Source organism: Burkholderia sp. 9775_39, from assembly GCF_015712225.1.
GTDB lineage: Bacteria > Pseudomonadota > Gammaproteobacteria > Burkholderiales > Burkholderiaceae > Burkholderia > Burkholderia cenocepacia.
Map to the genome: position 1 here is coordinate 51,622 of NZ_JACCQC010000016.1, position 113,498 is coordinate 165,119.

At 65.3% G+C, this 113,498-nt stretch carries 106 protein-coding genes, 4 tRNA genes and 1 pseudogene (1 of these 111 running past the window's edge); 75 read left to right on the top strand and 36 right to left on the bottom strand.

Features of this window, described 5'->3' with window-relative positions:
• From H0X90_RS21755 to H0X90_RS21815, 13 genes are all read left to right on the top strand, one after another.
• Positions 1-1,235: the 3' portion of a phage portal protein gene (locus H0X90_RS21755; RefSeq protein ID WP_196438202.1), read on the top strand. 418 nt of this gene lie to the left of the window's left edge; the window shows 1,235 of its 1,653 coding nt (coding positions 419-1,653); its start codon lies off the left edge, out of view; its stop codon occupies positions 1,233-1,235.
• Positions 1,232-2,116 (top strand): S49 family peptidase, encoded by an 885-nt coding sequence (locus tag H0X90_RS21760; RefSeq protein WP_196438203.1) that lies wholly within the window; start codon positions 1,232-1,234, stop codon positions 2,114-2,116. Before H0X90_RS21755 ends, H0X90_RS21760 begins: the two co-directional genes overlap by 4 nt.
• A complete protein-coding gene (locus H0X90_RS21765) occupies positions 2,049-2,822 on the top strand; it encodes a hypothetical protein (RefSeq protein WP_196438204.1) in 774 nt (257 codons plus the stop codon). Before H0X90_RS21760 ends, H0X90_RS21765 begins: the two co-directional genes overlap by 68 nt.
• Before the next feature lie 36 nt (positions 2,823-2,858).
• A complete protein-coding gene (locus tag H0X90_RS21770) occupies positions 2,859-3,515 on the top strand; it encodes a head decoration protein (protein ID WP_196438205.1) in 657 nt (218 codons plus the stop codon).
• Between the two features lie 31 nt (positions 3,516-3,546).
• On the top strand, positions 3,547-4,632 hold the full coding sequence (locus H0X90_RS21775) for a major capsid protein (protein WP_230878115.1): 1,086 nt from the start codon (positions 3,547-3,549) through the stop codon (positions 4,630-4,632).
• Between the two features lie 2 nt (positions 4,633-4,634).
• Positions 4,635-4,967 (top strand): hypothetical protein, encoded by a 333-nt coding sequence (locus tag H0X90_RS21780; RefSeq protein WP_196438206.1) that lies wholly within the window; start codon positions 4,635-4,637, stop codon positions 4,965-4,967.
• A complete protein-coding gene (locus H0X90_RS21785; protein ID WP_196438207.1) occupies positions 4,964-5,527 on the top strand; it encodes an ABC transporter permease in 564 nt (187 codons plus the stop codon). Before H0X90_RS21780 ends, H0X90_RS21785 begins: the two co-directional genes overlap by 4 nt.
• A gap of 9 nt (positions 5,528-5,536) precedes the next feature.
• On the top strand, positions 5,537-5,737 hold the full coding sequence (locus H0X90_RS21790; RefSeq protein WP_196438208.1) for a DUF2635 domain-containing protein: 201 nt from the start codon (positions 5,537-5,539) through the stop codon (positions 5,735-5,737).
• Entirely contained in the window at positions 5,734-7,218 is a 1,485-nt protein-coding gene (locus H0X90_RS21795; RefSeq protein WP_196438209.1) for a phage tail sheath subtilisin-like domain-containing protein, read from the top strand. Before H0X90_RS21790 ends, H0X90_RS21795 begins: the two co-directional genes overlap by 4 nt.
• Positions 7,219-7,279: 61 nt before the next feature.
• Positions 7,280-7,651 (top strand): phage tail tube protein, encoded by a 372-nt coding sequence (locus H0X90_RS21800; RefSeq protein WP_196438210.1) that lies wholly within the window; start codon positions 7,280-7,282, stop codon positions 7,649-7,651.
• Positions 7,652-7,659: 8 nt separating this feature from the next.
• Positions 7,660-8,004 carry a phage tail assembly protein gene (locus H0X90_RS21805; protein ID WP_196438211.1) on the top strand — a complete coding sequence of 115 codons (345 nt, stop codon included), beginning with the start codon at positions 7,660-7,662 and terminating at the stop codon, positions 8,002-8,004.
• A gap of 135 nt (positions 8,005-8,139) precedes the next feature.
• A complete protein-coding gene (locus H0X90_RS21810) occupies positions 8,140-10,065 on the top strand; it encodes a transglycosylase SLT domain-containing protein (RefSeq protein WP_196438212.1) in 1,926 nt (641 codons plus the stop codon).
• 11 nt (positions 10,066-10,076) lie between these two features.
• Positions 10,077-11,507: a DNA circularization protein gene (locus H0X90_RS21815; protein WP_196438213.1), complete on the top strand. Its 1,431-nt coding sequence runs from the start codon at positions 10,077-10,079 to the stop codon at positions 11,505-11,507.
• 4 nt (positions 11,508-11,511) lie between these two features.
• Here H0X90_RS21815 and H0X90_RS21820 read toward each other — a convergent pair whose 3' ends face one another.
• Entirely contained in the window at positions 11,512-12,033 is a 522-nt protein-coding gene (locus tag H0X90_RS21820) for a hypothetical protein (RefSeq protein WP_196438214.1), read from the bottom strand.
• Between the two features lie 9 nt (positions 12,034-12,042).
• On the opposite strand from H0X90_RS21820, the gene H0X90_RS21825 reads away from it, so the two are divergent.
• The 16 genes from H0X90_RS21825 (at position 12,043) to H0X90_RS21895 (ending at position 26,128) form a co-directional block, all read left to right on the top strand.
• Positions 12,043-13,197 (top strand): phage baseplate assembly protein, encoded by a 1,155-nt coding sequence (locus tag H0X90_RS21825; protein ID WP_330165464.1) that lies wholly within the window; start codon positions 12,043-12,045, stop codon positions 13,195-13,197.
• 5 nt (positions 13,198-13,202) lie between these two features.
• A complete protein-coding gene (locus H0X90_RS21830; RefSeq protein ID WP_174976698.1) occupies positions 13,203-13,817 on the top strand; it encodes a phage baseplate assembly protein V in 615 nt (204 codons plus the stop codon).
• Positions 13,818-13,876: 59 nt separating this feature from the next.
• Entirely contained in the window at positions 13,877-14,317 is a 441-nt protein-coding gene (locus H0X90_RS21835; protein ID WP_196438216.1) for a phage GP46 family protein, read from the top strand.
• Positions 14,317-15,477 carry a baseplate J/gp47 family protein gene (locus H0X90_RS21840; RefSeq protein ID WP_196438217.1) on the top strand — a complete coding sequence of 387 codons (1,161 nt, stop codon included), beginning with the start codon at positions 14,317-14,319 and terminating at the stop codon, positions 15,475-15,477. Before H0X90_RS21835 ends, H0X90_RS21840 begins: the two co-directional genes overlap by 1 nt.
• On the top strand, positions 15,478-16,119 hold the full coding sequence (locus H0X90_RS21845; RefSeq protein ID WP_196438218.1) for a YmfQ family protein: 642 nt from the start codon (positions 15,478-15,480) through the stop codon (positions 16,117-16,119).
• 12 nt (positions 16,120-16,131) lie between these two features.
• The gene (locus tag H0X90_RS21850; RefSeq protein WP_196438219.1) at positions 16,132-17,310 is read left to right on the top strand and encodes a hypothetical protein; all 1,179 of its coding nucleotides are present in this window, start codon (positions 16,132-16,134) and stop codon (positions 17,308-17,310) included.
• A 9-nt stretch (positions 17,311-17,319) separates the two neighbouring features.
• On the top strand, positions 17,320-17,904 hold the full coding sequence (locus tag H0X90_RS21855) for a DUF4376 domain-containing protein (protein ID WP_196438220.1): 585 nt from the start codon (positions 17,320-17,322) through the stop codon (positions 17,902-17,904).
• Positions 17,905-17,939: 35 nt separating this feature from the next.
• Positions 17,940-20,294, top strand: coding sequence for a glycosyl hydrolase family 28-related protein (locus H0X90_RS21860; protein ID WP_196438221.1), 2,355 nt, complete (start codon positions 17,940-17,942; stop codon positions 20,292-20,294).
• Positions 20,295-20,357: 63 nt separating this feature from the next.
• A complete protein-coding gene (locus tag H0X90_RS35790) occupies positions 20,358-20,744 on the top strand; it encodes a hypothetical protein (RefSeq protein ID WP_230877562.1) in 387 nt (128 codons plus the stop codon).
• 2 nt (positions 20,745-20,746) lie between these two features.
• Entirely contained in the window at positions 20,747-21,316 is a 570-nt protein-coding gene (locus H0X90_RS21865; RefSeq protein ID WP_230877563.1) for a glycoside hydrolase family 19 protein, read from the top strand.
• 38 nt (positions 21,317-21,354) lie between these two features.
• Positions 21,355-21,660: a hypothetical protein gene (locus H0X90_RS21870; protein WP_196438223.1), complete on the top strand. Its 306-nt coding sequence runs from the start codon at positions 21,355-21,357 to the stop codon at positions 21,658-21,660.
• Positions 21,657-21,989 carry a hypothetical protein gene (locus tag H0X90_RS21875; RefSeq protein WP_196438224.1) on the top strand — a complete coding sequence of 111 codons (333 nt, stop codon included), beginning with the start codon at positions 21,657-21,659 and terminating at the stop codon, positions 21,987-21,989. The genes H0X90_RS21870 and H0X90_RS21875 overlap by 4 nt, the downstream gene beginning before the upstream one ends.
• A 10-nt stretch (positions 21,990-21,999) precedes the next feature.
• Positions 22,000-22,647 carry a hypothetical protein gene (locus H0X90_RS21880; RefSeq protein WP_196438225.1) on the top strand — a complete coding sequence of 216 codons (648 nt, stop codon included), beginning with the start codon at positions 22,000-22,002 and terminating at the stop codon, positions 22,645-22,647.
• Positions 22,647-23,471 carry a patatin-like phospholipase family protein gene (locus H0X90_RS21885; RefSeq protein ID WP_196438226.1) on the top strand — a complete coding sequence of 275 codons (825 nt, stop codon included), beginning with the start codon at positions 22,647-22,649 and terminating at the stop codon, positions 23,469-23,471. The genes H0X90_RS21880 and H0X90_RS21885 overlap by 1 nt, the downstream gene beginning before the upstream one ends.
• Positions 23,472-24,093: 622 nt before the next feature.
• Positions 24,094-25,302 carry an outer membrane protein assembly factor BamC gene (gene bamC / locus H0X90_RS21890; protein WP_012492557.1) on the top strand — a complete coding sequence of 403 codons (1,209 nt, stop codon included), beginning with the start codon at positions 24,094-24,096 and terminating at the stop codon, positions 25,300-25,302.
• 535 nt (positions 25,303-25,837) lie between these two features.
• The gene (locus H0X90_RS21895; RefSeq protein WP_077190106.1) at positions 25,838-26,128 is read left to right on the top strand and encodes a putative quinol monooxygenase; all 291 of its coding nucleotides are present in this window, start codon (positions 25,838-25,840) and stop codon (positions 26,126-26,128) included.
• 47 nt (positions 26,129-26,175) lie between these two features.
• On the opposite strand, the gene H0X90_RS21900 is transcribed toward H0X90_RS21895, so the two are convergent.
• From H0X90_RS21900 to H0X90_RS21910, 3 genes are all read right to left on the bottom strand, one after another.
• Positions 26,176-26,433 carry a hypothetical protein gene (locus tag H0X90_RS21900; protein WP_006486090.1) on the bottom strand — a complete coding sequence of 86 codons (258 nt, stop codon included), beginning with the start codon at positions 26,431-26,433 and terminating at the stop codon, positions 26,176-26,178.
• Positions 26,434-26,569: 136 nt separating this feature from the next.
• Positions 26,570-26,845, bottom strand: coding sequence for a hypothetical protein (locus H0X90_RS21905; RefSeq protein ID WP_006486101.1), 276 nt, complete (start codon positions 26,843-26,845; stop codon positions 26,570-26,572).
• Positions 26,846-27,054: 209 nt separating this feature from the next.
• Positions 27,055-27,771 (bottom strand): YdcF family protein, encoded by a 717-nt coding sequence (locus tag H0X90_RS21910; RefSeq protein WP_012492558.1) that lies wholly within the window; start codon positions 27,769-27,771, stop codon positions 27,055-27,057.
• 160 nt (positions 27,772-27,931) lie between these two features.
• On the opposite strand from H0X90_RS21910, the gene H0X90_RS21915 reads away from it, so the two are divergent.
• Entirely contained in the window at positions 27,932-28,249 is a 318-nt protein-coding gene (locus H0X90_RS21915) for a hypothetical protein (protein WP_006495354.1), read from the top strand.
• Between the two features lie 194 nt (positions 28,250-28,443).
• Here the strand turns inward: H0X90_RS21915 and H0X90_RS21920 are convergent, their stop codons facing one another.
• Together H0X90_RS21920 and H0X90_RS21925 are read right to left on the bottom strand one after the other, a co-directional pair.
• Entirely contained in the window at positions 28,444-28,695 is a 252-nt protein-coding gene (locus tag H0X90_RS21920; protein WP_006495353.1) for a hypothetical protein, read from the bottom strand.
• 210 nt (positions 28,696-28,905) lie between these two features.
• Positions 28,906-29,292 (bottom strand): annotated as a pseudogene (locus H0X90_RS21925) (transposase); the annotation flags it as partial.
• A gap of 431 nt (positions 29,293-29,723) precedes the next feature.
• On the opposite strand from H0X90_RS21925, the gene H0X90_RS21930 reads away from it, so the two are divergent.
• From H0X90_RS21930 to truB, 9 genes are all read left to right on the top strand, one after another.
• On the top strand, positions 29,724-30,626 hold the full coding sequence (locus H0X90_RS21930; protein WP_077190104.1) for a LysR family transcriptional regulator: 903 nt from the start codon (positions 29,724-29,726) through the stop codon (positions 30,624-30,626).
• A 74-nt stretch (positions 30,627-30,700) separates the two neighbouring features.
• On the top strand, positions 30,701-31,903 hold the full coding sequence (locus tag H0X90_RS21935; RefSeq protein WP_077190102.1) for a pyridoxal phosphate-dependent aminotransferase: 1,203 nt from the start codon (positions 30,701-30,703) through the stop codon (positions 31,901-31,903).
• Between the two features lie 272 nt (positions 31,904-32,175).
• Positions 32,176-33,213, top strand: coding sequence for an SMC-Scp complex subunit ScpB (scpB, locus tag H0X90_RS21940; protein ID WP_043204912.1), 1,038 nt, complete (start codon positions 32,176-32,178; stop codon positions 33,211-33,213).
• 60 nt (positions 33,214-33,273) lie between these two features.
• Positions 33,274-35,025 (top strand): 23S rRNA pseudouridine(2605) synthase RluB, encoded by a 1,752-nt coding sequence (rluB, locus tag H0X90_RS21945; protein ID WP_043204911.1) that lies wholly within the window; start codon positions 33,274-33,276, stop codon positions 35,023-35,025.
• A 430-nt stretch (positions 35,026-35,455) separates the two neighbouring features.
• Positions 35,456-35,914, top strand: a complete 459-nt coding sequence (gene rimP / locus H0X90_RS21950; protein ID WP_006490686.1) for a ribosome maturation factor RimP — start codon at positions 35,456-35,458, stop codon at positions 35,912-35,914.
• Positions 35,914-37,389 carry a transcription termination factor NusA gene (gene nusA, locus H0X90_RS21955; RefSeq protein WP_006495348.1) on the top strand — a complete coding sequence of 492 codons (1,476 nt, stop codon included), beginning with the start codon at positions 35,914-35,916 and terminating at the stop codon, positions 37,387-37,389. Before rimP ends, nusA begins: the two co-directional genes overlap by 1 nt.
• 91 nt (positions 37,390-37,480) lie before the next feature.
• A complete protein-coding gene (gene infB, locus H0X90_RS21960; RefSeq protein ID WP_006495347.1) occupies positions 37,481-40,396 on the top strand; it encodes a translation initiation factor IF-2 in 2,916 nt (971 codons plus the stop codon).
• Between the two features lie 115 nt (positions 40,397-40,511).
• Positions 40,512-40,910, top strand: a complete 399-nt coding sequence (gene rbfA, locus H0X90_RS21965; protein ID WP_006495346.1) for a 30S ribosome-binding factor RbfA — start codon at positions 40,512-40,514, stop codon at positions 40,908-40,910.
• A gap of 13 nt (positions 40,911-40,923) precedes the next feature.
• Positions 40,924-41,856, top strand: a complete 933-nt coding sequence (truB, locus tag H0X90_RS21970) for a tRNA pseudouridine(55) synthase TruB (RefSeq protein ID WP_006490683.1) — start codon at positions 40,924-40,926, stop codon at positions 41,854-41,856.
• A gap of 107 nt (positions 41,857-41,963) precedes the next feature.
• Here truB and H0X90_RS21975 read toward each other — a convergent pair whose 3' ends face one another.
• From H0X90_RS21975 to H0X90_RS21990, 4 genes are all read right to left on the bottom strand, one after another.
• A complete protein-coding gene (locus tag H0X90_RS21975) occupies positions 41,964-43,523 on the bottom strand; it encodes a DHA2 family efflux MFS transporter permease subunit (protein WP_012492561.1) in 1,560 nt (519 codons plus the stop codon).
• A 28-nt stretch (positions 43,524-43,551) separates the two neighbouring features.
• A complete protein-coding gene (locus H0X90_RS21980; protein ID WP_006490688.1) occupies positions 43,552-44,766 on the bottom strand; it encodes an HlyD family secretion protein in 1,215 nt (404 codons plus the stop codon).
• Positions 44,767-44,818: 52 nt separating this feature from the next.
• Positions 44,819-46,315 (bottom strand): efflux transporter outer membrane subunit, encoded by a 1,497-nt coding sequence (locus H0X90_RS21985; protein ID WP_034200654.1) that lies wholly within the window; start codon positions 46,313-46,315, stop codon positions 44,819-44,821.
• 87 nt (positions 46,316-46,402) lie between these two features.
• The gene (locus tag H0X90_RS21990) at positions 46,403-46,894 is read right to left on the bottom strand and encodes a MarR family winged helix-turn-helix transcriptional regulator (protein WP_034200653.1); all 492 of its coding nucleotides are present in this window, start codon (positions 46,892-46,894) and stop codon (positions 46,403-46,405) included.
• A 328-nt stretch (positions 46,895-47,222) separates the two neighbouring features.
• On the opposite strand from H0X90_RS21990, the gene typA reads away from it, so the two are divergent.
• From typA to H0X90_RS22020, 6 genes are all read left to right on the top strand, one after another.
• On the top strand, positions 47,223-49,049 hold the full coding sequence (gene typA / locus H0X90_RS21995; RefSeq protein WP_006490690.1) for a translational GTPase TypA: 1,827 nt from the start codon (positions 47,223-47,225) through the stop codon (positions 49,047-49,049).
• A 316-nt stretch (positions 49,050-49,365) separates the two neighbouring features.
• The gene (locus tag H0X90_RS22000) at positions 49,366-52,230 is read left to right on the top strand and encodes a 2-oxoglutarate dehydrogenase E1 component (RefSeq protein WP_006495342.1); all 2,865 of its coding nucleotides are present in this window, start codon (positions 49,366-49,368) and stop codon (positions 52,228-52,230) included.
• Between the two features lie 136 nt (positions 52,231-52,366).
• Entirely contained in the window at positions 52,367-53,644 is a 1,278-nt protein-coding gene (gene odhB, locus H0X90_RS22005; protein WP_006493538.1) for a 2-oxoglutarate dehydrogenase complex dihydrolipoyllysine-residue succinyltransferase, read from the top strand.
• A gap of 81 nt (positions 53,645-53,725) precedes the next feature.
• A complete protein-coding gene (gene lpdA, locus H0X90_RS22010; protein WP_006483484.1) occupies positions 53,726-55,156 on the top strand; it encodes a dihydrolipoyl dehydrogenase in 1,431 nt (476 codons plus the stop codon).
• Between the two features lie 98 nt (positions 55,157-55,254).
• Positions 55,255-56,352, top strand: coding sequence for a cell division protein ZapE (gene zapE / locus H0X90_RS22015; protein ID WP_012492563.1), 1,098 nt, complete (start codon positions 55,255-55,257; stop codon positions 56,350-56,352).
• A 148-nt stretch (positions 56,353-56,500) separates the two neighbouring features.
• Positions 56,501-56,911 carry a transposase gene (locus H0X90_RS22020; RefSeq protein WP_006483499.1) on the top strand — a complete coding sequence of 137 codons (411 nt, stop codon included), beginning with the start codon at positions 56,501-56,503 and terminating at the stop codon, positions 56,909-56,911.
• Positions 56,912-57,012: 101 nt separating this feature from the next.
• Here H0X90_RS22020 and H0X90_RS22025 read toward each other — a convergent pair whose 3' ends face one another.
• The 4 genes from H0X90_RS22025 to H0X90_RS22040 form a co-directional block, all read right to left on the bottom strand.
• Positions 57,013-57,474: a DUF2147 domain-containing protein gene (locus H0X90_RS22025; RefSeq protein ID WP_006483501.1), complete on the bottom strand. Its 462-nt coding sequence runs from the start codon at positions 57,472-57,474 to the stop codon at positions 57,013-57,015.
• A gap of 174 nt (positions 57,475-57,648) precedes the next feature.
• Entirely contained in the window at positions 57,649-59,334 is a 1,686-nt protein-coding gene (locus H0X90_RS22030) for a ShlB/FhaC/HecB family hemolysin secretion/activation protein (RefSeq protein ID WP_006495336.1), read from the bottom strand.
• Between the two features lie 144 nt (positions 59,335-59,478).
• Positions 59,479-60,903, bottom strand: coding sequence for a collagen-like triple helix repeat-containing protein (locus H0X90_RS22035; RefSeq protein ID WP_034200652.1), 1,425 nt, complete (start codon positions 60,901-60,903; stop codon positions 59,479-59,481).
• A gap of 40 nt (positions 60,904-60,943) precedes the next feature.
• A complete protein-coding gene (locus tag H0X90_RS22040; protein WP_077190100.1) occupies positions 60,944-62,626 on the bottom strand; it encodes a collagen-like triple helix repeat-containing protein in 1,683 nt (560 codons plus the stop codon).
• A gap of 677 nt (positions 62,627-63,303) precedes the next feature.
• On the opposite strand from H0X90_RS22040, the gene H0X90_RS22045 reads away from it, so the two are divergent.
• From H0X90_RS22045 to H0X90_RS22110, 14 genes are all read left to right on the top strand, one after another.
• Entirely contained in the window at positions 63,304-63,474 is a 171-nt protein-coding gene (locus H0X90_RS22045) for a Flp family type IVb pilin (RefSeq protein WP_006483497.1), read from the top strand.
• Positions 63,475-63,561: 87 nt separating this feature from the next.
• Entirely contained in the window at positions 63,562-64,056 is a 495-nt protein-coding gene (locus tag H0X90_RS22050) for a prepilin peptidase (protein ID WP_006483488.1), read from the top strand.
• Positions 64,053-64,547, top strand: a complete 495-nt coding sequence (locus H0X90_RS22055; protein ID WP_006483477.1) for a TadE/TadG family type IV pilus assembly protein — start codon at positions 64,053-64,055, stop codon at positions 64,545-64,547. Before H0X90_RS22050 ends, H0X90_RS22055 begins: the two co-directional genes overlap by 4 nt.
• Positions 64,548-64,641: 94 nt before the next feature.
• Complete coding sequence (cpaB, locus tag H0X90_RS22060) at positions 64,642-65,547, top strand: Flp pilus assembly protein CpaB (RefSeq protein WP_034200650.1); 906 nt, start codon at positions 64,642-64,644, stop codon at positions 65,545-65,547.
• Positions 65,548-65,569: 22 nt separating this feature from the next.
• A complete protein-coding gene (locus H0X90_RS22065; RefSeq protein WP_034200649.1) occupies positions 65,570-66,901 on the top strand; it encodes a type II and III secretion system protein family protein in 1,332 nt (443 codons plus the stop codon).
• Between the two features lie 75 nt (positions 66,902-66,976).
• Positions 66,977-68,215 carry a fimbrial protein gene (locus H0X90_RS22070; RefSeq protein ID WP_006483491.1) on the top strand — a complete coding sequence of 413 codons (1,239 nt, stop codon included), beginning with the start codon at positions 66,977-66,979 and terminating at the stop codon, positions 68,213-68,215.
• Between the two features lie 3 nt (positions 68,216-68,218).
• The gene (locus H0X90_RS22075; RefSeq protein ID WP_006495330.1) at positions 68,219-69,571 is read left to right on the top strand and encodes a CpaF family protein; all 1,353 of its coding nucleotides are present in this window, start codon (positions 68,219-68,221) and stop codon (positions 69,569-69,571) included.
• Positions 69,564-70,544, top strand: coding sequence for a type II secretion system F family protein (locus tag H0X90_RS22080; RefSeq protein ID WP_034200648.1), 981 nt, complete (start codon positions 69,564-69,566; stop codon positions 70,542-70,544). Before H0X90_RS22075 ends, H0X90_RS22080 begins: the two co-directional genes overlap by 8 nt.
• A 4-nt stretch (positions 70,545-70,548) precedes the next feature.
• A complete protein-coding gene (locus H0X90_RS22085; RefSeq protein WP_006483478.1) occupies positions 70,549-71,547 on the top strand; it encodes a type II secretion system F family protein in 999 nt (332 codons plus the stop codon).
• Positions 71,548-71,576: 29 nt separating this feature from the next.
• Positions 71,577-72,404, top strand: a complete 828-nt coding sequence (locus H0X90_RS22090; RefSeq protein ID WP_006483480.1) for a hypothetical protein — start codon at positions 71,577-71,579, stop codon at positions 72,402-72,404.
• A 23-nt stretch (positions 72,405-72,427) separates the two neighbouring features.
• Positions 72,428-72,757 carry a DUF3613 domain-containing protein gene (locus H0X90_RS22095; RefSeq protein ID WP_006483481.1) on the top strand — a complete coding sequence of 110 codons (330 nt, stop codon included), beginning with the start codon at positions 72,428-72,430 and terminating at the stop codon, positions 72,755-72,757.
• Between the two features lie 12 nt (positions 72,758-72,769).
• Entirely contained in the window at positions 72,770-74,581 is a 1,812-nt protein-coding gene (locus H0X90_RS22100) for a TadG family pilus assembly protein (RefSeq protein WP_006495326.1), read from the top strand.
• A gap of 13 nt (positions 74,582-74,594) precedes the next feature.
• Positions 74,595-75,986, top strand: a complete 1,392-nt coding sequence (locus tag H0X90_RS22105) for a sigma 54-interacting transcriptional regulator (RefSeq protein WP_006483492.1) — start codon at positions 74,595-74,597, stop codon at positions 75,984-75,986.
• A gap of 54 nt (positions 75,987-76,040) precedes the next feature.
• Positions 76,041-76,748, top strand: coding sequence for a DUF2968 domain-containing protein (locus H0X90_RS22110; RefSeq protein WP_034178628.1), 708 nt, complete (start codon positions 76,041-76,043; stop codon positions 76,746-76,748).
• Between the two features lie 83 nt (positions 76,749-76,831).
• Here the strand turns inward: H0X90_RS22110 and hfq are convergent, their stop codons facing one another.
• On the bottom strand, positions 76,832-77,398 hold the full coding sequence (hfq, locus tag H0X90_RS22115; protein WP_012492570.1) for an RNA chaperone Hfq: 567 nt from the start codon (positions 77,396-77,398) through the stop codon (positions 76,832-76,834).
• A 295-nt stretch (positions 77,399-77,693) separates the two neighbouring features.
• Here hfq and H0X90_RS22120 point away from each other — a divergent pair, with 295 nt between their 5' ends.
• Entirely contained in the window at positions 77,694-77,978 is a 285-nt protein-coding gene (locus tag H0X90_RS22120) for a hypothetical protein (RefSeq protein WP_012492571.1), read from the top strand.
• Between the two features lie 27 nt (positions 77,979-78,005).
• Here the strand turns inward: H0X90_RS22120 and H0X90_RS22125 are convergent, their stop codons facing one another.
• The 4 genes from H0X90_RS22125 to H0X90_RS22140 form a co-directional block, all read right to left on the bottom strand.
• A complete protein-coding gene (locus H0X90_RS22125; protein WP_062884564.1) occupies positions 78,006-78,923 on the bottom strand; it encodes a DUF1571 domain-containing protein in 918 nt (305 codons plus the stop codon).
• 29 nt (positions 78,924-78,952) lie between these two features.
• Positions 78,953-80,707: an AMP-binding protein gene (locus H0X90_RS22130; RefSeq protein ID WP_034200644.1), complete on the bottom strand. Its 1,755-nt coding sequence runs from the start codon at positions 80,705-80,707 to the stop codon at positions 78,953-78,955.
• Positions 80,708-80,864: 157 nt separating this feature from the next.
• Positions 80,865-81,686, bottom strand: a complete 822-nt coding sequence (locus H0X90_RS22135; RefSeq protein WP_006485289.1) for a TetR/AcrR family transcriptional regulator — start codon at positions 81,684-81,686, stop codon at positions 80,865-80,867.
• Positions 81,687-81,901: 215 nt separating this feature from the next.
• Positions 81,902-83,122, bottom strand: coding sequence for an MFS transporter (locus H0X90_RS22140; protein WP_006495319.1), 1,221 nt, complete (start codon positions 83,120-83,122; stop codon positions 81,902-81,904).
• A gap of 281 nt (positions 83,123-83,403) precedes the next feature.
• Between H0X90_RS22140 and H0X90_RS22145 the strand changes: the two genes are divergently transcribed.
• The 3 genes from H0X90_RS22145 (at position 83,404) to H0X90_RS22155 (ending at position 86,453) form a co-directional block, all read left to right on the top strand.
• Positions 83,404-83,946: a GNAT family N-acetyltransferase gene (locus H0X90_RS22145; protein ID WP_006495318.1), complete on the top strand. Its 543-nt coding sequence runs from the start codon at positions 83,404-83,406 to the stop codon at positions 83,944-83,946.
• A 125-nt stretch (positions 83,947-84,071) separates the two neighbouring features.
• Positions 84,072-84,698: a ParB-like protein gene (locus H0X90_RS22150; protein WP_006485279.1), complete on the top strand. Its 627-nt coding sequence runs from the start codon at positions 84,072-84,074 to the stop codon at positions 84,696-84,698.
• A gap of 24 nt (positions 84,699-84,722) precedes the next feature.
• Positions 84,723-86,453 carry a SulP family inorganic anion transporter gene (locus tag H0X90_RS22155; RefSeq protein WP_077190098.1) on the top strand — a complete coding sequence of 577 codons (1,731 nt, stop codon included), beginning with the start codon at positions 84,723-84,725 and terminating at the stop codon, positions 86,451-86,453.
• Positions 86,454-86,486: 33 nt separating this feature from the next.
• On the opposite strand, the gene H0X90_RS22160 is transcribed toward H0X90_RS22155, so the two are convergent.
• From H0X90_RS22160 to H0X90_RS22200, 9 genes are all read right to left on the bottom strand, one after another.
• Entirely contained in the window at positions 86,487-87,434 is a 948-nt protein-coding gene (locus H0X90_RS22160; protein ID WP_077190096.1) for a carbohydrate kinase, read from the bottom strand.
• Between the two features lie 135 nt (positions 87,435-87,569).
• A complete protein-coding gene (locus H0X90_RS22165) occupies positions 87,570-88,514 on the bottom strand; it encodes an ABC transporter substrate-binding protein (protein WP_060210821.1) in 945 nt (314 codons plus the stop codon).
• 100 nt (positions 88,515-88,614) lie between these two features.
• A complete protein-coding gene (locus tag H0X90_RS22170) occupies positions 88,615-89,652 on the bottom strand; it encodes a ribose ABC transporter permease (RefSeq protein WP_006485281.1) in 1,038 nt (345 codons plus the stop codon).
• Positions 89,653-89,694: 42 nt separating this feature from the next.
• The gene (locus H0X90_RS22175; protein ID WP_034200641.1) at positions 89,695-91,248 is read right to left on the bottom strand and encodes a sugar ABC transporter ATP-binding protein; all 1,554 of its coding nucleotides are present in this window, start codon (positions 91,246-91,248) and stop codon (positions 89,695-89,697) included.
• The gene (locus tag H0X90_RS22180; RefSeq protein WP_006491498.1) at positions 91,235-92,482 is read right to left on the bottom strand and encodes an ROK family protein; all 1,248 of its coding nucleotides are present in this window, start codon (positions 92,480-92,482) and stop codon (positions 91,235-91,237) included. Before H0X90_RS22180 ends, H0X90_RS22175 begins: the two co-directional genes overlap by 14 nt.
• Before the next feature lie 293 nt (positions 92,483-92,775).
• A tRNA-Leu gene (locus tag H0X90_RS22185) sits at positions 92,776-92,862 on the bottom strand.
• A gap of 246 nt (positions 92,863-93,108) precedes the next feature.
• A tRNA-Leu gene (locus H0X90_RS22190) sits at positions 93,109-93,195 on the bottom strand.
• 110 nt (positions 93,196-93,305) lie between these two features.
• Positions 93,306-94,295 (bottom strand): aliphatic sulfonate ABC transporter substrate-binding protein, encoded by a 990-nt coding sequence (locus H0X90_RS22195; protein WP_077190429.1) that lies wholly within the window; start codon positions 94,293-94,295, stop codon positions 93,306-93,308.
• 187 nt (positions 94,296-94,482) lie between these two features.
• Positions 94,483-94,569 (bottom strand) — tRNA-Leu (locus tag H0X90_RS22200).
• Between the two features lie 249 nt (positions 94,570-94,818).
• On the opposite strand from H0X90_RS22200, the gene rnr reads away from it, so the two are divergent.
• From rnr to H0X90_RS22230, 6 genes are all read left to right on the top strand, one after another.
• Complete coding sequence (gene rnr, locus H0X90_RS22205) at positions 94,819-97,293, top strand: ribonuclease R (protein ID WP_077190431.1); 2,475 nt, start codon at positions 94,819-94,821, stop codon at positions 97,291-97,293.
• 148 nt (positions 97,294-97,441) lie between these two features.
• The gene (gene rlmB, locus H0X90_RS22210) at positions 97,442-98,185 is read left to right on the top strand and encodes a 23S rRNA (guanosine(2251)-2'-O)-methyltransferase RlmB (protein WP_006484150.1); all 744 of its coding nucleotides are present in this window, start codon (positions 97,442-97,444) and stop codon (positions 98,183-98,185) included.
• A gap of 104 nt (positions 98,186-98,289) precedes the next feature.
• Positions 98,290-99,162: an N-acetylmuramoyl-L-alanine amidase gene (locus tag H0X90_RS22215; RefSeq protein ID WP_077190433.1), complete on the top strand. Its 873-nt coding sequence runs from the start codon at positions 98,290-98,292 to the stop codon at positions 99,160-99,162.
• Positions 99,163-99,254: 92 nt separating this feature from the next.
• Positions 99,255-99,950, top strand: coding sequence for a ribose-5-phosphate isomerase RpiA (rpiA, locus tag H0X90_RS22220; protein ID WP_034201832.1), 696 nt, complete (start codon positions 99,255-99,257; stop codon positions 99,948-99,950).
• 282 nt (positions 99,951-100,232) lie between these two features.
• The gene (locus H0X90_RS22225; protein WP_006484155.1) at positions 100,233-100,949 is read left to right on the top strand and encodes a FadR/GntR family transcriptional regulator; all 717 of its coding nucleotides are present in this window, start codon (positions 100,233-100,235) and stop codon (positions 100,947-100,949) included.
• Positions 100,950-101,053: 104 nt separating this feature from the next.
• Entirely contained in the window at positions 101,054-102,040 is a 987-nt protein-coding gene (locus H0X90_RS22230) for a Gfo/Idh/MocA family protein (protein ID WP_077190436.1), read from the top strand.
• A gap of 51 nt (positions 102,041-102,091) precedes the next feature.
• Here the strand turns inward: H0X90_RS22230 and H0X90_RS22235 are convergent, their stop codons facing one another.
• The 7 genes from H0X90_RS22235 to H0X90_RS22265 all read right to left on the bottom strand — a co-directional run bounded on the left by H0X90_RS22235 (position 102,092) and on the right by H0X90_RS22265 (position 107,382).
• Positions 102,092-102,784, bottom strand: coding sequence for an amino acid ABC transporter permease (locus tag H0X90_RS22235; RefSeq protein ID WP_006484207.1), 693 nt, complete (start codon positions 102,782-102,784; stop codon positions 102,092-102,094).
• Positions 102,785-102,906: 122 nt separating this feature from the next.
• On the bottom strand, positions 102,907-103,701 hold the full coding sequence (locus H0X90_RS22240; protein WP_006476115.1) for a cystine ABC transporter substrate-binding protein: 795 nt from the start codon (positions 103,699-103,701) through the stop codon (positions 102,907-102,909).
• A gap of 99 nt (positions 103,702-103,800) precedes the next feature.
• The gene (locus tag H0X90_RS22245; RefSeq protein WP_012492588.1) at positions 103,801-104,838 is read right to left on the bottom strand and encodes a quinone-dependent dihydroorotate dehydrogenase; all 1,038 of its coding nucleotides are present in this window, start codon (positions 104,836-104,838) and stop codon (positions 103,801-103,803) included.
• Positions 104,839-104,936: 98 nt separating this feature from the next.
• On the bottom strand, positions 104,937-105,767 hold the full coding sequence (locus tag H0X90_RS22250) for an arginyltransferase (protein ID WP_006484143.1): 831 nt from the start codon (positions 105,765-105,767) through the stop codon (positions 104,937-104,939).
• A 33-nt stretch (positions 105,768-105,800) separates the two neighbouring features.
• Positions 105,801-106,565, bottom strand: coding sequence for a leucyl/phenylalanyl-tRNA--protein transferase (gene aat, locus H0X90_RS22255; RefSeq protein WP_034201830.1), 765 nt, complete (start codon positions 106,563-106,565; stop codon positions 105,801-105,803).
• Positions 106,566-106,576: 11 nt separating this feature from the next.
• Positions 106,577-107,122, bottom strand: a complete 546-nt coding sequence (locus H0X90_RS22260; protein WP_006484214.1) for an NUDIX hydrolase — start codon at positions 107,120-107,122, stop codon at positions 106,577-106,579.
• A 183-nt stretch (positions 107,123-107,305) separates the two neighbouring features.
• Positions 107,306-107,382 (bottom strand) — tRNA-Met (locus H0X90_RS22265).
• A 197-nt stretch (positions 107,383-107,579) separates the two neighbouring features.
• On the opposite strand from H0X90_RS22265, the gene H0X90_RS22270 reads away from it, so the two are divergent.
• The 3 genes from H0X90_RS22270 to H0X90_RS22280 are packed head-to-tail and all read left to right on the top strand — an operon-like array spanning position 107,580 to position 109,605.
• Complete coding sequence (locus tag H0X90_RS22270; protein WP_077190438.1) at positions 107,580-108,077, top strand: heme-degrading domain-containing protein; 498 nt, start codon at positions 107,580-107,582, stop codon at positions 108,075-108,077.
• A 3-nt stretch (positions 108,078-108,080) separates the two neighbouring features.
• Positions 108,081-108,419 (top strand): multidrug efflux SMR transporter, encoded by a 339-nt coding sequence (locus H0X90_RS22275; RefSeq protein ID WP_006484181.1) that lies wholly within the window; start codon positions 108,081-108,083, stop codon positions 108,417-108,419.
• Positions 108,420-108,450: 31 nt separating this feature from the next.
• Positions 108,451-109,605: an enoyl-CoA hydratase/isomerase family protein gene (locus tag H0X90_RS22280; protein ID WP_059723715.1), complete on the top strand. Its 1,155-nt coding sequence runs from the start codon at positions 108,451-108,453 to the stop codon at positions 109,603-109,605.
• A gap of 132 nt (positions 109,606-109,737) precedes the next feature.
• Here the strand turns inward: H0X90_RS22280 and H0X90_RS22285 are convergent, their stop codons facing one another.
• Positions 109,738-110,166, bottom strand: coding sequence for a hypothetical protein (locus H0X90_RS22285; protein WP_006484223.1), 429 nt, complete (start codon positions 110,164-110,166; stop codon positions 109,738-109,740).
• A 340-nt stretch (positions 110,167-110,506) separates the two neighbouring features.
• Here H0X90_RS22285 and ssuD point away from each other — a divergent pair, with 340 nt between their 5' ends.
• From ssuD to H0X90_RS22300, 3 genes are read left to right on the top strand one after another with little or no spacing between them, the layout of a single operon-like run.
• The gene (gene ssuD, locus H0X90_RS22290; protein WP_006495307.1) at positions 110,507-111,664 is read left to right on the top strand and encodes an FMNH2-dependent alkanesulfonate monooxygenase; all 1,158 of its coding nucleotides are present in this window, start codon (positions 110,507-110,509) and stop codon (positions 111,662-111,664) included.
• A 16-nt stretch (positions 111,665-111,680) separates the two neighbouring features.
• A complete protein-coding gene (ssuC, locus tag H0X90_RS22295; RefSeq protein ID WP_077190440.1) occupies positions 111,681-112,493 on the top strand; it encodes an aliphatic sulfonate ABC transporter permease SsuC in 813 nt (270 codons plus the stop codon).
• On the top strand, positions 112,490-113,452 hold the full coding sequence (locus tag H0X90_RS22300) for an ATP-binding cassette domain-containing protein (RefSeq protein WP_006484157.1): 963 nt from the start codon (positions 112,490-112,492) through the stop codon (positions 113,450-113,452). The genes ssuC and H0X90_RS22300 overlap by 4 nt, the downstream gene beginning before the upstream one ends.
• Positions 113,453-113,498 lie beyond the last annotated feature (46 nt).

A 113,498-nucleotide genomic window follows, 5' to 3' on the forward strand; every position in this document is an offset into this window, starting at 1 on the left:
ACGATCTCGGTCGCTACAACGACGTCGCCCGGATGCTCACCGTTTCGCAGCAGATGCGCCTCGCTTTGCGCCACAAGCTGATCGACGGCGAAAGCCTGATCGTGAACTACTGGATGCCGGAACGCGTCGGCCGAGGGGCGGCGCGGTATGCAACGGCATATCTCGTGGTCGATCCGGATCGATTGTCGAATCCGATGCAAATGGTCGACACGAAGCACCTCCGCGGTGGTGTCGAAATTGACGACAACGGCGTGCCGCTCGCGTATCACATCCGACGTGCGCATCAGAACGACTGGTACAACGCCGTCGAAAGCATGGAGTGGGAGCGCGTCGAGCGCGAGGACGAGGATGGATGGCGCCGGGTCATCCACGATTTCGAGCACGACCGAGCTGGACAGAATCGCGGCGTGAGCGCATTTGCGCCGGTACTCGCGCACGCGAAGATGCTGGCGCGGTACTACGGGATCGAGCTGCAGGCGGCCGCGATTTCCGCGGCGATCGGTACGTATGTGACGAGTCCGTACGACCCGAGTGAAGTGCAGGAGGCGATCGGCGAAGATCGCGAGCTCGGTTTCTACCAAACGCTGCGCTCACGCTGGAACGACGAGCGGCCGGCGATGTTCAACGGATCGCGAATCCCGGCGCTGGCGCCTGGTGAAGACATCAAGACGGTCGCCGCTGCCCACCCGCACAGCGGATTCGTCGATTTCGCGCACGAGATGTTGGGGGCGATTTCGACGCAGCTCGGGATCTCCACCGAGCAGATGACCGGGGACTGGACGCGTACGACGTATTCGAGCGCCCGCGGCGCACTGCTCGAAAGTTGGAAAACGCTGGTGCGTCGCCGGTTGGAATTCTCGGCGAACACGGCTGCGCCGATGTATGCGGTGTGGCTGCGCGAAGAGATGGAAAGGGGCGAGCTGCCGCTTCCGAATGGTGCGCCCGATTTTCTCGACGCCGAGACGGCGTATGCGGCCTGCTCGTGGCTCGGCCCTGCGCGTGGCTGGGTAGATCCGGTCAAGGAACCGCAGGGCGCGATCTTGAAGATGGATGCTGCCCTCACAACCCTGGAGCAAGAAGCTGCTGAACAAGGCTTCGACTACGAAGAACTGATCGAGCAGCGCGAGCACGAAATCAAGGAATTTCAGCGACGCGGCATTCCCCTTCCTGACTGGGGTGGCGCCGAGGTTGCCACGCGTTCCGATGAACCTCCTCCGGAGCCCCAGGCAGTATGAACTTCCCCCATCTGGCTACGCGCCTCTTCAACGTCCCGATCGCGATCACGCCGCATAAGGCCGAGATCGTCATGGCTGCACTCGCCGATCGCCTGGGCATCACGCAGTTGTTTCGTCCGGACGGCCACGTGATCGCCTTGGCCGGCGGCGGCGCGCAAGCGTTTCTCTCCGACATGGACGCGGAAGACGAGCCCGTCGACATGCGTCCTTACGAGGTCTGGGAAGGCATCGCACGCATTCCGATCCAAGGCACGCTGGTTCACAAGCTCGGGACGCTGCATCCGTGGTCCGGCATGACGGGATACGACGGCATTCGAGCGCTGCTGAGCTTGGCGATGGAAGACACGGAAGTTCGGGCCATCGTGCTCGACATCGACTCGCCGGGCGGGGAGGTTGCCGGGTGCTTCGATCTCACTGATTCGATCTACGAGGCGCGTGGGCAGAAGCCGATCTGGTCGATCTTGACCGAGAGCGCCTATTCGGCTGCGTATGCGATCGCCAGCGCCACCGACAAGGTCATCGTGCCGCGCACCGGTGGAACCGGGAGCGTCGGCGTGATCTGCATGCACGTGGACTTCTCGAAAGCATTATCCCAGGCGGGCATCGACGTCACTTTAATCCACTACGGCGATCGCAAAGCAGACGGAAACGAGTATTCCCCGCTGTCGAAGGATGCCCGTGCGCGCGTTCAGGCCGACGTCGACACGATGGGTGAGCTGTTCGTCGAGACCGTCGCTCGAAATCGCAGTCTTACTGCCGCCCGCGTGCGCAGTACGCAGGCCGGCACGTTCCTCGGCGCCGCCGGCGTCGAGGTTGGCTTCGCTGACGCCGTCATGGCGCCGGATGAGGCACTTGCCAGCCTGCTCGTTGAGCTCGGCTGATTCAACCAACCATCAGGAAATTCTCATGAGCAATGTGCTTCGAAACATGATGGGGCGCGCCGGGATGTCGTTCGGCCACCTCGCCAAGATTACCCCGCGCGGTGCTCGCGCCGAAGGCGACGACGATCGTGATGACGACGAACGCGACGACAGCGGCAAGGGCAAGAAGGGCAAGCGCGCGGACGACGGCGACGACGATGACGACGACGGTCAGAACCGCGAGAACGGCGACAGCAAGAAGGGCAAGCGCGCCGAAGGCGACGATGACGACGACAGCGACGACGATCGTGATGACGACGAACGCGACGACAGCGGCAAGGGCAAGAAGGGCAAGCGCGCGGACGACGGCGACGACGATGACGACGACGGCGATCGTGCCGAAAACGATGACGACGACGAAGAGGAAATGCGCGGCAAGAGCGCATCCGCACGTGCGCGCCGTCGCGAACGCGCTCGTTGCGCCGCAATCTTCGGCTGCAAGGCGGCCGCGAAGAACCCTGTACTCGCCGCGAATCTCGCGTTCAATACTTCGATGACGCGCAAGCAGGCGATCCGGGTCCTGAACGACACGCCCGCACCGCAAGCGACGTATGGGTCCCGGCGCAATCCGAACCTCGGTGCTGGCGGCGAGCAGTCGCAGAGCCGGGAGCAGGCGGCGGCGTCGAGCTGGGATCGCGCTTTCGCGAAAGCGCGCGGCGAACGGTAAGTCTCGGCCTCAACTCTTCTTCAAGGAATCGGAATCATGGGACAAACTCCCCTCATCGAGAACCGCCACGCTGGCGGGTTTCTCGTCAGCGAAGCGCGCGGCCACCGGTCGCGTGACGCGGTCGTCCTGGGCGGCGGCACGAAGATCCTCGCGGGCCAAGTGCTCGGCTTCAAGCCGGGCGGTGTTGCCGTTGCGGCGGCCGCCGCAACGAATACCGGGAACGGTGCGATCACGATGGATGCGACGACGCCGGTACTCGGGGGCGCCCAGCTCGGCGTCTACAAGGCGGTTTGCACCGTCGCTGCTGCGAACGGCGGCACCTTTCAGGTGACGGATCCCGCTCACAACGTGCTCGGCAACGCGACGGTGGGATCGGCCTTCAGCAATCAGATCAAGTTCACGATCGCCGACGGCGCGGCCGACTTCGTGGTCGGTGACGAATTCGATATCACCGTCGAGGCCGTAACGGGCCTTTACGAGCCGATCAACTTCGGTGCGAGCGATGGCACGCAAAACGCGGCCGCGATCTCATTCGACGTCGTCGACGTGACGCTCGTCGACAAGGTCGGTACGGTCGTGATCCGCGATGCCGAGGTGAACTCCGGCGAGCTGATCTGGCCGGCCGGCGCCACCGCTGCGCAGATTGCTTCGGCCAGCGCACAACTCATCGGACTGCACGTCATCCCGCGCTGACTCGTCTGACCGACGATTCCCCTTTTCAGCATTGTCCTCTTGGCCGCGCAAGCGGCCATTATTTTTTCTGGAGCCGATAATGGCCAGCTTGGACGTTTTCCATCAGGACCCCTTCACCACGATCCAGCTCACGGCTGCGGTCGACAAGTACCCGTTTCAGCCGCAAGGGCTCGGCGAGCTCGATATCTTCGAGCCCGATCCGATCCGTAACACGGCACTCGCCGTCGAGCAGCGTCAGGGCCAACTGGTCGTGATCCCGACGTCACCGCGAGGCGCCGAAGGCGTGCAGCGCGTGACGGAACAGCGTCAGGCGCGGTATTTCGACGTTCCGCGCCTGATGCATTCGGACACGATCTATGCGAACGAGATCCAGAACATCCGCGCGTTCGGTACGGAATCCGAGCTGATGCAGGTGCAGGTCGAAGTGGCGCGTCGCATGAACGGTCCGACGGGTATCCTGCGGAACATCGAGTACACGTGGGAATACCATCGCCTGGCTGCTGTGCAGGGCATGCTGCTCGACAAGGACGGGTCGGTGATTTACAACTGGTTCGACGAGTTCGGGATCACCCCGCCGTCGGAAATTCCGTTCAACCTGCCCGCTCAGGCGCAGAACACGCTGCGCCCGATCATCAACGGCATCCGCCGGTCGATGGCGCGTAAGGCGCAGGGATCGTTCACGCCGACGACCCGTGTCTATGCGCTCTGCGGTGACCAGTTTTACGACGAGTTCGTGAATCACAAGGATGTGATCCAGACATTCGTGAACTGGTCAGCCGCAGCCGATCTGCGTGACGACCGCCAAGGCGCGGCATTCGACGCGTTCCCGTTCGCCGGCGTGACGTGGCTGAACTATCGCGGGTCGGACGACAACTCGACGATCAAGATCCCGGACGACAAGGTCAAGTTCTTCCCGGTAGGCGCGCCCGGCATCTTCCGTTGCGCGTATGCACCGGGTGAATCGTTCGAATGGGTCAACACGCCGGGCAAGCCGACGTACGTGATCCCGATCTTCGATCGCGACCGGAACAGCTGGTGGAAGATGGAAGCGTATTCGTATCCGCTCCACATCTGCACCCGTCCGGAAGTGCTCTTCACCGGCCGCGCTGGCGACTGAGCGTGATCGACTTCGACGGAACGCTCAACGCCGCGATCAGCGCTACGTTGGGCGACGAGAAGGCCGTCGCCTTTCTGCCGAACGGTGGCGGCAGCTTCAGCGGGCTGCTCGGCGTGTTCACTCTCATCACGGATCACATCTTCGACGAGAGCGGCGACGCCCAGGCCAACATCACGGTCGCGACACTCGGCATGCAGGCGTCGCAGTTTGCGCCACTCGGTGCGCGCTTGCCTGCGCAAAGCGACACGATGCAGGTCGGCGGCGTCGCATACGTTGTGAAAGACGTGGCTGTGGACGGTCTCGGCTGGCTCTATATGGATTTGGGGCTGAAATGACCACCTCGAGCACCCTGCGTGAACTGGCGGTCCAGGGATTGCAGGCCTCCGGTGCGACAGATGCCGGCACAAACGTCTTTTCACCACGGACGTGGGCTACGTGGGACAACACATATCCAGTTTTGCTCGTGCAGACGCCGAGCGAGAGCGGACAGGGCTGGGGGGCAAACGGCGCGCCAGCATTCACGGTGATTACGACTCTTCGTATCACCGCACGCACGCAGTCGGCGGCAAAAACCGACGATGCAGCGGCAGCTGATGTTGAAGATCAGCTGGAAGCGCTTCGGGAGCAGATCAAGAAAGCGTTGATCAACTATCCCCCGATTATGTCGCTGATCCAGCGGTATCCGTCATTCCGCTCGACCATCGACGTATCACGCGAAGGGCAATCGCCCATTGGCGAAATGGTCTTCGATCTTGAACTTGAGTTCGTTCAGGCGGCATGCCAGTTCTATCCATCTGCATCGACGCCGCTCGAGAGCATTGAAGTAACCGTAGCCATGCCGGACGGCACCGTCGAGCCGACTTTCTCGATTCCGTTTCCACCATCCATTTCGTAGGAGCGCCGCATGCGCGTGAAACCTGCCCAGGGTCTGAAAGTGCGTGACCCGCATACGAAAAAGCTATTGCCGGACGACGGCATCGACGTGCCGGACGACAGCCCTGTCTGGAACAGGATCCTCAACGACGGCGACGTCGTGCGCGTCAAGCAGCCGGCAACGGCCCAGCTGACCGGCGCCCGCGCTGAAACCGAAGGTGACAAAGCATGAGCACGATTCCGTTCCGTGTCATCCCGCAAAACTACCGTCTTCCCGGCGCGCTATTCGAGCTGGACAACTCGCAGGCAAATACCGGCGCGACGACGCAGCGCGCGCTGATCATCGGCCAGATTACGGCTGCCGGTACCGCGACGCCGAACGTGCCCATTATCTGCGGTGGCATCGGCGACGCGCAGGCCGCCGGCGGCGCGAATTCGATGCTGGCGAATATGGTCGCCAAGTATCGGCTCAACGATACGTTCGGCGAATTGTGGATCCTGCCGGTGGCTGACGCCGCCGGTGCGACGGCTGCCGCTGGTTCCGTGACTTTCACGGCGGCTCCGTCGGCAAACGGCACGCTGTCGCTGTACATCGCGGGGAATCTGGTTGCGGTACCGGTTACGGCCGGCCAGGCCGTCGCAGACGTGGCGACGGCGGTGGCCGCCGCAGTCAATGCCGTCCCCGGTCTCCAGGTGGCGGCGACAAGCGCCGCCGGCGTCGTTACCCTCACGGCGGTCAACAAGGGGTTGAGCGGCAACGAGATCGACATCCGCTTTAATTATCGCGGCACGACCAACGGCGAAGTGCTGCCGGCGGGGCTGGCGTACTCGATTACGGCGATGACTGGCGGCGCGACGAATCCGTCGCTCACCACCGCGCTCGCCAATCTCGGGACGACGTCGTTCGATTTCATCGTCAATCCGTACAACGACGCCGCGTCGCTCGATGCTGTCAAGGCGCTGCTCAACGACCAGAACGGCCGTTGGAGCTATCTCGAGCAGCTGTACGGCCATTCGTTCGGCGGCTTCGCGGGAACGTACTCGCAATCGACGACGCTCGGCAACTCACGGAACAATCAGCACGAAACCATCTTGCCGGCCGATAGCAGCCCCACGCCGTCGTGGCTCTGGGCCTCGGCGCTCGCCGGGCAGGCCGCGGTGAGCGTGCGCGCCGATCCGGGCGTGCCGCTGCAGTCGCTGCCGCTGAACGGCGTACTACCGCCGGCTGTCGAGAAGCGCTGGCAGCCGTCGATTCGCAACACGCTGCTGTTCGACGGCATGTCGACGTTCACCGTGGCGAGTGACGGTACCGTGATGACCGATAACATTATCACGACCTACCAGACGAATGCGCAGGGCGTCGAAGATGACAGCTATCTGGAAGTCGAAACGATGTACCAGCTCATGCTGGAAATCCGAACGCTCCAGGCAATGCTGACGTCGAAGTACGCGCGGTCCAAGCTGGCGGATGACGGTTCGCGGCCGGCGGCCGGGTCGAACCTGGTGACGCCGAGCACGATCAAATCCGACATCATCGCGCTCTATAACGAGCGTGTCGACGCGGGCTTCGTGCAGGGCAAAGCAGCATTCGCCGCCGCGCTCGTCGTGCAGAAGAACACAACCAACCCGAACCGCGTCGACATCCTCTGGCCCGGGACGCCGGTCAACCAGATGCGCACGTTCGCGACGCTGGTGCAGTTCCGGCTGCAATAACGCCGCTCGACGGTCAGAGATCGCCGCCTTCGGGCGGCTTTTTCATTCTTAGGAGAAACACATGTCGGGTAGCCAACTGCTCGCAGGGATCACCAACGCCAAGATCGATGGCGTTACCTACCAGCTCGAGGGCAAGGCGCGTTACAGCGTTGCCAAGGTGAAGCGCGATTCGCTCATGGGGCAGGACGGTTTCCACGGCTTCAAGGAAATGCCCCGCCCCGGCTCGATCAAGATGTCGCTGCGCGATTCGGGCGGCTTGTCGGTCGCCGACTTCAACGCGATGCGTAACGTCACCGTCGTGTTGGAGCTCGCGAACGGCAAGATCGTCACCGGCCGCAACATGGGCACCGTCGAGGCCGAAGAAGTCGACACCGAAGAAGCGACCTTCGAAGTGTCGTTCGAAGGCCCCGAAGTTACCGAACAAACCGCTTGAGGCGAGTGATGGAAGAAAACGAAAAGAAGCCACGGAAAATCCAGCCGTCGACGATCACGATCGAGCTTTCGGAGCCGATCACGCTGTCCGGCAAGGACGGCGACACGGTGCACACAGAACTGGAGCTGCGCGAGCCGAATCTTCGCCAGGTCAAGGCCTTCGTGAAGATGGCCCCGACGAAAGGTGTGATCGAAGCGTTTCAAGCGCTGATCAGCGAGCAAACCGGCATTCCCGTGCTGAGCATCGACAAGATCGCGGTGAGTGACTACTACAAGGCGCAGGAATACCTGTCGTTCTTCTTGACGCCGCCCGACGAGGACGACCCCGAGGGAAACGAGGGGGGCTCCCGGTAGATTGGGAGCATCAGGTCAAGGTGATTGAGCGCTGGTGGGGTTGGCAGCCGAGTGAAACGAAAGAGCTGACGTGGAGCGAAGTACGCGAATACGCGTTCCATGCGGCCTTGATGCTGAAGAAAAAGGAATCGGGCAATGGCTGAAGAGTTCGTCATCCGGATCCAGGCCGACGATGCTGCCACGGCCACGATCAAAAAGATTCAGGCCGCGCTCGGTAAGGTGACGGCACCGGTCGACAAGGCGCAAAAGCGCTTCGCGAACATCGGCGCGGTCGGCATGCGCAGTTTCGAGAAGTTGACGAAGGGTCTGGAGTCGGCGGCGAGAGCTGCGCATACGCTCGTCGACAAGGTCGTCGAGCTGGTGCCCGGGCTTGCCGCGCTCGGCGCGGCCGGGACGGTGGCCGGGATCGCCGGCCTGACGAATCGATTCGGCAATTTCGGTTTCGCGCTGAACAAGTCATCGAAGCTGCTCGGCATGAATGCCCAGGATCTCGCGGCTTGGCACGTGGCGGCGAAGCGCGCCGGCGTCTCTGCCGAAGAGTTTGATTCTGCGATCTCGTCATCGCAGATGGTGATCCGTGATGCAGCGAACGGTGCGAATCCGGCCGCGTTGGTGCTGATGCAGAAGATGGGCGTGCAGATTCAGCGCAACAAAGACGGCTCCGTCGACTACTACACCACGCAGATGCGTCTGATGCGGGCCATCGCCGGGCAGCGTAGCCCTGTGGCGCAGCGGGCTGCTGCCGACGCAGTTGGTTATGGTGGCTTGTTGCCTATGCTGCAGCAGGGAACCTACGGAGAAGACAAGGCGCGCGCCTTTCGCAAGGGCCTGATTTCTACCCCCGACGAGCTCGCCCGGGCCACGAAATTCAAGGAGGAAGTCAATGATCTGGAGGATTCCGTATCCGGCCTGGGGAACTCCATCGGCGCAAGTCTGATTCCGGTTCTTGAGCCGGTGGTTACGCAATTTTCGGCCTGGCTCGACGCACATCGCGCGGAGATCGCCGACAAGCTGGCCGAGGCAGTGCAGCGCTTCGTGAACTGGATTTCCAAGGTTGACTGGGATGGTGTGGCGAAGGATGCGAAGGATCTTTGGGACGCTCTAGGTGGGGCCAAGGGTGTCATGGTGGCAATCGCCGCGATCACCTTTGCTGGTCCGGTCGCGGGCATTGTCAGTCTCATCGAAAACCTCACGAAGCTAGCTACGACAGTTGCTCCCGCAGCGGTGAAGGCTCTGAGCCCACTTGGTGGCGTGCCCGCAGTTGCCGGTACCGCTGCAGCTGGCTTCGGCGGATGGGAAATCGGAAAGTGGCTCCGTCCGTACTACGACGAATACGTTCGCAAGGTGACGGGCGGTGATCGGTGGTCGCTGAATGACTATCTGACCGGGACGCATCGCCTTCAGCTCGGAGCAACCGGAGGCTACACGCAGGAAGAACTCGATAGTTTGAAGGACGGTGGCGGCGCAAAGCTCACGAAAAATGCCCCAAGGGCGGCGACTGCGGAATCAAATTCATTGTTCAGCAGTCTGGAGTCGCAATACGGATTGCCTCATGGCCTTCTCGATAGCGTCTGGGCCGTCGAATCGGGCCGTGGCGCGAACATGCTTTCGCCGGCGGGGGCGATGGGGCATTTCCAGTTCATGCCCGCAACCGCGAAACAGTATGGTCTGTCGGATCCTGGTGATCTTCAGCAATCTGCGACTGCGGCCGCACGGATGTATAGCGACTTGCTGAAAGCCAACGGTGGCGACCTTGATCGAGCTCTTGCAGCCTACAACTGGGGTCAGGGGAACCTGAATCGCGGTGGCCTTGGCGCCGCACCGAGCGAGACGCGAAAGTATATTGCAGCCGTCGAGGCGAGTATGGCCGGCGCAGGCCCGTTGACGGACGTCGCGGCACGGTCGGGTTCTTCCGGCGTCGCTGGGGCGACTACGGCTCAGCAATCGATGCACGTCACGCTCGACATGAAGAACGTTCCGCAAGGAATGCGTGCCGAGGCGAAGACGGCCGACGGGAACTATTTGCCCACGCGGGTCGAGTACCGGCTTGACGGCATCTAAGGGGAATTGATGTGGCATCGACAACCACCGATGTTCTGAACGTGGTCGGCAGCATCGGCGGCCTGGCGTCGGCTGCCGACAATCTTGGCTCGCTGCTGACGGGCGACTGGTTTTCGACACTTCAGAAGGCAAGTTACGGCGGGGTGCCTTTCGGCGTATTTGAAATTCGAAACTCGACTGGGCGGCAACAGGCGGTTCATACATACCCGTTTCGCGACGAAGTCTGGGTGGAAGACCTGGGCCAGAAATCCCGTGCATTCGAGGTAATCGGCTTCCTACTTGAGAACGATCTCAAAACGGGCCGCGGATCTGTGATCGATCAACGCGACGCATTGTTTTTTGTATGTGAGTCGCCCGGAAATGCCACGTTGGTTCACCCGACGTTCGGGACGGTCAATGACGTCGCATGTTTGAGCGTCGAGGCGATCGAGCGGCTCGACCTGGGTCCGGTGTTCGAGATCCGGCTTACCTTGATCGTATCGGGGCCGCGCAAGTTTCCGACGACTCAGGTATCAACAGCGGACGATAGTGCAAACAACGCGGCGAACTTGAAGGAAAAGGGGCTACTCGACTACGCAAAGGACATCGCGGCGGACATCCGGAACGGTGCGGCCGTCGTACAGAAGGTCGTCTCGACGGTGGTGGGATGGTATCAGCTCGGCATCACTGCCGTGAACGACGTCAAGCGCGTAATCGGTGCGGTGTCTACGCTGTCCGGAAACTTCGGCCGGCTGTTCGGCGGTGGCAATTCCGGTTATTCGGCGAGCAATGCGAAGGCGTCGCCCAGCACCACCGCGGGCGATCTGCTTGCGGCATCGGCCGCAGGGCGCGCCGCTGTCGTATCCGCCGGCGCGGCCATGCAGGCGGCTGCGGCGAACCCATCGGATAGCGCCACGTTCGGCTCAGCAGTCGACGCGTTCGTTGCTGCGGTCGCCTCCTCGGCGAATGACCCGGCAGACGCCGTGCGGCTGGTGAGCGGGCTTGTGCAGTATTCGCCAGAAGACGTCGTCGTGCCAGGCCAGATCGGCGCGTCGATGGGTGTTGTGCAGATAGCGACTGCAGCGCTGCTGCGCCGCTATGCCTTGGCGCAGCTGGCCGTGACGCTCTCTGGTTATCAGCCGTCGTCGCAGCAGGATGCCGCGACGGTTCTGTCGAATGCACTAGATCTGTACGACGCCGAGATCGATGTGGCTGGCGATGCGGGCGACGACGATACGTTCGTCGCACTTCGATCGCTGCGGAGGGCCGTTTATGCCGATCTAACGGCGCGCGGGGCCGACCTCGCGACCAATGCGACGTTTTCGTTTAATGCGGCGTTACCGTCGCTGGTGCTCGCGCAGCGCATCTACAACGACGTGACGCGCGAGCCGCAGCTGTTGCAGCAGATCAACCCGATTCACCCGGCATTTTGTCCTGTGGATTTTCAAGCGCTGGCGAAGTGAGCCGTTAATTCAAGCGCTTAGTGGTTGAAACGAGTTTTCCGTTCACGCATTTGCTAGTGACGAAATAGCGCTTCAGCTTTGGCGTTCCATCGCTGGAAAGCTCCCATCGGTCGATCTCGCCGCCGGTGCTTCGGCCACATGCGTGTTTCCGCATGTCAGCAAGTTCGTCGGGGGTTAGCGGAACGATCTCGCGTTTCGTTACGTATAGGTCCGGGTATTGATGGTTGCTATCAGCAACGAGGACCACCGGGGTACTGTCTGACGATGTTGTTTCAGAAACAATCGAGATTCTGCTGCCGTGCGGATAGCCGACACATGCTCCGCGCTGCTGAAGATCGATCTCTTCGCGTGCATTGTGCTTTGGCGTATCTAGGAGCGACGACAGTTGCACGGCGATGTCCGCATTATTGCAGGCATAAGTGTCACGATCGGCTCCAGGACGGCCGGTTACAGTCAGTTCCGGAGCTTGAGCGGCTGCGATCGTGGAGATTGCGGCCAAGAGACCAGAAAATATAATTTGTCGCATGGTTATCCAATGAACGATGACGTAACCCTAGGAGTGGCCACTTGCGTGCGGCGGCCGAGTGCCCCTCTTGGCGAGGAGACATTCTCCAAAATAAACAGTCGGACAATATCAGGTTGGAGCGACGTTACCATTTCTCGAGGTATCGAGCGCTGTCCGTCGAGTTTCGAGGTGAGCTATACGGAACCATATCCGGGCGTCGGCGACATCCTTGCGCAGCCAGGAGACTGGGTGCAGGTGCTGCTCGGCGACGATCTCGTGCTGACTGGCTTTGTCGATCGCTACATGCCGTCATACAGCGGAAATCAGCATACCGTGCGGATTACTGGCCGCAGCAAGTGTCAGGATCTCGTAGACTGCGCAGCGTTCATCGACGGCGGTCAGTTGCTCAACATGACGGTCGACAAGATCGCGGCAGCGCTATGCGCACCGTATGGGATTGCGTCGAGCGTGGCAGCTGGCACCGACGTCGGTGCGCCGATCGAGCAGGTGAATGTTATGGTGGGCGAAACACCGTATGCGGTGCTCGAGTTGTTATGTCGGTTCCGCGGCCTGCTGCTATATGACATGCCGGACGGCAGTCTTTTGTTCGCATCGGGCGGCCCGACGGCGAATAACAGCAACACGTCGATCGGCACGCGCGTTTCGTCGAGCGGCTTCACGGAAGGGATCAACGTCGCGTCGGCGGCGTTAATGATGGCGATGGACGGCCGATTTTCGCAGTACGACGCTGCCTATCAGGGGCTCGATACGTTGCGCGACATCGGAGACGGCGGCAACATCATCGCTCACGTCTACGATAAAACGGTCCCCCGGTTTCGGTACCGAGCAATAATTTCCGAAAACGTGACCGGCGGTAAGGATATTGCCCTGCAGCGTGCGAATTGGGAAATGGCTTATCGTCTCGGCCGCTCGTACCAAGTGCGACTCGTAACAGATTCGTGGCGCGACTCGGCCGGCTCTTTGTACGAGCCAAACGTGCTCGTCGACATCGACCTGCCGTCGCTGAAACTGCCGAAGAAGCGTTGGTTGATCTCGGACGTGACGTACAAGAAGGGCGCGCAGGGTACGTCAGCCGAGCTGACGATCATGCCGCCGCAAGCGTTCTATCAGGAACCGATCATTCTCAATCCAGTCGCCCCGGATTTCGAGCAGGTTGCGCAATGAGAGAAATGTTGAATCGAGTCCGCAGCCTGTTCGGTCGCGGTCGGATCACGTTCGTGGACGATGCGGGCCCAGTGCAGATCGTGCAGTTGCGGATGAACGGCCTTGAGGTGCCTGCAGGTCGTTACCGCGTGCCTGAATTCGGATTTTCTTCGAACCCGCCGATCGGCTCGGATGCACTCGCCCTGCACGTCGCCGGCGATCGGTCCGCTGGCGCGGTGGTCGGAACGAATCACCAAGAATCGCGGCCCCGCGGGCTCGCGCCGGGCGAATCGATCCTGTACAGCCAGGATGGCAAGAGCGTCTACCTGAAGAATGGGAGCATCGTCGTCGAGGCGAAAGGACAGGACGTCGTCGTGAACGATGCGGCGAACGTCACCTGGAACTGCAGCGGCGATTTCAAGATCGTCGCAGGCGGGAAATTCAGCGTGGTCGCGCCCGGCGGATCCGAATTCGATACGCCGATGCTCGCATCGACCGGAGATATGCAGGACAACACCGGCACGAACAACGAGACGATGAAGGGTATGCGCGAGCTGTACGACGAGCATACGCACAACGTCGTGAACGTGCAGGGTGGCACCTCGACGATCACGTCGAACGTGCCGAATCAGCAAATGTAGCGCTGCCGCACACCGAGACAACCAACCCGCTTCGGCGGGTTTCTTTTTGCCTGCACGACATGCCCGACATCACGCTTTCATGGGATAGCGCGACCAATCACGCCGATTGGGCGCTGGCCGGCGCCGATTTGCTCGCCGGCGATGACCTCGAGAGTGCTGTGCTGATCAGCGTGTTCACCGACCGCGAGGCGAGCGCCGACGACGTCATTCCGGACGGTTCAACAGACCGACGTGGGTGGTGGGCCGACGATAGCGTGCCGATCGGCTCGCGGATGTGGCTGCTGAAACGCGCAAAGCAGACCACGCAGACCGCGCAGCGCGCCTACGACTATCTCGCCCAGGCGCTGCAATGGCTGATCGACGACGGCGTAGCTAGTCGAATCGAAATCACGACGCAATGGGTGCGCCGCGGCGTGCTCGGCGCGCGGGTTGTCGTCATCAAGAACGGCGCCGTGCTTCACGACGGTCGATATGTGTGGGCCTGGGAAGGAATTAACTGATGCCGTATCTTCGTCCGACACTATCCGAGCTCAAGGCGCAAGTCGCGGCCGACATCCAGAGCGGACTGCCGGGTACTGATCCGCTGCTGCGATTCTCGAGCCTCGGCGTTATTGGCCGGGCGCTTGCCGGTCTGGCGCAGCTGCAGTACGGCTACACGGACTACATCGCGAAGCAGTCGAACCCGTTCACGGCTGAAGATGAATATCTGGAAGCGTGGGCCGCCCTGAAGGGAATCTATCGCGAGCCGGCGACGCAGGCCGGCGCATCAACGCCCGGGCAAATCCAGTTCGCTATCGCACCTGGCACGAGCAACACGATTCCGGCTGGTGCATCCATCAGCCGTAGCGACGGCGTCGGCTACACCACGACCAGCCAAGGGACGATCGCGAATGGCGTGGTCATGGTCAATGCCGTGGCGAATGCCGACCCTTCTGGCCTGACCGGGACTTTCGGGAATTGCGCCGTCGGGACGTCGATGACGCTCGGCGTCTCGATTGCCGGCATCAGCTCGACCGGGACGGTGTCGGTGGCATTTACCGGCGGCGCCGACATCGAGAAGGACGACAGCCTGCGCTCCCGCATGCTGTTCGCGTACCAGAACCCTGCGCAGGGCGGCTCGGAATCGGATTACGTGCGGTGGGCGCGCGAGGTTGCCGGCGTGACGCGAGCGTGGTGCAATCCCGTTGGCTTTGGCCCGGGCACCGTTGTCGTCTACACGATGTTCGACCAGGCCGAGTCGGAAAACAACGGATTCCCGGTCGGCACCGATGGTGTTGCGACGAACGAGAAGAGAGGGGCGCCGGCCACCGGCGACCAGCTGACGGTCGCGAACTGGATTTATCCGCTACGGCCCGTCACGGCACTTGTGTACTCATGCTCGCCGATCGCGTCGCCCATAAATTTCACGATCACTGGTTCGGCGAACTTCACGGAGGCGCAGAAGGCTGCGATTGCGTCAGCGATCTCGGGCATCTTCGTTTTGTACGGTTCGCCCGTCGGGCCTGGCAACCAGAATGGTACCGTCGACCGGTCCTATATCGATTCAGCGATCGCGGCGATTACCGGCACGCAGGGATTCGTCATTACGTCGCCGCTTCAGAACATCGTCGGCACCACTGGCCAGATGCCTGTGCTCGGCACCATTACGTGGCTTCCATAAATGAGAGCACCGAATTATTCCGCGTCCGACTTCACGTCGGCGTTGATGGCGCTCATGCCGCGGGGGCTCGCGTGGCCGCGTGATCCGTATTCGGTGATGGGCAAGACGATCGCGACGCTTGCGCCGATCTGGTCGCGGCATGTCGCGGCGAACAACTATTTGCTCGTCGACGCGTTTCCGGCGACTGCCGTCGAACTTCTCCCGGAGTGGGAGGCAGCGCTCGGCCTGCCAGATCCCTGTGCGGGTGAATCACCATCGTTGTCGCAGCGCCAGGCGCAAGTCGTTGCGCGCTTTGCGAATAGTGGCGGCGCATCTATTCCTTATTTCGTCAACTACGCGAAGAACCTTGGATTCGATGTCTCCATCAGCGAATTCACACCTTTTCGAGTGGGACAACATGCGGCCGGGCATACGGTTGGTGTTGAGGGATGGGCGCACACCTGGCGCATCAATGCGCCGTCTACAACGGTCAACTATTTTCGCGCAAGCCATTCGGCGGCTGGTGAGCCACTGGCCTCGTGGGGGAATGCGGTATTGCTCTGCGAAATGAATGCGCTCAAACCGGCTCACACGCTCGTCATCGTGGCTAACCCAGGTTTCCTTGATACGACGTTCCGCCTCGATATGACAACACTGAGCTAAATCGGAGAAACGATGTTCCGCACCGATCAGACTACGGCCGTTACCTCGCTCCCAGTCCCGGCAGCAGCTGGCACGCCAGGCTATTTTACCGGGGGTAATCCGGCTACCGGACAGGCCGCGACGATTTTGGACGCCGACTGGCTGAACATGGTCCAAGAAGAGCTGTGCAATCTCGTCGTCGCTGCGGGGCTTACGCTTAGCAAGACGACATACAGTCAAATTCTGGCTGCGATTCATGTGCTCGGCTCGCGCGCAACGGTGCTCGCCGATGTCGGATCAGCGAACGCCTATGCGGCAGAAAATCCAACCCCTATGCCGATTCTTCCGGAAACTTCGGGGGTTGTGCAAGTCGTACAGATCGCCCACGCGAATACTGGGGCGTCGACGTATGCGCCTGATGGGCTCGCGTCGGCACCGATTGTTACGCTCGGCGGCGCTCAATTGAGAGGGGGCGAGCTCGCGACCGATGGCGTTGCGCGGCTTGTTTCGTTCATTAGCCCGCTCGTAAATGGCGGCGCATTGTGCTGGGTGCTGATCGAATGTTTGGGAGTACAGCGTCCGCTCGGTAACTTTCAGGTACTGAAGGATGCGATCACGACGAACGTTACGTTGACGGCCGCTGACGTCGGCAGTTCCTTCCAGTTCATCGGGAGCGCGTCCCGGACCGCGACCGCGCCTGTTTCATCGACCTGCACCTCGGGCGATTCCCTGGTATTCACGAATCAGTCCACCGTGCCGCAAACGGTCGCGCGGCAGGGCACGACTGACACGTTTGTCGTCGGCAACACGTACGGACTGACGTCGATCACTATCCCGCCGGGCGGAACTCTGGCGCTGGCGGCGCAGCCGAACGCGAATGCATGGGTCTCGGTAGGAGGCTCAGCCTGTCTTCCATATGACTCGCTTTTCGGGTCTCAGCTCGCTTCCGTCGGGTACCAGAAGCTGCCCAGCGGCTTGATCATCCAATGGGGCGCAACCACGTGCTCGACGAGTGGTTATGTCGGGGTAACGTTCCCGATTGCATTTCCGAACGCATTTTTGCAAGCGACTGCGACCGCGACGGGATCGGGATCGGCATCACTGTCGCCGCAATACAACACAGGCACGAAAACGGGTATGCAACTGGCGGCATTGACCTCCAGCAACGCGTATTCCAACGCGCTCGTCTCTTGGATCGCGATCGGATTTTGAGGAAAAACCATGGGTCAAAAATTCGCAGCATACGATTCCGCCGGCGCCGTCGTGGCGTTCTATGACAGCATCGACAGCCCGGTACCGGCCGGCATTGAAGCGGTCGAGATCACCGAGGCGCAGTGGCAGGCAGCGGCGTCGACACCTGGCTATACCGTGGTGTCGGGCGTCTTGACGGCGCCGGCAGCGCCGACTGCCAGCACGTTGCTGGCTGCGGCTCGATCTGCGCAGAAAACCGTGATCGACGCAGCGTATGCAGTTGCAATTCAGCAGCCGGTGAGCTTTACGACCGCGGCCGGTGTGACGGAATTGTTCCAGGCTGACGTGGACAGCCAGGATATTCTGAAAACGGCCGAGCAGGGATATGCGATCGTCGGATCGACGCCAGCCGGCTTTTACTGGGTGTCCGCTGGAAACGCAAAAGTCGCGTTCACGCTGGCCGACCTGCAGGGCCTCTACGGCGCGATGTTGGAGCGGGGTTGGGTAGCGTTCCAGACTAGGCAAAATCTGAAATCGGAGATCGATGCTGCGACCACGATTCCTGATGTTGTTGCTGTCGTGTGGCCAAACGCGACGACGAGCGTCGCGGCATAGCCTTCGCAACCGGTCATTCTCCAGTGTTATTCACCATGCAGAAAAAGATCATCTCTTGGTTGGCGGTTGCGGCGACGCTGTTGCCGACTTTCGCGACTGCGCAGTTCGTTCCCGGGCAGCTGTTGACGGCTGGACAACTCAACAATGCGTTCTCGAATGTGCTGCCACTTGCGGGCGGCACGATGACCGGGCCGCTTACCACGCCATCGTTGTCGGTGTCTGGCACCGCGACGTTGCCGAACCTGCAGTACTCGCCGGCGTGGACCAGCGCTACAACACGTACCGTGCAGCAGCGCTTGCAGGATCGCATCAGCGTCAAGGACTTTGGCTGCGATTCGACTGGCGCGTCGGACACGACTTCATGCATTCAGCGCGCGATCAACTTCATTGCCTCGACCGGCAATGTGGGGCAGCTGTTTTTCCCCGCAGGTACGTATCTCGTCAGCGGCGCGCTGAACATCACGTCGGCGGGGATCTATCTGGTCGGGGATGGTCCTTACCGAACCACGATCCAGACGAGCAGCTCGACGGCCGACGTCGTCAAGTTCAATGGCAATTTCTTCGGCGGCGGGGTATCGAACCTCTCGATCTACAACCCGAACGCGACGACACCGACGGCCGGGGCGGGCATCAACGTCACGACGGCGTCCGATACCTCGTTCCGGAACGTCGAGATCAAGGGCACCTACAACGGCGTCGTTACGAACCAGACCGGTATCGTCAAGCTGAGCCACGTGAGCGTCTCGCAGGCGATCTATGACAGTTTCCAGATCAACGGCGGCCCCGGGCAATTCCTCGAGTACGTCAGCGCATACAACGATTCGCCAAACCATGCCGGCGTGAACGTCACCTCAACGGGAATGCTGCACCTGTCGCACAGCGCAATCGATGCCCAGGGGACGGCGCTACTCGTCGCTCCGACGACGGCCACGGGCACGCCAAGCTATTACAGCGGTCAGGTGTTCGACCTGTTCGTCGACAACAACGACTTCGACGCGTCGCAGGGGGACGCTGTCGTGATCAAGCCGACTGGCACGGGCGTTGCATACTCGCTGCAGTTCACGAATAACCGAATCGGATTCTCGTCCGGCGCGGGCCTGGTCATCGACGGATCGAACCTCGCCAGCACGAGCGCGACGCCGTATCCGAGTGGCGTCTACAACGTCACGTTTTCGAACCTGCAGTCGGTCAAGAACGTGAAAGAAGGCGTGAAGATTGTCAACGGGACGAACGTCCAGCTCGACGGCTCGTCCGTGATCGGGAACTCGTCGACGGGCGGCGGTTACGCTGGAATCTCGGTGCTCGGCGGCGATGCGATCACGATCAGCGGCACGCACGCGACGCAGTATACGAACGTCGGCAACAACCAGACTTACGGATTGCAGATCGCCTCGACGTTCACGGGGCGCCTGAACGCGAGCAACAATTTTTTCGCGGACAACCAGACAGGATCGGTCAACAATCTGTCGAGTTCGCAGAACGTAAAGCTCGCGAACAACACCGGGTACGACGTCTTTTCGATCGGCGGCAACCAGTTCTATCCGAGCCTCTGGAATACGCGTGCGTTCTACAACATGGTCGTGCCGAACAGGGGCATCTGGTACGACAACGTCATCACGATTCAGAACAACAGCATAGCGCCGGATACTGGTGTTTCCGGCAATGCTGCACTCCGCTTCGTCGACAACGTGAACGGCATCGAGCGCGGAGCGTTCGGTTATTCGCGCGTCAGCACGGGTACGAGCGGCGGGTTCTATCCGGACTTGCTGTATGCAGAGGTCGGGAACCTGACGGCGGGAGATCCTGACGATACCGATTTTGGGATCATCGTCACGCACAGCTCGGGCGCTTCGTCTTTCCCGGGTTCGTCGTTGATGGCCATGCGCGTCGTGTCGAAGACCGGCGACATCAACTTCAGCACGCAGGGGAGCGGGGCGGTGAACGTCGGCACCATCGGCACACCGACGCCGTTCACGATCGGCATGCAGAACTCGCTCGCGCGGTTCCGCGAACGGGACAACACGAACAACTTCGCGATCACGACGAACGTGGGCCTTTCGGGGGCTCAAGACAGCACGTCGATTCCATCGTGGGAGATGTCGATCGGCGGTACCGATGACGAGTTTCACATCGGGCGCATTCCGGCTGGCGGCACGTCCGCGAACAAGCTCCCGAATCTCTTCAGCGTCAGCGGTACGACGGGTACCGTCACGGCCACCGGCCCGGTGAAGACGGCCGGCTATACGGTCTCGACGCTGCCGGCGGGAGCAATCGGCATGCGCGCGTATGTAACAGATGCCACCAGCTGCACGTTCATGGGATCGCTGACGGGAGGTGGCTCGACCGTGTGCCCGACGTTCTACAACGGTACCGCTTGGGTAGCCGAATAAAGAAAGCACTACGCCATCAACGCGGGCCGCCTTCGGGCGGCCTGTTTCATTTCCGGGGGATGAATGTCCGACAACGCATCGGGGAACGCGCGCGTCGAAGAGCGGTTCCGGGCAGGAGAGAAGCGCTTTTCAAGGCTCGAGCGGCGCATCGACGCCAGTGACGAGGCCGTGAAGGAGCACCTTCAACGGCAGGACGAGAAGATCGACTCGATCGTCGCATCGGTCTCAAAAATTCAAACGAACACGCAATCGATGGTCGACACCTGGGAGGGCGGCGCGCGGGTGGTGCGCGCTCTGTGCCGCTTAGCCGATGCGTGGCGCTTCCTCGTCCGGCACGTCGCTGGCCCAACGATCGCATTCGGCACGGTCGGCGTGATCGTCTTTCGCTACATGAGGCACGAACCGATTCCCGATTGGGCGAATGCGGTCGTGAAACTGCTTCTGGGATGACCATGACACCACAAACCCTTTCTGCCGCACTGCAGATCCCGATCGCGGTCGCGACTCCGTGGGTCGATCCGCTGTCGGCCGCGATGGCGCTATATGCGATCGATTCGCCGGCGCGCCAGGCTGCGTTTCTCGCTCAGTGCGGGCACGAGTGCGGTCGTTTCCAGTGGCTGCGCGAGCTCTGGGGTCCAACACCCGCGCAGCGCGCATACGAACCGCCCGCCGTAAAGGCCGTCGAGCTGGGCAATACGCAAGCCGGCGACGGTTTCCGGTACCGCGGTGGCGGTCTCATTCAGATCACGGGACGTTACAACTACCGCGTGATGGGGCAAAAGATCGGCGTTGATCTCGAGGGCAACCCGGACCAGATCGTGCAGCCCAGCGTGGCGGTCGAGGCCTCCGCGCAATTCTGGGCGGATAACGCCTTGAGTGCGTTCGCCGACGCCGGCGACTTTCTGTCGATTAGCCGCGCGATCAACCTCGGCAATCCGCGCTCGGCGGCCACGCCGAACGGCATGCCTGACCGCCTGGCGCTCTGGGATTCGTGCAGGGCGGCGCTCGGCGTCGCAATTTAACCCGCCGCACCCTGCGGCATTTTTAGGAGAAACCCCACATGAGTCCGTGGATGAAGTTCGTCGCAGCTGTCCTGTTGTTCGGCGCCTGGCTTGCGCTGGTGCTGCTGCACTACGTGCCGCCGCAGTCGCTGGTGGACGCGATCGGTTACACGCTGGCCGGTCTCGGCGTCTATCACGCCACGGCCGGTTCGGTCGGCCCGATCGTTACCGGACTGACCGGGACGGCCGAACTGATGGAGCCTACGCCGAAACCGGTGACCAGCTCCGTTTCCGTGACCACCACGGCGACACCGGTACCGGCGGCTCCGATTCCGCAGGCGGCGCCGGCGCCGACGATCCAGTGATTCGCGCCGCGATCGCGCTATCGGCATGTCTCGCGCTTGCTGGTTGCGACTCGCTTCGATATGCCGGCATCGCTCGATACGAGGTATCGCCGCTCGTCGACGCAGGCGGCACGCTGATCGGCTGCTGCGTCTTGCGTGTCTGGAACGGTAAGCAGATGGCGACCGTCGAGGCGACATTTACGCATCAATCCGACAACAGCTATTCCATCTCGCTCCGCGAAACCGACGTCGAAGCATTCGCAGGGCAGGCAACCGCCGCGGCAGCGGCATCCGATGTCGTCGGCGCGGCAACTTCCGCTGCAGTGACGGCGCTCAAGACCCTCAAGTAAGGAAACTCCCATGAAGCGTTTTTCGATGCTGCTCGCGGCAGGCGTTGTCGCGTCCGTTGCGCTGCTCAGCGCGTGTTCGTTGTTTTCCGTGCAAACGCCCGCGCAGGTCGCCTCGAAGGTCTGCCCGTTGCTGCAGGCCGAGATCAGCACGCTTTCACAGGCAGGCGTTTTCACGGGCGGTGCGGCCGTCACGCTGAACGAGAAGATCGCCCCGAACGTCGATGCCGTGTGCGCGGCCGGCGTGTCCGTCACGCAGGTCAACGTCCAGTCGATCTCGTCGGCGGTCGCGCCGCTGCTCATCACGGTCGTGAAGGCTTCCGGGCTGTCGCAGTCCGACCAGGTGACCGCAGTGCTCGCGATCGGCACGGTCAAGGGCATGATCGACGTGGCATTTCCGCCGGCAACGGTGACTGCGCCGGCGGCCGCGTCCCCTGCATCGTCCGTCTCGCCTGCGCCGATTGCGCCGGCCCCAATGACGACGTTCCATCGCGGCGACGTGCTGACGGCTGACGACCTGAATCGCAATTTCCGGTCGCTCAATCAGCGACTCGAAATGCTCGAAGAGCGCCTGCGCCCTGTCGACATCGGCACCATCACGGTCCCGGCGGTCAATTTCGGCGAGTTCGGGTCGTCAACGTTCATCGTGAACCCGCTGTGATGAAACCGATCCGCGTCGCACTGAGCGGTAGCGGCTTTCGCCTCGGCGCGCACCTTGGCGCGCTGCAGGCGATCGAGGAGGCTGGCTATACGATCGTGGAGCTCGCCGGCACATCCGGCGGTTCCATTGTCGCCAGTCTGTATGCGAGCGGCCTGCCGCTCGACGTGATGCGGCAGATGCTGATGGAGGTGGACTGGTCGCGGATGATGAGCTTTTCGCCGTGGACGCTGATTCGTCAACAGGCTCTGTGCAGCGGGGAAGCCCTGCGCGGGTATCTGACCAGAGTTACTGGCGGCAAGACATTCGCGGAGATCGAAATCGACCTGAAAATAATCGCGACGGATCTTCTCAGCGAACGCGAGTTCCAATTCTCCCGTGCATCAACGCCCGACATACCGATCGCGGTAGCGGCGCGCGCGAGCGCATCAATCCCGATTGTGTTCGCTCCGGTAGCGGTCGCGGGCGGCCTGTTCGTGGACGGCGGGATGTGCGACAACATGCCCGTGAGCGATCTGACGGTTGACGAGGTGCCGCGGGTCGGGATCTTCCTCGAGTCCGACGACTCGCCGCTGCTGCCAGGCAGGTATGGGTTCACGACGCTCGCGCCGCGGATGATCGACGTGATGCTCGCCTCGAACGAGGCCGCGCATTTTGCTTTCGATCAGCTTACGGGGGCGACATTCGTGCGCGTGCCGACCGGCTATGCCAGTTCATTCGACCGCCATATGCCAGTCGCGACGCGACAACGCCTGTATGACGATGGCTATGCGGCGACGAAGCTAATCCTCGGCGAACCGAGCTTCGTCCTGGAGAACCAAGCGTAGCTTGTGAAGGGCCACAAGGTGGCCGCCCACGTCCTCGTTCCAGACAGACTGCACCCTTTTCCGGAGATCCTCGGCTTCAGCGAACCGCTTCCGGCATCGTGCGATTTCGAGAATCAGGCGCCTCACCTCATGGCCGGCTGGATAGCGACGCCACAGTTCGCGCAGCTCGCGGTTGGATGGAGATTGAAAGGTTGGAAGAGGTTGCCGAAGCATGTCGAGGCGATATTGCACTGTATGAATATACAGTGTATCGCGCCACGGCACCGCTCCGTCAAGAAGCCAGTTATGCAGCGAGACGCGCGGACCGCCCTCTAATAAGCAGCTTGGCGTTGCTCGGAATGGCTCGCCGCTTCGTGCTTATTTATTGAGCATTTTGTTAGAGGGCTGATCTTTCGCCCCTATATTCGACGGGCGAGACAGCCGGATTTCGCTGCTGCATGGGGTGCAGGTGGTCGGAGGTTCAAATCCTCTCGCCCCGACCAGACAAGAACCCGCGTCAGCTCAAGCTGACGCGGGTTTTTTCTTGGCCGCCGCTTTTTTGCACATCGCAACGCGGCCCCGGTAAAATGCAAGGTTGATCCACGGAAAGCGCCGTGATTTAGCGGAAGAGGATTCCCCGAACATGACTGATCTTCGTCTTACCATGCGGTTCGCTGCAGTGCTCGCCACCGGCGCGCTCGTCGCCGGTTGCGGTACGTCGTCGCCCACGAAAGTGGACTACAAGAGCGATTCGAAATCGAAGGAAGCGTCGCTCGCAGTGCCGCCCAACATGCTCGACGAGACGGCCGATCAGCGTTCGCTGCCGCCCCAGGGCGGCGCGACTTCCCTGTCCGCGCTCCAGCAGGTCCAGCAGGCCGCGCCTGCGCTGGACACCGTCGCGCCGGCCGTCGCCGGCATGCATATCCAGCGCGACGGCACCGAAAGCTGGCTCGTGATCGACGGCAAGCAGCCGGCCGCGATCTGGCCGCAGGTTCGCCGTTTCTGGCAGGAGCAGGGCTTCCTGCTCGTCGTCGACCAGCGCGACAAGGGCGTGATGGAAACCGACTGGAACGAAACCCATCCGCAGATCAACGACGGCTTGATCCGCAGCGTGATCTCGAAGGCGATGGGCAATTCGTACGTGACGGCCGAGCGCAACAAGTACCGCACGCGTCTCGATTCGGCGCCGAACGGCGGCACCTACGTGTTCATCAGCCAGAAGGGCATGCGCGAGGCGATCACCGGCGCGAACAACGATTCGAGCAAGTGGGAACCGAAGCCGAACGATCCGGCGCTCGAGACGGAATACCTGAAGCGGCTGATGGCCGTGCTCGCGCAGAACGAGCAGCGCGCGAAGAACGGCGAACCGCCGATCGCGAACATCAAGGACAACGCGGTCTCGAAGGACAAGAAGGCCGATGCCGACGCGTCGTCGAAGGCTGCCGCGGCGATCGCTGCGCAGAACGTCTCGCGTACGTCGGCGCAAGGCAATGACGCGGCCGAAGCGGCCGTGCCGTCCGAAGTCACGCTCGGCGAGCCGTACGACCGGTCGTGGCTGCACGTCGGTCTCGCGCTCGATCGCGCGAATTTCACGGTCGACGATCGCGATCGCACGAAGGGCCTGTATTTCGTGCGCTATGTCGATCCGAAGGATCTGAGCTCGGCCGAGCAGGGCTTCTGGAGCCAGCTGTTCCACGGCAAGAAGGAAAAGCAGGCGAAGCAGTATCGCGTCAACGTGAAGGCGCTTACGGCCGATCAGACGCGTGTCGCGGTCGTCGACGATTCGGGCGCAATCGATTCGTCGTCGGCCGCTCGCCAGATCATGGGGTTGCTCGTGAATCAGCTCCGCTGATCCCGGCGTTTCCCGCACCCTTGAAAAAGCCCGCCATTCGGCGGGCTTTTTTCATGTCCGCTCGCCAGCGTGTGCGCATGTTCGGCGGGGCCCGTCCCTTCTCGTGACGTTACGTAACATCCCCGCGTTACGACGACAGAACACGTGTCACATTGTCGCCGATCTAAAAATTTTTCCTTATAAATCAATGGAATATTGCGCGTGTAATGCCTGGCACGCAACCTGCTTTATAGGTTGGAATCGTTAGAACAGGGAGGACGGCGTCAGGGACCGGGAATGCGCGGCGAGCGCATGAACAACGGGATCGACGCCTTTACATGCCGACGCGCCAAGCGTCGGCGCAACAGATGATGGTCCGCGCCAGCGTGCGGATCTCGATGGCCCCGTCGCCTATCCTCGTAGGGCGACGGTTTCGCCCGCGCTTCTCTGAAGCGCGGGCTATTTTTTTGGTGCCGTCGCCATGTCGTATCCGGGTAGCCGATGTGCGGCGCGGGATTCGCGTATTCTCGGACTTTTTCGGATGAAGGAGGCGGGAATGGCGGAAATTGCAGTCGTGGCGCTGATCGTGGCGAAGCCGGGGGCCGAGGAAAAACTGCGCGCCGTGCTCGAGGGAATCGTCGAGCCCACCCGCAACGAAGCCGGCGCGTTGCAGTACGACCTGCACCGCGATCTGAAGGAGCCCGCGCGGTTCGTATTCGTCGAGCGTTGGGAGAGCGAGGAGGCGCTGGCCGCTCATGCGCGTGCCGCGCATATTCTCGCTTATCGCGAAGCGGCCGCGGACTGGATCGAGCGTTCCGAAATCCGCGTGCTGTCGAAGCTCGTCTGAGCCTGAGCCGGGTGGGGCGACCGGACGTGTCCGGTCGCGGCGGCGCGTTAGTGCGACGCGCTGGGTACGTCGAGAATCAGGATGATCGTCCAGTCGGCGTCGCCGTCATGGTGATACTGGCGCTCGGCAACGATGAACGGTTGCTGCTTGCCTTGCGGGCCGAGGAACAGCACGTCGCCCTCCATCGGCAGGCACTCGATCGGCGGCAGCGCGAGGAACGCGTCGTCCGAGCCGCGGGGCATCAGTTGCTTGATCTTGCGAGTGGCGGCTTCGGTCCACTCGATGTCGAGTTGAATGTTGCTCATGCTGTCCTCCGCACCGGGGTGCGCACGGGTGGAAAATTTCGGTGCGCGACTTTAGCACAGCGCGCGGGCGCCGCAACCAAAAAAGCCGAACCCGGTTGCCCGGATTCGGCTTTTCGCTGATGCGGTGCCGCCGAACTTACTGGCTGGCAGCGTCTGCAGCCTTTGCCTTCTTGCCGGCCTTCTTCGCAGCTGCCTTGTGATGCGCAGCCTTCTTGCCGTGGTGATGCTCTTCCTGCGCCGCCGGCTGAGCCGCTTCGGCCGCTTGCTGCTGTTGCAGCGCTTGTGCACGCTGCTCGATCTCGGCGATCTTGGCCGGATCGGTGATGGTCTGGATCTGCGTGCTCTCTTGCGCATACGCTGCGCCAGTCAGCGCCGACATCGCTACCAGGATAGCCAGGGACGTCTTCTTCATTGCTTTACCTCCGCTAAGTGGTGATGAACCCGAGTGTTGCCGTTTTGTCTGGCGACTGCAATCGAGTGCGTGTCGAGTGTAACAAAAGTGACGGATCAATGTGCACCGGATCGCCGCACGACGCAAGGCCCCGTTGAAGTCGCGCAACACTTCGCGCGGTTCGTCACGCGCCTGCCATCCAGCGGAGTGCGGAGATTTCCATGCGGTCCTCAAAACCAGCCGAGCCAACGATACACGTGGAATTGCGCGATCCCGACCAGCTCGTGCAGCGCGTGTTCGGCGTTGGCCACATTGCGCCAGCGCGGCAGCCACCCCGTCTGCGCGCGCCGGAGATTCGCATAAACGGGTTGCGGATCGATGCCGAAGCGGCGGAAATCGAGCAGCGCCCGGCGCATCTGGTACGACGACGTGACGAGAATGCGCGCGTCGTCATACTGTGAGCGTAGTATAGACGCAGTGAATTTCGCGTTTTCGTAGGTTGTACGGCTGTTCGGTTCGAGCACGAGGTCGGCCGGCGCCACGCCTTGCGCGACGAGCTGGCGCCCGTAGACGGCCGCCTCGGTATCGCCGTGATGCTGCGGGTCGCCGCCCGACATCACCACGGTGCAGCGTTCGGCCTGCTGCCGGCACGTGCGATAGAGCGCCGCAATCTTGCGGATGCGCGCGGCGCCGTCGGGCGGCGGCTGCAATCCGGCATCGGTGCGAAGCGTGCCGGCGCCGATGAGGATCAGCGTGGTTCGTCCATGCATGTCGGGATGCTCGACCGGCGTGACGCCTGCCTCGCTCCAGGCGATCAGCGGCGCGGCGAGCCAGCCCGTCGCGAGCAGCCAGAACAGCGCAGCGGCGACGATCGAAATGGTTCGACGCCGCTTGCGGCAGAGCATGAAACCGATGAAGAGAAGTACAAATGAATCGAACAGAATCAATTTGATTGGGGTATGGTGTCTTTTTATGGACGGCTGACGATCCGGCCCTGACGCGACGCCGAACAACGTCGGCCTCCAGAATCGGTGGCGGTTTCGGCGGGCGGAGACCCCGCCCGGCGCGCCGCTTCGCATTGTCGCTGCACTTTAAGAAAGAATCGAGATGGCCACGTATTCCAACGAAGCGGTGCTCGACGCATTGAGACGAGTGCAGTACCGCCAGGTACCGTGGGCACGCCGCCCGGGCGTGTTCGAGTATCTCCGTTCGCTCGGGCTGATGGACACGGTCAGGCAGAAAACCGTTGCCCCCGCACCGGGCTTCCATGCACCGGTCGACATCGCCGTACTGACCGACAGCGGTCGAGCCGAATTCTCGCGCCTCGAGCGCGACGAGAAATTACTGTCCTGGACTGATCGCCGCATGGACGACTACGCATTGAGCGAAGCGAGCGCCGTGGCGATTCTCGAAAGCCGCCTGTAGCGGTTCTTCATCCCGCCCCGTGCATCGCCGCGGCAGGCCGGCGACGCAAAAAAAGCCCGTATCGCGAGGATACGGGCGTACCGGATACTTTTGCTGCTGCCACGCTGTGCTCATGGCAACGATGTGACTCGCCGCATGCGGCGCAGTTCCCGGATGCGGGCATTTTCTTTGGCGAAACGTCGAAATCGGCAGGACTACGGATGACGCGGCACGCCCGGCGGCTGCGAGCCGATCCGCGCCCGTGCGTTGCTCGCGATGTCGCCACGCAAGTCGCCGCGCGGCACGGTTTGCCGGCTGGACGAGTTGGCGGACGGCGGCTGGCGGAGGGTGTTGCGATGATCCTGCTGGCGATGGGGCGGCTTCACGCGATCGTCGGCATGGACAGGAGCGGCGAGCGCCACGGAAACGACAATGCCGCATGCAACGAGCAGTGACATTGTTTTCATGGCGGGGCTCCCTTCAAGCCGTCCGTGCGGCCTGTTGATATGTCGCTAAGGTAAGCGTGGGAGTGCAGGCTTGCTGTAAATAATAGTAAATAGATGTTTCGCGGCACGACAACGGTAATCGACGGCAAGACATGCGTCGCGACAAAGTCGCATCGCAGAAAGAAACCGGGCGGCCGAAGCCGCCCGATCGAGCATGCGTTACGCCATCTTGACGGGCGCGCGCCAGGATTCCGGGTTGGTCCAGAAGGCGCCGCGCAGCCGGTCGCGGCTCGGCGGGGCAGGCGGCTTCGCCGCGCTTGCGCCGATGCGTCCGCGCAGCGAGATTTGCCGGCCGCTCGTGCCGAGTCGCTTCACGATCTCGGCGAGCGTGCCGTCGGCCTGCCATTCGTCGAAGCGGCGGCGGCAGGTCGGCGGGGACGGATAGCGGCCCGGCAGTTTCGACCAACCTTCACCCGTCGACAGTACCCACAGTACGGCGTTGACCACCGACCGGGCTTCCACGCGGGGACGGCCACGCCGCTCACTCCGTGCGGGCTCCGAGCAAAACAGACCCTCGACCAGCGCCCACTCGTTATCTCTCAAATCGTCGAACAGCATCATGTCCTCACCTCAGCGAAGCTAACTCCGGTGCGCTGCCCTGCGCCGCGCACTCTTCAGGCACTCGATCGGCGAGTGCCGGGTGGGGGCGTCCGGTTGGCCGGCAGCGGCGTTTCTGCTCTTCCGTCCGACGAAACCTGTGCCCTGTGCGCCAGGTAATGCACGAAGCGTGCCATGTCGGAGGTGAATCCCTCGAGAGCCGCTTGGCAGCGAGCTAACGGCTAAGTCAGCTAGGGGCGTATAAGACGCCAAAATAACCCGGCAGCAAATCGGGACAATCACCAATCTTGTGCAATTCGCCCGTGTCACGTGCGTTTGCGAACGTATTGCACCGCAGCGAAACATGTGCGGCGGGTGCCGGATTCGTTCGCCGAAGCCGGGTTCGCACATTAAAATCGCGCATCGATATCGACGATTGATGAGGTCAGGAGATGAACGTTACGCTGCGCCAGCTTCGCGTATTCATCGAAGTCGCGCGGCTCAGGAGCTTCAGTCGGGCGGGGGACGAGATCGGGCTCACGCAGTCCGCGGTCAGCCGCTGCGTGCGCGAGCTCGAGGCCGAACTCGGGCTGAAGCTGATCGATCGCACGACGCGCGACGTGCAACTGACCGACGTCGGCGCGAACCTGATCGCGAGCGTGTCGCGCCTGCTCGACGATCTCGACGACACGCTGCGCGAGATTCGCGAAATAGGGGAGCAGCGTCGCGGGCGCGTGATCGTCGCGGCAAGCCCGACGATCGCATGCAGGCTGATGCCGCGCGTGGTGGCGTCGTGCGAGCGCCAGTTTCCGTTCGTGACGCTCGGCCTGCGCGATGACGTGCAGAGCGACGTGCTGCGCAAGGTGAAGTCGAGCGAAGTCGACTTCGGCGTCGTGATCGGGCCGCTGACGGTCGCCGATCTCGTCTGCGAGCCGCTGATGACCGATTCGTTCTGCCTTGTCGCGCGCGCCGACCATCCGCTCGCGGCGCGGGCCGAGGTGCCGTGGACGGCGCTGGACGGCGAGCGCCTCGTGCTGCTCGATCATGCGTCGGGCAGCCGGCCGCTGATCGATGCGGCGCTGGCCGCGCATCGCGTGAACGCGACGGTCATGCAGGAACTCGGGCATTCGGCGACCGTCTTCGGGCTGGTCGAGGCCGGTGTCGGCGTGAGCGTGCAGCCGTGGCTGTCGCTGCCGCTGCCCGCCGGCTCGACGCTCGTCGCGCGGCCGCTCACGCCGCGCACCGAGCGTACCGTCGAGCTGGTGCGTCGTCGCGACCGGTCGTTGTCACCCGCCGCGCAGGCGATCTGGGAGCTTGTGCGGCAGATGCCGGCGAGGGCCGAGGATCTCGACTGACGCTTGCCAACGTGCGCGGTCCGGCTTGCCGGCCGGTACACTACGCGGATCGTGTTCCTCGGCGGTGGTGCTCGATGACGCAATCCGCAGGTTTTTTCCCGGCAAACGACGAGCCGGCGGCGCGTGCCGCGGTGCAGGCGCTGCGCCCGTCGCTGATCCGCGAGGTCGCAAACGCCGGCTTCGGCGTGCCGGACATGCTGCCGTTCTGGTTCGGCGAATCCGATCGCGTGACGCCGGACTTCATCCGCGACGCCGCAGCGGCCGCGCTGCGCGACGGCACGACCTTCTACACGCACAATCTCGGCACGGCGCCGCTGCGCGACGCGATCGCAGCCTATGTCGGCGCGCGTCACGGTGCGACGCCGGCGGACACGGTGGCCGTGACGAGTTCGGGTGTGAGTGCGCTGATGCTGGCTGCGCAGATGCTGGTCGGGCCGGGCGAGCGGGTCGTCGCGATCACGCCGCTGTGGCCGAATCTCGTCGAGATTCCGAAGATCCTCGGTGCGCGGGTCGACTGCGTGCCGCTCGACTATGGCGACGCGGGCTGGCAGCTCGATGTCGGCCGGTTGCTCGCGGCGCTGACGCCCGATACGCGGATGCTGCTGATCAATTCGCCGAACAACCCGACCGGCTGGACGATGTCGCGCGACGATCAGCAGGTCGTGCTCGCCCATTGTCGCCGTCACGGCATCTGGCTGGTCGCCGACGAGGTGTACGAGCGGCTTGCATTCGGCGACGGCGGCGCGCCGTCGTTCCTCGATATCGCGTCGCGCGACGAGCGCGTCGTGGTCGTCAATTCATTCTCGAAGGCGTGGGCGATGACGGGCTGGCGGCTCGGATGGCTGATTGCGCCGGCATCGGTGATGGGCGACCTGTCGAAGCTCGTCGAATACAACACGTCGTGTGCGCCGGGCTTCGTGCAGGCCGCGGCCGAGGTCGCGTTGCGCGACGGCGAGCCGTTCGTGCGGTCGTTCGTCGCGGCGCTGCGCGACGCGCGCGATCACCTGGTTGCCGCGCTGCGGACCCTGCCGGGCGTCGAGGTGCCGCCCCCGCCGGGCGCGATGTATCTGTTCCTGCGGCTGCCGGGTGCGACCGACAGCCTGGCGTTCTGCGCGACGCTGGTGCGCGAAGCGGGGCTCGGCCTTGCGCCCGGGCGCGCATTCGGCCCGGAGGGAGAAGGGTTCGTGCGCTGGTGCTACGCATGCGATCCGGCGCGGCTCGATGCGGGCGTCGAGCGGCTGCGCCGGTTCCTTGCACACGGCGCGGGCGCCCGTTGAAGCGGGGCCGGAGCGGGCGCGCCGCCCGGGCGGCGGCCTGTTCCACTCATCTTTACGCACCGGGCAATTTTGCGTAATATGGCGCTCAGTCACGCGGTTCCGTCGTTGAGCCGTGCTGTTCCGTCCGGTTTGGGCCTGGCCTGAAGTTGGTTCGCCGCCCCCGGTTCGTGCTCCCATCAATATGACCGATCAGAATCGGGCGAGCGCGTCTTCCGTTCCTTTCGTCTGTTTGTTGATCCGGTTCGTTTGACCACAGGGTCTGGCCTAGCTGCATGAATACCCAAGAGGCGAAGATCGTCCTCGAGACTGCTTTGATCTGCGCGCAGGAACCGCTGAAGCTCGGCGATTTGCGCAAGCTCTTTGCCGACGGCGTGTCGGCTGACACGGTCCGCACGTTGCTCGAAGATCTGAAACAGGATTGGTCCGGTCGCGGTGTCGAACTGGTGGCGTTGGCGACCGGATGGCGCTTTCAGAGCAAGCCGGCGATGCGTCATTATCTCGATCGCCTGCATCCCGAGAAGCCGCCGAAATATTCGCGCGCGGTGCTCGAAACGCTCGCGATCATCGCGTATCGGCAGCCCGTCACGCGCGGCGACATCGAAGAGATTCGCGGCGTCACGGTCAATACGCAGGTGGTCAAGCAACTCGAGGATCGCGGCTGGATCGAGGTGATCGGTCATCGCGACGTGCCGGGGCGTCCGGCGCTGTATGCGACGACCAAGCAGTTCCTCGACGATCTCGGCCTGAAGGCGCTCGACGACCTGCCGGCGCTCGAAGAGCCGGCCGCGAACATCGAGGCCGCGCTGCTCGCGCAGCAGGCCATGGATTTCGACGGTGACGTGCCGGTGGCCGACGATGCGGCGGGCGACGTACCGCAGGCACTGGCGAATGAAGTGCCCGCCGGCGAGTCGGCCGAGGCCCCCGGCGATGCCGCGGCCGACGTCGCGTCGACGCAGGAAATGCCGAGTCGCGATACGCTCGATGCTGATCGCGGGCAAACGGAGCAGACGGAACAGGTTGGCGCCGAAGCAGTGCCGACCGATGTGCAGCCCGAGCCGCAGCCAGCGGATTGGGGCGAGGAAGATCGCAAGCCGGCCGCCGAAGCGGCTGCCGGAGACGGAGCGGAAGCGGCCGGCGACATGCCCGGCGAGGCCGATCAGGCCGACGCCTCCCGTTCCCGTCCCGCGGACGACGAGACGCTGGACGACACGTCCGACAGTCTCGCGGATGCCGTACGAAGCGCCAGTGCGCCCATCGGCGCCGACGCGCTGCCGGACGACGAAGCAGAACCCGAACAGCGTCGCGCCTGATCGCGGCCAACTTCTTGCCGCGCCCGCGCCGGGCGCGAGACCTGACATTTTGAGGTTGTTTTGACAGATATCCACGATATTGAATCGTCCGCGCCTGCCGTGCAGGCAGCGCGTGCCGACGATGCGCCGGAGCAGGATGCTTCGGCCGCGGGTGGCGACGAGCGTCCCCGCCGCGGTCTGCGGCGCGGCCCGCGCAGCCTGATCGCGCGGCGTCGCGCGGCGGCCAAGTCGAAGGGCGCCGAAGGCGAGCAGCAGGGTGCCGAGGGCGCGGATGCGCAGCCGGCCGAGGCCGCCGATGCGCCGCCGGCGCGTGCGCCGCGCAAGGAAGGTGCGGCCAAGGGCGGTCGCAAGCCGGCCGGCAAGCGCGAAAGTGCGGCCAAGGGCGGTCAAGGCGGCCAGGGCCGTCGCGGTGCATCGAAAGCCGAAGGTGGCGCGGCGAAGGCTGTGGAAGGCGATGCGTCCCAGGACGAACTGTTCGCGTACGTGACGTCGCCCGCCTTCGACGCGGACAACTCCGCGGGCGGTAGCGGCGTGCGTGCGCCGATGCTGCGTCGCGGCCGCAACCAGCCGGCGAACAAGCGCGTGCTGTCGCCGGACGACGACGCGCCGAAGCTCCACAAGGTGCTGGCGGAAGCGGGCATGGGCTCGCGCCGCGAAATGGAAGAACTGATCGTTGCCGGCCGCGTGTCGGTGAACGGCGAGCCCGCGCACATCGGCCAGCGGATCATGCCGACCGACCAGGTGCGGATCAACGGCAAGCCGGTCAAGCGCAAGCTGCCGAACAAGCCGCCGCGCGTGCTGCTGTATCACAAGCCGACCGGCGAGATCGTCAGTCACGCGGATCCGGAAGGTCGTCCGTCGGTGTTCGACCGCCTGCCGCCGATGAAGACGGCGAAATGGCTGGCGGTGGGCCGCCTCGACTTCAATACCGAAGGCCTGCTGATGCTGACGACCTCCGGCGACCTCGCGAACCGCTTCATGCATCCGCGTTACAGCGTCGAGCGCGAGTACGCGGTGCGTGTGGTCGGCGAGCTGGCCGAAGGCATGCGGCAGAAGCTGCTGCACGGGGTCGAGCTCGAAGACGGTCCGGCGAATTTCCTGCGCATCCGCGATGGCGGCGGCGAAGGCACGAACCACTGGTATCACGTCGCGCTGGCCGAAGGCCGCAACCGTGAAGTGCGCCGGATGTTCGAAGCGGTCGGCTTGATGGTGAGCCGGCTGATCCGTACGCGTCACGGCCCGATTCCGCTGCCGCGCGGCCTGAAGCGTGGTCGTTGGGAAGAGCTCGACGATGCGCAGGTGCGCAAGCTGATGGCGACCGTCGGCCTGAAGGCGCCGTCCGAGGAGAAGGGCAAGCGCGGCGGTGCCGGTCCGACCGAGCGGCGCCAGCCCGATCCGATGCAGACGTCGATGGGTTTCATCGGCCGCGAGCCGGTGCTGACGACGCACGGGCAACTCGACCAGCCGCGTCGCGGTGGTGGCCGGCGCGGCGCGCCGGGCCTGCCGGGCCTGAGCGGCTACGGCAGCCTGCCGGTTGCACCGTCGGGCTACGGCAACCGCACGGGCGGCGGTCGTGACGGCAACCGCATGGGTGGCGGCCGCGACGGCAACCGCGCCGGCGGTGGTCGCGATGTCGACGGCAATCGCGCGTCGTATGGCGCGGGCCCCAAGCGCGATGGCGCGGGTGGCAAGCGCGGCGGCAGCAAGGGCGGTGGTAACCGCACGCCGAACGGCAATCGTGCCGATGGCGGCGGCAACGGCGGCCCGCGCGGCGGTCCGCGTCCGCAGCGCAGTCGTACGCGCAGCCGCTAAGCGCCTGTCGGTCGGCGTGCGGCGGCCCAAGGCCGCTGGCGCGTCGGCCAGGCCGGCATCCGGCCGGCTTTGTCGACGCGTTTCGGCTGATCCGTGTCGCGTGCCGCGACAACGACGATCACCGGTGCGGCACGGGAGTACCGGTCGATCGGGTAGCCCGATTTCGCATTTTTGGTCCGTAAAGGCTGTCGACGCGCTGCTTTTACCGGCTGGCTTGGCGTTTGCGCCAAAAATCGCTATAATCGCGGAGTCGCTGGGCGTACGGATTCAATGTGCGGCTCAGGTGCGACCACCAGTAAGAAGATGGGCGTTCCGCCCATTTTTTTTTGCTGAAACGGTTAGGCATCTCGGGTAGCGCTTCCTGCGCCGGCTAAGGCGCGCGCCCGCGGGTGAATCGCGAGCGGCGGGCGCGAACACCTGAGAGGACACTGTGCAACTGACGGAACTGATAGAAACCACGGTCACCGGGCTCGGCTACGAGCTGGTGGAACTCGAGCGCACCGGGCGCGGCATGCTTTGCATCTATATCGATCAGCCTGCCGGCATCTCGCTCGATGACTGCGAAAAGGTTACGCGTCAGCTCCAGCACGTCTTGACGGTCGAAAATATCGATTACGAACGGCTCGAAGTCTCGTCCCCGGGGCTCGACCGCCCGTTGAAGAAGCTGGCCGACTTCGAGCGCTTCGCCGGCAGCGAAGTTTCCGTGACCTTGAAAAAGCCGCTGGACGGGCGCAAGACGTACCGGGGCATTCTGCACGCGCCGAATGGCGAAACGATCGGTTTGGAATTTGAGGGGAAGAAGGGCGAGGCAGCCATGCTGGATTTCACGCTGGCCGATATCGACAAAGCCCGCCTGATTCCGCAAGTTGACTTTAGGAGCCGCAAATAATGAGTCGCGAAGTGTTGATGCTGGTGGATGCGCTGGCGCGCGAGAAAAACGTCGACAAGGATGTGGTGCTGGGCGCCCTCGAGGCTGCGCTCGCGTCCGCTTCCAAGAAGCTGTTCGACGAAGGCGCCGAAATCCGCGTCCATATCGATCGCGAAAGCGGCGAGCACGAAACCTTCCGTCGCTGGCTCGTCGTGCCCGACGAGGCAGGCTTGCAGGAGCCGGATCGCGAGATCCTGCTGTTCGAAGCACGTGAGCAGAAGCCCGACGTCGAAGTCGGCGAGTATGTCGAGGAACCCGTTCCGTCGATCGAGTTCGGTCGCATCGGCGCGCAGGCCGCGAAGCAGGTGATCCTGCAGAAGGTGCGCGACGCGGAGCGCGAGCAGATCCTGAACGACTACCTCGAGCGTGGCGAAAAGATCATGACGGGTACGGTGAAGCGCCTCGACAAGGGCAACTTCATCGTCGAATCGGGCCGCGTCGAGGCGCTGCTGCGCCGCGATCAGCTGATCCCGAAGGAAAACCTGCGCGTGGGCGACCGCGTGCGTGCGTACATCGCGAAGGTCGACCGCACCGCGCGCGGCCCGCAGATCGAGCTGTCGCGTACGGCGCCCGAATTCCTGATGAAGCTGTTCGAGATGGAAGTGCCGGAAATCGAACAGGGCCTGCTCGAGATCAAGGCGGCTGCCCGCGACCCGGGCGTGCGCGCGAAGATCGGCGTCATCGCATACGACAAGCGGATCGATCCGATCGGCACCTGCGTCGGCATCCGCGGTTCGCGCGTGCAGGCCGTGCGCAACGAGCTCGGTGGCGAAAACATCGACATCGTGCTATGGTCGGAGGATCCCGCCCAGTTCGTGATCGGCGCGCTCGCGCCGGCAGCCGTCCAGTCGATCGTCGTCGATGAAGAAAAGCATTCGATGGACGTCGTCGTCGACGAGAACGAACTGGCTGTCGCGATCGGCCGCAGCGGTCAGAACGTTCGCCTTGCCGGCGAACTGACCGGCTGGCAGATCAACATCATGACGCCGGACGAATCCGCCCTGAAGCAGGGCGAAGAGCGCGACCGGCTGCGTGCACTGTTCATGGCGCGCCTCGACGTCGACGAAGAAGTTGCCGACATCCTGATCGACGAAGGCTTCACGAGCCTCGAAGAGATCGCGTACGTGCCGCTCAACGAAATGCTCGAAATCGAAGCGTTCGACGAGGACACCGTGCACGAACTGCGCAACCGCGCACGCGACGCGCTGTTGACGATGGCCATCGCGAACGAAGAAAAGGTCGAGAACGCAGCGCTGGATCTCAAGAGCCTCGACGGCATCACGCCGGAGCTGCTCGCGAAGCTGGCCGAACACGCCGTGCAGACGCGCGACGATCTCGCCGAGCTGGCTGTAGATGAACTGGTCGACATGACCGGGATGGAAGAGGATGCCGCTAAGGCGTTGATCATGAAAGCACGTGAACACTGGTTCCAGTGAGAAATGACCATGGCGCACTGATTTGATGGCGGCCGTATGGCCTGACCCGATGCTAACCGCAAGGAATCGGTCCTTGCACTAAGAGGAATGAATGGCGAGTAACAACGTAGCCCAATTTGCCGCGGAACTGAAAATGCCTGCTGGTGTGCTGCTCGAACAGCTGCAGGCAGCGGGCGTCCAGAAAGCGAGTGAAGACGATGCGCTGTCCGAAGCGGACAAGGCGCGTCTGCTCGATCATTTGCGCAAGTCACACGGCGCAACCGACGGCGACAAGCGCAAGATCACGCTGACCCGCAAGCATACGTCGGAGATCAAGCAATCTGACGCGACGGGCAAGGCTCGCACCATTCAGGTCGAGGTTCGCAAGAAGCGTACGTTCGTCAAGCGCGACGACGTGAGCGAAGGTGCGGAACAGGGTCAGGCGCAGGTCGCCGAAGCGGACGACGATGCGGAACTGAAGCGTCGCGAGGAAGAAGCGCGCCGCGAGGCCGAGCTGCTCGAGAAGCAGGCGCAGGAGCTGCGCGAGCGTCAGGAACGCCTCGAACGCGAGGAAGCCGAGCGTCGCGCCCGCGAGGAAGCGGCCGAGGCCGAGCGTCGTCGCGCCGAGGAAGAAGCCGCGGCGAAGCGTGCCGCGGCGGAAGCCGCCGCAGCGCAGCAGGCGGCAGCCCAGCAGGCCGCCGCCGAGCAGGAAACCGCGCCGACGCAGTCCGCGCAGGACGAGGCACGCGCAGCCGCCGAACGTGCGGCGCAGCGCGAAGCGGCGAAGAAGGCCGAGGACGCTGCCCGCGAGGCGGCCGACAAGGCGCGCGCCGAGCAGGAAGAGATCAGCAAGCGTCGCGCGGCGGCGGAGGCCGAAGCGCGCGCGATCCGCGAAATGATGAACACGCCGCGCAAGGCCGTGGTCAAGGCAGTCGAGCCGCCGAAGCCGGCGGAACCGGCGAAGCCGGCCGAAGCGAAGGGCACGCTGCACAAGCCGGCGAAGCCGGAAGGTGCGCAGGCGCGTCCGGCCGTGAAGAAGCCGGCCGGCGCCGCGGCACCGGCCACGACGCAAGCGCCGGCAGGCGCGGGCGACCGCAACAAGAAGCCGGGCGCAGGCAAGGGCGGCTGGCAGGACGACGCGTCGAAGCGTCGCGGCATCAAGACGCGCGGCGACTCGAGCGGCGGCGTCGACCGCGGCTGGCGCGGCGGCCCGAAGGGTCGCGGCCGTCACCAGGACAGCGCATCGTCGTTCCAGGCGCCGACCGAACCGATCGTCCGTGAAGTGCACGTGCCGGAAACCGTGTCGGTTGCCGATCTCGCGCACAAGATGTCGATCAAGGCCTCCGAAGTCATCAAGGTGATGATGAAGATGGGCCAGATGGTCACGATCAACCAGGTGCTGGACCAGGAAACGGCGATGATCATCGTCGAGGAACTGGGCCACCGCGCGGTCGCCGCGAAGCTGGACGATCCGGAAGCGCTGCTCGTCGAAGGCGAAACCGGTACCGATGCGGAGCAACTGCCGCGTCCGCCGGTCGTCACGGTGATGGGTCACGTCGACCACGGCAAAACCTCGCTGCTCGACCACATCCGCCGCGCGAAGGTTGCCGCGGGCGAAGCGGGCGGCATCACGCAGCACATCGGCGCTTATCACGTCGACACGCCGCGTGGCGTCATCACGTTCCTCGATACGCCGGGTCACGAAGCGTTCACGGCAATGCGTGCACGCGGCGCGAAGGCGACCGACATCGTGGTGCTGGTGGTGGCGGCCGACGACGGCGTGATGCCGCAGACGAAGGAAGCAATCGCCCACGCGAAGGCGGGTGGCGTGCCGATCGTCGTCGCGATCAACAAGATCGACAAGCCGGAAGCGAACCCGGATCGCGTCAAGCAGGAGCTGGTCGCGGAAGGCGTCGTGCCGGAAGAATACGGTGGCGATTCGCCGTTCGTGCCGGTGTCGGCGAAGACGGGCGCAGGGATCGACGATCTGCTCGAGAACGTGCTGCTGCAGGCCGAAGTGCTGGAGCTGAAGGCACCGGTCGAAGCGCCGGCCAAGGGCATCGTGATCGAAGCAAAGCTCGACAAGGGTAAAGGCCCGGTCGCGACGATCCTGGTGCAGTCCGGTACGCTGAACCGCGGCGACATCGTGCTGGCCGGTACGGCTTACGGCCGCGTCCGTGCGATGCTCGACGAGAACGGCAAGCCGACGAAGGAAGCCGGTCCGTCGATCCCGGTCGAAATCCAGGGTCTGTCGGAAGTGCCGGGTGCGGGCGAGGAAGTGATCGTGCTGCCGGACGAGCGCAAGGCGCGCGAAATCGCGCTGTTCCGTCAAGGCAAGTTCCGCGACGTGAAGCTCGCGAAGCAGCAGGCCGCGAAGCTGGAAAGCATGCTCGAGCAGATGGGCGAAGGCGAAGTGCAGAACCTGCCGCTCATCATCAAGGCAGACGTGCAGGGTTCGCAGGAAGCGCTCGTGCAGTCGCTGCTCAAGCTGTCGACCGACGAAGTGCGCGTGCAGATCGTGCACAGCGCGGTCGGTGGCATCAGCGAAAACGACGTCAACCTCGCGACGGCATCGAAGGCGGTCATCATCGGCTTCAACACGCGTGCGGATGCTCAGGCACGCAAGCTGGCCGAAGCGAACGGCATCGATATCCGCTACTACAACATCATCTACGACGCAGTGGATGAGGTGAAGGCGGCGATGTCGGGCATGCTGGCGCCGGAGAAGCGCGAAGTCATCACCGGCATGGTCGAGGTGCGCCAGGTCTTCAAGGTACCGAAGGTCGGCACGGTCGCAGGCTGTATGGTCACGGACGGTATCGTCAAGCGCTCGTCGTCGGTGCGCGTGCTGCGCAACAACGTCGTGATCTTCACGGGCGAACTCGAATCGCTGAAGCGTTTCAAGGACGACGTGAAGGAAGTGAAGCAAGGCTTCGAGTGCGGTATGTCGGTGAAGAACTTCAACGACATCATCGAAGGCGACCAGTTCGAAGTCTTCGAAGTGACCGAAGTCGCGCGGACGCTGTAATCGTCGCGTAATCGGCTCATGGGCGGGGCAGGCTTGGGCCTGTCCCGCCCATTTTCATGGTGGCGTGCCGAACATGGCCGCCGCTTCATCCTGATAAACGGATCACGGATCGATCATGTCCAGGAAACGTACTTCCCCCAATCGCAACGTTCAGATCGCCGACCAGATTCAGCGCGATCTGTCCGAACTCATCATGCGCGAGGTCAAGGATCCGCGCATCGGCATCGTAACCATCCAGAGCGTGGAACTCACGCCGGACTATGCGCACGCGAAGGTCTACTTCACGGCGCTCACCGGCGATCCGGACAAGACGCAGGAGGCGCTGAACCATGCGTCGGGCCACCTGCACAACCTGCTGTTCAAGCGCCTGCACATTCATACGGTGCCGACGCTGCATTTCCACTACGACCAGACGATCGAGAAGGCTGTCGAGATGTCGCGCCTGATCAAGGAAGCAAATTCGACGCGCGCGAAGGACGACGACGAGGCCGACGCGCCTGCCAAGGACGATTGAGCTCGACCGGCCTATGACGAATGCAGCACCCCAACGTCCGCGCGTGCCCCGGCGCGTGCTGGACGGCGTTCTCCTGCTCGACAAGCCGGTCGGCCTGTCGAGCAACGATGCGTTGATTCGCGCAAAGCGCCTGCTTCTCGCGAAGAAAGCCGGTCACACCGGCACGCTCGATCCGCTGGCTTCGGGCCTGCTGCCGCTGTGCTTCGGCGAGGCGACGAAGTTCTCGCAGGACTTGCTCGACGCCGACAAGACGTATGAAGCGACGATGCGCCTCGGCCAGCGCACGGCGACCGGCGATGCGGAAGGCGACGTGATCGACACGCGGCCGGTCGAATGCGATCGTGCGGCGGTGGAAGCCGCGCTCGTGCGCTTCACCGGCGACATCGTGCAGGTGCCGCCGATGTATTCGGCGCTCAAGCGCGACGGCAAGCCGCTGTATGAATATGCGCGTGCGGGCCAGACCGTCGAGCGGGAGGGCCGCAACGTGACGATTCACGCGCTCGAACTGCTCGCCTGCGAACTGCCCGACGTGACGTTTCGCGTGACCTGCAGCAAGGGCACGTATGTGCGCACGCTGGCGGAGGATATCGGCGAGGCGCTGGGTTGCGGCGCGCATCTGACGATGCTGCGTCGCACGGGCGTCGGCGCGCTGACGCTCGAGCATGCGGTGACGCTCGATGCGCTGTCGGACGCTGCCGAAGCGGCGCGCGATGCATGGCTGCAGCCGGTCGATGCGTTGCTGTCGACGTTCCCGGCCATTCGGCTCGACGACGCGTCCGCGAAGCGGTTCCTGCATGGTCAGCGCCTGCCGCTGTCGGCGCTGGAGCCGATCGACGCGGCCGATGGCGAGCGCGTGCGCGTGTACGACGCAACACGGTTGCTCGGCGTGGCGCGCAAGGCGAATGGCGTGCTCGCCCCGGAACGGCTGGTCGTGACGGCGCAATGATGTAGTCGTGCACGCAAGTGCATGCAGCGGCATGAAAAAGCCCGGTCGATTTCGACCGGGCTTTTTGTTTGGCGTGACCGCGCAGGGATGCGGCGTGCCGGTAGCGCTCAGTGTGCCGCCGACGCCGCCGCACCGGCATCGCCACCGCCCGCGCGTTCGGGCTTGGTGATCCAGATCAGTGCGATCAGCAGCACGAAGATGACCGCCGAGATGTAGAACAGGTCGTTCACGCCGAGCTGCGCGGCCTGTTGCGTGGCCATGTTGTTGATCAGTCCGTGTGCCTGGTTCTGCGACAGCCCGAGATTGCCCATCTGCGTGACGGCCTGGTTGAACGTCGGGTTGTACGGGTTCGCCTGCTCGACCAGTTGCGCGTGATGGAAGTTGTTGCGGTGGTCCCATGCGGTCTGGAAGATCGACGTGCCGATGCCGCCGCACATGATCCGCACGAAGTTCGACAGGCCGGACGCCGCGGGAATGCGGTGGCCGGGCAGGCCGGACAACGTGATCGACACGAGCGGGATGAAGAAGCCGGCCATCGCGATGCCCTGCACGAGCGTCGGCAGCGTCAGCGACCATTCGTCGACGCCCGTCGTATATCGCGAACGCATCCAGAAGCACAGCGCAAACGTCAGGAACGACGCCGTCGAGATGAAGCGCGGATCGGTGCGTGGCAGATACTTCCCGGTGAGGGGCGACAACAGGATGGCGAACAACCCGACCGGCGCCATCACGAGGCCGGCGTCGGTCGCGGTGTAGCCGATTTGCGTCTGCAGCCACAGCGGTAACAGCACGAGATTGCCGAAGTACAGGCCGTACCCGATCGACAGCGCGACCGTGCCGCCGGTGAAGTTCCGGATGCGGAACAGCGACAGGTCGACGACCGGGTGCTCGGCGGTCAGCTCCCAGATCACGAAGAACGCGAACGCGATGACAGCGGTCAGCGCGAGCACGACGATGGTCGTCGACGCGAACCAGTCGAGATCCTTGCCCTTGTCGAGCATGATCTGCAGCGAGCCGACCCAGACGACCAGCAGCGCGAGGCCCACGCCGTCGATCGGCGCGCGGCGCACGGCCGACTCCCGATTACGGTAGATCGCCCACGTCGCGGCGGCGGCAGCGATGCCGACTGGGATGTTGACGTAGAAGATCCACGGCCACGAATAGTTGTCGGAGATCCAGCCACCGAGAATCGGACCCGCGACGGGCGCGATCAGCGTCGTCATCGCCCATAGCGCGAGCGCCATCGGCGCCTTCGCGCGCGGATAGCTCGACAGCAGGAGCGCTTGCGACAGCGGAATCATCGGGCCGGCGACCGCGCCCTGGAGCACGCGCGAGCCGAGCAGGAACGGCAGGTTCGGCGACAGCCCGCACATCCACGACGAGATCACGAACAGGATGATCGACGCGAGGAACAGGCGAACCTGCCCGAAACGGTCGGTCAGCCAGCCGGTCAGCGGCACCGAGATTGCGTTCGCGACCGCGAACGACGTGATGACCCACGTGCCCTGGTCGGACGACACGCCGAGGTCGCCCGAGATGGTCGGGATCGCGACGTTCGCGATGGACGTGTCGAGCACGTTCATGAACACCGCGAGCGACACCGCGATCGTGCCGAGCACGAGTTGCCCGCCCTGCAAGGGCGGGTGGGAGACAGGAGCCTGTGCCATGTCGGTTGTCTTTCCGGAGTCGGAACGGTTACATCATTTTCGCGGCGCTGTTCTGCTTCGCCGCGACCGGCGCCGACGCGTTGCCGCCTGCGTTCTCGGCGATGATGCGCGCGATTTCGGCGTCGGCTTCGTCGCCGTATTTCGCGAACACGTTGGTCTCGTAGACGGTGTTCGGCGCGTTGACGAGCTGGTCGCCGCGTTCGTCCTTGATGTCCACGTCGACCTGCATCGACAGGCCGATGCGCAGCGGATGCTTGTCGAGATCCTTCGGATCGAGTTCGATCCGCACCGGCAGGCGCTGCACGACCTTGATCCAGTTGCCGGTCGCGTTTTGCGCCGGCAGCAGCGAGAACGCCGAGCCCGTGCCGGCCGAGAAACCGACGACCTTGCCGTGGTACGTGACCGACGAACCGTAGATGTCGGCCGTCATTTCGACCGGCTGGCCGATGCGCATGTGCTTCAGCTGGACTTCCTTGAAGTTCGCGTCGACCCACACGGCATTCAGCGGCACCACCGACATCAGCGGGTTGCCGGGCGACACGCGCTGGCCGACCTGCACCGAGCGCTTCGCGACGTAGCCGGTGACCGGCGCCGGCAGCACGTTACGTGCGTTCGCGAGGTATGCGTCGCGCACCTTCGCGGCGGCGGCCATCACGTTCGGATGCGATGCGATCGTCGTGTTCGCGGTCAATGCGCGATTCGATGCGAGCTGCTGCTGCGCGGCGTCGACCGATGCCTGCGCGGCCTTCACCGCGTCGCGGGCGTGCGAGATTTCTTCCTGCGACACGGCGCCCGTTTGCGCGACGGCCAGGCGGCGACGCAGGTCGTCCTGGGCCTTCGACAGGTCGGACTGGCGCAGCGCGACTTGCGCGCGGTACTGGTCGTCGTTGACGAACAGGCCGCGCACCTGGCGTACCGTCTGCGCGAGGTTGGCTTCCGCCTGCTGCAGCGCGACCTGCGAATCGGCCGGGTCGAGCACGACCAGCGGGTCGCCGGCCTTGACCGTCTGCGTGTCGTCCGCCTTCACGGCGATCACGGTGCCGGTGACCTGCGGCGTGATCTGCACGACGTTGCCGTTCACGTAGGCATCGTCGGTGTCTTCATGGAAGCGCGCGACGAGGAAGTAGTACAGGCCGTATGCGATGGCCGCGATCACGATGACCGCGACGAGCAGCGTCATCATTCGTTTGCGCTTGCCGTTGTTCTGCGGCTGCGCGCTGGCGGCGTTTTGTTGGTCGCTCATGGCGATTTTCTCCGTCCGTTATTTCGAGTGTCTGCGTAGTAGTGGCGCCGGCTCAGTTGGCGGCCTGTTTGGTCGGCGTGGCGGCATCGGGCGCGGCGAGCGGCGTGCCGGTCGCGTCGAACCCGCCGCCGAGCGCCTTGATCAGGGCGAGCTGCATGTCGCGGCGACGCATCTTCAGGTTGGTCACCGTCTGTTCCGCTGCGAGGCGGTTGCTGTCCGCCGTCAGCACCTGCAGTTGCGGCGACAGGCCGGCCTTGTAGCGGATGACCGCGAGATCGTATGCGCGCGTCGACGCGTCGAGCGCGCGCTGCGCGTCGCCCATCTGGCGATCGATCGCACGGATCGACGCGACCTGCGTCGCGACGTCGTTCAGCGCGCTGATCAGCGTCTGGTTGTAGTTCGCGACCGACAGGTCGAAGTCCGCGTAGCGGCCCTTGAGCTGCGCACGCAGCGCGCCGGCATCGAAGATCGGCAGGTGGATCGCCGGGCCGAACTGCGCCTGGCGGCTCGCGAAGTTCAGGAATTTGCCCCAGCCGAACGCATCGAAGCCGAAGCCGGCCGCGAGGTTCACGTCGGGGTAGAACTCGGCCTTCGCTTCCTTCACGTCGTGCATCGCGGCTTCGACCTGCCAGCGCGCGGCGACGATGTCGGGGCGGCGCGATACGAGGTCGGCCGGCAGGTTGCCGGGCAGCGTGACGTTGCCGCTCGGGTTCATCACGGGCGCCGCGATCTGCAGCCCGCGATCCGGACCCTTGCCGAGCAGCGCGGCAAGCTGGTAGCGCACCGTCGTGATCTGGCCGTCGAGGTCCGACAGCGAAGCCTGGGTCGTCGCGATGTTGCCGCGCGCCGTCTGGCGTTCGACGTTGGTGTCGAGGCCGGCCGATACGCGGCCGTCGGTGATCTTGCCGACCGTCTCGCGGTTGGTGATCTCGCGTTGCGCGATGTCGCGCAGTGCGTAGAGCTGCGCGAGCGAGTTGTAGGTGCGCGCGACCGACGACGCGAGTGTGATGCGCGCCTGTTGCATGTCGGCTTCGGCCGCTTTTTCCTGCGATACAGCCGTGTGCAGGCGTTCGCGGTTCTTGCCCCACAGATCGAGTTCCCACGACGCGCTCGCGAGCGCGTTGTTCTCGCTGTACCACTGGCCGCCGTACGGGGGCGGGAACAGCCCGTTCGCTGAATACAGCTCGCGTGTCCACGAATAGCTGGCTTCGGCCTTCGGCATCAGGTTCGAGCGCGACGATTCGATGTACGACGAGGCCTTCGCGATGCGCGCCTGCGCCTGCGCGATCGACGGGTTGCCCTGCAGTGCTTCGTCGATCAGCTTCGGCAGTTGCGGATCGCCGAACTGGCTGGCCCAGTCGAGCGCCGGCCACTGGCCGCCCTGGGCCGGCAGGCTCTGGGTGGATTCGAATTGCGACGCGGGGGCGATCTGCTTGTCGCTCTTGATGCCGATGTAATTCGCGCAGCCCGCCAGCGCCAGCGCGGCGACCGCGGCGGCGACGGCGGCGCGGCACGACCCGGCGCGCACGGACAACGGGGAGGTTTTCATCGCGCTAACCCCTGACTCGGAATGAATGATGGACACTGCAAGGATTTCCTTACATTAATCTGTCAAAAGTAATTGTTATGGCAACTATTACGTGATGCTACCGCCGGCCGTCTCGCAATAGTTGCTGAGAATGCGGCGCAGCATGCTCTTCAGGAACCCGACTTCTTCCGGCGTAAACCCGTCCAGCACCTGGTCGAGCACGCTGCGGAAAATCGGCGGCAGCCGTTCGGCGAGCGCACGGCCTTCGTCGGTGAGCTCGAGCCGCACGACGCGCCTGTCCTCGACGCTGCGCACGCGCGACAGCAGGCCGCGTTTCTCGACCCGGTCGAGCAGGCGCGTGACCGCGCTTGCGTCGATCCCGTATTCGCGCGCGAGTTCGGCGGCCGTCGAGCACTTGCCGACCGCGATCATGAACAACATGCTCGCCTGCGTGCCCGTGATGCCGAGCTCTTCCTGCGTGCGTTGCGTGACGAGGTTGGTCATCACGGACTTCACGCGCGACATCAGATAACCGACGCTGTCGTTCATCTGATAAGAAGACAGCGACGAAACGGGCGGTGGGGTAGGAGAATCCGACATAAAACCCTGAAGCTGCAATAGTTGACTAGGCAGCAGTATAGGCACAATTGCTTGCCGCGGCAAATGTTAATCGAACGGCAAAACGCGCGCTTTGTCCGGCGAGAGTCCCTTGTCGGGATAAGGTTTTTTCGGTCGTTCGATGGCGGCGCGCCGGGCGGTCGACCGGTTCGGGAAGGGCAGCGGTGGCGCCCGTTTTGTTGCGTTGCACCGTGCGGGTCAGCTGTCGACACGCGCACGTGCTATAATTTGTGGCTTTCCAAGCTGCAACAGCGCGCGCCCGTGAAAACGAGCGCGCGCGTTTGCGCGTTCAAACGATTTCCAGGTTTCTATGACCCGCGCCCTTCGCAATATCGCCATCATCGCTCACGTCGACCACGGCAAGACGACGCTCGTCGACCAACTGCTTCGCCAGTCCGGCACCTTCCGCGACAACCAGCAAGTCGCCGAGCGTGTGATGGACTCGAACGACATCGAAAAGGAACGCGGGATCACGATTCTCGCGAAGAACTGCGCGGTCGAATACGAAGGCACGCACGTCAACATCGTCGACACCCCGGGGCACGCGGACTTCGGCGGCGAAGTCGAGCGCGTGCTGTCGATGGTCGACTCGGTGCTGCTGCTCGTCGACGCGGTCGAGGGCCCGATGCCGCAGACGCGCTTCGTCACGAAGAAGGCGCTCGCGCTCGGCCTGAAGCCGATCGTCGTCGTCAACAAGATCGACCGCCCGGGCGCGCGGATCGACTGGGTGATCAACCAGACCTTCGACCTGTTCGACAAGCTCGGCGCGACCGAGGAGCAGCTCGACTTTCCGATCGTCTACGCGTCGGGCCTGAACGGCTACGCGTCGCTCGACCCGGCGGCCCGCGAAGGCGACATGCGTCCGCTGTTCGAGGCGATCCTCGAGCACGTGCCGGTTCGCCCGGCCGATCCGGAAGCGCCGTTGCAGCTCCAGATCACGTCGCTCGACTATTCGACGTACGTCGGCCGGATCGGCGTCGGCCGCATCACGCGCGGTCGCATCAAGCCGGGCCAGCCGGTCGTGATGCGCTTCGGCCCGGAAGGCGACGTGCTGAACCGCAAGATCAACCAGGTGCTGTCTTTCAAGGGCCTGGAGCGCGTGCAGGTCGAGTCGGCCGAAGCGGGCGACATCGTGCTGATCAACGGTATTGAAGACGTCGGCATCGGCGCGACGATCTGCGCGGTCGACACGCCGGAAGCGCTGCCGATGATCACCGTCGACGAACCGACGCTGACGATGAACTTCCTCGTCAACTCGTCGCCGCTCGCCGGCCGCGAAGGCAAGTTCGTGACGAGCCGCCAGATCCGCGACCGCCTGATGAAGGAGCTGAACCACAACGTCGCGCTGCGCGTGAAGGATACCGGCGACGAAACGGTGTTCGAAGTGTCGGGTCGCGGCGAGCTGCACCTGACGATTCTCGTCGAGAACATGCGCCGCGAAGGCTACGAGCTGGCCGTGTCGCGTCCGCGCGTCGTGATGCAGGAAATCGACGGCGTGCGTCACGAGCCGTACGAGCTGCTGACGGTCGACGTCGAGGACGAACACCAGGGCGGCGTGATGGAAGAGCTCGGCCGCCGCAAGGGCGAAATGCTCGACATGGCGTCGGACGGCCGCGGCCGCACGCGTCTGGAATACAAGATCTCTGCGCGTGGCCTGATCGGCTTCCAGAGCGAATTCCTGACGCTCACGCGCGGCACGGGCCTGATGAGCCACATCTTCGACTCGTATGCGCCGGTCAAGGACGGTTCGGTCTTCGAACGTCGCAACGGCGTGCTGATCTCGCAGGACGACGGCGCGGCGGTTGCCTACGCGCTGTGGAAGCTGCAGGATCGCGGCCGCATGTTCGTGAAGCCGGGCGACGCGCTGTATGAGGGCATGATCATCGGCATCCACAGCCGCGACAACGACCTCGTCGTGAACCCGATCAAGGGCAAGCAGCTGACCAACGTGCGTGCGTCGGGTACCGACGAAGCCGTGCGCCTCGTGCCGCCGGTCCAGATGTCGCTGGAATACGCGGTCGAATTCATCGACGACGACGAGCTCGTCGAAGTGACGCCGCAGTCGATCCGCCTGCGCAAGCGCTTCCTGAAGGAACACGAACGTCGCCGCGCGAGCCGCGAAGGCGCGGTCGACTGAGCATCGGCCGTTCCCGACACGACGAAAAAGGCTGCCTTCGGGCAGCCTTTTTTGCATCCGCGCGTCGGGCAACCGGATTGCCTGCAAAACACTGTTCCCGCAGGTCGCGGCAATCCGGCAAAACCCCGCCGCGCGGTGCTTTCAGGCACATTTCGCCGTGAACTCCGGTATCGGTTCTGTGATATGCTGCGCGCACGCAAGTTTTAGGTCCTTCCAAGCAAGACTTGATTCGCAATCCGCTAAACGGTCAGGCCGTGTCGCGGAAGGTTGAGTAACCCGCTATTTCTCGAGAAGCTCGAAGAAAGGTGAGCGTAAAATGTCAGATGTAATGAAGCAGTTTCAGCTGAACTCCTATCTGTTCGGCGGCAATGCTTCGTACGTTGAAGAACTGTACGATGCATACCTCAACAATCCGGCGTCGGTGCCGGAGAACTGGCGAGAGTATTTCGACGCGCTGCAGAACGTGCCTGCAACGGACGGCTCGAACGCCAATGACGTTGCGCATTTCCCGATCGTCGAATCGTTCGCCGAGCGTGCTAAGGCCAATGCCTTCATCCCGCGCGAAAGCACCAGCAATCTCGCGACCGCACGCAAGCAGGTGCACGTCCAGTCGCTGATCAGCGCCTACCGCTTCCTCGGCTCGCAATGGGCCAATCTCGATCCGCTGAAGCGCCGCGAACGCCCGGCCATTCCCGAGCTCGAACCCGCGTTCTACGACTTCTCCGAAGGCGACCTCGACCAGACCTACAGCGCAAGCAACCTGTACTTCGGCTTCGACCAGGCTTCGCTGCGCGACATCGTCAAGGGTCTGCGCGACACGTACTGCGGCACGATCGGCGCCGAGTACATGTACATCAGTGATCCGGAACAGAAGCGCTGGTGGCAGGAGCGCCTGGAGTCGACCCGCGCGACGCCGTCGTTCTCGATCGACAAGAAGAAGCACATCCTGAATCGCCTGACGGCCGCCGAAGGCCTCGAGCGCTACCTGCACACCAAGTACGTCGGCCAGAAGCGCTTCTCGCTCGAAGGCGGCGAGAGCTTCATCGCGGCGATGGACGAAGTCGTCCAGCACGCGGGCAAGAGCGGCGTGCAGGAAATCATCATCGGCATGGCTCACCGCGGCCGTCTGAACGTGCTGGTCAACACGCTGGGTAAGATGCCGGCCGACCTGTTCGCCGAATTCGAAGGCAAGCACGTCGACGACCTGCCGGCCGGTGACGTCAAGTACCACAAGGGCTTCTCGTCGGACGTGTCGACGGAAGGCGGCCCGGTCCACCTGTCGCTCGCGTTCAACCCGTCGCACCTCGAAATCGTGAACCCGGTGGTCGAAGGTTCCGCGAAGGCGCGGATGGACCGTCGCGGCGACGAAGACGGCCTGCAAGTGCTGCCGGTGCAGATCCACGGTGACGCGGCCTTCGCTGGCCAGGGCGTCGTGATGGAAACGCTGAACCTCGCGCAGACGCGCGGTTACGGCACGCACGGCACGCTGCACATCGTCATCAACAACCAGATCGGCTTCACGACGTCCGACCCGCGCGATGCGCGTTCGACGCTGTACTGTACCGACGTCGTCAAGATGATCGAAGCGCCGGTGCTGCACGTGAACGGCGACGATCCGGAAGCCGTCGTGCTCGCGATCCAGATCGCGATCGACTACCGGATGCAGTTCCACAAGGATGTCGTGATCGACATCGTCTGCTTCCGCAAGCTGGGTCACAACGAGCAGGACACGCCGGCGGTCACGCAGCCGCTGATGTACAAGAAGATCGCGCAGCACCCGGGCACCCGTGCGCTGTACGCCGAGAAGCTCGTGCAGCAGGGCGTGATCACCGCCGAAGACGCCGACAACTACGTGAAGGCGTACCGCAAGGCGATGGACGACGGCCACCACACCGTCGATCCGGTCCTGTCGAACTACAAGAGCAAGTACGCGGTCGACTGGGTTCCGTTCCTGAACCGCAAGTGGACGGACGCAGCCGACACGGCCGTGCCGCTCGCCGAACTGAAGCGCCTGGGCGAACGCATCACGACCGTCCCGGAAAACTTCAAGGTCCACCCGCTCGTCGAGCGCGTGATCAACGACCGCCGCAACATGGCGCGCGGCGACCAGCCGCTCGACTGGGGCATGGGCGAACACCTCGCATTCGCGTCGCTCGTCGCATCGGGCTACTCGGTGCGCCTGACGGGCCAGGACTCGGGCCGCGGCACGTTCACGCACCGTCACGCGGTGCTGCACGACCAGAACCGCGAGCGCTGGAACGACGGCACGTACGTGCCGCTGCAGAACATCGCCGAAGGTCAGGCGAAGTTCACGGTGATCGACTCGGTGCTGTCGGAAGAAGCGGTGCTGGGCTTCGAGTACGGTTACTCGACCGCCGAGCCGAACACGCTCGTGCTGTGGGAAGCGCAGTTCGGCGACTTCGTCAACGGCGCGCAGGTCGTGATCGACCAGTTCATCTCGTCGGGCGAAGTGAAGTGGGGCCGCGTGTCGGGTCTCACGATGCTGCTGCCGCACGGCTACGAAGGCCAGGGTCCGGAACACTCGTCGACGCGTATCGAGCGTTTCCTGCAACTGTGCGCTGACCACAACATGCAGGTCGTTCAGCCGACGACGCCGGCGCAGATCTTCCACCTGCTGCGTCGCCAGATGATCCGCCTGTTCCGCAAGCCGCTGATCGTCGCCACGCCGAAGTCGCTGCTGCGTCACAAGGAAGCCGTGTCGGACCTGTCCGAACTGGCGAAGGGGTCGTTCCAGCCGGTGCTGGGCGAAACCGACGGCGGCATCGACGCGAAGAAGGTCAAGCGCGTGCTGGTATGCTCGGGCCGCGTGTATTACGACCTCGTTGCACATCGCCGCGAAGCGAAGGCGAACGACGTCGCGATCATCCGGATCGAGCAGCTGTATCCGTTCGCGCACAAGCAGTTCGAAGCCGAAATGAAGAAGTACGAGAACGCGACTGAAGTGGTCTGGGTGCAGGACGAGCCGCAGAACCAGGGCCCCTGGTTCTACGTCGAGCACCATCTGAAGGAAGGCATGAAGGAAGGGCAGAAGCTGGCATACAGCGGCCGTCCGGCTTCGGCCTCGCCGGCGGTTGGCTACTACGCGAAGCACTACGAGCAGCAGAAGGCCCTGATCGAAGGGGCATTCGGCCGCCTGAAGAGCGCATCGATCGCGAAATAACCGACGTCAAGCGAAACGGGAAGGCGCGCGGCGCTTTCCCGTCCCTTTTGGCCCGCCGGGCGCGTAGCGCGCCGCTCCGGCCGAAGGAATCGCACGAACCTCGTCACACCCCAGATTAAGCATCCAGGAAAATCACATGGCTATCGTAGAAGTCAAAGTCCCCCAGCTGTCGGAGTCGGTGTCGGAAGCCACCATGCTGCAGTGGAAGAAGAAGCCGGGCGAAGCAGTCGCGCAGGATGAAATCCTGATCGAACTCGAGACCGACAAGGTCGTCCTCGAAGTACCGGCACCGGCAGCGGGCGTGCTCGCGCAAGTGCTGCAGAACGACGGCGACACGGTCGTGGCCGACCAGATCATCGCGACGATCGACACCGAAGCGAAGGCAGGTGCTGCCGAAGCAGCGGCAGGCGCCGCCGAAGTCAAGCCGGCCGCCGCACCGGCTGCCGCCGCACCGGCCGCTCAGCCGGCAGCCGCAACCGCATCGAGCTCGGCCGCCGCATCGCCGGCCGCAGCGAAGCTGCTGGCCGAGAAGGGCCTGTCGACGGGCGACGTCGCAGGTTCGGGCCGCGACGGCCGCGTCACGAAGGGCGACGCGCTGGCTGCAGGCAGCGCACCGAAGGCCGCTCCGGCCGCCGCACCGGCGAAGACCGCCGCTGCGAAGCCGTCGCTGCCGGAAGTGAAGGTGCCGGCGTCGGCCGCGACGTGGCTGAACGATCGTCCGGAACAGCGCGTGCCGATGTCGCGTCTGCGTGCGCGTATCGCCGAGCGTCTGCTCGAATCGCAGCAGACCAACGCGATCCTGACGACGTTCAACGAAGTGAACATGGCTCCGGTCATGGAACTGCGCAACAAGTACAAGGACAAGTTCGAGAAGGAACATGGCGTGAAGCTCGGCTTCATGTCGTTCTTCGTGAAGGCCGCCGTCCATGCGCTGAAGAAATTCCCGCTCGTGAACGCGTCGATCGACGGTAACGACATCGTCTATCACGGCTACTTCGACATCGGTATCGCGGTCGGTTCGCCGCGCGGCCTGGTCGTGCCGATCCTGCGCAACGCGGATCAACTGAGCCTCGCCGAGATCGAGAAGAAGATCGCCGAATTCGGCCAGAAGGCGAAGGACGGCAAGCTGTCGATCGAGGAAATGACGGGCGGTACGTTCTCGATCTCGAACGGCGGCGTGTTCGGCTCGATGCTGTCGACCCCGATCATCAACCCGCCGCAGTCGGCCATCCTCGGCGTGCACGCGACGAAGGAGCGCCCGGTCGTCGAGAACGGCCAGATCGTGATCCGCCCGATCAACTACCTCGCGCTGTCGTACGACCACCGCATCATCGACGGCCGCGAAGCCGTGCTGTCGCTCGTCGCGATGAAGGATGCGCTGGAAGATCCGGCACGCCTGCTGCTCGACCTGTAAGCCGAGTCTCACTGCATCGACCCGTTCCGCAGGGTCGCGCTCACACGCGAACCTGCGGGCGTACAAGTAGAAAGGATTGTCATGTCCAAGGAATTTGACGTCGTCGTGATCGGCGCCGGCCCCGGCGGCTACATCGCCGCGATTCGCGCCGCGCAGCTCGGCAAGACCGTTGCCTGTATCGAGAAGTGGAAGAACCCGGCCGGCGCGCTGAAGCTCGGCGGCACCTGCCTGAACGTCGGCTGCATCCCGTCGAAGGCGCTGCTCGCGTCGTCGGAAGAGTTCGAGAACACGTCGCATCACCTGGCCGACCACGGCATCACCGTCGACGGCGTGAAGATCGACGTCGCGAAGATGCTCGGCCGCAAGGACGCGATCGTCGAGAAGATGACGAGCGGGATCGAGTTCCTGTTCAAGAAGAACAAGATCACCTGGCTGAAGGGCCATGGCAAGTTCACCGGCAAGACCGACGCCGGCGTGCAGATCGAAGTGAGCGGCGAGGGTGAAACCGAAGTCGTCACCGCGAAGAACGTGATCATCGCGACGGGTTCGAAGGCGCGTCACCTGCCGAACATTCCGGTCGACAACAAGATCGTGTCGGACAACGAAGGTGCGCTGACGTTCGACTCGGTGCCGAAGAAGCTCGCCGTGATCGGCGCAGGCGTGATCGGCCTCGAGCTCGGCTCGGTGTGGCGTCGCCTCGGCGCCGACGTGACGGTGCTCGAAGCGCTGCCGGCATTCCTCGGCGCAGCCGACGAAGCGCTCGCGAAGGAAGCGGCCAAGCTGTTCAAGAAGCAAGGCCTCGACATCCATCTCGGCGTGAAGATCGGTGAAGTGAAGACGACCGCGAACGGCGTGTCGATCGCCTACACGGACAAGGACGGCAACGCGCAGACGCTCGACGCCGACCGCCTGATCGTGTCGGTCGGCCGCGTGCCGAACACCGACAACCTCGGCCTCGAGGCGATCGGCCTGAAGGCGAACGAGCGTGGCTTCATCGACGTGGACGACCATTGCCGCACGGCGGTGCCGAACGTGTACGCGATCGGCGACGTGGTGCGCGGCCCGATGCTCGCGCACAAGGCGGAAGACGAAGGCGTGCTGGTCGCGGAAGTGATCGACGGCCAGAAGCCGCACATCGACTACAACTGCATTCCGTGGGTGATCTACACGTACCCGGAAATCGCATGGGTCGGCAAGACGGAGCAGCAGCTGAAGGCGGAAGGCCGCGAGATCAAGACGGGCAAGTTCCCGTTCTCGATCAACGGTCGCGCACTCGGCATGAACGCGCCGGACGGTTTCGTGAAGATGATCGCGGATGCGAAGACCGACGAACTGCTCGGCGTGCACGTGATCGCCGCGAACGCGTCGGACCTGATCGCGGAAGCCGTGGTGGCGATGGAATTCAAGGCGGCGTCGGAAGACATCGCCCGCATCTGCCATCCGCACCCGTCGATGTCGGAAGTGATGCGCGAAGCGGCGCTCGCCGTCGACAAGCGCTCGCTGAACAGCTGAGCACGGGGTAGCGCCTGCCGGCCGTCGGCCGGCGCAGCCGTCTCATGACGAAGGCGGGCGGGGTTTCCCGCTCGCCTTCGTTCTTTCCGGTTTGCCCGATGAACGTCACCGAATACTACACGCGCGAACTGACCACGCGCGGCTATCAGTCCGATCCCGCGCAGCGCGCGGCCGTCGATCGCCTGCAGCGCTGTTTCGACGAATGGGTCGAATACAAGGCGCGCCGCTCGAACGCTTTCAAGAAGCTCATCAATCATCCGGATCTTCCGCGCGGCGTCTACATGTGGGGCGGTGTCGGTCGCGGCAAGAGCTTCCTGATGGACAGCTTCTACGCAGTCGTACCCGTGCAGCGCAAGACGCGCCTGCATTTCCACGAATTCATGCGCGAAGTGCACCGCGAGCTCGAGGAGCTGAAAGGGCAGGCCGATCCGCTCGACGAACTCGCGCGACGCATCGCGAAGCGTTACCGGCTGATCTGTTTCGACGAGTTTCACGTGTCGGACATCGCCGACGCGATGATCCTGTACCGCCTGCTCGATCGCCTGTTCAACAACGGCGTGCAGTTCGTGATGACGTCGAATTACGATCCCGACGATCTGTATCCGGACGGTCTGCATCGCGACCGCATGCTGCCGGCGATCGCGCTGATCAAGGAAAAGCTCGACGTGCTCAACGTCGATGCGGGGGTCGACTATCGCCAGCGCACGCTCGCGCAGGTGAAGATGTATCACACGCCGCTCGGCGCGGAGGCCGATCGCGAACTGCGCCATGCATTCGGCAAGCTCGCGGCGGTGCCCGACGAGAGCCCGATCCTGCATATCGAGAAACGCGAATTGAAGGCGCTGCGCAAGGCGGACGGCGTCGTGTGGTTCGATTTCGCGACGCTGTGCGGCGGCCCGCGTTCGCAGAACGACTACCTGGAACTGGCGAGCCGCTTCCATGCGATCGTGCTGTCCGAGGTGCCGCAGATGTCGCCGCGGATGGCATCCGAAGCGCGCCGCTTCACGTGGCTCATCGACGTGCTGTACGACCACAAGGTCAAGCTGCTGATGTCCGCTGCGGTGCCGGCCGAGGAGTTGTACGTCGAAGGCCCGATGGCCAACGAATTCGCGCGTACGGTCTCGCGCATCGTCGAGATGCAGTCGAAGGAGTATCTCGAAACACCGCGCCGCATCGTCGATACGTCGTTGACCTGAGCGGATGGTGAGCTTGGTAATTGGCGGGATTTAAACGTCAATTTCGGTTAAATTCTGCCGATCTCCGGGTATTTTCGGATTTGTCTTATATTCATCGTTGAGGTGAGCCGATATTGTGGTGTCATGGTTATTAAGGCTGGAGATGTCCATGACCCCGTATCGCGATTTGACCGACCACGAATGGCGCTGCGTCGCGCCGCTTCTGCCCGAAATGCAACCGCGCACCGAGTTGCGCGGCCGGCCGTTAGCCAATACGCGGGCCGTGCTGAACGGCGTGCTCTGGGTGATCTACAGTGGCGCAACATGGTCGGCCATGCCGCGCCGTTACCCGTCGTATCAAACATGCCATCGCCGCTTCAAGGTGTGGCACGAAACGGGTACGCTGATGAACGTGATGCGTGAGCTTTATGGCGACGCCGGCATGAATCTGTGCAATGAACTGTCCGCGCGGATGCGCAAGCACACGCAATCGAAGGCGGCGGAGGCGCGTAGCAACGCAGCGCCCGCGTATCGTGCACCGGGTAGCTATGCAGCGGATGCGATGAAGCACGCGGCGTGATGCCGTCGCGTTTCGTTGTGCGCGCACCAAAAGAAATCGGCCTGGCGACGTCGTCGCAGGCCGATTTTTTCATTGAGCCGCGCGTTTCGGCGCGTACGGCGTTATTGCTGGCGAACCCAGGTCTGCGAACGACCGAGCAGCGACACGCCGATGTAGCCGCGCACCACGAGCTTCTGACCGCCGTCTTCGAGCGTCATCTTGCACTTGTAGACCTTGCCGTTCTCCGGGTCGAGAATGTTGCCGCCGTCCCAGTGGTCGCCGTCCTTCTTCATCGCCTTGATGATCGTCATGCCCTTGATGAGCTGATCCTTGCGCTCGTCCGTGCACGCGGTGCAGCGGCGATCGGGCGTATCGTTCGCGCCGAGGCCCTTGACGACCTTGCCCGTCAGCGAGCCGTCGCCATCTTCGGCGATCTGTACGAGTGCCTTCGGTTGATGGGTGTTGTCGTCGATCGTCTGCCACATGCCGATAGGGCTATCGGCTTGCGCGAACGTGGGGGCTGCGCACGCGAGCAGGGCGCCGGCAATGGCGATTGCACGCAACGGGCGGGTCAGTTGAATCATTGTCATCCTCCTTGTTTTGCATGTCTGTTCGATTCGCCCGCACGACCGTCTGCATGGGGCGGGCATGTTGCGAGCTTCGCCAGAATACGTGAAACCGCGCGCCACGTTTGATAGAGGGGACTCTAATCGAAACAGCCCGCGTGACGCGGGCTGTTTCGTGACTTGGGTGACCGATCAGTTGAGCTGATAGGAGAACGCCGCATTGATTCGTGGGCTGCGCGATGCGCTTTCGACCGGTGCGTCGCCCACCGGTTTGGCGACGTTCAGGTCGAGACTGTAGTAACGGCTGTCCGTGAGCCGCACGCCGATGCCGACCGACGACATGCGGTTCGGCGACGGCGTGCCCGAGTGCAGATACACGCGCGCCATGTCGTATGCGATGTACGGCGTGATCGATTTCAGATACGTCCAGCCCGGCGTGAAGCCGCGGTTGACCTCCAGCGACATCCCCCAGCCCGAGTCGCCCGATGTCTCGCCCGGCTGGTAGCCGAGCGCGTAACGGGTCGAGCCGAACGAGATCTGTTCGGACGTCGGCAGCGAGTCGGGACTGTATTGCCCGGTCAGCGAGACCGACGTGCCGATCCGGAACGGCCATTCGTTCGTCTGCGTGAAGGTCGCGCCGGTGCGCACGAAGGTCAGCGAGATCGGGCTGTCCACCGAGGTCGTGGTCGTGCCGACGGTGATGTCCTGCGCTTTCGATGCGCCGAGGATGTTGAAGCCTTTCGCGACGTTGACGCTCAGCTTCTGTACCTGTTTCGGCTGGACGCTCGTGTAGTCGAGCTGCATCTGCAGCACGCGGACCTGCGAGCGCGTATCGAGACTCGCACCGTTGATCTGGTTCTGGTAGCGGTCCTCGTTGTGTGACGCATAGCCCGACACGGTGCCGAGCAGGCTGCGCTGGTTGTTCAACAGCAACGGATAGGAAGCCGAAAGACCGAGTTTTTCGTTCTTCACCGTACGTTCGACGTACGACGGCAACCCGGGGTTGTCGGTCGGCTTGCCGCGATACGTGCTGGCATCGAGGCGCGTGATCAGGCCGCTGCTGCCGACGGGCACCGCGCCGCTGAACGCGAAATAGGTTTGCTTGTCGCGTCCCGGCGGCGCGAGCGCCGAGATGCTCAACTGCTCGCCGAACCGCGTCAGGCCGTTTTCGGTCGCGGTGATGAGGCCCTGCACGCCGGGGTGGTTGAAGTCGATACCCGTGCTGACGTTGAACGGCTTGCGATCGACCGCGAGCTCGAGCGTCGTCGCGCCGTCGGTGGTCTGCGGCGGCGGGACATTCGCCTTCACCGTGAGGCCGGGCAGCAGGCCGAACGTGTTCACGTAACGCTCGAACGTCGCGCGGCGCAGCGGGCGATCGGCCGTGATGTGCGCGGCAATCGCGCGAATCTTCGGTTCCATCGCGCCGGGCTTGCCGGTGACCTTGACGTCCGACACATAGCCTTCGACCACCGTGATGCGCACGACGCCGTTCTCGAACGTTTGCGCGGGGACGAACGCGAACGACAGCGCGTAGCCGCGTTCCTGGTACAGCGTCGTCACGCCGTTGGCGGTTTCGATCAGTTCGCCGATCGTGATGTCCTTGCCGACGAGCGGTGTGAAGCGGCGCGTGATTTCTTCGAACGGTATCGACTTCACGCCTTCGACCTGGAACGTCTTCGGCGTCAGGTGCCGCGACAGCAGCTCCTGCAATTGCGGCGCCTGCGGCGCGACCTGCACGGTGACGTTCGGGCCCGTCTTCGGCGCGTTGATCTGGGGAAGGGAGTCGAGCGGGTTACCGCCGACGCGCGTTTGTGCCTGTGCCGTACCTGCTGCCGCGATGGCGAGCAGCATCATCCATCTGTCGAGTCTGGATTTCATTGTTCTTCCTCGTAGGCCTTGCTTTTCGTCTTCTTTGTAATGCCGGCGCGCGACACCGGGGTGTCGCGCGCCGCGTGCCGCAATGCCGGTTGTGTTTGTACGGCCGCGCCATTCGCTCCGGCTGCGATGACGCGACCGTCCTCCTTACTTGCCAACGCTACCCAGCGTACCCAGCAACCCCGTGACCGGTGCCAGCAGGCCCGTCGAACCGCTGCTCGACGATGCCGTACCCGACACGCTGCCGACCAGCGACGTGACCGGCGCGAGCGGGCTCGCCCCCCCGGACCCTGCCGCACCGCCAACTGCTCCGGTGACAGTATTCAGCAAACCGGTGACGGGCGCGAGAGGGTTTGCACTGCCTGCGCCGCCCGTGGCGCCGCCGAGCGTGCCCGTGACCGTCGACACGAGATTCGTGACGGGTGCGAGCGGGCCGCTGCTGCCGCCTGCTGCGCCGCCCAGTGCGCCGGTCACCGTGGAGACCAGGCCGGTCACCGGCGCGAGCGGGCCGCTGCCCGAGCCGCCTGCTGCGCCGCCGAGCGCGCCCGTGAGCGAGCCGAGCGGCGTCGAGCCCAGACCCGACAACAAGCCGCCGAGCGGGTTCGTCGAACCGGAACCTGACGACGAGCCGTTCTGGACGGTTGCCGTCGAGCCGCCGACGAGGCTCGTGATCAGGCCGGGGATCGGCGCCGCGCCATTCGGGCCGTTCGGATTGACGAGGCCGCCCGCGTTGGTCACGGTGTTGCCGACTGCCGTCACGAGCTGGCCGACGTCGCCGACGAGCGGCTGGCTCGACGTGCCGCCGACCTGCTTGCCGGCCGAGCTGATCGCGCCGCCGATCTGGCCGAGCAGGCCCGAGACGGGTTGGCCGAGGCCGGTCGTCGTGCCGACCTGCTGCGTGACTTGGCCGGCGGTGATCACGAGCGGCGTGATCGCCGAGCTGATCGGTTGCGTGACCTGCTGCACGGCGCCCGACGACAGCGTCGAGCCGATCGTCGTGCCGGCGGCCGTCAGGCCGTTGGCGACCGTGTCGAGCACGGTGCCGACCGGCGTCGTGACCGGCGCGAGCGGCGCCAGCGGGCCCGTGCCCAGCGCCTTGACCGTCGAGCTCAGGCCGGACACCGTGTTGCTGGTCGCACCGACGACGTTGCCGAGACCGGCCACCGTGGTGCCGACCGGGTCCTTGGTCGAACCGATCTGTCCCAGCCCGTTGCTCACCGCATCGGCTGCCGCACCGACGATCGTGCCGGTGCTGGACAGCGTGCTGCCGATACCCTTCGGCACGCCGTCGCCGAGGCCCGGCAGGCTGATGTTGCCGACCGTGCTGCCGAGGTCGGTGGCCGTCTGGCCGACCGTGCTGATGACACCCTTGGTGCCGGTCGACGAGCCGCTGGTGCCGCTCGTCCCGGACGTGCCGCTCGTGCTCGGGTTGTTGTTGTCGTTGCTGCTGGTCGGCGGCGAGCTGACGCCGCCACCGCCGCAGGCGGCCAGCAGGCACGCCGCGGCGAAGGCGGTGAGGGGCGCGCGCCAATGGCGCAGGGCGACCGTCGGGAGGGAACGTTGCTGGGACATGATGGACTCCTCGCTGTCTTTTCGATGAATGGATGTCGGATTACTTGCCGTGCGTGCCGCCGAGCAGGCCGCCGATCAGCGACGTGACGGGCGCCAGCGGATTCGACGACGAACCCGAATTCGTGACGGCACCCGTGCCGCCGCTCAGTGCCGGCACGCCCACCGTGCTCGTGACCGTGGAGACGACGTTCGTCACCGGGGCGAGCGGGCTGCCGCCGCCTGCGCCAGCCGTCGCGCCGCCGAGGGCGCCCGTGACTGCGCCGAGAAGACCGGTGACGGGCGCCAGAGGATTTGCGCTGCCTGCGCCACCCGTTGCGCCGCCGAGTGCGCCCGTGACCGTCGACACGAGACCCGTGACCGGCGCGAGCGGACCGCCGCTGCCGCCGGCTGCGCCGCCCAGTGCACCCGTGACCGTCGAGACGAGACCGGTGACCGGCGCGAGCGGGCCGCCGCTGCCGCCGGCTGCGCCGCCCAGTGCACCCGTGACCGTCGAGACGAGACCGGTGACCGGCGCGAGCGGGCCGCCGCTGCCGCCGGCTGCGCCGCCGAGCGCGCCCGTGACCGTCGAGACGAGACCGGTGACCGGGGCGAGCGGGCCGCTGCCGCCACCCGTTGCGCCGCCGAGTGCGCCGGTCACCGTCGACACGAGACCCGTGAGCGGGGCGAGCGGGTTGGTCACGCCGCCGGTGCCGCCCGTGAGCAGGCCGCCGACGGCCTTGACGGTGTTGCCCGTCGACGAGACGGTGTTGCCGAGGCCCGTGGTGACCGGGTTGCCGCCCGTCGATGCGAGCAGGGCGCCAGCCTGGTTCAGACCGTTGCCAACCGTGCCGAGCAGCGTGTTGACCGGCGCGCCGAGGCCGGTTGCGGTGCCGATCGTCTGGGTCGTCTGGCCGACCATGGTCGTGATCGGCGTGATGGCCGAGCTGACCGTCTGCGTGACCTGCTGGATCGGGCCGGTCGACAGCACGTTGGTGAGCGTGGTGCCGCCGTTCGACACGGCACCGCCGAGCGTCGTGACGAGGCCGCCGACCGCGCCCGTGACCGGTGCGAGCGGTGACAGCGGGCCGCTGCCGAGGCTCGTGACCAGGTTGCCCGTTTGCGTGACTGCGCCGCCGAGCTGATTCACCACGCCGCCGGTGCTGGCGACCGTGGTGCCGACCGGATCCTTCGTCGCGCCGAGTTGGCCGAGCCCGCTGCCGAGGCCGTTGCCGAGTGCGGTAACCGCACCGCCGACGCTTTGCACGATGCCGCCCGCGGCTTGCGTGGTGGCCGGATTGACGCCCGGCAGCGTCTGGCTGCCGATGACGGAGCCGAGGCCGGAGACGGTGTCGCCGGCATTCGTGATGATGTTGCTGCCTTGTGCGAGGACATTTCCCACCGGGTTCGCCGACACACCGGAGGTGCCGGACGTACCGCTCGTGCCCGAGGTTCCGCTGGTGCCGGACGTGCCGCTCGTGCCCGAGGTTCCGCTGGTGCCGGACGTGCCGCTCGTGCCTGAGGTTCCGCTGGTGCCGGACGTACCGCTCGTACCCGAGGTGCCGCTGGAGCCGTTGCCGCCCGACGTGGAGATCGTATCGCCGCCGCCGGAGCTCGAGCCGCCGCCGCCGAGACCCTGGCTGATGGAGCCGGAGCCGCCGCACGCGGAGAGGGAAAGCATGGCTGCAACGGTGGCCGCGATCAGAGTCGTCCGGAACACGCCATGAGGGATAACCTTAGTGTCCATTTCGTCCTCGCATTAAAAATGTGTTGTGAACTGCGTTGTGTTGAGTGGTGCGAGGACTACTCTGCAACTGTCGTGCCATTTCGAGGCTCGACGGTTCGACAACCGGTTTTAAACGAGGCAATTCCTTGTCGGAAAAGGAAGTTCCGGAAATTGAAAGATTGTTGAATCTGTTTAAGTGCAGATGAATGAGAACGGTTTCGGCCGTTTCGTAACGTAACGTCACAACATTGGCGTTACGCGTGCGGCGTAACGTGGGGCCCGCGCAGGCTTGGTGGACGAGGCAATTGTTTTACTGGTGGATTAGGTGTGCACATCTAACCTATCGTAAATCCTATGTGTAAGTCGTACCGAAACGCCGTACAAATACGTTGTGCTCCTGGTCATTTTTTTCCGTCAGAGTGGTTAAAAGAGGTTGGAACTTAAATAGGATCGGATATAGAATCCGGAGCAGATGTAAGGAAATGTACGGTTCGGTACACTACGTTCGAGGAGGAGCGCTATCGCGAATGTTAACTTGCATCAAATCGTGAGCAAGGCCCTTCGGGGCGACCTATAAAGAAAGCGCACCCGGTTGTCGTTACAGCAGATGTGGCGAACGGTTGGGGCAAACGGCCAGATATGCGGGGACGTATACGTATAAAAGGCCAGAAAACGTAAATACAGGCACGAGGAATAAAATGAAAGCAATCATCAAGCGTTTCCTTAAGGAAGAAGACGGGGTTACCGCAGTCGAGTACGGACTCATCGCGGGACTTATCGCAGTCGCTCTCGTCAGTGCGATGAGCACGTTGACGGGCGGCATCTCGGGGGCGTTCACCTACATCGCGAACCAGCTGCCGAAGGCATAACGAACGAGCTTTTGCTCATTTCCCTGTTGTTAGGGGCGCGGGTTGCTTCGGCAACCCGCGCGGTAAGTTTTGCCGTTCGGGGCGTAAATGATCCTGCTAACTGGCGTCGGGGTTTTCCTCGCGTGGGCGGTGCTCGTCGCGCTCGAGGACATCCGTCATAGGCGTATACCGAATTCACTGGTGATCGGTGGATTCGTATCTGCATTTGTGCTCGCCGGGCATAATCCATTCGGCATATCCGTGAATCAGGCGCTCATTGGCGCACTGGTCGGCTTTCTCAGTCTTTTCCCGTTTTTTGTGCTGCGCGTAATGGGTGCCGCGGATGTCAAGGTATTCGCGGTGCTGGGCGCGTGGTGCGGCCCGTATGCGTTGCTGTGGCTCTGGATCATTGCGAGCCTGCTGGCATTCGCGCATGCCGGCACGCTGGTCTTCGCCACCCGTACGCCGGTGTCGGCGTTGTGGCAGCGGCGTTCCCCGACGATGCAGATTGCCGGTTTCCGCGCGTCGCCGTATGCCGCGTTTCTCGTGATCCCGGCGGCGCTGTGGTGCCTGTACCGGATCGCGGTGGGGGGGATGCAATGAAGGCGGCCCGGCCGGTATCCGGCATGCGGCGCCGCGAGCGCGGCGCAACCGCGATCGAATTTGCACTGATGTTGCCGGTGTTCTTCCTGATCCTGTACGCGATCATCACGTACGGGATGATCTTCGCGGCTCAGCAAAACCTGACGCTTGCCGCCACGGAAGGCGCTCGCGCCGCGTTGAACTATCAGCAGGTCGGCGCGGCCGCGTCGGTGCAGGCGGCCCAGCAAGCCGCGCTGGCGGCGCGGGCCCAAGCCGCATGCACGGCCGCGACGAACCTGACCACTTGGCTGAAAGGGTCGACATGTTCGCCCACACAGCAAGGCAACTGTTCGTATGACCCGACAATGTTGTGCGTGCAGATCACGCTGACCTACCCCTACTCGCAGAGCCCGCTGATTCCGTCGTTCCCGCTGCTCGGTTCGCTGTTGCCGGTGCCGTCGACACTCACCGGCACCGCGATGGTCCAGATCAGCCCGGTCAACATCATATAGACGGCAGCGACGGCGTCGTGCCGGGTCGAGGGCGCCCGGTTGGCACGTTGTGCGGAGAATTCAATCGTGAGTAGCGGGGAAACATAACAACACCATGGCCAACAACCTGACGAAGATCATTGCGGGCTTGCTGATCGCGATCGCGATCCTGCTCGGCGTCTATGCATGGATGCTCGGTCGCAAGCCGGGCGACGTCGCGCCGGTTGCCGCGACGGTCGCGACGCAGAGCGTGCCGGTCGTCGTGACGACGCGGCCGTTGCAAGCCGGCCAGCCGATTCCGGCCGATGCGCTGAAGGTCCAGCAGTCGACCGCTGCGCCGCAGGGGGCGTTCGCCGATCCGCTGCAGCTGGTCGGCCGCACGCCGGCTGCCGACATTCCGGCGCAGGCGGCCGTCGTCGCGAGCGCCTTGTCGTCCGGCCTCGCCGAGCAGATCGCGCCGGGAGAACGCGCCGTCGCGATCAAGGTCGACGAGACCAACGCGGTCGGCAACCGCGTGCGGCCCGGCAACTATGTCGACGTGTTCCTGAACCTGAAGCGCGACGGGACCGGCGTGGCGATCGGCGGGACGTCGACGGCCGAGATCGTCAATACCCAGGCGCGGCTGCTGATGTCGAAAGTCCGCGTGCTGTCGTTCGGCGATGCAACGACCGAGCGGGACAGTTCGAACGGCTCGGTGGTCGGGACGCGGACCGCGGTGCTGGCCGTGCCGACCGCGCAGGTCGACGCGCTGACGCTCGCAGAGCAGAGCGGTCGGCTCGTGCTCGCGCTGCGTAACCCACGCGACGACGATGTCGCGACGCAAACCGTCGCGGTTCGTGTCGGCGACGACAAGAGTCCGTCGACGCTTGCCGCGGCGGGCGTGGTGCTGGGCGAGTTGTCGAAGAGCGCGACGACGGCGGCGCCGGCCCCGCGTGCGGTGCCGCGGGTGGTCGCGCGGCATCCGAGCGGCGGCAGCATCGAAGTGATTCGGGGTGGGCGGACCGAAACGGTCGCCTATTGAGCGGGACGACGACGGCAAAACAATGAAAAAGAAACTGATTGGTTTGGCTATTGCATTGAGCGCGCTGGCGATGCCGCCGCTGTCGGACGCGGCCGACACGAGCGGCACGATCAGCCTTGCGATCGGCGCGCAGCGGCAGATTGCGACGGGGCGGGCGCTGCAGCGGGTCGCGGTCGGTGACCCGTCGGTGGCCGACGTGCTCGTCGTGAAGGGCGGGCGTGGCGGCGTGCTGCTGGTGGCGAAGAATGCCGGCGCGACGAACGTGATGATCTGGGAGCGCGGCCATGATGAGCCGACCGTCTACAACGTGAACGTCACGAGCGGTGCGGCGCGGGCACTGCTCGACGGCGCGTCGCCGAGCGTGAACACGTATGGCGGCACGACGGTGATCGGCGGTGCGGCCGGAACGCTCGACGGGCATCAGCGGGCGGTCCATGCGGCGAAGACGGTCGGCGGCAAGGACGGGACGACGCTCGATGCGTCGACGATCTCCGGCAAGAACGTCGTGCAGGTCGACGTGCGGGTCGTCGAATTCAGCCGTTCGGTGCTGAAGCAGGCGGGCCTGAACTTCTTCAAGCAGAGCAACGGCTTTTCGTTCGGCGCGTTCGCGCCGACGGGGCTGACCTCGATTTCCGGTACGCCGGGCGGTTCGCTCACGTACAACACGAGCGTACCGATCTCGTCGGCGTTCAACCTCGTCGTCAATTCGGTGTCGCGCGGATTGTTCGCTGACCTGTCGATTCTCGAGGCGAACAACCTGGCGCGCGTGCTCGCGCAGCCGACGCTCGTCGCGTTGTCCGGCCAAAGCGCGAACTTCCTCGCTGGCGGCGAAATCCCGGTGCCGGTGCCGCAATCGCTCGGCACGATCTCGATCGAATGGAAACCCTACGGCGTCGGGCTGACGGTCACGCCGACCGTGCTGAGCCCGCGGCGAATCGCGTTGAAGGTCGCGCCCGAGTCGAGCCAGCTCGACTTCGTGCATTCGATCACGATCAACAGCGTGCAGGTGCCGGCGCTGACGACGCGGCGCGCGGACACGACGGTCGAGCTCGGCGACGGCGAAAGCTTCGTGATCGGCGGCCTGATCGACCGCGAAACCACGTCCAACGTCAACAAGGTGCCGTTCCTGGGCGACCTGCCCATCATCGGCGCGTTTTTCAAGAATCTGAGCTACCAGCAGAACGACAAGGAGCTCGTGATCATCGTGACGCCGCATCTCGTTGCACCGATTGCGCAGGGTGCGCCGCTGCCGGCGACGCCGGGCGAGCTGTCCGAGCAGCGCGACGGTCCGGTGTGGCGTTCGTACCTGGGCGGCATGGCATCGCCGGACGCGGGGCCGGGGTTCTCGAAATGAGCGCGCCGAATCGTTACCGGACCGCGCAGGCCGTCGCGCACGACGCGATGCCTTGCTTCATTGTGAGTATCCAAGATGAACGCGAGAACCTATTCTTTGGCTGAGCCCGCCGTCACCGACCACTTCGTCTGCGCCACCTCGGTCGCGGAGCATGTGCACTGGCTGTCGCAATCGCTGGTGTCCGCCGGCGCCGTCGAAGGGGTGCCGCTCGACGGCGCCGCGTTGTCGCAGCGTATCGGCGTGTTGAATCCGGCACTGGTCTTCATCGATTTTTCCGGTGATTGCGCGGCTGCGAGCACGGTGGTCGCCGCGATACGCGTCGCGCATCCGGGCGTGCCGGTCGTCGCGCTGGGCTCGCTCGCGCAACCGGAAGGCGCACTCGCCGCGCTGCGCGCGGGGGTGCGCGATTTCGTCGATTTCTCCGCACCGGCGGACGAGGCGCTGCGGATCACGCGCGTGTTGCTCGACAACGTCGGCGAGCCGGCGAATCGCCACGGGAAGGTCACCGCGTTGCTCGGCGCGCGTGCCGGGATGGGCGTGAGCACGCTCGCCGCGAACCTGTCGGTACTGATGCAGCGGCGGCCGGCCGATCCCGCCCGCACGGCGGCGCTGCTCGATCTCGGGCTGCCGGCCGGTGACGGCGCGTTGTTCCTGAATACGCGTTGCGAATTCCATTTCGTCGAGGCCGTGCGCAACCTGCGCCGGATCGACCGTACGTTCGTGACGACCGCGCTCGCGCGCCATTCGAGCGGCGTCGCTCTGACGACGCTGCCGCCGAATCTCGCCGAGCTGCGGGATGTGGCGACGGCGTCGTGCGCGGCATTGCTGAACCGGCTGCGGGCGTTCTTCGATCACCAGATCGTCGATCTCGGCGGCTTCCCGAATCGCGAATTCATTGCGCAGGTCGTGAACCTGGCGGACGAAGCATGGCTGGTTTGCGACCAGGGCGTGGCGTCGGTCGTGTCGGCGGTCGAGATGCTGGACGGGTTACGCGAGGCAGGTGCCGCGACCGACCGGATCCGGCTCGTCGTCAATCAGTTCGACGCCGAGCTCGGGCTGCTGCCCGCACAGATCGCCGAGCGGCTGGAACTGTCGCTGCTCGCGACGTTGCCGTCGCGGCGCGTGTCGATCGGGCATGCCGCGAACCAGGGCAAGCTGATCGCCGAGGTCGCGGAACGCGACCCGTACGTCCGTGCGCTCGGGCCGCTGGTCGAGCGCCTTGCGGGCGCGCCGGCGCCGGGTGCGACGCAGCGTGCGGCCGGCGGCCTCTCGGCGCTCAGGCGCATCATTCAATCCTCAACGAAGCGGTCGTAAGCGATGGCACACGACATTCAATTTGCCGACGGCGCAGCGCCGTTCTCGCAAACGCAACAGTTCCACGACATCAAGAATGCCGCGCACGAGCATCTGCTCACGCGGATCGAGGAACTGGGCGCCGAATTCGGCCGTTGGTCGCGACAGGCGATCAACCAGTTCGTCGATCTCGAAATCGACAGCTTCGTGCGGCTGCGGCGCATCCCGCTCAACGAGAGCGAGGTGCGTGCGGTGGCCGAGGCGCTGACGAAGGAGCTCGCCGGCTTCGGACCGATCGAGGACCTGTTGGCGGACCCGCACGTCGAGGACATCCTGATCAACGGCTACAACGACATCTACGTGTCGCGCCACGGGATCCTGTCGAAGCTGCCGATCCGTTTTACCGACAACGCGCATCTGCTGCGGATCGTGCGACGGATTCTGGCCCCGGTCGGCCGGCGGCTCGACGAATCGAACCCGATGGTCGACGCGCGGCTGCCCGACGGCGGGCGGGTCAACGTCGTGATCGAACCGTTGTCGATCGACGGCCCGGTCGTGTCGATCCGGAAGTTCCGCAAGGACCCGCTGAAGCCCGAGGACCTGCTGGGCAACGGCACCTACAACGAGGAAATCGGCCGGCTGCTCGAGGCGGCGGTCGACGCGCGCTGCAACGTGCTCGTGTCGGGCGGCACCAGTTCGGGCAAGACATCGCTGCTGAACGCGCTGGCGTTCCACATCCCGATGGCGGAACGCGTCGTGACGATCGAGGATACGGCCGAACTGTCGCTGAATCACCCGCACGTCGTGCGGCTCGAAAGCCGTCCCGGCGGGTTCGACGGCAGCGGCGTCGTGACGATTCGCGACCTGCTGCGAAACACGCTGCGGATGCGGCCGGACCGGATCATCGTCGGCGAAGTGCGCGGCGGCGAAGTGCTCGAAATGCTGCAGGCGATGAATACCGGCCACGATGGATCGATGGGCACCGTGCACGCCAGCTCGCCGCGCGAATGTTTGTACCGGCTCGAGATGCTGGCCGGCTTCGCCGGTTTTCAGGGTACCGAAGCAAGCCTGCGGCGGCAGATCGCCAACGCGATCGACTTCATCGTGCAGATCGGCCGGCTGTCCAACGGCCGCCGCCGCATCCTGTCGATCACCGAAGTCACCGGCATGTCGGACAACATCGTATCGACGCAGGAGCTGTATCGCTACGAGGCGCGGGTCACGCCGGAGGGCGAAGAAATCGATCATTGGGAGTCGCTCGGCATTCATCCGCATTCGCCGAAGCTCGCACGTTTCCGCAGCACGCTGGTGTCGTCCGGCGGCGGTGGCGGCGGGTTCGGTGGCAGCTTCGGGCGAGGCGGGGGCTTCAATGTCTAGCGCCACCTTGCTCGCGCTGATGTTCGCGTTGATTTGCGCGGCGGCCGGGTTGCTGCTGTGGCGCGGAAGCCAGGTGCGGGAAGGGCGCGCGCATACGCAGCGGTTCTTTGACAGCCGCGTGGGACAGGGCGCGCGTTCCGCCGCCCCGGCGGCCGATACGCGCGCCGCACGTGCCCCGGCGGCCGGTACGCCGAACGGGCAGGCGTCCGAACACGGGATCGCGCGCTGGCGCGCGTCGGCGCTCGGCGCGTGGACCGTGCTGTCCGACCGCGCGGGCCTCGATGAAGTACGCACCGGCCTCGTGCTGGCGCTGGCGGTCGTCGTGCTGCTCGCGCTGTGGGCCGGCATGGCCGGCGGCGTGCTCGCCGCGGTGGCCGCGCTCGTCGCGGGCAGTGTGCTCGTCGTGCTGTGGATCACGTCGCGCATTAGCCGGCGCCGCCTGAAGATCGTCCGTCAGTTGCCGTCGTTTCTCGACGGGATCGTGCGGCTCGTGACGCTCGGCAACAGCGTGCCGGCGGCGTTCCAGTCTGCGCTGCAGACGGCCGAGATGCCGCTGCGCCGCTGCCTCGACGACGTGTCGCAGATGCTGCGCTCCGGTGTCGAGATCGATCGCGCGATGCTGCACATCGCGCATACCTATCGCATCCGCGAATTCGAACTGGTCGGCGCGGTGTTGCGGTTGTCGGTCCGCTACGGCGGGCGGGCGGACGTGATGCTCGACCGGATGTCGACCTTCATGCGCGATCTCGAGCAGGCGGAACGCGAACTGTCCGCGATGTCGGCCGAGACCCGGCTGTCCGCGTGGGTACTGGCACTGTTGCCGATCGCAGTCGGCAGCTTCGTCATCGCCACGAGTCCGCGCTATTTCACGGCGATGTGGGGCGACGATAACGGACGCCAGCTGATTTACCTGGCGTTCGCGTTGCAGGCGATCGGTGGTTTCTGGTTGTACCGGCTCGCGCGGCTGAGGTGAATCGATGGATGCAAACCGTTTAGGCGCACTTGCGCTGGTGCTCGGATCGGTCGGCGTGCTGCTGCTTGCCGCGCTCGCGATCGTTCGCATCGTGCTCGTGCAGCGTGCCGAGCGCGCGCTGGTGAATGCGCTCGATCGCCGGACCGCGGCAGTGGAAGCGGCCGCCGCACGCGCCGGTGCCGCCGAACCTGCGCGCGACGCGGTGGCGCCTGCCGCGCCGCGCGTGCGTTTCGCAGGGCTGCGCGCACGCTTCGAAGACGTCGGGATGCGCTGGCTCGAGACCGGCTTCAGCCGATATCTGATCGCCGACGAAGATCGTCAGTTGCTTGAACAGTGCGGTTTCGTCGACGTGCGCGCGCGAGCGCTGTTCGTCGGCGCGCGCATCGTCTGCGCGATCCTGCTGCCGGCGCTTGCCGTGCTGGTCCTGATCGGTCGCGGACAGCAGACGCGCTGGCCGCTGTGGATCTCCGTCGCGCTCGTGACCGGCTACATGCTGCCGAAAATCTACGTGCGGCGCCGCGCCACTGCTCGCCGGCAAAGCATTGCGGCCGAATTGCCGCTGCTCGTCGACATGTTGCGGCTGCTGCAGGGCGTCGGCCTGTCGCTCGACCAGAGCATCCAGGTCGTCACGCACGATTTCCAGACGATGCTGCCCGTGCTGTCGTGGGAACTCGGCGTTGCACAGCGGCAGTTCGCGGCCGGTCGTACGCGCGAACAGTCGCTGCAACGCCTCACGAACAGTTTCGACAACGAGGACCTGCGCGCGATCGTGCGCTTGCTGATTCAGGTCGACAAGCATGGCGGTGCGGTGCAGGAGCCGCTGAAACAATTCGGTGACCGTCTGCGTGAAGGGCGTCGCGCGACGCTGCGCGAGCAGATCGGCCGCCTGACGGTGAAGATGACCGGCGTGATGATCGTCACGCTGTTGCCGGCACTGTTGATAGTGACGGCGGGGCCCGGGATCATGACCGTGCTGGCCGCGCTCGCCGCGATTCACCGTTGATGCGGCACGAAGGGAAGGAGCGACAGAAGATGAATCGATTGGGTTGGGTTCGCACGATCGCAGGCGCGACGGCATGCGCGTTGCTGGCCAGCGGGTGCGCGATGTTCAAGGAATCCGGATACGGCGTCGGCGCGCAGGCCGAACGCGGCGCGCTGATGCAGGCCGCGGCCGACAAGAATGCGCCGCCCGATACGCCAGGCATGTATCTGGGCCTGATCGAGCGGATGCAGGGGCAGGGACTGTATTTCGCGTCGTTGGCGCACATCGATCAGTACGAGAAGCAATATGGCGCGTCGCCGGACACGATCCTGCTGCGCGCCGACGCGTTGCGGGCGACCGGCCAGTACGATGCCGGCGTGGCCGCCTATACCAAGTTGCTGACGACGCCGCTCGCGGCGCGCGGCTATCGCGGGCTCGGGCTGACCGCCGGCGCCCGCGGCGATTTTGCGCTGGCCGCGCAGCAGCTCGAGCAGGCGACGGCGCTTGCGCCGACCGATGCGGCGACGTTGTCCGACCTTGCGTATTCGAAGATGCGCGACGGCGATCTGGCGGGTGCACGCGTGCCGCTGCTGAAGGCGGCCGAACTCGAGCAGAAGAACCCGAAGATCCTCAGCAACTTCGTGCTGTACCTGCTCGCGACCGGCCATGCGAAGGACGCGCGGCGGCTGATGGATCAGCAGAAGCTGTCGCCCGCGGTGCGCGGCCAGATTCGTGACGACGAGACGAAGGTCGCGGCCGCGATGCGTGCGAAGCAGCGCGCCATCGCACGTGCGCCGGCCAGTGTGTCCGTGCCGTCGGTGGCGAGCAGCGACAATTTCGATCTTGCCGTGCCGCTGCTGCAGCGTTTCGCGCGATAACGACGATATTCACGGAGGCCATCATGTTTCACCTTTCCTCAATCCGCGTGCGGGCCGTGGGCATCGCGTTCGTGTGCTCGCTGGGCGCGGGCGTCGCGCACGCGCAAAGCGACACGCCGGCGTCCGAAATCGGTCATGCGACCACCGCGCTGCTCGACCTGCAGCGCTCGAATCGCTCGGCCGCCACGCCGCAACCGATCGACGGCGCGGCGGGTACGTATGCGTATCAGCGCTATATCGACTCGTTCAAGACGCCGATTCCGCAGTGGTTCGGCACGATGTCGGCGTCGGGCGGTGGCAGTAGTGGTGGCGGCGGCAGCGGCGGGCTGTCCGGCGGCGATCTCGCGCGCTGACGGAGCAGCACGGTGACTACCCGACACAGTGGCGGCACGATCCGCCGCGCGTCACGACAGCGCGGCGCGTTCTCGGTGATGGCGATCGTCGCGACGCTGATCGCCATCACGACGCTTGGCGCCATTGGCGTCGGTAATCTCTTTTACCAGCGTCGGGACGTGCAACGCATTGCCGACATGGCCGCGCTCGCGGCCGTGCAGCGGATGGACGATGCCTGTTCGCAGCCGACTGCCACCGCGACCAGCAATGCGCAGTCCAACGGTCTCAATGCGTCGAACGGCGACACGATCAACATTGAATGTGGCCGCTGGGATACGTCCGTCAACCCGGCACCCAGCTACTACGCTGCCGCGGCAGCCGGAACCACGCAATTGAACGCCGCCAAGGTGGTCGTCACGCGTCAGGTGCCGTTCTTCTTCGTCGGACCGCCGCAGACGGTGTCCGCGGTATCAACCGCGCGTTCGACGAACATCGATACGTTCTCGGTCGGTGCAACCCTGGCCGCGCTCGGCGGCGTCGGCTGCTCGGGCGGATCCGCACCGACGTCCGGCAATCCGGGGCTCGTCAACGGACTGATCGGCGGGTTGCTCGGCGCCAACCTGAACCTGAACATCGGGTCATACCAAGCGCTTGCCTGCACCAACGTGACGGTCGGCGATCTCGTCGTGGCGGCGGGCGTCGGCACGGTCGATCAACTGCTCGCGCTGAAGCTCACGTTGCCGCAACTGATCCAGTTGATGGTGAAGGCGGCCACCCAGACGTCCGTCGTGAACGCAAGCCTGCAGGCGAGCCTCGCCACGCTGCAGGCGATCCTGAACGCCAACATTCCGGGAACGTCGATCGGTCTCGGCGGCGCGGGCGGGTTGCTGAACGTCGCGCTCGCGGATACGCAGGCGGCCCTCAATGCGCAGGTGGATCTGCTCGACCTCCTGATGGTCGGCGCGGAGATCGCGGCAACGGGCAAGCCGGCGGTCACGGTCAATGTGCCGTCGCTGAATCTCGGCGGGCTGACGGGAACGCAACTGCAGGTGCAGATCATCAGCCCGCCGTCGATCGGCGTTGGCGAGGGCGGGATCGATCCGGCAACGGGAACGTGGCGCACGAAGGCGTCGACGGCTGCGGTGGGTGTGTATCTGAATGTCGCTCTCGGCACCGCGCAGTTGCCGATAGTCGGGCCGTTGCTGAATGCGATCGCATCGATCGATGTCAAGCTTCCGATTTACCTGCAAGCCGGCACCGGTACCGCATGGCTGAATTCGACGCAATGTGCGTCCACGCAGGAGGCGAGTACCGTCGCCATTACGGCGCAACCGGGCGTGGCCAATCTGTGCATCGGCCAGCCGCCACTCGATGCATCGGGCAAGATCAGCCTGTCGTCGAATTACAGTTGTTCGTCGCCGGCGCAGATCATCAACGCGAACGCGGTGCTTGGGGCTGTTCGGGTGACGGCCTCTATGTCCAACGTATCTGTCCAAGTGCAGGGCGCTTCCCAATCGCATACGTTCAATGGCGTGCCGGGAATCGATGCGAACTACTGGACCGTGAATTCGAATGCACTCGGCTCAGCGCTCAGTTCGGCGCTGGCTCAACTCGCGGCTGCGACGATCACTGTCAACCTTACCTTGCTCGACCTGACCCCTTTGCCGATACCGTCTTCCTTCGTATCGACGCTGCTCGGTTTTCTGACCAGTCTGCTTAGCCCACTCCTGTCGAGCCTCGACGCAGTCCTCGTTCCGCTGCTGAATCTGCTCGGCGTCCAGGTCGGCGCGGCGACGGTCCACCAGATCTCGCTCAATTGCGGGGTCGCCCAAACGGTTTACTGAAGAAGCAGATCAGATGAGAAATACGCCCGCAATCGAAGAGCTCGACCTGTACGTCTGGGAAGGCAAGGCGGACATCGTCGACCGCGTCGCCCGGTGCATGGCGAGCTTCGACGTCGAAGTGATCCGCGCCGACAACGCGGCGGTCTCGCCCGAGCGCGCCGCGTTGCGGCGCTCGCTGGCGATCATCAGCGTGACGATGATCGAAGGCGGCGCGGCATTCCTGCGCGACTGGCAGGCCAACATCGGCATGCCGGTGGTCTGGGTCGGCGCGGCGCGCGACCACGACGCGTCGCAGTATCCGCCCGAGTATTCGCATATCCTGCCGCTCGACTTCACGTGCGCCGAACTGCGCGGCATGATCGGCAAGCTCGTCACGCAACTGCGTGCGCACGCAGCCGAGACGTTGCAGCCGTCGGAACTCGTCGCGCACTCCGAATCGATGCAGGCGCTGCTGCACGAAGTCGATACGTTCGCCGACTGCGACACCAACGTGCTGCTGCACGGCGAAACCGGCGTCGGCAAGGAGCGCATCGCGCAACTGCTGCACGAAAAGCATTCACGCTACCGGCACGGCGAATTCGTGCCGGTGAACTGCGGCGCGATTCCGGACGGCCTGTTCGAATCGCTGTTCTTCGGCCATGCGAAAGGGTCGTTCACGGGCGCGGTTGTTGCGCATAAAGGCTATTTCGAGCAGGCGGCCGGTGGCACGCTATTCCTCGACGAAGTCGGCGATCTGCCGCTGTACCAGCAAGTCAAGCTGCTGCGCGTGCTCGAGGACGGCGCGGTGCTGCGCGTCGGCGCGACGGCGCCGGTCAAGGTCGATTTCCGTCTGGTCGCGGCAAGCAACAAGAAGCTGCCGCAGCTCGTGAAGGAAGGACTGTTCCGCGCCGATCTCTACTACCGGCTCGCGGTGATCGAGCTGAGCATTCCGTCGCTGGAAGAGCGCGGTGCGGTCGACAAGATCGCGCTGTTCAAGTCGTTCGTCGCCCAGGTGGTGGGCGAGGAGCGGCTCGCCGAGTTGTCCGACCTGCCGTACTGGCTCACGGATTCGGTCGCCGACAGCTATTTCCCCGGCAACGTGCGCGAGCTGCGCAACCTCGCCGAGCGCGTCGGCGTGACGGTGCGACAGACGGGCGGCTGGGATGCCGCGCGACTGCAGCGACTGATCGCGCACGCGCGCAGCGCGGCCCAGCCGGTGCCGGCGGAGAGTGCGGCCGAGGTGTTCGTCGATCGCAGCAAGTGGGACATGAACGAGCGCAACCGCGTGATCGCGGCGCTCGACGCAAACGGTTGGCGGCGTCAGGACACGGCCCAGCAGCTCGGCATCAGCCGCAAGGTGTTGTGGGAAAAAATGCGCAAATATCAGATCTTCGACGAAGAGCCCGAGACCCGCGAAAGCGAGTAATTAATGAGATAAAATCGCGGTGAATTACAACGACTCGGGCGGGAATAAAACTTCATGAGCCATATGACGGGGTTGGGGCGGGTGAGCGTAATGCTCGCCCTGGTGGGAGGCATGCAAGGCGCGTTCGCGCAGGGGCTGGCAGGCGGCGATCCGTCGGCGGTGCAGCAGGCATCGGCGCCGGTGGCCGCGATTCCGGTGATCGATTCGCAGGCGCAGACGTCGGTGCAGCCGCAGGCCGGCGAGACGACGGGACCGAGCACGGTCGACGATTTGCAGCGCCAGATCCAGGCGCACTCGCTGACGGAAATGCGCACGAGCTACAACGGCAGCTACGGCGCCAGCCTGCTGTTCAACGTCAAGGACGGTGCGTATTTCGTCGCGTTGTTCCAGCAAAAGGCGTTCTGGCGCGTGATCAAGACTTACGACGAAACGCGCGCGGAAGCGATCTATCGCGATTTCTCGCATCAGGCGGAGCGGCTGGCCGTCAACGAACTGCGGGCGGCGAAGCTGGAATCGCAGAAGGCGCAAATGGACAAGCAGATCGAAGTCACGCAGGACCGCGCGCGGCGTCTGCAGGCGGACATCTCGATCGCCCGCCAGCAGCAGGCGGCGGTGGCGGATCGCCAGAAGAGCGTGCGGAGCGAAACGGCGGCATTGCAGGCGCAACAGGCGCAGCTCCAGTCGCAATTGCGGGCGTTGCAGCAGCAGGTGCGTTCGCTGCAGCGCGAGGCCGACGCGGGCTTGCCGACGACGGCACGCTGAATTCGGTAACGGCGGTGCGGCGACATGCCGCGCCGGCCGTACAAGAAGTGAAAAGGGCAAGCCGGTTGGCTTGCCCTTTTGTTTTACTGGCCGTCCGGCACGATTCGCCGGCGGCGCGTCACGATGACCGGCCCGTTGCCGCCGCGGGAATCCGACGGCGCGGCGTTGCCGGATGCGTCGCCGGTGTCGCGCGGCGCGCCGTAGCTTTCGCGCGGTTCACGCGGTGCGCCGTAGCCTTCGCGCGGCTCACGCGAGCCGTAGCCCTCGCGCGGTTCGCGTGAACCGTAGCCTTCACGCGGCTCGCGGGAGCCGTAGCCGCCGTCGCCGCGCGATTCGCGCGGACCGCCGTGCGAGCCGTACGGGCTGTGGCCGCCGCCTTCACGGCCGCCGGGGCGACCGCCGGTGCGCGGGCCGCGGGGGCCGCCGCCCGGGCGCGAACCGCCCGTGTCGAGCTGGATCGTGGAAATCGCACGCTTGTAGATGCCTTGCAGACCCACGGGGGTGCGCAGCATCACCAGATACTGGTCGAACGACTCGATACACCCCGTCAGACGAATGCCGTTGACGAGATAGATTTCAACACGCTTACGTTCCTTGCGCGCCGAATTGATGAAGTCGTTTTGCGGATGGGATTCTGCGGGATTGGCCATTGAGGTGCGGCAGGAGCCTGCGTCAGAGAATATGTTGTGCGTGTGTGTGACGTGTTCGTCCACAAGCCGTTTGGCGGAATTCTACCCTGTTCGATAGGGGAGCGCGCAGTCGTGATTGTGTCGAACCGTAACCCACTATAGACGTTCCGGCGCATTTTCGCGATCCGGCCGAATGGCCAAAGCCGTTTCGTTACGTCGCGTTACGACTCTCGCAGCCCCGTATCACCTCGGCGCGGGCGGCGCGCTTACATTGGTTGCGTGAGCCGGGCGGGCCGGCTTATCAGGGATCCGGAGCATGAACAAGAGGCAAGTGGCAGGGGTAATCGGGGGCATGGCGTTGCTCGTTTCCGGTAGTGCAATGGCGGGGCATGTCGACCTGTCGGTCGGCATCGGCGTACCGGTCGCACCGGTCTATGTCGAACCGGCGCCGGTCTATGTGGCGCCGCAGCCCGCCGTCGTCGCCTATCCGGGCTACGGATACGGCTATTACGGCGATGACGACGACGATCGCTACCGCAAGTGGCGCAAGCACTACTACAAGCACTGGCATCGGCACCACGGCGACGACGATGACGATTGAGCCCGTGATCGGCCCCGTCAGCGCGTGTCAGAACGCGTAGTCGGGGTTTTTCGGGTCGAATGCGGTGTCGTCGAGGGTCGCGGGCGCGATTTTCTCGATGACGATCCGCTCGAAGATCTTGCCGTCGTTGTCATAGGACTCGACGGTCCGGAAATAGGGGGCGTGCAGGTCGAGCCCCAGCACTTCCTTTTTCGCATAGAACTGCGGCCGGCCGGTCGGCGTTTCGTAGGTGAGCGCGACGACGCGCACGCCGTCGATCGTTTTGGCCTGCACGTCGGTCGGCCGCTGCACGCCGGCTTCCAGGTATTTCTTCCCTTCGGTCAGGTACAGGTTCGTGATGAACTCGGTGCCGAGATCCTTCACCTGGTGATTCGACTGGGCACGCGCCAGCGCGCCGTCGATCGCCGTCCACAGCGGAATCTTGCCGAGCAGGCCGCCGAGATGGCCATACATCTCGTCCTTGCGCTGGGTCGTGTCGTAGATGGTCTCCTGTCCGGCATGCGCGCCGCCCGGCAGCCATTTCGCATACACCCGCAGCGGCTCGCGGGTCGTCTTCACGAGCATGCGGTCGGGCGTGTCGGACCATTTTCCGCTGATGCGCTCCTGGCGCACCATCGTGAACTGGTAGGACGGGTAGCCGTTCGGGCCGTTGCGGATATAGAGCGGCACGGCGAGCGGATCGAGTGCCTTGAAGAGCGCGGTGAGCGTCGCGTCGTCGAGTTGCGCGAGCGTGCCGCGCTGGGCCGCCGTGCGCAGCCAGCGCGCCTGTTGCGCGACCGACTCGTGCGTCACCTTCGCGAGATCCGCGGGCAGCGCGACGGCCGGTGCCGCGCTCGCGGCGCTCGCCGTTTCCTGTGCATGCAGGCCGGCCTGTGCGAGCGACAGCGCGCACGCGAGCGCCGCCGCGGCGGCATGCCGCGCGCGGCGTTTCATTCCTTCGTTCATCGACAGCGTCTCCCGGAGCGATGGATCGTTCAGCCTTGCTTCGCGGCGTTGAGTTTGGCGAGTTCCTCGTCGCGCAGCGCGCGGCGCAGGATCTTGCCGACGTTCGTCTGCGGCAGCGCGTCGCGGAACTCGACGAATTTCGGCATCTTGTAGCCGGTCAGGTTCTTGCGGCAGTGCGCGAGCACGTCCTCGGCCGTCAGCGACGGGTCGCGGCGCACGACGAACACCTTGATCCGTTCGCCCTGCACCTCGTCGGGAATGCCGATCGCCGCGGCTTCGCTGATGCCCGGATGCATCACCAGCACTTCCTCGATCTCGTTCGGATACACGTTGAAGCCCGACACGAGGATCATGTCCTTCTTGCGATCGATGAGGCGGATGAAGCCGCGCTCGTCCATCACGCCGATGTCGCCGGTGCCGAGCCAGCCGTCGGCGTCGATCACCTTGGCGGTCTCGTCGGGGCGCTGCCAGTAGCCGCGCATCACCTGCGGGCCGCGCACGCACAGCTCGCCCGGCTCGCCGATCGCGGCCCAGGTGCCGTCCTCGCGGCGAAAGCGCACGAGGGTCGATGGCGCGGGCAGGCCGATCGAACCGCTGAACGCGGCCATGTCGTTCAGGTCCACGGGGTTCATCGTGACGATCGGCGAGCACTCGGTGAGGCCGTAGCCTTCGACCACCGGCCGGCCCGTCACCTGCTGGAAGCGCTCGGCGACCGCGCGCTGCATCGCCATCCCGCCCGCCATCGCGAGCTTGAGCTTCGAGAAGTCGCGCTTGCGGAATTCCTCGTTGTCGAGGAATGCGTTGTACAGCGTGTTGATGCCGGTGATGCCCGTGAACGTCTCGTGGCGGATGATCTTCATCACCATCTTCATGTCGCGCGGGTTCGCGATCAGGATGTTGCGCCCGCCGAGCCCCATGAAGATGAACGCGTTCACCGTCAGCGAATAGATGTGATAGAGCGGCAGCGGCGTGAGCACGGTTTCGACGTCGCCCGACACCTGGTCGGCGATCCACGCCTTCGCCTGCAGCAGGTTCGCGATCAGGTTGCCGTGCGTGAGCATCGCGCCTTTCGCGACGCCGGTCGTGCCGCCGGTGTATTGCAGGAACGCGAGATCGTCGCGCGTGGTCTGCACCGGTTGCGGCGCGCCGCGCGCGCCGAGCGCGAGGGCGGAGCGCAGCCGGATCGCCTGCGGCAGGTGGTAGTCCGGCACGAGCTTCTTCACGTGCTTCAGCACGAAATTGATCAGGCGTCCTTTCGCGTTGAAACCGTCGGCGAGCAGGTCGCCGAGCGCGGTGACGACAATGTGCTTCACCTGCGTTTCCGGCAGCGCGTCCTGCAGCGTGCGCGCGAAGTTCTCGAACACGACGATCGTCTGCGCGCCGCTGTCCTTCAACTGGTGCGCGAGTTCGCGCGCGGTGTAGAGCGGATTCACGTTGACGACGATCGCGCCGGCCTTCAGCGTGCCGAACAGCGCGACCGGATACTGGAACGTGTTCGGCAGCATGATCGCGACGCGGTCGCCGGGCTTCACGCCTAGGCTTTGCAGATACGACGCGAATGCGTCGACCTTCTGCGCGAGCGTGCGATAGGTCATCGACGCGCCGGCGCTGACATACGCGACGCGGTCGGCGAAGCGCGTCGTGCATTCGTCGAAGAACTGCACGAGCGACGCGTATTGCGTGACGTCGATCTCGTGCGGGACGCCGGGCGGGTACGACGCGTACCAGATGGCGTCGGTGTTCGGCGGAAGCTGGGCCGAGGTGGTTGCTGCGGAAGATGACATGACGTGTCTCCGGTCTTGGCGCTCGGCGCGGGTCGGCGCGTCAGCGCCAGCCCATGCCCCGTGCTTCGCGGCCGGCCGGCGCGGGCGTCTCGACGCCGCGCCTGACCGCGCGTATCAATCAAATCGTGAACAGGAAGCCGCGCGTGGCCTCGCGCGTTCAGCTCGTGGAATGCAGCGTTGCCGCCTCGGCGGCCGTCGCGCCCGACTGCGGCAGCCCGAACGCTTCGCTGGCGCCGGCATCGTCGAGCACCGCCGCGAAGATCGACAGTTGCGCGCTGTCGGGCATCGGCGCCTTCAGCGCGGCGACGATCAGCGACGACAGCCGCGCGATCATCTGCACGTCGTTCATCGTGCGGCCTTGCGAGAATTCGTCGATCAGGCTTTCGGTTTCGGCACCCGCGAGCGCGCCGGATAGCGCGCCGATCGCGAAGTGCAGCCGCCAGCCGAGTTCGGTGCGCGGCAGGTGCGGCAGCGCGCGCTGGAACGCATCGAAGAAGCGGCCCGCGACGCTCGCGTAGTGCGCGGTCAGGAAGTTGCGCACGAACGGCGAAGGGTCGGTATACGCGCGGCCGATCAGCCGGAGGAACCCGGGCCCGCCGCGTTCGGGATCGCGCGAGGCCTTCAGCGCCGGAATGAACATCGCGCCGAGCACGTGCTCGCAGGTGATGTGGGTGCCGAGCTGCGCGTCGAAGCGGTCGAGGATGCCGAGGCGCTCCTGGTTCAGCTGATCGAGCCGACGCGACAGCATCGCGTGGATCAGCGCTTCCTTGCTGCCGAAGTGGTAGTTGACCGCGGCGAGGTTGACCGCCGCGCGTGAGGTGATCTGGCGCATCGACATCGCCTCGAAGCCATGTTCGATGAACAGATCCTCGGCCGCATCGAGAATGCGCGCCTTCGTCCCGCCGGTCTGCCGCGTGCCGGATGACCGCGCCCCGGACGGCCGTCCCGCCGATGGCCGCCCCTCCTGACTTACTGCCATGTTCCGCCTCCCATGCCGGTTTCCCGGCCGCGAACAGGTGATTTGATTATCTGATTCAAACAGTCGTTTTCATTAAGATAAAAAAACGCGGGCGACGCGGGCAAGCGCGGCGTCTGGACCAATTCCTCTAGTTCGATGTGCAGGTGCGGAAAGCGCGGCACCCGCTCACGGCGGGGCGGGGCGCGCGCGATGATGCGGTGCCGCAACGCGCGGGTTCACCCGACGGTGCTACGCGTATTGACCGATTGCGTCATGTCGATGCCGCGCCGTTCGCGGCTGAACAGGATCAGCACGGCGATCGCGACGGCCACGATGCCGGCCACGAGCGCGAGCGCGAAGCCGTAGTTGTTGCCGTTCGACACGGCGAGTGATGCCTGCATCGTCGCGTTGCCCGACGCGAGCAGGTTACCGAGCTGGTAGACGACGCCGGGGAAGGTGGCCCGGATCTCGTCGGGCGAGATCTCGTTCAGGTGAACCGGTATCACGCCCCACGCGCCCTGTACCGAGATCTGCATCAGGAACGCGCCGGCGGCGAGCGCGACCGGGCCGCTCGAGAACGCCCACAGCGGCAGCACCGGCAGCGCGATCAGCGCGGCGATGAAGATCGCGCGGCGCCGGCCGAGCCGCTCGGAGATCGTGCCGAACGACAGGCCGCCGACGATCGCGCCGATGTTCAGCACGATCGTGATCCAGGACACGGTATGCGGATCGAAGTGATGCTGTTCGCGCAGGAAGGTCGGATAGAGATCCTGCGTACCGTGCGAGAAGAAGTTGAACGCGGTCATCAGCACGATCGCGTAGATCGTGAGTTTCCAGTTCTGTTTCAACGTGGCGCCAAGGCTCGGGCGCGGGCGCTTCTCCATCTGTTTCCATGCCGGCGATTCGGGCACGTGCGCGCGCACGTACAGCACGAGCAGCGCGGGCAGCACGCCGACCATGAACATCCCGCGCCAGCCGATGTATTGGTAGAACAGGCCGAACACGACCGACGCGAGCAGATAACCGCTCGGATAGCCGGCCTGCAGCAGCCCGGACACGAAGCCGCGCGCATGCGTCGGCACGGTTTCCATCGTCAGCGCGGAGCCGACGCCCCATTCGCCGCCCATCGCGATGCCGAACAGCGCGCGCAGCACGAGCAGCGCGGTCAGGCTCGGCGCGAAACCCGACGCGAGTTCGAGCAGCGAATAGCACGCGATGTTGACCATCAGCGTCGGGCGGCGGCCGAAGCGGTCGGCGAGCCGGCCGAAGATCAGCGCGCCGAGCGGGCGCATCGCGAGCGTCAGCGTGAGCGCGAACGCGACGGCGGGAATCGTCGACGCGAACTCCGCGGCGATGTCCTTCAGCACGAAAACCATCAGGAAAAAATCGAACGCATCGAGCGTCCAGCCCAGGTAGGCGGCGATCGTGACGTTGCGTTGCTCGCGGGTCCAGCTCATGTCCGGGGTCTCCTCGTTGGCTTGCGCGCTCACGATGTGCATGCGGATGCCGGCCCGGCTCGCGCGCGGCGCGGGGGCACTGATCGAGTGTAGGCTTCCGCGTCGCGCGATGTGGGGCGCGATAGCGCCGAATCGGGAATAATCCCTACGAAATGCACTGTTTCGGAAACGGAAACGGAGCCGCGCGAGGCACGCGTCGGGACTCTGTATCATTCCGGAAGGCTGTTTGTATCAATTCTGTAATGCGCTCGATGCGCATCGCCCCCGTATCGGGAGTCCAGATGAACGACCGTTCCGCCGACCCGCTGCCCGTGCTCGAAACCGCGCGGCTGTGGCTGCGTCCGCGCGTGCTGGCCGATCTCGATGCGTGCATCGAGATGGATCGCGATCCCGAGGTCACGCGCCACATCGCGGGCCCGTGGCACGACCCCGTCGAGCATCGTCGCTTCGTCACGCACCGGATCACGTGCGACTATCCGCCGGGCCTCGGCTACTGGTCGATCTTCGAGAAGGCCGCGCCCGAGGTGTTCATCGGCTGGATCCTGCTGATTCCCGATTACAAGGACGGATCGCGCGACGTCGAGATCGGCTGGCGGCTGGTGCGTGCGACGTGGGGGCGCGGCATCGCGAGTGAAGCCGCGGCGGCCGTCGTGCGGCACGCGTTCGACACCGTGCGCCTGCCGCGCGTGATCGCCGATATCGCGGAGGCCAACAGCGGCTCGCTGAACGTGGCGCGCAAGCTCGGCATGCGGCGCGTGAGCGTCGTGCACGACGGCATTCCTTACATTCGTCACCGCCTCGAACGCAACGATTTGCGGGCGTAGTGCGGCGTCGTGCGTGCGGCAAGTGTCAGAGAGGGTCAACCGGACGCGCATCGCGGTGATGACGGATTAACGGCGCGCGCGATCCGGAGTATCGTTGCCGGAATTTCGCAACATGGGGTACGACCATGGCACTCGGCACCGACGTTCATCTCATTCCCGTCAGGCTCGACGCGCTGCGTCCGACCCAGATGACGGTGGGCTACCGCGAAGTCAAGGCGAAGCGCAAGCACTGGAAGGCGCTGAACAAGCGCGCCCGCAAGGCCGCGATCGAATCGCACTGGTTCCCGGCCGTCCTCGGCCCGGACGGGCTGCACTACATCACCGATCACCATCATCTGGGCCTCGCGCTGATCGAGGAGGGCGAGTCGCGCGTGAACGCGATGCTGCTGAAGGATCTGTCGTGGCTCGACGACACGATCTTCTGGCGGATGATGGAACACAACCAGTGGGTGCATCCGTTCGGCCCGGACGGCTCGCGGCGCGACTATGCGCATTTGCCGAAGGCGCTGACGGGGCTCGAGGACGATCCGTACCGCAGCCTTGCCGGCGAACTGCGCACGGCGGGCGGGTACGCGAAGGACGCGACGCCGTTCAGCGAATTCCTGTGGGCCGACTATCTGCGCCAGCACGTGTCGCTCGACCAGATCCGCAAGAATTTCGCGAAGGCGCTCGATGTCGCGCTGCATCGTGCGCACGACCAGGATGCGCGCTATCTGCCCGGCTGGTCGGGCGTGATCGCCGTCAAACCCTGACCGGCCCACGGCGCCGACCGCCTCATGACGACCGCCCCGATCCGCCCCGACGCCGGCCCGCAACATCCGGACCATTTCGCGGCGCTCGACACGCCGCCGGCACCGCGTACGCAACGGATCGGCCTCGATGCGCTGGCCGGCCTGTCGATTGCCGGCCTGCTGATTCCCGAGGCGGTTGCGTATGCGGGGCTCGCGAACCTGCCGCCGCAGGCCGGCCTGATCGCGCTGCTGTCGGGGCTCGTCGTCTATGCGCTGACGGGCAGCAGCCGCTTCGCGATCGTGTCGTCGACGTCGTCGTCGGCCGCGGTGCTCGCCGCGACCGTGCTCGCCGAATCGGGGATGGCGCTCGCCGCGCAGCTCGCGCTGGCGGCGGCGCTCGTCGCGATGACGGGCGTGCTGTTCATCCTGGCCGGCGTCGCGCGGCTCGGCGGCATGTCGGATTTCGTCGCGCGGCCCGTGCTGCGCGGCTTCACGTTCGGTCTCGCGCTGACGATCGTCATCAAGCAGCTACCGAAGATTCTCGCGATTGCCGTGCAGCACGGCGATGCGCCCCACGTCGCGCTCGATTTGATCACCGGCGCGCCGCACGCGAATCTCGCGAGCGTCGTGCTCGGCGCGACCGCGCTCGCGCTGCTGTTCGTGCTCGGCCGCGGCGCGCGCGTGCCCGCGACGCTCGTCGTGATCGTGCTGTCGATCGCGGCGGGTTACGCGATCGACTGGCAGCGGTACGGAATCGCGATCGTCGGCCATATCGACTTCCGGCACCTCGAATTCGGGTTGCCGCATCTCGGCCGCAACGCATGGATGCAGACGGTCGAGCTCGCGTTCGCGCTGATGCTGATCCTGTATGCGGAGTCGTACGGATCGATCCGCAACTTCGCGCTGAAGCACGGCGATACCGTGTCGCCGAACCGCGACCTCGTTGCGCTCGGCTGCGCGAATCTCGTGTCGGGCCTGCTGCACGGGATGCCGGTCGGCGCCGGCTATTCGGCGACGTCGGCGAACGAGGCGGCCGGCGCGCAGTCGCGCTTCGCGGGAATGTGGGCGGCCGGCGTGGTCGCGCTGATCGTCTGGCTGCTGCTGCCGCAGCTCGCGCGCACGCCCGAGCCCGTGCTCGCGGCCATCGTGATCTTCGCGGTCAGCCATTCGCTGCATCCGTCCGTGTTCCGGCCGTACTGGGCCTGGCATCGCGACCGGCTCGTCGTGATCGCGGCACTGCTCGCCGTGCTCGTGCTCGGCGTGCTGCACGGGCTGCTCGCGGCCATTGGCGTGAGCCTGCTGCTGACGCTGCGCAAGCTGTCCGAGCCGAACGTCAGCGTGCTCGGCCGGCTGCGCGACAGCCACGATTTCGTCGACGTCGCGAGCCATGCCGATGCGAAGCCGGTGCCGGGCGTGCTGATCGTGCGGCCCGAGGCGCAGCTGTTCTTCGCGAATGCGGACCGGATGCTCAATCGCGTGCGGGCGCTGATGAAGACCGCACCGGACACGCATACCGTGATGTTGAGCCTCGAGGAAACGCCGGATGTCGACGGCACGACGATCGAATCGTTGCGTACGTTCGCGGCCGAATGCGCGGCGCGCGGGCTGCGGCTCGCGCTCGTCCGGCTCAAGACGCACGCGCTGCATGCACTGCGCCGCGCGGCGGACGGCACGCTGCACGACGATGCGATGTCGGAACTGAGCGTCGACGAGAGCCTGCAACTGCTGCAGGCCGGCCGTCCGCCGGACGGCAGCGACGGCACGGCCGCCGCGTGAGGGCTGCATGACGGCACGGCGCGTCGGCGCCGTCTAGTGCGACAGCGTGGCGCTGGCGCTGGCGCCGGCGCTGCGACCGATCATGTCGGCCACTTCCGCGGCCGTCGGCGCATACGCGCCCGCATGCGCGCAGGCGACGGCCGCGCACGCGGCCGCGTAACGCAGATGCTCGGCGGCTGACGCATCGGGTCGAGCAAGCTGGCTCGCGAGCCAGCCGCCGATGCTCGCATCGCCGCAGCCGACCGTGTCGGCGACCGCGGTCGGGAACGCGGGCTGGAACAGCTCGGTATCGCGATGCAGCAGTTGCATGCCGGTTGCGCCGCGCGTGACGAGCATCGTCGCGGCGGGCGCCCACGCGCGCAGTTGCGCGAGCGCGGCCGCTTCGTCGAGTTCGGGAAACAGCCCGCGCAGATCCTCGTCGGAGACCTTGATCCAGTCGGCCAGCGCGGTCAGGCGGCGCAGCGTGTCGCGATACGACGGCGCGGCCATCGGTGCGCGGAAGTTCGGGTCGAACGAGATCCGCTTGCCGGCCGCCCGCGCGGCTTGCGCGAGTTCGATCAGGCGCGCTGCGAGCGGCTCGCGCACGACGCCGAGCGAGCCGACGTGCACGATCTCGGCCGCGTCGAACGCGCCGGCCGGCAAGTCGGCCGGATCGAACGCGAGATCGGCGCTGTTTTCGCCGATGAAGAAATAGTGGGGCGGCTGCTTCGATACGACCATCGCGAGGAGCGGCGCGCGGTCGACCTGCCGGATGAAGCGCATGTCGAGCCCCGCATCGGCGCTCTTGCGCATCAGCTCGTCGCCGAAAGTGTCGCGGCTGACCGTGCCGGCGAAGGCCGTCGGCACGCCGAGTCGCGCCCCGACGCGCGCGACGTTCCAGCACGAGCCGCCGGCGACGCTGTGCCAGTGCTGTGCGTCGTCGCGGATGAAATCGGTCAGCGCTTCGCCGAAAACGATCAGGCGGGGAAACGTCGTCGTCATGTGGAAACCTTGTGCCGCGGCGTCGTGCGCGGCCGTACAGCGGTTGATCTGAACAGGCGGGCAGTGCCGGCCGTCGCGCGCGGCGACGCGGCCCGGCGCCGCCCGGCTCGCAGACGGGCGGCGCGCCCGGCGCGATCAGCGCGGGGAGCTCCAGCCCTTGTAGGTCTTCACGTTGTCGCGCGTGACGAGCGTCGGCTCGATCAGGATCATCGGATTGGCCGGCTTCTGGCCGTTCATGATCCCGTAGCCGACGTTGACCGCCTGCTGCGCCATCGCCCACGGATCCTGGCTCGACGACGCCTGCACGAGCGTGTTCGACTTGAGCGCGACCTCGATGTCGGGCGCGCCGTCGACCGACGTGATCACGATGTTCGGGCGGTTCAGCTGTTTCGCCGCGAGATCGCTGCCGATCGCCTGCGGGTCGTTGATCGTGAACACGCCGTCGAGCTTCGGAAAGCGCGTGAGGTAGCCCTGCATCGCGTTCATCCCGCCTTCGCGCGAGCCCTTGCCGTCCTGGTCGCTCGACAGCAGCTTGATGCCGGCGTTTTTCGCGAGCACGGCCTTGCAGCCGTTCACGCGATCGATCACGGCCGACACCTGCGGGCCGTTCTCGATGATCACGTTGCCCTTGCCGTTCAGCTTCTTCGCGAGGTAGTCGCACGCGAGCTCGCCGGCCTTCACGTTGTTGGTCTGCACGGTCGCGTTCGCGCCGGCCGCCGCGACGTCCACCGCGACGACCGTGATGCCGGCCGCCTGCGCCTTCTTCACCGCCGGCTCGATCGCCTTCGGGTCGGTCGCGTTGAGCAGGATCATGTCGACGTGCGCGGAGATGAAGTTGTCGATCTGCGTGAACTGCTTGTTCAGGTCGTAGTCGGCCGAGACGGCCGTGACCTTCGCATTCGGGTTGAGCTGCTTCGCGCGCGCTTCGGCGCCTTTCACGATCGTGACGAAGTACGGGTTGCCGAGCGACCCGACCGTGACGCCGATCGATTTCAGCGGCTTGTCGGCTGCGTGGGCGGCGGTGGCGCCGAACGCGAGTGCGCAGGCGACGGCGGTCAGGGCGGCGGTGTGCTTGAACATGTCGTTGTGTCTCCGTGAGGTCTGTTGGCGAACGCGCGCAGGAGGACCTGCCTGCGCGCCGATGGTTGAATGGTCAGGAATGCGCGGTGAGGGAACGGTGTCAGGTACGGGCCGAGTCGCGCTGGCGATAGCGGTCGAGGGCGACCGCGCCGATGATCACGAGCCCCTTGATGATGTACTGCCAGATGTCGGACACGCCGAGCAGCACGAGGCCGTTGGTCAGCACCGCGATGATCAGCGCGCCGATCAGCGTGCCGACGATCGACCCGACGCCGCCGACGAAGCTCGTGCCGCCGAGGATCACCGCGGCGATCGCGTCGAGCTCGTACGACTGGCCGAGCTGCAGGCCGTTGGCCGCATACAGGCGCGCGGCCGACATCACCGCGCCGAGGCCGGCGAGCAGGCCCGACGCCGCATATACGAACATCTGGATCGCCCGTACGTTGATGCCCGACAGCCGTGCGGCTTCCGGGTTGCCGCCGACCGAATAGATCCGCATCCCGAGCACCGTGCGGCGCAGGATGAACCACGAGATCGCGATTACCGCGCACGCGATCACGACGAGCCACGGCACGCCGAGGATCGAGCCGTTGCCGATGAACGCGAACGGCAGTTGCGGGTTGAACACGGTCGTGTCGTTGCCGATCAGGCGCGCGACGCCGCGCACGGCGGTCATCGCGCCGAGCGTGACGATGAACGGCGGCAGGCGCAGGAACGAGATCAGTCCGCCGTTGATCGCGCCGAACACGAGGCCGACCGCGAGCGCGAACGGCACGCCGAGCCAGCCCCAGCCGGGAAGGGTCGACGCGATGAGCGCCGCGACGGCCGCGGCGGCGAGCACCGAGCCGACCGACAGGTCGATGCCGCCCGTCAGGATCACGAACGTCATGCCGGCGGCGAGCACGATGTTGATCGACGCCTGCTGCGTGACGATCGACAGGTTCTGCAACGTGAAGAAGCCATCGGTCAGGAAGCCGAAGCCGACGCACAGGACCAGCAGCACCGGCAGCATGCCGGCCGTGCGGATCAGCGATTGCATGCGGGCGCGGTGATCGGCGCCGCGCATCAGGGGCGTGCGGTTGGCGACCGGATGGGCGGTCGCGGAAGCGAGGTTCCGCTGCTTGGTCGGGTTGATCATTTCGGTAACCTGAAAGTGAGAGTGAAATGAAAAGGGCGGGGCTCAGTGCGCGTCGGCCAGTTCGGCCTGCGAGCCGGTGGCGAGCGCGATGATCGCTTCCTGCGTGATCGGCGTATGCGTGTGTCCGCCGAGTTCACCCGCGATCTCGCCCTCGCGCATCACGAGCACGCGATCGGCGACGCCGATGATTTCCGGCAGTTCGCTCGAGATCACGATCACGCCCACGCCGGCACGGGCCAATTCGTTGATGATCCGGTAGATCTCGGATTTCGCGCCGATGTCGACGCCGCGTGTCGGTTCATCGAGGATCAGCACGCGCGGCTTCGTCTCGAGCAGGCGCGACAGCAGCACTTTCTGCTGGTTGCCGCCCGACAGCGCGCCGACGTTGACGTTGGCGTGCGGCACGCGGATCGACAGCGACGCGATCGCGTCGCGCGCCCGTTCGGCGCCGCGCGCGAGGTCGAGCGCGCCGAGCCGCGCATCGCGGTTGCACACCGAGATGTTGATGTTGTCGCGCACGCTCATGTCGAGGAACAGGCCCTGGCGCTTGCGGTCCTCGGTCAGGTAGACGAGGCCCGCGTCGATCGCGTCGCGCGGCGAGTGCGCGCCGAACGTGCGTTCGCCCAGCTTCACGTCGCCGCGCACGCGCGGCTCGGCCCCGAAGATCAGCCGCGCGAGTTCGGTGCGGCCCGCGCCGACGAGGCCGGCGATGCCGAGCACTTCGCCGGCATGCAGATCGAAGCTGCAGCCGCGTACGCGCGCGCCGTCGGCGACGTCGCGGACCGACAGCAGCAGGTGGCCGGGGTCGTACGGCGCGTGTTCCTTCTTGTAGAAACCGGAGATGTCGCGCCCGACCATCATCGCGACGAGCCGCTCGGCCGACAGCGACGCGCGTTCGAGCGTGCCGACGTACGTGCCGTCGCGCAGCACCGATACGCGGTCGGACAACTCGTAGATCTCCGCCATCCGGTGGCTGATGTAGATGATCGCGAGACCTTCCTCGCGCAACTGGCGGATCAGGCGGAACAGGTGCTCGGTTTCGCGCGACGACAGCGGCGTGGTCGGCTCGTCCATCACGAGGATGCGGGCGCGGGTGTGTACGGCGCGCGCGATTTCGACGAGCTGCTGTTCGGCGATCGACAGCGTGTCGACGAGCGTGTCGGGCCCGAACGGCGCGCCCAGGCGCGCGAGCACGTCCTGGCAGCCGCGCGCCATCGCCGCGCGGTCGATCGTGCCCCAGCGCCGGTTGCCGCGGCGCAGTTCGCGGCCGACGTAGATGTTTTCCGCGACGGTCAGGTTCGGCGACAGGCACAGCTCCTGGTAGATCACCGCGACGCCGGCATCGCGCGCGGCGAGCGGGCCGTCGATGTCGATGCGTTGACCGTCGATCAGGATCTCGCCGCCGGCGTCGGCGCGGTACGCGCCCGACAGAATCTTCATCAGCGTCGATTTGCCCGCGCCGTTCTCGCCCATCAGCGAATGGATCTCGCCCGGATAGACGGTCAGGCTGACGTTGTCGAGCGCGCGGACGGCCGGGAACGTCTTGCTGATCCCGCGCATCTCGAGCAACGGACGGGGCGACTCAGATCGCGACATGGTTGACCTCCTGCGAGTCGGTGCGGGCGCCCTTGAGGATGCCGGCCCGCGGGGAGAAGTTGAAAAACATCGGCAGCGTGGCGGCGCCGATCGCGCCGGCGTCGGCGCCGAACGTGCCGCGCACGAGCACGGGCGTGCCGCGCGCTTCGGGTGCGGTCGCCACGAGCGCCGCGCGCAGGCGGCTCGTGACCGCGTCGAGCAGGCCCGCGTCGGTGTCGGCGTCGAGCACGACCACCGGCGCGTCGATCACGCACAGCACCGCGCGCAACGCCGGTGCGAGCGCGTCGACGCAGTCGTCGATCCATTCGTCGACGGCCGGCAGGCCGCGCGCGATGCAGGCTTCGAGATCGGCGCGGTTCTCGACCGTCTCGCCGTGATGGCGCAGGTGGCGCACGAGCGCATGCAGCGAGGCGCGCGCGAGCAGGATGTCCCACGGGCCGCGCGGCGGCGGCGCGGAGGCCAGCCGGCTCGGCGGCACCGGAATCACCGCGATGTCGCCCGCATTGCCGGTCACGCCGCGCAGGCAGTCGCCGTCGATCGCGATGCCGCCGCCGATCGCCGGCCCGATGAACAGGTAGACGAAGTCGTCGCACTGCCGGCCATATCCGTAGAACAGTTCGGCGATCGCGGCCGCGTTGCCGTCGTTTTCGCCGAACACGGGCAGCGACAGCGTGCGGCCGAGGTCGGCCGCGAAGTCGACGTCTTCCCACGCGCGGAACGTGTCGGGTGCGAGGCCGAGTTCGCGCATCCACGCGCCGAGGTTGTATGGCTGCGCGACGCCGATGCCGGTCAGGCGTGCGCGTTCATGGTCGGGGAGCAGGGCCTGCATTGCGTCGATGTCGTGACGGACGATCTCGAGCACGTCGGCGGGCGGCGGCAGCAGCGTGTCGTGAGAGCGGCGGCCGAGCACGTCACCCGCGAAATTGACGAGCGCCGTCTCGATGCGCATCCGGTCGAGATGGACGCCGATGCCGAATGCACCGCGCGGATCGAGGCGGATCAGCGAAGCGGGTTGGCCGCGCTGGCCTTCGGTGCGACCCGCGAATTCGATCAGCTTCGCGTCGGCGAGCGCCCCGATGATGCTGCCGACCGCCGTGCCCGTCATGTTCGCGAGACGCGCGAGGTCGGCCTTCGACGCGCTGCCGGCGCGGCGCAGCGTCTTCAGCAGCAGGCGCTCGTTGTAACGGCGCACGTTGGCCGAATTGCTTCCCTGGCCGAAGTGCGGGCTTCTCATGGCGTCTCCTTCCATGTCGCACCGCTTGGCGGCGCATTAAATAAATCACGTTGATTTATTTAACCGCGTGAGGGACGGCCTGTCAGCCTAGGGAAATCCCGGTTTTTCTACGACGGAGGGTCCGCGTGGGGGCGGAGTGACGTGAAGGGGCCGAATGCAGTCGTGCGCCGATCGACGGTACGTGGGGCGGGGAGAGGGAAGATACGCGATACGGAGATTCCGTAAGCGCGCCCGGTGCTGGGCGCCGGAAATGAAAAAAGGTCGGCAAAAGCCGACCTTTTTTATAAATCGAGTGGTGCCCAGGAGAGGACTCGAACCTCCACGATGTTGCCACCGCTAGGACCTGAACCTAGTGCGTCTACCAATTCCGCCACCTGGGCACGTTTCGCTTGCTGCAGTGCGAAGACCGCTATTCTAGCGCGCCGGGAGAATCTGTCAATAGAATTTGAGGGGCGGACGAAAATATTAATCTGGCGGTGTGATTGTCCCGCGCGGGAGGGCGCGCGAGCCGCGACGACCTCCGAGTGTGATGTTGGGAGGGGATGCGTCGACGCGAGCGCACATATTTATTTGAGCGCCGGAAATGAAAAAAGGCCGGCAAAAGCCGACCTTTTTTACAAATCGAGTGGTGCCCAGGAGAGGACTCGAACCTCCACGATGTTGCCACCGCTAGGACCTGAACCTAGTGCGTCTACCAATTCCGCCACCTGGGCACGTTTCGCTTACTGCAGTGCGAAGACCGCTATTGTAGCGTGCTGACGAAGTCTGTCAACACAATTTCATCCGGCACGCTAAAAATACTGCGCGCCTTGGCAGCCGACCGTCACCCGCCGATCGGCTCCGCGCGCTTCGTCGCAAAATTCCAGCGCTGCGCCTGGCCCGTATCGACGCGAGCGGGTAGCAGTCCGGCCGCCAGGAACGTGTCCGCGATCTTCTGTTGTTCGCCGAAGTTTTGCGGGGCCACCGCGCGGACGACGTAGCTGCGTCGCGCATTCGCACGTGCGATCGTCGCGGCATCGAGTCCCCAGATCGGTGCGAGCGTGGTCGCGGCCTCCTGCGGATGGTCGCGCAGCCACGTACCGGCCAGCGACAACTGGTCGAACAGGATCTGGACGACGTCGGGGCGCGCCGCGGCAAAGCTGCTGGATGCGAGGTAATAGCGCTGGTACGACGCGAGTCCGTTGCCGTCGGCCAGAATCCGCACGTCGGGATTCCGGTCGACTGACGCGACATAGGGATCCCATGTGATCCATGCGTCCACGCTGCCGCGCTCGAATGCGGCGCGGCCGTCAGCGGGCGTCAGGTAATGGATCGCCACGTCGGCAGGCGCGAGCTTCGCGCGGGCGAGCGCGGCAAGCAGCAAGTAGTGGCTGCCGGCTGCCTTCGTGACCGCGATGCGTCGGCCCTTGAGATCGGCAAGCGTGCGCAGCGGGCTGTCCTGCTTGACGACGATTGCCTGCGCCTTCGGCGAGGGCGCCTCCTGCGCGATGTACACGAAACGCGCATGCGCGGCCTGCGCGAAGACCGGGACCGTATCGGCCACGTCGGCGCTGAAGTCGACGGCGCCGACGTTGAGCGCTTCGGTCAGCGGCAATCCGCTCGCGAATTCGTGCCATGACACGCGCAGGCCGAGCGGCGTCAGCGCCTGCTCGAGCGTGCCGCGCGTCTTGAGTAGCGTGATCAGCGTCGACGACTTCTGGTAACCGATGCGCAGGGTGGCCGGCGCGTTCTCGGCGTGCGCGCGGACGCCGGCGGCAGTGAGGCCCGCGGCCAGCATCGCGCGCGCGAATGCGCGGCGGTTCATCGACGTCATGAAGGGGGCTCCTCGTTGGATGCGTTGAAAGCGAGGCGGCTAACGTAACAACGGGGACGACGATTGATAACCGATAAATTCTGCTATCGATCGGAGCGGCCGACATAAGGGCAGGGGACGGATGCTCGCGACGCAAGCGCCGAAATGAAAAAAGGCCGGCAAAAGCCGACCTTTTTTATAAATCAAGTGGTGCCCAGGAGAGGACTCGAACCTCCACGATGTTGCCACCGCTAGGACCTGAACCTAGTGCGTCTACCAATTCCGCCACCTGGGCACGTTTTGCAGTAGCTGCTTGCTGCAAAGAAGCGAAATTATAGCGCCCCAATTATTCCTGTCAACACTTTTTTGCGATGCATCGCAAACCGGCCGCCGACGCCCGCGCCGGCGGCATTCCGGTCATTTGGCGACACAGGCGGGTGATAGAATGACCCGCCGCCGTCAATATAGAACTGTCTGACGGACACCTCTATGTTGATGCCGTGCACCATCAGTCAACGCAACGAGAACAATCATCGACAAACCCTTGAGCAAATATCCGTACCCCATTCCGAGCCGTGAAGAGATTCTCGGCGTGCTGCGTACGAGCGACGCGCCGCTGGCCGCCAACGACATCGCCGAAGCACTGTCGATCAAGCGTCAGGAGCGCGAGGGGTTCTTCCGGCGTGTCGCCGCGATGGAGCGCGACGGCCAGATCCGCCTCGACAAGCGTGGCCACTACCAGTTGACCCATCCGTCGAATTTCGTCGCCGGGCGCGTGCAGGGGCATCGCGACGGCTACGGGTTCGTGATCCGCGACGACGGCCAGGACGACCTGTTCTTGCCGAACGGCGAAATGCAGAAAGTGATGCACAACGACCGCGTGCTCGCGCGGATCGTCGGCTACGATCGCCGCGGCCGGCCGGAAGGGCATGTCGTCGAAGTCACGGACCGCGCGAACAAGCGCGTGATCGGCCGTCTGCTGAACGAGAACGGCGCGCTGATCGTCGCGCCGGAAGACAAGCGCATCGGCCACGACATCCTGATCACGCAGAACGTGAAGAAGGCGAAGGTCGGGCAGGTCGTCGTCGTCGAGCTGACCGATTTCCCGAGCCGCCATTCGCAGCCGCTCGGCCGTGTCGCCGAAGTGCTCGGCGATATCGACGATCCGGGCATGGAAATCGAAATCGCGGTGCGCAAGTACGGCGTGCCGCACGAATTCAGCCAGCCGGCGCTCGACGAAGCCGCCGCGCTGCCCGACAAGGTGCGGCCGGCCGACCTGCGTTTCCGCGTCGACCTGCGCGACGTGCCGCTCGTGACGATCGACGGCGAGGACGCGCGCGACTTCGACGACGCCGTCTACTGCGAGCCGGTCAAGGTCGGCCGCGGCGACGGCTTCCGGCTGATCGTCGCGATCGCCGACGTGTCGCACTACGTCCAGCCGGGTACCGGGCTCGACGCCGACGCGCTCGAGCGCAGCACATCGGTCTACTTCCCGCGCCGCGTGATCCCGATGCTGCCGGAGAAGCTGTCGAACGGTCTCTGCTCGCTGAATCCGCAGGTCGATCGCTGCGTGCTCGCATGCGACATGGTGATCACCGCGCGCGGCGAGATCAAGGCATACCAGTTCTACCCGGCCGTGATCCATTCGGCGGCGCGTCTCACGTACACCGAAGTCGCGGCCGTGCTGTCGAACACGAAGGGGCCGGAGGCCGCGCGCCGCGCGGATCTGCTGCCGCACCTGCAGGACCTGTACGGCGTCTACAAGTCGCTGTTCGCCGCCCGTCAGAAGCGCGGCGCGATCGACTTCGACACGACCGAGACCTACATCGTCTGCAACTCGCAGGGCAAGATCGAGCAGATCGTGCCGCGCCAGCGTAACGACGCGCACAAGCTGATCGAGGAATGCATGCTGGCCGCGAACGTCTGCGCGGCCGATTTCCTGAAGCGCAACAAGCATCCGGGCCTGTACCGCGTGCACGCGGGGCCGACGCCGGAGAAGCTCGAGAACCTGCGGGCGTTCCTGCGCGGCATGGGCCTGTCGCTCGGCGGCGGCGACAAGCCGCACGCGAGCGACTACGCGGCGCTGATGGCGCAGATCCGCGACCGCCCGGACGCGCAGATGCTGCAGCCGATGCTGCTGCGCTCGATGCAGCAGGCCGTCTACAGCCCGGACAATATCGGCCACTTCGGCCTGGCGTACGAGGCATACGCGCACTTCACGAGCCCGATCCGTCGCTATCCGGACCTGCTCACGCACCGCGCGATCTACGCGATCCTGTCGGGCAAGAAGTACACGCCGAAGGCGCCGGAAGGCTTCGAGTTGAACACCGCGTTGTCGCCGCGCGCCCGCGCGATGCAGCAGGCCGACGACGAAGCGCGCGGCCGCTCGCGCTCGAACACCGCGATCTGGGAAGAGCTCGGCCTGCACTGCTCGGCGAACGAGCGCCGTGCGGACGAAGCGTCGCGCGACGTCGAGGCGTGGCTCAAGTGCTACTTCATGCGCGACAAGCTCGGCGAGGAGTACGGCGGGATGGTGAACGGCGTGACGTCGTTCGGCATCTTCGTGCAGCTCGACACGCTGTTCATCGAAGGCCTCGTGCACGTGACGGAACTCGGCTCGGACTATTTCCAGTACGACGAGATCAAGAACGAGCTGCGCGGCGAACGCACGGGCATCCGCTATCGTCTGTCGGATCGCGTGCGCGTGCAGGTGAGCCGCGTCGATCTCGATGCGCGCAAGATCGATTTCCGCCTCGTGCGCGATACGCCGGTGAAGGCGCCGCGTCCGTCGCCCGCGCCGGCTGCCGGCGTCGATCGCAACGGCAACGGCAATGGCCCGCGCGTGCGCGCGCTGCCGCCGGTCGAGGAAACCGTGCCGCGTCGCAAGAAGGCCGCGAGCGCGCCGAGCGTCGCGGTGCAGGAAGCGCGCGCCGCGCGTGGCGCCGCGAAGAAGAAGGGCGGTGGTGGCGCGCCGGCGAAGCCGACCGCGAAGAAGACCCGCGCCCGCAAGAAGTATTGAGCGTTCGGGGCGGCGTACGCGCACGCCCTGCAGTATCGAGAGACGCCGCGTCACCGGTCATCGGCCGGCCACGCGGCGCTTTCCTTTTCCATGGATCGCGGCTGCGCACGTCGCGCGACCGCACGTTTGATCGAAGGTTGTTCCAGTCATGTCACGTCTGAAGGTTCTTTACGGTTTTCATGCGGTGACCGCACGTTTGCGGCACGATGCATCGACGGTTGCGGAGGTGCTGTACGACCAGACGCGCCGCGACCGCCGCATGCAGGAGTTCCTGCACGCCGCGAAGGAAGCGGGCGTGCGGCTGATCGCAGCCGACGAAACGCGCCTGTGGGGCCTCGCGCACACCGAGCGTCACCAGGGCGTCGTCGCGCGCGTCGAGGACATGCCGCTTGCGCAGAACCTGTCCGAGCTGCTCGACGGCATCAACGGGCCCGCGCTGCTGCTTGTGCTCGACGGCGTCACCGATCCGCACAACCTCGGCGCATGCCTGCGGGTGGCCGATTCGGCCGGCGCGCACGCGGTGATCGCGCCGCGCGACCGGGCGGTCGGGCTGAACGCGACCGCCGCCAAGGTGGCGAGCGGTGCGGCCGATACGGTGCCGTACATCACGGTGACGAACCTCGCCCGCGCACTGCGCGAACTGAAGGAAGCCGGCGTGTGGATCATCGGCACGTCGGACGAGGCGCCGGCGACGCTCTACGAAACGAAGCTCGACGGCCCGGTCGCGCTCGTGATGGGTGCGGAAGGCGAAGGGATGCGCCGGCTCACGCGCGACACCTGCGACGAAGTGATGAGCATCCCGATGGCCGGCAGCGTAGAAAGCCTGAACGTGTCGGTCGCGAGCGGCGTGTGCCTGTACGAAGCCGTGCGCCAGCGGCGCGTGAAGGGCTGACCCCGGGGCCGACCCGTCCCGCGCGCGATGCGCGGGCGTCGAATGACCCGAACGACGCGTGCCGCGAAGCAAGGCGGCACGCGGTTCTCCGGAACCCGCGACCGATGACCCTGTTCCGCGTTGGCGTCTTCTGCACCGTGCTCGGCCTGCTGGCGGCCTGCACGTCGCCGTCGCTCGTCGAACGCGGCACGTACTACGCCGATACGAGCCTGCATGCGCGCGGCGCGGATTCGCGGATCCGCTTTCTCGTGATGCATTACACCGAAAGCGACGAGACGAAATCGCTGCGCACGCTGACCGGCGATTCGGTCAGCGTGCATTACGTCGTCCCGCCGCAGCCGCGCACCGAGCGCGGCATGCCCGTCGTCTACCAGCTCGTTCTGGAGGCGCAGCGCGCGTGGCACGCGGGCATCAGCGAGTGGCAGGGCACGACCGAGCTGAACGCGGTGTCGATCGGCATCGAGAACGTGAACCGCGGCCCGCTCGATCCGCAGCATCGCACCTGGCAGCCGTATTCGCCCGAACAGGTCGACGCGCTGACCCGCCTGGCGAAGGACATCGTCGCGCGCTACGGGATTGCGCCGACGCGCGTGGTCGGGCACAGCGACATCGCGCCGCAACGCAAGATCGATCCCGGCCCGCTGTTCCCATGGCATGCGCTCGCGCAAGCCGGCGTGGGCGCATGGCCGGACGACGCGACCGTCGCCGCGCGGCTCGGCGGCCGCGACCCGCATGCGCCGGTCGACGTGCGCGACCTGCAGCTCAAGCTCGCGCGCTACGGCTACGACGTGCCGACCGACGGCGTGCTCGACGCGCGCACGCGGCGCGTGTTCGCGGCGTTCCAGATGCATTTCCGGCCGTCCGATTACGCGGGCAATCCGGATGCCGAAAGCGACGCGATCGCGCAGGCGCTGCTCGACAAGTACTTCCCCGGCACGCAAGCGGCGGACCACGCGCCGGCGGCCAATACGCGCTGAATACGCGACGCCCCGCACGCCGAAAAACGCGGGGGCGTCCGCCGACTCCGGTAAACTGGCGGTTTTCCGCAATCCCGCAGCATTACCACGCCATGACTCAAGACGAACTCAAACGCCTCGTCGGCCAGGCCGCCGCCGATTACGTGATCCAGAACGTGCCGGAAGGCGCCGTGATCGGCGTCGGCACCGGCTCGACCGCCAACTGCTTCATCGACGCACTCGCCGCCGTCAAGTCGCGCTATCGCGGCGCCGTGTCGAGCTCGGTCGCCACGACCGAACGCCTGAAATCGCACGGCATCAAGGTGTTCGACCTGAACGAGATCGACGCGCTGCAGGTGTACGTCGACGGCGCCGACGAGATCGACGCCGGCGGCGCGATGATCAAGGGCGGCGGCGGCGCGCTCACGCGCGAGAAGATCGTCGCGTCGGTGGCCGATACGTTCGTCTGCATCGCGGACGGCAGCAAGCGCGTGCCGGTGCTCGGCGCGTTCCCGCTGCCGATCGAGGTCGTGCCGATGGCGCGTACGGCGATCGGCCGGCGCGTGACCGCGCTCGGCGGCGTGCCCGTGCTGCGCGTGACGAAGGACGGCGCACCGTACATTACCGACAACGGCAACGAGATCATCGACGTGAAGGGCCTGCAGATCGCCGATCCCCGCGGTCTCGAAGCGCAGGTGAACGCATGGCCGGGCGTCGTGACGGTCGGCCTGTTCGCCGAGCGCGGCGCGAATCTGTGCTTGCTCGGCACGGAAAACGGCGTTGAAACGATCGTTTATCCGGCTGCTTGAATCTGAATGAGAAGCAGTCCGTAATGGCGCGGTAGCGCCGTCATGGATTGAATGTTTAAATCTTGTGTAAACCGGGGTCCGGCAGGCGCGGCGCGCTTCCCGGGCCTTTTTTTTAGCCGTATAAATCTACCCCGTTCAAAAGAGGGATAACCCTGTCAGGTGTTTACCAGATAGCGAAATATCCTCGAACTCATCAACTTATAGATCATAAGAACAGAGTAGTAACCAGGGCCGGCGGAACTGCGGAGCAGGTGTTCGCAAATCGACGCACGGGGAGGTGTCATGGAGCAGGGCAAAGACCGGTCACTGGTCGCCAAAGTGATGGATGGGCTTGTCTCGGGTATCGTCGAAGACAAGTATGGCGGCATCTTGCCGCCGCAGGACGTGCTGTCGAAAGAGTTCGATGTGAGCCGCACGGTGATGCGGGAAGCGTTGTCGATGTTGCTTGCGCGCGACATGCTCGACGTGCGTCCGAAAGTCGGTACGCGCGTGCGGCCGATGCGCGACTGGCGGATGATCGACGAAGACGTCGTGAGCTGGCGCTTTCGGGCAAAGCCCGATCCGCAGTTCATGCGCGACGTCATCGAATTCCGGATGCTGATCGAACCACGTGCGACCGCGCAGGCGGCGGTGCGTGCGACGGCGGCCGATATCGCCGGCATTCGCGAAGCGTTCGACGCGTTCAAGGTGCTGCAGCCCGGCGACCCCGGCTACGACACGGCGGACGAGTTGCTGCACACGCGGATCGTCCAGGCGAGCGGCAACCAGTTCTTCCAGCAGATGGCGGCGATCGTGCGCGGGGCCGTGCGTCTCGTGAATCCGCGCGTCGTGCAGAAGGAAGGCGCGCACGACATCGCAGTGAAGGCGCATGCGCGCGTCGTCGATGCGATCGAGCGGCGCGACCCGCGCGAAGCCGAAGCGGCCTCGCTCGCGCTGATCGACTTCAGCGCGGACGAGATTTCGCGCGATTTCTCGGTCGACGTGCCGGTGCGTGCCTGACGCGGCGCGTGTCGTTGCTCATCCTGGTGCCGCCGGGCCGTTTATCATGACGGCCGGCCGGCAGCGTGCCGGCTACCGTCATACGACCGACACGGAAGATCAGGATGAACGACAACGACCAACGCCCGGTGCGCTTCGGCATCGTCGGTGCAGGCAGCATTGCGCGCCGCTTCGCGCAAAGCCTCGCGTACGTGCCGGGCGCCATGCTCGCCGGTGCCTGGGCCCGCCGCGCCGACGCAACGGCCGCCTTCTGCGAGACATACGGCGGCACGCCTGCCGCGAGCCTCGACGCGCTCCTCGCGAGCGATCTCGACGCCGTCTACATCGCGACGCTCCATGACAGTCATGCGCAGTACACGCTGGCCGCATTGGCCGCCGGCAAGGCCGTGCTGTGCGAGAAACCCGCGGCGCTGAACGCCGCGCAACTCGACACGGTGCTGCACGCGGCGCGCGATGCCGGGCTGCTCTTCATGGAGGCGATGAAGCCGCCGTTCTTCCCGCTGTACCGTCAGCTACGTGCGCATCTGCGCGACGATCCGATCGGCGAGATCCGGCTCCTGCGGGCGGGCTGCGCATCGTCGTCGGTGCCGGAGGATCATTCCGTCTATCGCCTGGATCGTGCGGGCGGCGCATTGCTCGATATCGGCATCTACGAGGCGTTCCTGGCCGTCGACTGGCTCGGCGCGGCGCGCGACGTGCAGACGCTCGGTCGCGTCGGCGCGACCGGCGTCGACCTGTTCGCGAGCCTGAACAGCGTGCATGCGAACGGCGGGATCGCGCAGCTCTTTTGCGGGCTCGACGTGATGGGGCGCGGCGACGCGCTGATCGCGGCGGCGGGCGGTCACGTGACGATTCACGAGAAGTGGTGGAACCCCGCGCGTGCGACGATCCGCTACGCGGACGGGCGCACCGTCGAACTCGATGCGCCGGTCGACGGCGGCGGGCTGAACTACGAAACCGCGCATTTCTGCGACCTGCTGCGCGCGGGCGAAACCGAAAGTCCGATCATGACGCACGATCATTCGCGGCAGATGATCGCGATGACCGATGCGGCGCGCGCCGTGCTCGGCGTGCGCTATTCGGGCGAATAGGCGGGACGGAGGGGCCGGGCCCGCGAGCGCGGCCCGGCGCGACTGCGTGGTTCAGTGCCGCGACGGCAGCGACAGGCGCTTTTCGTACCAGCGCTGCACCCATTCGAGGATCTGGCACAGGATCCAGTACACGGCCGCGGCGGCGAGATAGAGCGGCAGTGGCTGATAGGTCGCTGCGATCACTTCCTGCGCGCTGCGCAGCAGTTCGGTCACGGTGATCACGGACACGAGCGACGTGTCCTTGATCAGGCTGATCAGGCTGTTGGACAGGCTCGGCACCGCGATGCGCAGCGCCTGCGGGCCGATCACGTAGCGCAGCGTCTGCCCCCACGACAGCCCGAGGCTGTACGCGGCGAGCCACTGGCCGCGCGCGATCCCGTTGATCGCGCCGCGCATGCTTTCCGACATGTACGCGGCGACGTTCGCGGACAGTGCGATGACGCCGGCCGGCGTCGGGTCGAGCGAGATGCCGAGGCTCGGCAGCCCGTAATAGATGACGAAGATCTGCACGAGCAGCGGCGTGCCGCGCATCAGGCTCACATACGCGCGAGCGAGCCACGCGAGCGCGTTGACCCAGATGCGTTCGAAGCCGTCGAGCGCCTCGCTTTGCCGGATGCCCATCATCGCGAGCACGACCGCGCCAAGCAGGCCGAACACCATCGACAGCACGGCGAACTTGACGGTCAGTACGGCACCCTGGGCGAGCACCGGCAGCGATTGGACGAGCAGGGACGTTGTCGACATGGAATACGAATCGAATGCGTGCGCGAAAGCGCAATCATAAACCGGACCAATAAAACAAAGGGCGGCATCGTTGCGGATGCCACCCTTTCCGGCCCGCCGTCAGGCGGGAAATGCAGGCGTGCTTACTTGATCGGTTTCGTCACGTCGATGCCGAACCACTTGTCCGAGATCTTCGTGAACGTGCCGTCGGCCTCGAGTTGCGCCATCGCGTCGTCGATCGCCTTCTGGAACTTCGGGTTGCCCTTCTTGAACGGGATGCCCGACGGGTTCGCCGAGCCGACGTTCGCGCCCGGGCGCAGCGGCAGCTGGGAATTCTTCGTCAGGTACGCGAGCATCAGGCGGTCGTTGAGCGCGGCGTCGAGGCGGCCGGCCGCGAGATCGCGCAGGTACTCGGGCGCGCCCGGGTACGTCTTCACGTCGATGCCCGGCACGGATTTCGCCATGTCCATGTAGTTCGTGCCGAGCGCGACGCCGAGCTTCTTGCCCTTCAGGTCTTCCAGCGACTTGAACTGACGCGTGTCGTCCTTGCGCTGGATCAGCTGCGCGGACGAGTACGTGTACGCCGGCGAGAAGTCGAGCGTTTCCTTGCGCTTGTCGGTGATGCCGACCTGGTTGGCGATCACGTCGAACTTGCCGGCCTGCAGGCCGGCGATGATGCCGCTCCATTCGGTCGTCACGAATTCGGCCTTCACGCCGAGCTTCGCCGCGACGGCCTTCGCGATGTCGACGTCGAAGCCGACGAGTTCGCCTTGCGGGCTCTTCGAGTTGAACGGCGGGAACGTGCCTTCGAGGCCGACCCGCAGCGTGCCGCGTTGTTTGACCTGGTCGAGGAGGTCGGCCGCGTGCGCGGTCGCCGCAGCGAACGACGTGCCGATCACGCCGGCCACCAGCAGCTTCTTCAGCAGCGAAAATTTCATCGTGTGTGTCCTTGCCCTGTCGGGGTCAATGGTTTTGGTCATGCGCCGATGATAGCAAAAATGCTATCGATGACTAAATATAGTTTGCTTATGGCTATATTACGCGGTGCGTTCGCGGGCGATCGCCTTCACGCATTCCGACACGAGTGCCGGACCGCGATAGATGAAGCCGGTATAGAGCTGGACGAGCGCCGCGCCGGCCGCCAGCTTCGCGCGGGCGTCCTCGCCGGAGAAAATGCCGCCGACGCCGATGATCGGCACGTCGTTGCCGACTTCCGCGTGCAGCTTGCGGATCACTTCGTTCGACGCGTCGAACACCGGGCGGCCCGACAGGCCGCCGGCTTCATCCGCATGCGGCAGGCCCTGGACGGCCGCGCGCGACAGCGTCGTATTGGTCGCGATGACCGCTTCGATCTTGTGGCGCAGCAGCGTGTCGCCGATTTCCTTGACCTGCTCGTCGTCGAGATCGGGCGCGATCTTCAGCGCGAGCGGCACGAGCTTGCCGTGCAGATCGGCGAGGCGCTGCTGCTTGTCCTTCAACGCGGCGAGCAGCGCGTCGAGCTCGCCCGCGCCCTGCAGCTGGCGCAGGTTCTTCGTGTTCGGCGACGAGATGTTGATCGTCACGTAGCTCGCGAACGGGTACACGCGCTCGAGGCAGTACAGGTAATCCTCGGCGGCGCGCTCGATCGGCGTGTCGGCGTTCTTGCCGATGTTCAGGCCGAGGATGCCGCGATAGCGGGCGGCCTGGACGTTCTTCACGAACTGGTCGACGCCGTGGTTGTTGAAGCCCATCCGGTTGATCAGCGCCTCGGCCTGCGGCAGCCGGAACATCCGCGGGCGCGGATTGCCGGGCTGCGGGCGCGGCGTGACGGTGCCGACTTCGATGAAGCCGAAGCCGAGCGCCGCGAGGCCGTCGATGGCTGCGCCATCCTTGTCGAGGCCGGCCGCGAGGCCGACCGGATTGCGGAACGTGAGCCCCATCACGGTGCGCGGCGCGTCGGGCACGCGGGCCGACAGCGCGCAGGCGAGGCCCGTGCGGCCGGCCGCGCCGAGCGCGCGCAGCGTAAGGTGGTGAGCGTCTTCCGCATCCATTTTGAACAGGGATGCGCGGGCCAGCGGGTAGAGGGAACTGAACACGGGAATTGGGCGGACGGCCGGAATGAATGACAACCCGCTATTTTACCGGGAGTTGCGCGGCACGGGCGCGCTTCGCTTCGTAGCCGCCGCGGCGTGCATCAGCCCGAGCCGGAATGCCCACCCGGCAACGGCGCGCGCGCCAGCGCCGCGTCGACGGGCGGCAGGTCGACGCGCTCCGGATCGAGCGTCTTCCAGCGGCCGTCGATCAGCCCTTCGAGCGGATGGAAGTTCGCCTTGTAGGCCATCTTCGGGCTCTCGCGGATCCAGTAGCCGAGGTACACGTAGGGCAGCCCGAGGCTCTTCGCCTGTTCGATCTGCCACAGGATGTTGTAGGTGCCGTAGCTCGTGTGCCGGTCGTCGGGCTCGAAGAACGTATAGACCGACGACAGCCCGTCGCCGAGGATGTCGATCATGCTGACCATCCGCAGCTTGCCGGGTTCGCCGCCCGGTGCGTCGAGGTCGCGGAATTCGACGAGGCGCGAGTTGATCCGGCTTTGCAGCAGGAACTGTTCGTACTGGTCGCGGCTGTCGCGGTCCATGCCGCCGCCTGCGTGGCGCGCGGACTGGTAGCGCATGTAGAGCGCGTAGTGCTCTTCGTCGTAGTGCAGCGGCGAGACCGTCGCGACGAGTGCGCGGTGCCGCTTCCACATCCTGCGCTGCGTGCGCGTCGGCGCGAACTCGCCGACCGGCACGCGCACCGGTACGCATGCGCGGCAGCCGTCGCAGTACGGGCGGTACGTGAAGACGCCCGAACGGCGGAAGCCGGCCTTCACGAGCTCGGTGTAGATGTCGGAATTGATCAGGTGGCTCGGCGTCGCGACTTGCGAGCGCGCGATGCGGCCGTCCAGATAGCTGCACGGATAGGGCGCCGTTGCATAGAATTGCAGCGCCGAAAGCGGTGAAAGCGGCAGCTCAGTCGGGTGAGTCATGGGCAGCTCTCGATGCAGGGAAGGAGTGCCGCGCTAGCGCTCGGTCCCGGAGGGCGCCGCCGTTTCGGCGGGACTCGTCAGCGCGGCGAGCACGCGCTTGTCGAACTGCCACGGAATCGGCGGTTCGGCTACCGCGCTGCGCACGTGAGCGACAAAGGCCTTGCGTGCGATCTCGCGGCCGCCGAGCGACGCTAGATGCGACGTATTCTGCTGGCAGTCTATCATCTCCAGCCCCTGCTCGCGAAGGTGCGCGACGAGCGTGGCCAGCGCGATTTTCGACGCATCGGTCACGTCCGCATACATCGACTCGCCGAAGAACATCCGGCCGAACGACACGCCGTACAGGCCGCCGACGCGGCGCCCGTCGTGCCACGTCTCAATGCTGTGCGCGTTGCCGGAGCGGTAGAGCGACGTATAGGCGTCGATGATCTCGGCGGTGATCCAGGTGCCGCGCTGCCCGCGGCGCGGCGCTTGCGCGCAGGCGCGCATCACGCCGGGAAAGTCGTGATCGACGCGCACTTCCCAGCCCGGCTCGCGCAGCACGCGCTTCAGCGTCTTGCGCAGCGACGGCGATACCTTGAATTCGGCAGGCGCGAGGATCATGCGCGGGTCGGGGCTCCACCACAGCACCGGCTGGCCGTCCGAGTACCACGGGAAGATGCCGCGCAGGTAGGCGTCGATGAGCCGCGACGGCAGCAGGTCGGCGCTCGCGGCGAGCAGCCCGGGCGCGCCGGTCGCGGGACCGAGCGCGCGTTCGATGGACGGAAACGGATCGTCCGGGCCGAGCCAGGGAACCATGGGAGCGGGGCTCAGCCGTTGCGCAGCGAGCGGAAGATATCGCCGGTGTGCACGCCGTAGTCGCCGGCGGCGCGATCGGCGAAGAAGAAGCGCAGCGTCTGGCTGACGGTCGGGAACGCGATCTCGTCCCACGGGATGTCGGCTTCGTCGAACAGTTTCACTTCGAGGCTTTCCTCGCCGGCTTCGAAGGCCGGGTCGGTGAGCCGTGCGAGGTAGAACAGGTGGACCTGGTGCACGTGCGGCACGTTGAGCAGCGTGAACAGGTTCTGCACCTCGACGCGCGCGCCGGCTTCCTCGAGCGTTTCGCGCGCGGCGGCTTCCGCCGTCGTTTCGCCCATTTCCATGAAGCCCGCCGGCAGCGTCCAGAATCCGTAGCGCGGTTCGATCGCGCGGCGGCACAGCAGGATCTGGTCGCCCCAGACCGGCACCGTGCCGACGACGTTGCGCGGATTCTGATAATGGATCGTGCCGCAGTGATCGCAGACGAAGCGCTCGCGGTTGTCGCCCGGAGGAATGCGCGCGAGGACTTCGTGACCGCAGACGGAGCAGAATTTCATGTCGAGTGGAAGGGACGAGGTGATGCGAGTGTATCACCGGGCCGCGGCATTCTCGAACGCCTGCGCGTGGAGCGGCACGTCGTGCGAAATGGCGGGTGCGTGAGCGACGCGGGCGCGGCGCCCGGACGCGCGAAAACAAAAAGCCCGGCGCGAGGCCGGGCTTTTTGCGAAATTCTGGACGGTTGGTTGCGGGGGTAGGATTTGAACCTACGACCTTCGGGTTATGAGCCCGACGAGCTGCCAGACTGCTCCACCCCGCGTCCGTCGAAGAAATGAATTATATGGGGTTGCCCGGAGGTGCGCAAGTGTTTTCTGACAATCCCGTGGCGGGCGCTTGTGGGGCCGGTACGTGGGGGCACGTGCGCTAGAATCGAGCGGTTTGTGTCGTCATCCCGGCAGCGGCCCTGCGCGATCGCATCGGCGCCGTTGCGACTCTCATTACTGCATCGACGGATTCATGGACATCGCTCACGATCTGCAATCGATCGGCGCGCAGGAACAGGCGCTCGTGTTTCCCCATTTCGACCCGGCCCGCGCGTGGGCGCTCGGCAACCGGATGCATGCGCTCGCGGCGTCGCGCGGCCATGCGATCGCAATCGACATCGCCACGTTCGGCCAGCCGCTGTTCTATGCGGCGCTCGCCGGTGCGACCCCCGACAACGCCGACTGGGTGCGCCGCAAGCGCAACGTCGTCGCGCATTTCCGTCGCAGTTCGTACGCGATCGGCCTGCGCATGCAGCAGGCCGGCGCGACGCTCGCGGACAAGCACGGGCTGCCGGTCGCCGAGTATGCGTCGCACGGCGGTTCGTTTCCGCTGACCGTCGCCGGCGCCGGCGTGATCGGCTCGATCACCGCGTCCGGGCTGCCGCAGCGCGCGGACCACGAGTTCGTCGTCGAGGCGCTGTGCGCGGAGCTCGGTCACGACTACGCGGTACTGGCCCTCGCAAGGAGCTGAGCGATGCAACTGCCCGGTTACGCATGGCTCGCGATCGCGATCGTCGCGGAAGTGATCGGCACGTCCGCGCTGCGCGCGGCGGACGGCTTCACGCGCTTCTGGCCGTCGGTGCTCGTCGTCGCGGGTTACGGCGTCGCGTTCTACTGCCTGTCGCTCACGTTGCGCACGATGCCGGTCGGCATCATCTATGCAGTCTGGTCGGGCGCCGGCATCGTGCTGATCACACTCGTCGCGATGCTGCTCTATCGCCAGGTGCCGGACGTGCCGGCGGTGATCGGCCTCGGGCTGATCATCGCCGGCGTCGTGGTGCTGAACCTGTTCTCGAAGATGCAGGCGCACTGAGCGTGCGACTGCCGTTTGCCGGACGACTTTCATGACCGATTCCACTTCCGCCGCCGTTTCCGCCGAATCCCCCCAGCCCGACGTGCGCGCGTATGTCGCGAACCGCATCGGCTTTCTCGAACTGAACCGGCCGAAGGCGCTGAACGCGCTGTCGGTCGGCATGATCCGGCTGATGCAGCAGGCGCTCGACGCGTGGCGCGACGATCCCGACGTCGTCGCCGTCGTCGTGCACAGCCCGCATCCGCGCGCGTTCTGCGCGGGCGGCGACGTGCGCTTCTTCCACGACGCGTGGCAGCGCGGCGACCGCGATGCGGTCGATACGTTCTTCATCGAGGAATACACGCTGAACCATGCGATCTTCACGTATCCGAAGCCGTACATCGCGCTGATGCACGGTGTCGTGATGGGCGGCGGCATGGGGATTTCGCAGGCGGCGCGGCATACCGGCGGCCTGCGCGTCGTGACCGACTCGACGAAGATGGCGATGCCCGAAACACGCATCGGCCTGTTCCCGGACGTCGGGATGAGCTGGTTTCTCGCGCGTACGCCCGGCGCGATCGGCCGCTATCTCGCGGTGACCGGCGCGACGCTCGACGCGGCCGGCGCGCTGTACGCACAACTTGCCGACGTCTATCTGCCCGATGCCGCGCTGCCGGCACTGCTCGATACGCTGCGCGGCGCGCGCATCGACAGCGGTGCGCAGGCCGTCGCGTGCGTGGCCGAGGCGGCCGCCGCGCACAAGGTCGTGCCGACGCCCGACACGTCGGCGCTCGCCGATGCGCGCGCCGGAATCGATCGGCATTTCGCGCAGCCGGACATCAACGCGATCCTCGCATCGCTCGACGCCGAGCAGGATTGCGCGGCGGTCGACGGGTGGGTCGAGAAGGCGACCCACGCGATGCGCGAGCAACTGTCGCCGCTGTCGATGGCCGTGTCGCTCGAAGTCGTCGAACGCGCGCGTGGCGCGACGATGGCCGATTGCCTGCGGCGCGATCTCGATCTCACGCGCTCGACGTTTGCGCGCGGCGACGTGATCGAAGGCGTGCGCGCGCTGATCGTCGACAAGGATCACCAGCCGGTGTGGCGTTTCAAGTCGGCCGCCGACGTCGATCGCGCCGACGTGCTTGCGATGTTCGACAGCCCGTGGACGCCCGACACGCATCCGCTGCGCAAGCTGCAGGACTGACGCCGCTCAGCCCGACCGCGCGGTCGATCGACGCGCGACGCAGAAACGAAAAGGCCGCGTGCACATGCACGCGGCCTTTTTGCAGGGATGTCGGCCGGGCCGACCCCGAAGGGTGTGTCGCCCGCGTCGGCGTTACTCGTCGCCCGCGTCGTCCGACATGAACGCGCGCATGAACACGAGCGCGCCGAAGCCCCACACCGCATTCGCCGCGAAGCCGGCCGCGAGTACCGGCATCATGTTGCCCGACGGCCAGATGCCGCGCAGCGGATCGATCGCGAACACGCGGGCGGCCGTCAGCACGATACCGCCGAACACGAGCGCGCCGATCCACGATGCTTCGCGTTCCGGCGACACGCGCAACAACCACGCCATCGGAATCGCGCAGCACGCGCTGATCAGCGCATTCGCGACAAATTCAGGAATGCCGAGCGGCGCGAACGGCTGTGTCGAGAAGCCGGTTGCGGCGATCAGGTCGGCCGTGTGGAGGAGGGCGAGCGTGGCCTCGCGGAAGAACAGTGCGGCCAGGAAGCCGGACAGGAAGGGCAGGATGACTTTCTGCATCGATGAGTGCACCGCAGGCGCGCACGGCCGAAGCCGTATGCGCGGAGTTATTCGGATAGGTGCGCCATTATAGGGCCCGGCCGCGGCGATATTCGCTCCAGCGTCGTGCTAATCACGAAAGCGGAAAACCTAAGCTCAAAAAAATCGTTCCAAAGCCCTGTACCGATCCCTAGACTGATTCCTCAGAAACAGCCGTGCGATCGCGTCCTCGCCCGCTGCACGGCCTGACCGGCGAGCCATCCCGATTCGAATGCACACCATGCATGCGTCGCTCCTCCGCGACGCGAGCAGGGCGACGTTTTTTCAAATTTCGGCAGTGACAGTCAAGCAGGAGCAGCAGATGAATGTGTTCTGGTTTATTCCCACGCATGGCGACAGCCGCTATCTCGGCACGGCCGAAGGCGCGCGCGCCGCGGACTACGATTATTTCAAGCAGGTCGCCGTGGCGGCGGACACGCTCGGCTACGACGGCGTGCTGCTGCCGACCGGCCGTTCCTGCGAGGATGCGTGGGTCGTCGCATCGAGCCTGATTCCGGCGACGCAGCGCCTGAAGTTCCTGGTCGCGGTGCGCCCCGGCATCGCTTCGCCGGGGCTGGCCGCGCGGATGGCCGCGACGTTCGACCGTCTGTCGGGCGGCCGCCTGCTGATCAACGTCGTCACGGGCGGCGATGCAGCCGAGCTCGAAGGCGACGGCCTCTTTGCCGATCACGACACGCGCTACGAGATCACCGACGATTTCCTGAACATCTGGCGCGGGCTGCTCGCCGCATCGCACGACAACGACGGGTTCGACTACATCGGCAAGCACCTGCAGTCGAAGGGCGGCAAGGCGCTTTATCCGCCCGTGCAGCATCCGCATCCGCCGCTGTGGTTCGGCGGTTCGTCGCCGGCCGCCCACGCGATCGCCGCCGATCACATCGATACCTACCTGACCTGGGGCGAGCCGCCCGAGGCCGTCGCGAAGAAGATCGCCGACATTCGCGCTCGTGCCGACGCGCGCGGCCGCAAGATCAAGTTCGGCATCCGCCTGCACGTGATCGTGCGCGAGACCGAGGACGAGGCATGGCGTGACGCCGAGCGGCTGATCAGCCGGCTCGACGACGACACGATCGCGCGTGCGCAGAAGGCGTTCGCGAACATGGATTCGGAAGGCCAGCGCCGGATGGCCGCGCTGCACGGCGGCAAGCGCGGCGGCCGCGAGGCGCTCGAGGTCTATCCGAACCTGTGGGCCGGCGTGGGGCTCGTGCGCGGCGGCGCCGGCACGGCGCTCGTCGGCAATCCCGAGCAGGTCGCGGAACGCATGCGCGAATACGCGGATCTCGGCATCGAAACGTTCATCCTGTCCGGCTATCCGCACCTCGAGGAGTCGTATCGCTTCGCGGAACTCGTGTTCCCGCTGATCAAGGGCAAGGGTGTCGAGAAGGCGGCCGGTCCGCTGTCGGGGCCGTTCGGCGAGATCGTCGGCAACAACTATCTGCCGAAGACGAGCCAGAGCTGAGCGACGGAGGCTTGCGATGACAACGAAACCGTCGACGACCGGCGTCGCCGTGGCCACCCGCGCGTGGCGCGGCGTCGCGCCGTGGCTCGTGCCGCTCGTGTTGCTGGTGGTGTGGGAGGTCGGTGCGCGCACCGGCTGGCTGTCGACCCGCGTGTTGCCCGAGCCGGTGGCGGTCGTGCGCGCGGCCTGGTCGCTCGTGACGTCGGGCGAAATGTGGGCAAACGTGAAAGTGAGCACGTGGCGTGCGCTGTTCGGCTTCGCGATCGGCGGTGGCGTCGGCCTGGCGCTGGGGCTCGCGACCGGGCTGTCGAAGGCTGCCGAGGTCGCGCTCGACTCGACGATCCAGATGATCCGCAACATCCCGGCGCTCGCGATGATCCCGCTCGTGATCCTGTGGTTCGGCATCGACGAGAAGGCGAAGCTGTTCCTCGTCGCGCTCGGCGTGTTCTTCCCCGTCTACATCAATACGTATCACGGGATCCGCTCGGTCGACGCGAACCTGATCGAGATGGCGAAGAGCTACGGCGTGCGCGGCTTCGCGCTGTACCGCGACGTGATCCTGCCGGGCGCGTTGCCGTCGATCCTCGTCGGCGTGCGCTTCGCGCTCGGGCTGATGTGGGTGATGCTGATCGTCGCGGAAACGATCTCCGCGCAGTCGGGCATCGGCTACATGACGATGAACGCGCGTGAATTCCTGCAAACCGACGTGGTGGTGGTCGGCATCCTGCTGTACGCGGTGCTCGGCAAGCTGGCCGACGTGCTGGCGAAATGGCTCGAGCGCGTGACGCTGCGCTGGCACCCCGCCTATCAATCAGGAGCAAAAGCATGAATGCGACGACTTCGGCGGCCGCCTACGGCCCGCTCGCCGGCGCAGACCTCGAGGCCGAACTGGCGCAGGCCCGCGTCGCGGACGGCGACGCGCGCGACGCGGCGATCCTCGAACGTGACGGCAGCGCATCGGTCGTGCCGCTTGCGCGGCGGCGCGCGGGCGGCAGCCCGGCGCCCGACGACGCGGTCACGCTGTCGGGCGTCAGCAAGCGCTTCGGCGCCCGCACGGTGCTCGACGACGTCGAACTCGGCATCGCGCGCGGCAGCTTCGTCGCGATCGTCGGCCGCAGCGGCTGCGGGAAATCGACGCTGTTGCGTCTCGTCGCGGGACTCGAGCAACCGAGCAGCGGCACGCTGGTGACGCGCGGCGAGGGCGGCGGCGCGCTCGATACGCGGATCATGTACCAGGATGCGCGCCTGCTGCCGTGGAAGACCGTGCTGCAGAACGTGATGCTGGGCCTCGGCCGCGGCGCGCGCGACCAGGCCCGCGCGGTGCTCGACGAAGTCGGGCTGCTGGAGCGCGCGAACGACTGGCCCGCGCAACTGTCGGGCGGGCAGCGGCAGCGCGTCGCCCTCGCTCGCGCGCTCGTGCACCGGCCGCAACTGCTGCTGCTCGACGAGCCGCTCGGCGCGCTGGACGCGCTTACCCGCATCGAAATGCATGCGCTGATCGAGCGCCTGTGGCGCGAGCATCGGTTCACCGCGCTGCTCGTCACGCACGACGTGCAGGAGGCGGTTGCGCTCGGCGACCGCATCCTGTTGATCGAGCAGGGGCGGGTGGCGCTCGACCAGTCGGTGCCGCTCGACCGGCCGCGTGCCCGCGCGTCGGCCGCATTCGCGGCGCTGGAGGACCGCGTGCTGAAACGCGTGCTCGCCGGCGGCCCCGGCGCGGCCGATCACGACGCCGAGCATCAAGCAGACAAGGTTCGACCGGTCGGGCAGATCCGCTGGGCCGTTTAATTCCGGGCGGCCCCGGCCGCCCGTTCTGAGACTTTTTTCTTCGGAG

Coding starts and splice junctions, on each gene's coding strand:
- H0X90_RS22150 (WP_006485279.1), top strand. CDS start 84,072: ATGGCACTCGGCACCGACGTTCATCTCATTCCCGTCAGGCTCGACGCG.
- H0X90_RS22270 (WP_077190438.1), top strand. CDS start 107,580: ATGGACATCGCTCACGATCTGCAATCGATCGGCGCGCAGGAACAGGCG.
- H0X90_RS21990 (WP_034200653.1), bottom strand. CDS start 46,894: ATGTCGGATTCTCCTACCCCACCGCCCGTTTCGTCGCTGTCTTCTTAT.
- H0X90_RS21805 (WP_196438211.1), top strand. CDS start 7,660: ATGGAAGAAAACGAAAAGAAGCCACGGAAAATCCAGCCGTCGACGATC.
- H0X90_RS21810 (WP_196438212.1), top strand. CDS start 8,140: ATGGCTGAAGAGTTCGTCATCCGGATCCAGGCCGACGATGCTGCCACG.
- H0X90_RS22000 (WP_006495342.1), top strand. CDS start 49,366: ATGTCAGATGTAATGAAGCAGTTTCAGCTGAACTCCTATCTGTTCGGC.
- H0X90_RS22175 (WP_034200641.1), bottom strand. CDS start 91,248: ATGTCGCGATCTGAGTCGCCCCGTCCGTTGCTCGAGATGCGCGGGATC.
- H0X90_RS22065 (WP_034200649.1), top strand. CDS start 65,570: ATGAAAAAGAAACTGATTGGTTTGGCTATTGCATTGAGCGCGCTGGCG.
- H0X90_RS22125 (WP_062884564.1), bottom strand. CDS start 78,923: ATGAACGAAGGAATGAAACGCCGCGCGCGGCATGCCGCCGCGGCGGCG.
- H0X90_RS22180 (WP_006491498.1), bottom strand. CDS start 92,482: ATGAGAAGCCCGCACTTCGGCCAGGGAAGCAATTCGGCCAACGTGCGC.
- H0X90_RS22195 (WP_077190429.1), bottom strand. CDS start 94,295: ATGACGTCGATGAACCGCCGCGCATTCGCGCGCGCGATGCTGGCCGCG.
- H0X90_RS22300 (WP_006484157.1), top strand. CDS start 112,490: ATGAATGCGACGACTTCGGCGGCCGCCTACGGCCCGCTCGCCGGCGCA.
- H0X90_RS21935 (WP_077190102.1), top strand. CDS start 30,701: ATGACGCAATCCGCAGGTTTTTTCCCGGCAAACGACGAGCCGGCGGCG.
- H0X90_RS21840 (WP_196438217.1), top strand. CDS start 14,317: ATGCCGTATCTTCGTCCGACACTATCCGAGCTCAAGGCGCAAGTCGCG.
- H0X90_RS22165 (WP_060210821.1), bottom strand. CDS start 88,514: ATGTTCAAGCACACCGCCGCCCTGACCGCCGTCGCCTGCGCACTCGCG.
- H0X90_RS22110 (WP_034178628.1), top strand. CDS start 76,041: ATGAGCCATATGACGGGGTTGGGGCGGGTGAGCGTAATGCTCGCCCTG.
- H0X90_RS22225 (WP_006484155.1), top strand. CDS start 100,233: ATGGAGCAGGGCAAAGACCGGTCACTGGTCGCCAAAGTGATGGATGGG.
- H0X90_RS22105 (WP_006483492.1), top strand. CDS start 74,595: ATGAGAAATACGCCCGCAATCGAAGAGCTCGACCTGTACGTCTGGGAA.
- H0X90_RS22030 (WP_006495336.1), bottom strand. CDS start 59,334: ATGAAATCCAGACTCGACAGATGGATGATGCTGCTCGCCATCGCGGCA.
- H0X90_RS21905 (WP_006486101.1), bottom strand. CDS start 26,845: ATGAAGAAGACGTCCCTGGCTATCCTGGTAGCGATGTCGGCGCTGACT.
- rbfA (WP_006495346.1), top strand. CDS start 40,512: ATGTCCAGGAAACGTACTTCCCCCAATCGCAACGTTCAGATCGCCGAC.
- H0X90_RS21795 (WP_196438209.1), top strand. CDS start 5,734: ATGAGCACGATTCCGTTCCGTGTCATCCCGCAAAACTACCGTCTTCCC.
- H0X90_RS22250 (WP_006484143.1), bottom strand. CDS start 105,767: ATGACTCACCCGACTGAGCTGCCGCTTTCACCGCTTTCGGCGCTGCAA.
- H0X90_RS21785 (WP_196438207.1), top strand. CDS start 4,964: ATGACCACCTCGAGCACCCTGCGTGAACTGGCGGTCCAGGGATTGCAG.
- H0X90_RS21845 (WP_196438218.1), top strand. CDS start 15,478: ATGAGAGCACCGAATTATTCCGCGTCCGACTTCACGTCGGCGTTGATG.
- bamC (WP_012492557.1), top strand. CDS start 24,094: ATGACTGATCTTCGTCTTACCATGCGGTTCGCTGCAGTGCTCGCCACC.
- H0X90_RS21880 (WP_196438225.1), top strand. CDS start 22,000: ATGAAGCGTTTTTCGATGCTGCTCGCGGCAGGCGTTGTCGCGTCCGTT.
- H0X90_RS22235 (WP_006484207.1), bottom strand. CDS start 102,784: ATGTCGACAACGTCCCTGCTCGTCCAATCGCTGCCGGTGCTCGCCCAG.
- H0X90_RS21865 (WP_230877563.1), top strand. CDS start 20,747: ATGACACCACAAACCCTTTCTGCCGCACTGCAGATCCCGATCGCGGTC.
- H0X90_RS21870 (WP_196438223.1), top strand. CDS start 21,355: ATGAGTCCGTGGATGAAGTTCGTCGCAGCTGTCCTGTTGTTCGGCGCC.
- infB (WP_006495347.1), top strand. CDS start 37,481: ATGGCGAGTAACAACGTAGCCCAATTTGCCGCGGAACTGAAAATGCCT.
- H0X90_RS22090 (WP_006483480.1), top strand. CDS start 71,577: ATGAATCGATTGGGTTGGGTTCGCACGATCGCAGGCGCGACGGCATGC.
- H0X90_RS22070 (WP_006483491.1), top strand. CDS start 66,977: ATGAACGCGAGAACCTATTCTTTGGCTGAGCCCGCCGTCACCGACCAC.
- H0X90_RS22035 (WP_034200652.1), bottom strand. CDS start 60,903: ATGTCCCAGCAACGTTCCCTCCCGACGGTCGCCCTGCGCCATTGGCGC.
- H0X90_RS22040 (WP_077190100.1), bottom strand. CDS start 62,626: ATGGACACTAAGGTTATCCCTCATGGCGTGTTCCGGACGACTCTGATC.
- zapE (WP_012492563.1), top strand. CDS start 55,255: ATGAACGTCACCGAATACTACACGCGCGAACTGACCACGCGCGGCTAT.
- H0X90_RS21835 (WP_196438216.1), top strand. CDS start 13,877: ATGCCCGACATCACGCTTTCATGGGATAGCGCGACCAATCACGCCGAT.
- truB (WP_006490683.1), top strand. CDS start 40,924: ATGACGAATGCAGCACCCCAACGTCCGCGCGTGCCCCGGCGCGTGCTG.
- H0X90_RS22130 (WP_034200644.1), bottom strand. CDS start 80,707: ATGTCATCTTCCGCAGCAACCACCTCGGCCCAGCTTCCGCCGAACACC.
- H0X90_RS21790 (WP_196438208.1), top strand. CDS start 5,537: ATGCGCGTGAAACCTGCCCAGGGTCTGAAAGTGCGTGACCCGCATACG.
- H0X90_RS22155 (WP_077190098.1), top strand. CDS start 84,723: ATGACGACCGCCCCGATCCGCCCCGACGCCGGCCCGCAACATCCGGAC.
- ssuD (WP_006495307.1), top strand. CDS start 110,507: ATGAATGTGTTCTGGTTTATTCCCACGCATGGCGACAGCCGCTATCTC.
- nusA (WP_006495348.1), top strand. CDS start 35,914: ATGAGTCGCGAAGTGTTGATGCTGGTGGATGCGCTGGCGCGCGAGAAA.
- H0X90_RS22275 (WP_006484181.1), top strand. CDS start 108,081: ATGCAACTGCCCGGTTACGCATGGCTCGCGATCGCGATCGTCGCGGAA.
- H0X90_RS22145 (WP_006495318.1), top strand. CDS start 83,404: ATGAACGACCGTTCCGCCGACCCGCTGCCCGTGCTCGAAACCGCGCGG.
- H0X90_RS21850 (WP_196438219.1), top strand. CDS start 16,132: ATGTTCCGCACCGATCAGACTACGGCCGTTACCTCGCTCCCAGTCCCG.
- H0X90_RS21860 (WP_196438221.1), top strand. CDS start 17,940: ATGCAGAAAAAGATCATCTCTTGGTTGGCGGTTGCGGCGACGCTGTTG.
- H0X90_RS22260 (WP_006484214.1), bottom strand. CDS start 107,122: ATGAAATTCTGCTCCGTCTGCGGTCACGAAGTCCTCGCGCGCATTCCT.
- H0X90_RS22280 (WP_059723715.1), top strand. CDS start 108,451: ATGACCGATTCCACTTCCGCCGCCGTTTCCGCCGAATCCCCCCAGCCC.
- hfq (WP_012492570.1), bottom strand. CDS start 77,398: ATGGCCAATCCCGCAGAATCCCATCCGCAAAACGACTTCATCAATTCG.
- H0X90_RS22140 (WP_006495319.1), bottom strand. CDS start 83,122: ATGAGCTGGACCCGCGAGCAACGCAACGTCACGATCGCCGCCTACCTG.
- H0X90_RS21830 (WP_174976698.1), top strand. CDS start 13,203: ATGTTGAATCGAGTCCGCAGCCTGTTCGGTCGCGGTCGGATCACGTTC.
- cpaB (WP_034200650.1), top strand. CDS start 64,642: ATGGCCAACAACCTGACGAAGATCATTGCGGGCTTGCTGATCGCGATC.
- H0X90_RS22025 (WP_006483501.1), bottom strand. CDS start 57,474: ATGATTCAACTGACCCGCCCGTTGCGTGCAATCGCCATTGCCGGCGCC.
- H0X90_RS22120 (WP_012492571.1), top strand. CDS start 77,694: ATGAACAAGAGGCAAGTGGCAGGGGTAATCGGGGGCATGGCGTTGCTC.
- H0X90_RS22055 (WP_006483477.1), top strand. CDS start 64,053: ATGAAGGCGGCCCGGCCGGTATCCGGCATGCGGCGCCGCGAGCGCGGC.
- H0X90_RS21900 (WP_006486090.1), bottom strand. CDS start 26,433: ATGAGCAACATTCAACTCGACATCGAGTGGACCGAAGCCGCCACTCGC.
- H0X90_RS22160 (WP_077190096.1), bottom strand. CDS start 87,434: ATGACGACGACGTTTCCCCGCCTGATCGTTTTCGGCGAAGCGCTGACC.
- H0X90_RS21770 (WP_196438205.1), top strand. CDS start 2,859: ATGGGACAAACTCCCCTCATCGAGAACCGCCACGCTGGCGGGTTTCTC.
- aat (WP_034201830.1), bottom strand. CDS start 106,565: ATGGTTCCCTGGCTCGGCCCGGACGATCCGTTTCCGTCCATCGAACGC.
- H0X90_RS21825 (WP_330165464.1), top strand. CDS start 12,043: ATGAACGATGACGTAACCCTAGGAGTGGCCACTTGCGTGCGGCGGCCG.
- ssuC (WP_077190440.1), top strand. CDS start 111,681: ATGACAACGAAACCGTCGACGACCGGCGTCGCCGTGGCCACCCGCGCG.
- H0X90_RS22215 (WP_077190433.1), top strand. CDS start 98,290: ATGACCCTGTTCCGCGTTGGCGTCTTCTGCACCGTGCTCGGCCTGCTG.
- odhB (WP_006493538.1), top strand. CDS start 52,367: ATGGCTATCGTAGAAGTCAAAGTCCCCCAGCTGTCGGAGTCGGTGTCG.
- H0X90_RS35790 (WP_230877562.1), top strand. CDS start 20,358: ATGTCCGACAACGCATCGGGGAACGCGCGCGTCGAAGAGCGGTTCCGG.
- H0X90_RS22020 (WP_006483499.1), top strand. CDS start 56,501: ATGACCCCGTATCGCGATTTGACCGACCACGAATGGCGCTGCGTCGCG.
- typA (WP_006490690.1), top strand. CDS start 47,223: ATGACCCGCGCCCTTCGCAATATCGCCATCATCGCTCACGTCGACCAC.
- H0X90_RS21820 (WP_196438214.1), bottom strand. CDS start 12,033: ATGCGACAAATTATATTTTCTGGTCTCTTGGCCGCAATCTCCACGATC.
- H0X90_RS21895 (WP_077190106.1), top strand. CDS start 25,838: ATGGCGGAAATTGCAGTCGTGGCGCTGATCGTGGCGAAGCCGGGGGCC.
- H0X90_RS22085 (WP_006483478.1), top strand. CDS start 70,549: ATGGATGCAAACCGTTTAGGCGCACTTGCGCTGGTGCTCGGATCGGTC.
- H0X90_RS22095 (WP_006483481.1), top strand. CDS start 72,428: ATGTTTCACCTTTCCTCAATCCGCGTGCGGGCCGTGGGCATCGCGTTC.
- H0X90_RS21760 (WP_196438203.1), top strand. CDS start 1,232: ATGAACTTCCCCCATCTGGCTACGCGCCTCTTCAACGTCCCGATCGCG.
- H0X90_RS21980 (WP_006490688.1), bottom strand. CDS start 44,766: ATGAGCGACCAACAAAACGCCGCCAGCGCGCAGCCGCAGAACAACGGC.
- H0X90_RS22045 (WP_006483497.1), top strand. CDS start 63,304: ATGAAAGCAATCATCAAGCGTTTCCTTAAGGAAGAAGACGGGGTTACC.
- H0X90_RS21975 (WP_012492561.1), bottom strand. CDS start 43,523: ATGGCACAGGCTCCTGTCTCCCACCCGCCCTTGCAGGGCGGGCAACTC.
- H0X90_RS21920 (WP_006495353.1), bottom strand. CDS start 28,695: ATGAAAACAATGTCACTGCTCGTTGCATGCGGCATTGTCGTTTCCGTG.
- H0X90_RS21855 (WP_196438220.1), top strand. CDS start 17,320: ATGGGTCAAAAATTCGCAGCATACGATTCCGCCGGCGCCGTCGTGGCG.
- H0X90_RS21985 (WP_034200654.1), bottom strand. CDS start 46,315: ATGAAAACCTCCCCGTTGTCCGTGCGCGCCGGGTCGTGCCGCGCCGCC.
- H0X90_RS22230 (WP_077190436.1), top strand. CDS start 101,054: ATGAACGACAACGACCAACGCCCGGTGCGCTTCGGCATCGTCGGTGCA.
- lpdA (WP_006483484.1), top strand. CDS start 53,726: ATGTCCAAGGAATTTGACGTCGTCGTGATCGGCGCCGGCCCCGGCGGC.
- H0X90_RS21800 (WP_196438210.1), top strand. CDS start 7,280: ATGTCGGGTAGCCAACTGCTCGCAGGGATCACCAACGCCAAGATCGAT.
- H0X90_RS22075 (WP_006495330.1), top strand. CDS start 68,219: ATGGCACACGACATTCAATTTGCCGACGGCGCAGCGCCGTTCTCGCAA.
- H0X90_RS22240 (WP_006476115.1), bottom strand. CDS start 103,701: ATGAAATTTTCGCTGCTGAAGAAGCTGCTGGTGGCCGGCGTGATCGGC.
- rlmB (WP_006484150.1), top strand. CDS start 97,442: ATGTCACGTCTGAAGGTTCTTTACGGTTTTCATGCGGTGACCGCACGT.
- H0X90_RS22135 (WP_006485289.1), bottom strand. CDS start 81,686: ATGGCAGTAAGTCAGGAGGGGCGGCCATCGGCGGGACGGCCGTCCGGG.
- H0X90_RS21930 (WP_077190104.1), top strand. CDS start 29,724: ATGAACGTTACGCTGCGCCAGCTTCGCGTATTCATCGAAGTCGCGCGG.
- H0X90_RS22080 (WP_034200648.1), top strand. CDS start 69,564: ATGTCTAGCGCCACCTTGCTCGCGCTGATGTTCGCGTTGATTTGCGCG.
- rpiA (WP_034201832.1), top strand. CDS start 99,255: ATGACTCAAGACGAACTCAAACGCCTCGTCGGCCAGGCCGCCGCCGAT.
- H0X90_RS22050 (WP_006483488.1), top strand. CDS start 63,562: ATGATCCTGCTAACTGGCGTCGGGGTTTTCCTCGCGTGGGCGGTGCTC.
- H0X90_RS21885 (WP_196438226.1), top strand. CDS start 22,647: ATGAAACCGATCCGCGTCGCACTGAGCGGTAGCGGCTTTCGCCTCGGC.
- H0X90_RS22170 (WP_006485281.1), bottom strand. CDS start 89,652: ATGATCAACCCGACCAAGCAGCGGAACCTCGCTTCCGCGACCGCCCAT.
- H0X90_RS21915 (WP_006495354.1), top strand. CDS start 27,932: ATGGCCACGTATTCCAACGAAGCGGTGCTCGACGCATTGAGACGAGTG.
- H0X90_RS22285 (WP_006484223.1), bottom strand. CDS start 110,166: ATGCAGAAAGTCATCCTGCCCTTCCTGTCCGGCTTCCTGGCCGCACTG.
- scpB (WP_043204912.1), top strand. CDS start 32,176: ATGAATACCCAAGAGGCGAAGATCGTCCTCGAGACTGCTTTGATCTGC.